The sequence below is a fragment of the Pseudoalteromonas aurantia 208 genome (assembly GCF_014858725.1).
In the GTDB taxonomy this organism is placed as follows: domain Bacteria; phylum Pseudomonadota; class Gammaproteobacteria; order Enterobacterales; family Alteromonadaceae; genus Pseudoalteromonas; species Pseudoalteromonas aurantia.
This window is the reverse complement of the sequence record NZ_AQGV01000012.1, coordinates 1556869-1672211: the sequence shown is the minus strand read 5'-3', so window position 1 is coordinate 1672211 and position 115343 is coordinate 1556869. Positions and strand designations below refer to the sequence as shown.

The 115343-nt window shown below is 40.8% G+C and carries 105 protein-coding genes and 3 pseudogenes (1 of these 108 running past the window's edge); 43 read left to right on the top strand and 65 right to left on the bottom strand.

All coding sequences use genetic code 11. The annotated features are described in order from the left end of the window. The 4 genes from PAUR_RS11065 to PAUR_RS11050 form a co-directional block, all read right to left on the bottom strand. Positions 1-178, bottom strand: the beginning of a protein-coding gene (locus tag PAUR_RS11065; RefSeq protein ID WP_192507811.1) for a TonB-dependent receptor domain-containing protein. 2678 nt of this gene lie to the left of the window's left edge; the window shows 178 of its 2856 coding nt (coding positions 1-178); it begins with the start codon at positions 176-178; its stop codon lies off the left edge, out of view. Between the two features lie 589 nt (positions 179-767). After that, positions 768-1142: a hypothetical protein gene (locus PAUR_RS11060; protein WP_192507810.1), complete on the bottom strand. Its 375-nt coding sequence runs from the start codon at positions 1140-1142 to the stop codon at positions 768-770. Between the two features lie 167 nt (positions 1143-1309). Continuing rightward, positions 1310-1504 carry a hypothetical protein gene (locus tag PAUR_RS11055; protein ID WP_192507809.1) on the bottom strand — a complete coding sequence of 65 codons (195 nt, stop codon included), beginning with the start codon at positions 1502-1504 and terminating at the stop codon, positions 1310-1312. A gap of 37 nt (positions 1505-1541) precedes the next feature. After that, positions 1542-3374 carry a hypothetical protein gene (locus PAUR_RS11050; RefSeq protein ID WP_192507808.1) on the bottom strand — a complete coding sequence of 611 codons (1833 nt, stop codon included), beginning with the start codon at positions 3372-3374 and terminating at the stop codon, positions 1542-1544. Between the two features lie 218 nt (positions 3375-3592). Here PAUR_RS11050 and ppiC point away from each other — a divergent pair, with 218 nt between their 5' ends. Continuing rightward, positions 3593-3871: a peptidylprolyl isomerase PpiC gene (gene ppiC, locus PAUR_RS11045; RefSeq protein WP_192507807.1), complete on the top strand. Its 279-nt coding sequence runs from the start codon at positions 3593-3595 to the stop codon at positions 3869-3871. 85 nt (positions 3872-3956) lie between these two features. Here the strand turns inward: ppiC and PAUR_RS11040 are convergent, their stop codons facing one another. Beyond that, positions 3957-4196 carry a hypothetical protein gene (locus PAUR_RS11040; protein WP_225738338.1) on the bottom strand — a complete coding sequence of 80 codons (240 nt, stop codon included), beginning with the start codon at positions 4194-4196 and terminating at the stop codon, positions 3957-3959. 223 nt (positions 4197-4419) lie between these two features. Here PAUR_RS11040 and ttcA point away from each other — a divergent pair, with 223 nt between their 5' ends. After that, positions 4420-5301: a tRNA 2-thiocytidine(32) synthetase TtcA gene (ttcA, locus tag PAUR_RS11035; protein WP_192508560.1), complete on the top strand. Its 882-nt coding sequence runs from the start codon at positions 4420-4422 to the stop codon at positions 5299-5301. Positions 5302-5343: 42 nt separating this feature from the next. Here ttcA and PAUR_RS11030 read toward each other — a convergent pair whose 3' ends face one another. Continuing rightward, positions 5344-5886: a chorismate mutase gene (locus PAUR_RS11030; protein WP_192507805.1), complete on the bottom strand. Its 543-nt coding sequence runs from the start codon at positions 5884-5886 to the stop codon at positions 5344-5346. Positions 5887-6079: 193 nt separating this feature from the next. Between PAUR_RS11030 and PAUR_RS11025 the strand changes: the two genes are divergently transcribed. Then, the gene (locus tag PAUR_RS11025; protein ID WP_192507804.1) at positions 6080-6310 is read left to right on the top strand and encodes a hypothetical protein; all 231 of its coding nucleotides are present in this window, start codon (positions 6080-6082) and stop codon (positions 6308-6310) included. 505 nt (positions 6311-6815) lie between these two features. After that, positions 6816-7310, top strand: coding sequence for a phosphatase domain-containing protein (locus PAUR_RS11020; RefSeq protein ID WP_192507803.1), 495 nt, complete (start codon positions 6816-6818; stop codon positions 7308-7310). Positions 7311-7410: 100 nt separating this feature from the next. Here PAUR_RS11020 and PAUR_RS11015 read toward each other — a convergent pair whose 3' ends face one another. From PAUR_RS11015 to ccoN, 14 genes are all read right to left on the bottom strand, one after another. Further along, positions 7411-8766: a DUF1501 domain-containing protein gene (locus PAUR_RS11015; protein WP_192507802.1), complete on the bottom strand. Its 1356-nt coding sequence runs from the start codon at positions 8764-8766 to the stop codon at positions 7411-7413. Between the two features lie 11 nt (positions 8767-8777). Further along, positions 8778-10628, bottom strand: a complete 1851-nt coding sequence (locus tag PAUR_RS11010; protein WP_192507801.1) for a DUF1800 domain-containing protein — start codon at positions 10626-10628, stop codon at positions 8778-8780. A gap of 99 nt (positions 10629-10727) precedes the next feature. After that, the gene (locus tag PAUR_RS11005) at positions 10728-12116 is read right to left on the bottom strand and encodes a sensor histidine kinase (RefSeq protein ID WP_192507800.1); all 1389 of its coding nucleotides are present in this window, start codon (positions 12114-12116) and stop codon (positions 10728-10730) included. Between the two features lie 2 nt (positions 12117-12118). Further along, positions 12119-12790, bottom strand: a complete 672-nt coding sequence (locus tag PAUR_RS11000) for a response regulator transcription factor (protein ID WP_192507799.1) — start codon at positions 12788-12790, stop codon at positions 12119-12121. 139 nt (positions 12791-12929) lie between these two features. Continuing rightward, positions 12930-13856 carry a universal stress protein UspE gene (uspE, locus tag PAUR_RS10995; RefSeq protein WP_192507798.1) on the bottom strand — a complete coding sequence of 309 codons (927 nt, stop codon included), beginning with the start codon at positions 13854-13856 and terminating at the stop codon, positions 12930-12932. A 100-nt stretch (positions 13857-13956) separates the two neighbouring features. Continuing rightward, complete coding sequence (locus tag PAUR_RS10990; RefSeq protein WP_192507797.1) at positions 13957-14691, bottom strand: FNR family transcription factor; 735 nt, start codon at positions 14689-14691, stop codon at positions 13957-13959. A gap of 34 nt (positions 14692-14725) precedes the next feature. Next, positions 14726-15397 carry a sulfite exporter TauE/SafE family protein gene (locus PAUR_RS10985; protein ID WP_192508559.1) on the bottom strand — a complete coding sequence of 224 codons (672 nt, stop codon included), beginning with the start codon at positions 15395-15397 and terminating at the stop codon, positions 14726-14728. Further along, on the bottom strand, positions 15384-15557 hold the full coding sequence (gene ccoS / locus PAUR_RS10980) for a cbb3-type cytochrome oxidase assembly protein CcoS (protein ID WP_192507796.1): 174 nt from the start codon (positions 15555-15557) through the stop codon (positions 15384-15386). The genes PAUR_RS10985 and ccoS overlap by 14 nt, the downstream gene beginning before the upstream one ends. After that, positions 15554-17929 (bottom strand): heavy metal translocating P-type ATPase, encoded by a 2376-nt coding sequence (locus PAUR_RS10975; protein WP_192507795.1) that lies wholly within the window; start codon positions 17927-17929, stop codon positions 15554-15556. Before PAUR_RS10975 ends, ccoS begins: the two co-directional genes overlap by 4 nt. Positions 17930-17934: 5 nt before the next feature. After that, on the bottom strand, positions 17935-18426 hold the full coding sequence (locus PAUR_RS10970) for a FixH family protein (RefSeq protein WP_192507794.1): 492 nt from the start codon (positions 18424-18426) through the stop codon (positions 17935-17937). A 112-nt stretch (positions 18427-18538) separates the two neighbouring features. After that, on the bottom strand, positions 18539-19507 hold the full coding sequence (gene ccoP, locus PAUR_RS10965) for a cytochrome-c oxidase, cbb3-type subunit III (RefSeq protein WP_192507793.1): 969 nt from the start codon (positions 19505-19507) through the stop codon (positions 18539-18541). Beyond that, a complete protein-coding gene (locus PAUR_RS10960) occupies positions 19504-19689 on the bottom strand; it encodes a CcoQ/FixQ family Cbb3-type cytochrome c oxidase assembly chaperone (RefSeq protein ID WP_010362722.1) in 186 nt (61 codons plus the stop codon). Before PAUR_RS10960 ends, ccoP begins: the two co-directional genes overlap by 4 nt. 5 nt (positions 19690-19694) lie before the next feature. Beyond that, the gene (ccoO, locus tag PAUR_RS10955; protein WP_192507792.1) at positions 19695-20369 is read right to left on the bottom strand and encodes a cytochrome-c oxidase, cbb3-type subunit II; all 675 of its coding nucleotides are present in this window, start codon (positions 20367-20369) and stop codon (positions 19695-19697) included. 12 nt (positions 20370-20381) lie between these two features. After that, positions 20382-21815, bottom strand: coding sequence for a cytochrome-c oxidase, cbb3-type subunit I (ccoN, locus tag PAUR_RS10950; RefSeq protein ID WP_192507791.1), 1434 nt, complete (start codon positions 21813-21815; stop codon positions 20382-20384). Between the two features lie 310 nt (positions 21816-22125). Here ccoN and PAUR_RS10945 point away from each other — a divergent pair, with 310 nt between their 5' ends. The 5 genes from PAUR_RS10945 (at position 22126) to PAUR_RS10925 (ending at position 28115) form a co-directional block, all read left to right on the top strand. After that, the gene (locus PAUR_RS10945; RefSeq protein ID WP_192507790.1) at positions 22126-22569 is read left to right on the top strand and encodes a hypothetical protein; all 444 of its coding nucleotides are present in this window, start codon (positions 22126-22128) and stop codon (positions 22567-22569) included. A gap of 16 nt (positions 22570-22585) precedes the next feature. Continuing rightward, positions 22586-23062 (top strand): transcription elongation factor GreAB, encoded by a 477-nt coding sequence (locus tag PAUR_RS10940; protein WP_192507789.1) that lies wholly within the window; start codon positions 22586-22588, stop codon positions 23060-23062. 721 nt (positions 23063-23783) lie between these two features. Further along, complete coding sequence (locus PAUR_RS10935) at positions 23784-25853, top strand: hypothetical protein (RefSeq protein WP_192507788.1); 2070 nt, start codon at positions 23784-23786, stop codon at positions 25851-25853. A gap of 98 nt (positions 25854-25951) precedes the next feature. Further along, positions 25952-26575 (top strand): cohesin domain-containing protein, encoded by a 624-nt coding sequence (locus PAUR_RS10930; RefSeq protein WP_192507787.1) that lies wholly within the window; start codon positions 25952-25954, stop codon positions 26573-26575. A 190-nt stretch (positions 26576-26765) separates the two neighbouring features. Next, positions 26766-28115: a hypothetical protein gene (locus PAUR_RS10925; protein WP_192507786.1), complete on the top strand. Its 1350-nt coding sequence runs from the start codon at positions 26766-26768 to the stop codon at positions 28113-28115. Positions 28116-28425: 310 nt separating this feature from the next. Here the strand turns inward: PAUR_RS10925 and PAUR_RS10920 are convergent, their stop codons facing one another. Both PAUR_RS10920 and PAUR_RS10915 read right to left on the bottom strand, forming a co-directional pair. Then, positions 28426-28638, bottom strand: coding sequence for a hypothetical protein (locus PAUR_RS10920; protein ID WP_192507785.1), 213 nt, complete (start codon positions 28636-28638; stop codon positions 28426-28428). A gap of 193 nt (positions 28639-28831) precedes the next feature. Next, complete coding sequence (locus PAUR_RS10915) at positions 28832-29788, bottom strand: integron integrase (RefSeq protein WP_192507784.1); 957 nt, start codon at positions 29786-29788, stop codon at positions 28832-28834. Between the two features lie 348 nt (positions 29789-30136). On the opposite strand from PAUR_RS10915, the gene PAUR_RS10910 reads away from it, so the two are divergent. The 5 genes and pseudogenes from PAUR_RS10910 to PAUR_RS10890 form a co-directional block, all read left to right on the top strand. Beyond that, the gene (locus PAUR_RS10910; RefSeq protein ID WP_192507783.1) at positions 30137-30595 is read left to right on the top strand and encodes a hypothetical protein; all 459 of its coding nucleotides are present in this window, start codon (positions 30137-30139) and stop codon (positions 30593-30595) included. A 188-nt stretch (positions 30596-30783) separates the two neighbouring features. Further along, positions 30784-32322: pseudogene (locus tag PAUR_RS10905) on the top strand (IS1182 family transposase). Positions 32323-32539: 217 nt separating this feature from the next. Next, on the top strand, positions 32540-32902 hold the full coding sequence (locus PAUR_RS10900) for a hypothetical protein (protein ID WP_192507782.1): 363 nt from the start codon (positions 32540-32542) through the stop codon (positions 32900-32902). Between the two features lie 96 nt (positions 32903-32998). Beyond that, positions 32999-34015: a transposase gene (locus PAUR_RS10895; protein WP_192507781.1), complete on the top strand. Its 1017-nt coding sequence runs from the start codon at positions 32999-33001 to the stop codon at positions 34013-34015. 345 nt (positions 34016-34360) lie between these two features. After that, positions 34361-34663 (top strand): annotated as a pseudogene (locus tag PAUR_RS10890) (transposase); the annotation flags it as partial. Between the two features lie 968 nt (positions 34664-35631). Here the strand turns inward: PAUR_RS10890 and PAUR_RS10885 are convergent. Continuing rightward, positions 35632-35802 (bottom strand): annotated as a pseudogene (locus PAUR_RS10885) (IS110 family transposase); the annotation flags it as partial. 184 nt (positions 35803-35986) lie between these two features. Beyond that, positions 35987-36955, bottom strand: coding sequence for a dihydrodipicolinate synthase family protein (locus PAUR_RS10880; RefSeq protein WP_192508558.1), 969 nt, complete (start codon positions 36953-36955; stop codon positions 35987-35989). A gap of 1148 nt (positions 36956-38103) precedes the next feature. Between PAUR_RS10880 and PAUR_RS10875 the strand changes: the two genes are divergently transcribed. From PAUR_RS10875 to PAUR_RS10825, 11 genes are all read left to right on the top strand, one after another. Beyond that, complete coding sequence (locus PAUR_RS10875) at positions 38104-38727, top strand: nucleoside/nucleotide kinase family protein (protein ID WP_192507780.1); 624 nt, start codon at positions 38104-38106, stop codon at positions 38725-38727. A 180-nt stretch (positions 38728-38907) separates the two neighbouring features. Further along, positions 38908-39375, top strand: a complete 468-nt coding sequence (locus PAUR_RS10870; RefSeq protein WP_192507779.1) for a hypothetical protein — start codon at positions 38908-38910, stop codon at positions 39373-39375. A gap of 117 nt (positions 39376-39492) precedes the next feature. Next, positions 39493-39927: a hypothetical protein gene (locus PAUR_RS10865; protein WP_192507778.1), complete on the top strand. Its 435-nt coding sequence runs from the start codon at positions 39493-39495 to the stop codon at positions 39925-39927. 244 nt (positions 39928-40171) lie between these two features. Then, positions 40172-40468: a hypothetical protein gene (locus PAUR_RS10860; protein ID WP_192507777.1), complete on the top strand. Its 297-nt coding sequence runs from the start codon at positions 40172-40174 to the stop codon at positions 40466-40468. A 344-nt stretch (positions 40469-40812) separates the two neighbouring features. Further along, the gene (locus PAUR_RS10855; protein WP_192507776.1) at positions 40813-41232 is read left to right on the top strand and encodes a hypothetical protein; all 420 of its coding nucleotides are present in this window, start codon (positions 40813-40815) and stop codon (positions 41230-41232) included. Between the two features lie 140 nt (positions 41233-41372). Further along, positions 41373-42128: a class D beta-lactamase gene (locus PAUR_RS10850; protein ID WP_192507775.1), complete on the top strand. Its 756-nt coding sequence runs from the start codon at positions 41373-41375 to the stop codon at positions 42126-42128. Between the two features lie 303 nt (positions 42129-42431). Continuing rightward, positions 42432-42737, top strand: coding sequence for a hypothetical protein (locus tag PAUR_RS10845; RefSeq protein WP_192507774.1), 306 nt, complete (start codon positions 42432-42434; stop codon positions 42735-42737). 105 nt (positions 42738-42842) lie between these two features. Continuing rightward, the gene (locus PAUR_RS10840; protein WP_192507773.1) at positions 42843-43682 is read left to right on the top strand and encodes an alpha/beta fold hydrolase; all 840 of its coding nucleotides are present in this window, start codon (positions 42843-42845) and stop codon (positions 43680-43682) included. 389 nt (positions 43683-44071) lie between these two features. Then, complete coding sequence (locus PAUR_RS10835) at positions 44072-44545, top strand: hypothetical protein (protein WP_192507772.1); 474 nt, start codon at positions 44072-44074, stop codon at positions 44543-44545. Between the two features lie 54 nt (positions 44546-44599). Continuing rightward, entirely contained in the window at positions 44600-45097 is a 498-nt protein-coding gene (locus tag PAUR_RS10830; protein ID WP_192507771.1) for an AAA family ATPase, read from the top strand. Positions 45098-45552: 455 nt separating this feature from the next. After that, positions 45553-47058 carry a hypothetical protein gene (locus PAUR_RS10825; RefSeq protein WP_192507770.1) on the top strand — a complete coding sequence of 502 codons (1506 nt, stop codon included), beginning with the start codon at positions 45553-45555 and terminating at the stop codon, positions 47056-47058. 159 nt (positions 47059-47217) lie between these two features. Here PAUR_RS10825 and PAUR_RS10820 read toward each other — a convergent pair whose 3' ends face one another. From PAUR_RS10820 to ribA, 6 genes are read right to left on the bottom strand one after another with little or no spacing between them, the layout of a single operon-like run. Next, entirely contained in the window at positions 47218-48006 is a 789-nt protein-coding gene (locus tag PAUR_RS10820; RefSeq protein ID WP_192507769.1) for a sulfotransferase, read from the bottom strand. Between the two features lie 54 nt (positions 48007-48060). Further along, on the bottom strand, positions 48061-48573 hold the full coding sequence (locus tag PAUR_RS10815; protein ID WP_192507768.1) for a KdsC family phosphatase: 513 nt from the start codon (positions 48571-48573) through the stop codon (positions 48061-48063). Positions 48574-48585: 12 nt separating this feature from the next. Continuing rightward, positions 48586-49365, bottom strand: a complete 780-nt coding sequence (locus PAUR_RS10810) for a hypothetical protein (RefSeq protein WP_192507767.1) — start codon at positions 49363-49365, stop codon at positions 48586-48588. Beyond that, on the bottom strand, positions 49358-51193 hold the full coding sequence (locus PAUR_RS10805; RefSeq protein WP_192507766.1) for a WD40 repeat domain-containing protein: 1836 nt from the start codon (positions 51191-51193) through the stop codon (positions 49358-49360). The genes PAUR_RS10810 and PAUR_RS10805 overlap by 8 nt, the downstream gene beginning before the upstream one ends. Positions 51194-51206: 13 nt before the next feature. Then, on the bottom strand, positions 51207-52604 hold the full coding sequence (locus PAUR_RS10800; RefSeq protein ID WP_192507765.1) for a hypothetical protein: 1398 nt from the start codon (positions 52602-52604) through the stop codon (positions 51207-51209). Further along, positions 52604-53869 (bottom strand): GTP cyclohydrolase II RibA, encoded by a 1266-nt coding sequence (ribA, locus tag PAUR_RS10795; protein WP_192507764.1) that lies wholly within the window; start codon positions 53867-53869, stop codon positions 52604-52606. Before ribA ends, PAUR_RS10800 begins: the two co-directional genes overlap by 1 nt. A 765-nt stretch (positions 53870-54634) precedes the next feature. Between ribA and PAUR_RS10790 the strand changes: the two genes are divergently transcribed. After that, positions 54635-54853, top strand: a complete 219-nt coding sequence (locus PAUR_RS10790) for a DUF7661 family protein (protein WP_192507763.1) — start codon at positions 54635-54637, stop codon at positions 54851-54853. A gap of 46 nt (positions 54854-54899) precedes the next feature. Here PAUR_RS10790 and PAUR_RS10785 read toward each other — a convergent pair whose 3' ends face one another. Further along, on the bottom strand, positions 54900-55304 hold the full coding sequence (locus PAUR_RS10785; RefSeq protein WP_192507762.1) for a helix-turn-helix domain-containing protein: 405 nt from the start codon (positions 55302-55304) through the stop codon (positions 54900-54902). An 84-nt stretch (positions 55305-55388) separates the two neighbouring features. Between PAUR_RS10785 and PAUR_RS10780 the strand changes: the two genes are divergently transcribed. From PAUR_RS10780 to PAUR_RS10750, 7 genes are all read left to right on the top strand, one after another. Further along, the gene (locus PAUR_RS10780; protein ID WP_192507761.1) at positions 55389-55976 is read left to right on the top strand and encodes a class I SAM-dependent methyltransferase; all 588 of its coding nucleotides are present in this window, start codon (positions 55389-55391) and stop codon (positions 55974-55976) included. Positions 55977-56208: 232 nt separating this feature from the next. Then, positions 56209-56553 carry a hypothetical protein gene (locus PAUR_RS10775; RefSeq protein WP_192507760.1) on the top strand — a complete coding sequence of 115 codons (345 nt, stop codon included), beginning with the start codon at positions 56209-56211 and terminating at the stop codon, positions 56551-56553. Positions 56554-57050: 497 nt separating this feature from the next. Beyond that, on the top strand, positions 57051-58445 hold the full coding sequence (locus PAUR_RS10770; protein ID WP_192507759.1) for an efflux transporter outer membrane subunit: 1395 nt from the start codon (positions 57051-57053) through the stop codon (positions 58443-58445). Further along, positions 58438-59685: an efflux RND transporter periplasmic adaptor subunit gene (locus PAUR_RS10765; RefSeq protein ID WP_192507758.1), complete on the top strand. Its 1248-nt coding sequence runs from the start codon at positions 58438-58440 to the stop codon at positions 59683-59685. The genes PAUR_RS10770 and PAUR_RS10765 overlap by 8 nt, the downstream gene beginning before the upstream one ends. Beyond that, on the top strand, positions 59682-62786 hold the full coding sequence (locus PAUR_RS10760; RefSeq protein WP_192507757.1) for an efflux RND transporter permease subunit: 3105 nt from the start codon (positions 59682-59684) through the stop codon (positions 62784-62786). Before PAUR_RS10765 ends, PAUR_RS10760 begins: the two co-directional genes overlap by 4 nt. Positions 62787-62973: 187 nt before the next feature. Then, complete coding sequence (locus tag PAUR_RS10755) at positions 62974-63411, top strand: hypothetical protein (protein WP_192507756.1); 438 nt, start codon at positions 62974-62976, stop codon at positions 63409-63411. Between the two features lie 11 nt (positions 63412-63422). Beyond that, positions 63423-64460: an acyltransferase family protein gene (locus PAUR_RS10750; protein WP_192507755.1), complete on the top strand. Its 1038-nt coding sequence runs from the start codon at positions 63423-63425 to the stop codon at positions 64458-64460. Between the two features lie 94 nt (positions 64461-64554). Here the strand turns inward: PAUR_RS10750 and PAUR_RS10745 are convergent, their stop codons facing one another. From PAUR_RS10745 to PAUR_RS10735, 3 genes are all read right to left on the bottom strand, one after another. Next, positions 64555-65370, bottom strand: a complete 816-nt coding sequence (locus tag PAUR_RS10745) for an ion transporter (RefSeq protein WP_192507754.1) — start codon at positions 65368-65370, stop codon at positions 64555-64557. 213 nt (positions 65371-65583) lie between these two features. Beyond that, entirely contained in the window at positions 65584-67239 is a 1656-nt protein-coding gene (locus PAUR_RS10740; protein WP_192507753.1) for an alpha/beta fold hydrolase, read from the bottom strand. 241 nt (positions 67240-67480) lie between these two features. Next, on the bottom strand, positions 67481-68473 hold the full coding sequence (locus PAUR_RS10735) for a GlxA family transcriptional regulator (RefSeq protein ID WP_192507752.1): 993 nt from the start codon (positions 68471-68473) through the stop codon (positions 67481-67483). Positions 68474-68589: 116 nt separating this feature from the next. Here PAUR_RS10735 and PAUR_RS10730 point away from each other — a divergent pair, with 116 nt between their 5' ends. Beyond that, positions 68590-70488, top strand: a complete 1899-nt coding sequence (locus PAUR_RS10730; RefSeq protein WP_192507751.1) for a beta-ketoacyl synthase — start codon at positions 68590-68592, stop codon at positions 70486-70488. A gap of 74 nt (positions 70489-70562) precedes the next feature. Here the strand turns inward: PAUR_RS10730 and PAUR_RS10725 are convergent, their stop codons facing one another. The 3 genes from PAUR_RS10725 to PAUR_RS10715 form a co-directional block, all read right to left on the bottom strand. Next, positions 70563-72533, bottom strand: a complete 1971-nt coding sequence (locus tag PAUR_RS10725) for a BCCT family transporter (protein WP_192507750.1) — start codon at positions 72531-72533, stop codon at positions 70563-70565. Between the two features lie 194 nt (positions 72534-72727). Beyond that, positions 72728-73567, bottom strand: a complete 840-nt coding sequence (fghA, locus tag PAUR_RS10720) for an S-formylglutathione hydrolase (RefSeq protein WP_192507749.1) — start codon at positions 73565-73567, stop codon at positions 72728-72730. 13 nt (positions 73568-73580) lie between these two features. Next, positions 73581-74702 (bottom strand): S-(hydroxymethyl)glutathione dehydrogenase/class III alcohol dehydrogenase, encoded by a 1122-nt coding sequence (locus PAUR_RS10715; protein WP_192507748.1) that lies wholly within the window; start codon positions 74700-74702, stop codon positions 73581-73583. 97 nt (positions 74703-74799) lie between these two features. Here PAUR_RS10715 and PAUR_RS10710 point away from each other — a divergent pair, with 97 nt between their 5' ends. Beyond that, positions 74800-75699, top strand: a complete 900-nt coding sequence (locus PAUR_RS10710; RefSeq protein ID WP_192507747.1) for a LysR family transcriptional regulator — start codon at positions 74800-74802, stop codon at positions 75697-75699. On the opposite strand, the gene PAUR_RS10705 is transcribed toward PAUR_RS10710, so the two are convergent. Next, complete coding sequence (locus PAUR_RS10705; RefSeq protein WP_192508557.1) at positions 75623-77314, bottom strand: SulP family inorganic anion transporter; 1692 nt, start codon at positions 77312-77314, stop codon at positions 75623-75625. The two genes, PAUR_RS10710 and PAUR_RS10705, sit on opposite strands and share 77 nt — an antisense overlap. 157 nt (positions 77315-77471) lie before the next feature. Here PAUR_RS10705 and PAUR_RS10700 point away from each other — a divergent pair, with 157 nt between their 5' ends. The 4 genes from PAUR_RS10700 to PAUR_RS10685 all read left to right on the top strand — a co-directional run bounded on the left by PAUR_RS10700 (position 77472) and on the right by PAUR_RS10685 (position 81716). Next, entirely contained in the window at positions 77472-78683 is a 1212-nt protein-coding gene (locus PAUR_RS10700; RefSeq protein ID WP_192507746.1) for a lipoprotein-releasing ABC transporter permease subunit, read from the top strand. Next, complete coding sequence (gene lolD, locus PAUR_RS10695) at positions 78676-79383, top strand: lipoprotein-releasing ABC transporter ATP-binding protein LolD (protein ID WP_192507745.1); 708 nt, start codon at positions 78676-78678, stop codon at positions 79381-79383. Before PAUR_RS10700 ends, lolD begins: the two co-directional genes overlap by 8 nt. Next, complete coding sequence (locus tag PAUR_RS10690; protein WP_192507744.1) at positions 79376-80605, top strand: lipoprotein-releasing ABC transporter permease subunit; 1230 nt, start codon at positions 79376-79378, stop codon at positions 80603-80605. Before lolD ends, PAUR_RS10690 begins: the two co-directional genes overlap by 8 nt. A 673-nt stretch (positions 80606-81278) precedes the next feature. Then, positions 81279-81716, top strand: a complete 438-nt coding sequence (locus PAUR_RS10685) for a DUF4826 family protein (RefSeq protein WP_192507743.1) — start codon at positions 81279-81281, stop codon at positions 81714-81716. On the opposite strand, the gene PAUR_RS10680 is transcribed toward PAUR_RS10685, so the two are convergent. The 8 genes from PAUR_RS10680 to cspD form a co-directional block, all read right to left on the bottom strand. Continuing rightward, complete coding sequence (locus tag PAUR_RS10680; protein WP_192507742.1) at positions 81700-82158, bottom strand: GNAT family N-acetyltransferase; 459 nt, start codon at positions 82156-82158, stop codon at positions 81700-81702. The two genes, PAUR_RS10685 and PAUR_RS10680, sit on opposite strands and share 17 nt — an antisense overlap. A gap of 140 nt (positions 82159-82298) precedes the next feature. Beyond that, a complete protein-coding gene (locus PAUR_RS10675; protein ID WP_192507741.1) occupies positions 82299-83453 on the bottom strand; it encodes a ribosomal protein uL16 3-hydroxylase in 1155 nt (384 codons plus the stop codon). 63 nt (positions 83454-83516) lie between these two features. Next, entirely contained in the window at positions 83517-84887 is a 1371-nt protein-coding gene (gene purB / locus PAUR_RS10670; RefSeq protein WP_192507740.1) for an adenylosuccinate lyase, read from the bottom strand. A gap of 34 nt (positions 84888-84921) precedes the next feature. Further along, a complete protein-coding gene (gene hflD, locus PAUR_RS10665; RefSeq protein WP_192507739.1) occupies positions 84922-85524 on the bottom strand; it encodes a high frequency lysogenization protein HflD in 603 nt (200 codons plus the stop codon). Next, positions 85524-86624: a tRNA 2-thiouridine(34) synthase MnmA gene (mnmA, locus tag PAUR_RS10660; protein ID WP_192507738.1), complete on the bottom strand. Its 1101-nt coding sequence runs from the start codon at positions 86622-86624 to the stop codon at positions 85524-85526. The genes hflD and mnmA overlap by 1 nt, the downstream gene beginning before the upstream one ends. Positions 86625-86706: 82 nt before the next feature. Further along, positions 86707-87342, bottom strand: a complete 636-nt coding sequence (locus PAUR_RS10655; RefSeq protein ID WP_192507737.1) for a pseudouridine synthase — start codon at positions 87340-87342, stop codon at positions 86707-86709. Positions 87343-87525: 183 nt separating this feature from the next. Next, positions 87526-89748, bottom strand: coding sequence for an NADP-dependent isocitrate dehydrogenase (locus tag PAUR_RS10650; protein WP_192507736.1), 2223 nt, complete (start codon positions 89746-89748; stop codon positions 87526-87528). A gap of 277 nt (positions 89749-90025) precedes the next feature. Next, positions 90026-90244: a cold shock domain-containing protein CspD gene (gene cspD / locus PAUR_RS10645; protein ID WP_010363137.1), complete on the bottom strand. Its 219-nt coding sequence runs from the start codon at positions 90242-90244 to the stop codon at positions 90026-90028. A 197-nt stretch (positions 90245-90441) separates the two neighbouring features. Between cspD and clpS the strand changes: the two genes are divergently transcribed. Together clpS and clpA are read left to right on the top strand one after the other, a co-directional pair. Next, positions 90442-90759, top strand: a complete 318-nt coding sequence (clpS, locus tag PAUR_RS10640; protein ID WP_192507735.1) for an ATP-dependent Clp protease adapter ClpS — start codon at positions 90442-90444, stop codon at positions 90757-90759. 29 nt (positions 90760-90788) lie between these two features. Continuing rightward, positions 90789-93056 carry an ATP-dependent Clp protease ATP-binding subunit ClpA gene (gene clpA, locus PAUR_RS10635; protein WP_192507734.1) on the top strand — a complete coding sequence of 756 codons (2268 nt, stop codon included), beginning with the start codon at positions 90789-90791 and terminating at the stop codon, positions 93054-93056. A 172-nt stretch (positions 93057-93228) separates the two neighbouring features. Here clpA and infA read toward each other — a convergent pair whose 3' ends face one another. The 4 genes from infA to trxB form a co-directional block, all read right to left on the bottom strand. Beyond that, entirely contained in the window at positions 93229-93447 is a 219-nt protein-coding gene (gene infA, locus PAUR_RS10630; protein ID WP_058029687.1) for a translation initiation factor IF-1, read from the bottom strand. 171 nt (positions 93448-93618) lie between these two features. Next, a complete protein-coding gene (locus PAUR_RS10625; RefSeq protein WP_192507733.1) occupies positions 93619-94356 on the bottom strand; it encodes an arginyltransferase in 738 nt (245 codons plus the stop codon). Continuing rightward, a complete protein-coding gene (gene aat, locus PAUR_RS10620; protein ID WP_192507732.1) occupies positions 94349-95065 on the bottom strand; it encodes a leucyl/phenylalanyl-tRNA--protein transferase in 717 nt (238 codons plus the stop codon). Before aat ends, PAUR_RS10625 begins: the two co-directional genes overlap by 8 nt. Positions 95066-95162: 97 nt before the next feature. Next, positions 95163-96113, bottom strand: a complete 951-nt coding sequence (gene trxB, locus PAUR_RS10615) for a thioredoxin-disulfide reductase (protein ID WP_192507731.1) — start codon at positions 96111-96113, stop codon at positions 95163-95165. Between the two features lie 254 nt (positions 96114-96367). On the opposite strand from trxB, the gene pssA reads away from it, so the two are divergent. Then, positions 96368-97693 (top strand): CDP-diacylglycerol--serine O-phosphatidyltransferase, encoded by a 1326-nt coding sequence (gene pssA, locus PAUR_RS10610; RefSeq protein WP_192507730.1) that lies wholly within the window; start codon positions 96368-96370, stop codon positions 97691-97693. 74 nt (positions 97694-97767) lie between these two features. Here the strand turns inward: pssA and asnB are convergent, their stop codons facing one another. From asnB to PAUR_RS10575, 7 genes are all read right to left on the bottom strand, one after another. Further along, positions 97768-99432: an asparagine synthase B gene (gene asnB / locus PAUR_RS10605; protein ID WP_192507729.1), complete on the bottom strand. Its 1665-nt coding sequence runs from the start codon at positions 99430-99432 to the stop codon at positions 97768-97770. Between the two features lie 206 nt (positions 99433-99638). Beyond that, positions 99639-100301 carry a pyroglutamyl-peptidase I gene (gene pcp / locus PAUR_RS10600; protein WP_192507728.1) on the bottom strand — a complete coding sequence of 221 codons (663 nt, stop codon included), beginning with the start codon at positions 100299-100301 and terminating at the stop codon, positions 99639-99641. After that, a complete protein-coding gene (locus tag PAUR_RS10595; RefSeq protein WP_192507727.1) occupies positions 100294-101313 on the bottom strand; it encodes a DUF979 domain-containing protein in 1020 nt (339 codons plus the stop codon). Before PAUR_RS10595 ends, pcp begins: the two co-directional genes overlap by 8 nt. Further along, positions 101310-102038, bottom strand: coding sequence for a DUF969 domain-containing protein (locus tag PAUR_RS10590; RefSeq protein WP_192507726.1), 729 nt, complete (start codon positions 102036-102038; stop codon positions 101310-101312). The genes PAUR_RS10595 and PAUR_RS10590 overlap by 4 nt, the downstream gene beginning before the upstream one ends. Before the next feature lie 10 nt (positions 102039-102048). Next, positions 102049-102972 (bottom strand): 5-oxoprolinase subunit C family protein, encoded by a 924-nt coding sequence (locus PAUR_RS10585; RefSeq protein WP_192507725.1) that lies wholly within the window; start codon positions 102970-102972, stop codon positions 102049-102051. Further along, the gene (gene pxpB / locus PAUR_RS10580) at positions 102966-103622 is read right to left on the bottom strand and encodes a 5-oxoprolinase subunit PxpB (RefSeq protein ID WP_192507724.1); all 657 of its coding nucleotides are present in this window, start codon (positions 103620-103622) and stop codon (positions 102966-102968) included. Before pxpB ends, PAUR_RS10585 begins: the two co-directional genes overlap by 7 nt. Before the next feature lie 128 nt (positions 103623-103750). Continuing rightward, positions 103751-105265, bottom strand: coding sequence for a leucyl aminopeptidase (locus tag PAUR_RS10575; RefSeq protein ID WP_192507723.1), 1515 nt, complete (start codon positions 105263-105265; stop codon positions 103751-103753). Between the two features lie 276 nt (positions 105266-105541). Between PAUR_RS10575 and msrA the strand changes: the two genes are divergently transcribed. Then, positions 105542-106822: a peptide-methionine (S)-S-oxide reductase MsrA gene (gene msrA, locus PAUR_RS10570; protein ID WP_192507722.1), complete on the top strand. Its 1281-nt coding sequence runs from the start codon at positions 105542-105544 to the stop codon at positions 106820-106822. Positions 106823-107009: 187 nt separating this feature from the next. Here the strand turns inward: msrA and PAUR_RS10565 are convergent, their stop codons facing one another. The 8 genes from PAUR_RS10565 to PAUR_RS10530 form a co-directional block, all read right to left on the bottom strand. Next, on the bottom strand, positions 107010-107672 hold the full coding sequence (locus PAUR_RS10565; RefSeq protein ID WP_192507721.1) for a 3-oxoacid CoA-transferase subunit B: 663 nt from the start codon (positions 107670-107672) through the stop codon (positions 107010-107012). Positions 107673-107683: 11 nt separating this feature from the next. Continuing rightward, complete coding sequence (locus tag PAUR_RS10560) at positions 107684-108382, bottom strand: CoA transferase subunit A (protein ID WP_192507720.1); 699 nt, start codon at positions 108380-108382, stop codon at positions 107684-107686. An 84-nt stretch (positions 108383-108466) separates the two neighbouring features. Further along, positions 108467-109372: a hydroxymethylglutaryl-CoA lyase gene (locus tag PAUR_RS10555; RefSeq protein ID WP_210997216.1), complete on the bottom strand. Its 906-nt coding sequence runs from the start codon at positions 109370-109372 to the stop codon at positions 108467-108469. Between the two features lie 3 nt (positions 109373-109375). Next, positions 109376-111328, bottom strand: a complete 1953-nt coding sequence (locus PAUR_RS10550; RefSeq protein ID WP_192507718.1) for an acetyl/propionyl/methylcrotonyl-CoA carboxylase subunit alpha — start codon at positions 111326-111328, stop codon at positions 109376-109378. Positions 111329-111337: 9 nt separating this feature from the next. Further along, positions 111338-112120 (bottom strand): enoyl-CoA hydratase/isomerase family protein, encoded by a 783-nt coding sequence (locus PAUR_RS10545; RefSeq protein WP_192507717.1) that lies wholly within the window; start codon positions 112118-112120, stop codon positions 111338-111340. 12 nt (positions 112121-112132) lie between these two features. Then, a complete protein-coding gene (locus tag PAUR_RS10540; RefSeq protein ID WP_192507716.1) occupies positions 112133-113740 on the bottom strand; it encodes a carboxyl transferase domain-containing protein in 1608 nt (535 codons plus the stop codon). 10 nt (positions 113741-113750) lie between these two features. Next, positions 113751-114926 (bottom strand): isovaleryl-CoA dehydrogenase, encoded by a 1176-nt coding sequence (locus tag PAUR_RS10535; RefSeq protein WP_192507715.1) that lies wholly within the window; start codon positions 114924-114926, stop codon positions 113751-113753. A gap of 19 nt (positions 114927-114945) precedes the next feature. Beyond that, a complete protein-coding gene (locus PAUR_RS10530) occupies positions 114946-115341 on the bottom strand; it encodes a MerR family transcriptional regulator (protein ID WP_010363179.1) in 396 nt (131 codons plus the stop codon). Between the last annotated feature and the right edge of the window lie 2 nt (positions 115342-115343).

The following is a 115343-nucleotide window of genomic DNA, read 5'->3' as shown; positions in this document are numbered from 1 at the left end:
CACTGATCACAGGCGATGGTGTGTGTGTATTGATACGAGCAATACGTGAGCCTGTAACCTGAATGCGGTCAATTGTATCATTTGCTTCTGATTGGCCCTTAACTTCTTCTGCGTAAGTTGGAATTGCAGTTAATGCACTTATCAAAGCAAGCGTTATTGGGGAGTTCTTAAACCTCATAACTCTAGTATCTCCATCTTATTTTTTAATAATTATTTTACTCAAATATTGAGTTTTTAGATCCTGCCTCTGAGGTGGCAGAACGCAATATATATTGAGAACGCTTTCACTGTAAATATACCCAAAATCAGGTCGGAGGTTCATTGCTATGTTCAAATTTATGAAGTTATTATAAGTTTTTATTTATATAAAACTTTGTTTTTAAAGCTTACTTTTGCTTTTCTCTTTGTGGATTGATCTTCTAATCGCCTTGTGGAGATGATGTTTTATAATGCTTATGTAACGCTATATATGAGCTAAAAGGATAATAAATTATATTTTTTGTCTACATATTAACTGATATGTCGCCATGCAAACCCTAGTTCTATTAAAGCCAATCGAAAGTGGCTCTCCACTCGCTTAATATTACCTGCCTCTAGCGCAATCATTCTTTGGTTATTTTCAATTATTGCTAAAATATTATCTCGGTGCGTTAGCTTCTTTGCTTTAATATAGTGTGTGTTTGCGACACCTAAATCATTGATGTGCCTGGTTACGAACGCTAAGCTATTGCTTAATTTAAACTTAGCCTGTCATTTTTAGCTTGGTTTTAGGAACATTCTAAGCTTTTTTGCACCTCAATAAGCGGGTTGTTTTTATGCAACCAGATACCTAAAGCACGGGTGATCGTGTTGATGTGTTCAATAAAATAAGGATGTTGATAGTGATAAAAAATAGCTTCTAAAGGGTCAATAAGCATGTCGGGGTTATCTGTTGGTACTGATGCGCGCATGGTAATAATGTGCCATTGTATTTGCTGTTTTACTGACAGCGCGTTGATATTAGGTATTGCCTGAAGAATGGTGAGTGAGTGAGCGGGATTTACAGTTAAGTAATCTTTCGCTTCTTTTAGCTTGTCATTGGTGCTTTGTGCGGTTACGTCTTTTAAAAATAACAACAAAATGACAAAGCAGAACATCTTCATTGGCAAGTTCCGTTAGCATATAGGCCGAACTAAAGCTTTAGAGTGTTGTGGGTGAATATTCAAAGAAGCGTTGGAGCGAAGGCCGAGTATTGAAGTTGTCACTAGGTAGTTACCTTGTGGCTAATAAGGGAATGCTGTAAATAGCATTCCCACAGATATAATTTATTTTATGTACATACAGTTACATGTTGTGAAGGCTGGCAGGCATTAGGGTGTCTAGAAGCCCCACAGTGTTGGATATTAGAAAAACATACATATATCTCAGAACCTCTGCCACCTGCAATCATCGGCGTGGCATTTTTTTCGATAACAGTATTATTAGACAGATTTTTTATTTTGTTCTTTTTTAATTTTAAATTCATCGTAATTTCCTTTTTTGCGGTTAAAGTTGATTTACTCTTACTCAAAGCTGGCATTTATAGAATAGTGAATATCTCTAGAGTTATCGCCGTCTATGTCAACGCGAATATATATTCGACTACCTTGTTCAACACCAATATTAAAGTCAACATCCATTCCATTTTCTGCTGTCACTTTACTTATTTGCTCTTCGGTTGCATTGTAAATGTAGATTGTATAATTACTTGATGCGCTCAATTTATCTGAATGAGTGAACTTAACACGTAGCGTGTTTGATTCGGTATTGATGTAATAGTAGTCGCGATAGTCACGTCTGAAGCTCCGAGAGCCACGTTTCGTTGTGTTATTGAGAAGTAAGTTGGCATCAGATAAAGCGTTATTAGGCTCTAGTTCGTAGTTATAATTTAAAAAACCGAGTTCCAGGTTATATCTATCGTTAATCGTGGTGTCGTTTTTCATGTTCATTTTTATGTATACCGGCTTGTTTTTTTCTACACCAATAATATGTTGATCATTTTCTCCATTATATGATGGGAAAGAGTGGATAAGCTCTTCATTGTGGTTATATATATAAATATCATAATCACTTGTTGCACTATATTGCTTTTCATGGATGACTTTGAAATCTAAAGCTGTTTTTGAAGGAATGAGCTTAAACACATCATTATAATCTTGCGCCGTTGTTTTTTGACCTGATACAACGCCTGCTTGGATCTCTTGTGCTGAATTTATATCATTATTCGGTTCTACTTCAGGTTGTTTACTATTTCCACCGCCATCAATTGGCCCATCACCAGGTGGTGTTTCATCTCCAGGGATTGTTTGAATGCCATCTTCAAGCCCAGTTTCACTTTCTTGGCGATTAACTGTGGAAGACACTTTGAAATAATATGATTGATTTGGCTCACCTTCAAAGGTATAAAATGGATCCTCAACAGTTATTTTCTGACTATATGTAGAAGTGGAGTTGGCATTAATCCCCGCGGTCTCTGATTGAAATATATTGTAGTAGCTTGCATTTTCGACAGCCTTCCAAGTTATATTTATTAAATTTGCATTATTAGGATCGAGCGCAAGCTTCAATGATGTTGGGATCCGGTTAATACTGGCAATATTTCGCTTTAAAAAGCCTATTTGAACAGGTTCCACACTCTCAAATTTATATTTTGATGAAATTTGGCTACTTGAAGACTTTTTGACATTTGTTTCAGCACTAAACAGGTCGGTTTCAAACCCTGCTCCTAGTGTGATTTCTTTAGCATATTCATCATAAAACGAAATACCATATTTTATTTTTGCGCTGTATACCCCATAGATAAATTCATTTGCTGCGCCGGTATCACTGCCACCAGATAAAATTGCATGTACAGGGTTTTTAAGTTTGGTTAATGTAATATCTGACAGGGATATTGTGTAGTTGATGGTTTTAACTTTGGCGTTATTACTTCCTGCACCAAGGGTAAATGAGAACCCAGGGATCACTTTTAATGATGTATCGGCATCTTTGTAGGAAGCATCTTTTTCGTCTAGTTCAAAACGATAGCTGATCTCTTCAAAAGAATTCAGAGTTAATTGTTGGTCTGCAATATCCAAGCTACCATGTAATGCACCATCTTGTAGAAACGATCCTACCTCATATGCACTTAATCCTACTCTCAGGTTAAACTCCGGAGTATCGTTGGCAACTTGGAGTAATTTAGTGTCAAAATCAGCACGTGCATCCGAGAAGCTAATCGTATTTCTTGGATCAACAGTTGGTTTACTCGTTGCGCTACTCTCATCACTACTGTCCCCACACCCCGATATTAAAAATAGGGATGTGAGAATTATTGCGCTATAGCTGTAAGTTTTTGCGTGAATGACCGATACCATTATTACTCCTTATTAAATCAATCATGGCATTTAAGTTGCCTTCAAAAATAAATGAACCTTATTGTATGTGATGGACTAAAAGTTAACTCGTTTGAGGCTTTAACTTTACATCATTTACTTTTTGCTATCAATTTTAACGGGGTTTATAATTTTATCTTGAAATGAGTCGTTTTCAATATGGTATACTTCGCCCGTTTTTTATATCGATAGGTGCAATTATGGCAAACACGGCGCATGCATTACATATTCTAGTGAAGCACAAAGAGCTTGCTGAAGACATTATTAAACAACTTAAAAAGGGTGCAAAGTTTCAAGTTCTTGCAAAGAAGCACTCAACATGCCCATCGGGCAAAAAAGGTGGAGATTTAGGTGAATTTAAGCGTGGTCAAATGGTGCCACAGTTCGATAAAGTTGCATTTGGCGCTGAGATCTTAGAACCCCACCTAGTTAAAACACGTTTTGGTTGGCATGTGATAAAGATACTCTATCGTACATGATTTGTTTTTGTTAGAAGGTTGTGCTTGCTGACCTTCTAACAAATTTCTCTTTAAGTGGCTAACACTGGTTGGCCATTACTACGGCCTACATATCACAGCTTAAAATTTTCATGGCTTTGCTCGCCGCTAACACACATCCTCGCGCTTCATCACTGGCTTCTTTACATTGCTTTGTCATATCTGCGGTACTCGGTGCTTTATCCCCTAATACTTTTTTTGCATGTGCAACGACTTTGGCACATTCACCGACCGGAACCGGTGCTGCGTCAGAGCAAGCTGAAAGTGTAAAAAGCGTACTCAGTACAAGAGCTATTCGTAATATCATCATGGTTCCTTGTTTAATTATGAGTTTTATCACCTTAAGGAAAGTAGGTTTTATGGGACTTAGCAAATAATTACTGCTTTTTGCATTCATTAAAAGTAGTTTCATGGTCAATTAGAATCTATTTATGAGTATTCCAACCGTAGGTAAAAACCCGTATAATTCGCGCCCTGTAATTTTATTTGATAACGCGGCGTCGGTGAACTGGCGATGTGGGAAGCCTGCAATGACTCAAAAAGAAACACCTGAAATCACTAAACTGCATAAACGTCTCAGAAAGAATGTTGGTAATGCGGTTGTAGATTACAACATGATAGAAGAAAATGACGTAGTCATGGCGTGTATTAGTGGCGGTAAAGATTCATTTGCGATGCTGGATATACTTTTGAGTTTGCAAAAAGTTGCGCCGATCAAATTTGATGTTGTAGCGGTTAATCTTGATCAAAAACAGCCTGGCTTTCCCGAGCACATTTTACCGGAATACTTTGAAAGTCTTGATATTCCTTATTACATTGTTGATAAAGACACCTATTCGGTTGTAAAACAAAAGGTGCCTGAAGGCAAAACGACATGTGGACTTTGCTCTCGTTTAAGACGAGGCACTTTATATTCGTTTGCAGAAAAAATTGGTGCAACTAAAATCGCGCTGGGTCACCATCTAGATGACATTGTTGAAACCATGTTTCTAAATATGTTCCACGGTGCTCGACTAAAAGCAATGCCGCCAAAATTGCGTTCAGATGATGGCCGAAATGTAGTGATCAGACCATTGACCTATTGTCGCGAAGACGATTTGATTAAATACGCAGAGTATAAACAATTCCCAATTATTCCTTGTAATCTGTGTGGTTCACAAGAAAACTTACAACGACAGAATATCAAAGCCATGTTGGTTGATTGGGATACTAAAACCCCCGGGCGCGTGGAGAGTATTTTTAAATCAATACAAAATGTAAGTCCAAGCCAACTGGCGGATAGAGACTTATTTGATTTTATTAACTTACCAATCGATCGAGCAGCGCAAAAAGCGGAATATGAATTTGCTGAAGCAACCGTCTCGTCTTCAAATATTGATGAGTCTTTGTTTATAGATATCACAAATATTTAATGCGTGCTGATAGCACGTTCGTTAACGAGCCACTGTCATATTTCAGTGGCTTTTTATTGGCTGTAAGCGAATATCTATCAATGCGTTAAATAGCTTCTTTTTATCTGAATTGCTTAAATAATCCACGTTTAAAGCGTTTATAAATCCAGTCTCTTGATCTGCAGTGAAGGGTTGTCCATGTTTTAGGCAGTATGCAATTTGTGTATTGATCTTACTCCCTAATTCAATCAATTGGGGACGAATAATTGTGTTTAGATCTCTCGGCTTATGACTTGTTTTGTTACTGAGTAGATCGGCTCGATATCGGTATTGAATTGCTTTTGCTGCAGAGATTTGTGCAATAAAAAATGCTTTGACACTTTCTTTATCTAACCCAATTTTGGCCGCTGAGTTACTACTTGCGGTAATGACAATGTTTTCTCGCGCGATATCTTCTATGGCTAAATGGTTATTGGCTTTATATAGCGCGACATCTTGCATATAACTGAGTCGTTTATTGATCGTATTGAAAGTTTCAGTCGTGCAAGATATTGACCATGCGGGAAGCGACATTACGACCATAAGCAATACAATGAATTTGAGCATAGTTACCTTATTTGATTTAAGTATATTTGCAGGGCATGTCAAAAATGCATCAGCTATAAGTGGGTAATTAAAGCACACTTTATTGTATTGTATCAACGCTATAATGTTGTTCTCACGTGTGAAATATACGTTAGTAGCAGCTGAAGGTTTTATGTGGTGCGAACCTGAATAACTGTTTTTATAGAGGGAGTGTATGTCTGTTAGACACGATGACTGTACTGTTTGGTTTGGTGGCAGCAATTTGGATAGAAAAGGTGTTTACATTACAGGTCGCTTTTATCCAGATTATGACCACAGTAAACAGTTTTGTAGCGTGTTAGGAGGCACAGGGAGCTCAACAGAAAAGCGAACACCTCGAATGAGTAATTATCCACTGGTGGTACTTTTTTGCCTATTTGGTGGCTATATCGCAAGTGTAGGGTAGGGATCATGGTCGTCATTTTATCTGGAGGGTTTATTGTGCTACATGGTATTTGAACAGGGTATTGGAGAAGGGTATTGGAACAAAGGTTGCGGGTTACTTCCCAATGGATGCAGACCCTTGTACTAAATCACCAACCCTAAGTTAATCTGTAAGATTAACTTAGGGTTGGGTGCGTTATGTTACTTAGCCTACTGATAGCACCAATTTTAATGTTACTTTCTTCCAATGATGATGTTACCTCAGTCGTGTTTCGTACTTTTTCATTCATTTTTGTCACCGTTACCTGTGTGGTTAAGTGTATTTTCTGTATTGTTGGGGGGAAGAGAAAGTGTCTTTGCACAAGCAGAAGTACCTTCAGAACAGATAAGAATAGCATTGCAGCGAAAGTGTTATATACGGTAAGCTTCTTTTATATGAAAGCAAAATATGAATAGGGCAGCTGAATTAAGTGTTCCACATCATATCGTAATAAAAGTGGTTCAGTTAATTAAAAGAGACATTGAGCATGAGACTTCACCCATATGATACGTTGACACTAGATAATGGTGGACAAATTATTTTTACTCCCTGCCCAGGCACGAAAGACGCAACGCTGCAAGAGTCGGTCGAAATATTGAAATCAGCGGGCGCAAATGCGTTGATATCGGTAATGTATGATAAAGAATTAACGTGTTATGGCGCGCAGACATTATCTCAAGTGTGCATGACACAAGGCATTGAATGGTATCAACTCCCCATCAGCGATGAGGCACCACCAACGGATGCTTTTTCAACTGCATGGGCAGATTATGTACCAAAGATTATTTCACTACTTAATGATCAGGGTGTTGTCGTCGTGCATTGTAAAGGAGGATCAGGCCGCACAGGCTTAGTAGTAGCACTGTTAATGCATGCGCTAGGGTATGACAAGTTAGCTGCAAAAAATGCAGTTCAACGCCTACGACCTAAAGCGTTGTGCCATCCAGAGCAGTTGCGTTTTTTCAATGACTTTATGATTTAAAAACCGCAATGATACGCTTTAAGTTAGCTTGGTGTAATTTAACGTATTTAATAGCCAAATATGCGTGAAGCCTATTTGGCTATTGGCTTATGAAAGATCCTTACTTGAAAAGGGCTGGTGGTGCACCAAACTTCAACAAGTTTGGAAAGATATTTTCAAGTGTATGTTGGTCTATGCCTAGCCATTGGCCGAAACTGGCGGCGTATTGATCTACCGACAGTGTTGGAATTAAACGGCCATTGCCAGCATCTAATGAATGGTTTAATTTGGCCTCGGGAATATCACCGAATATCGTCCCACCTTGTACCGCCCCCCCCATCACAAAGTGATGAGAGCCCCAGCCATGGTCGGTGCCATCTCCATTAATTGCCAAAGTGCGACCAAAATCGGATGCTGTAAATAGGGTTACTTTATCAGAGAGTCCAAGGCTTTGCATTGCAGAATCAAACGCGACGAGTGCGCCATCTAAGGCTGATTGCAACTTAGGCAGCGATTGTGCTTGCCCAGAGTGCGTGTCAAACCCACCCATAGCAACTACAAAAACTTGCCGCTTTTCTTGAAGTTGATCTCGAATCGCAATGGTTTTACTCACGGTTTCTAGTTGTTTAGCGAGGGGGGTTGCAGGGAATGCTGGCAGCGCAACAGAGACCTCAGACAAAGCCGCATTAAACTGATCATTGGCACTATAGGCTTGATTGATTTGCGTTGACATATCTTGTTCAACTAAATTGTTAGTTTTGTGTCCAAGCGCGCTAAAGTGCTTTTGTAATGCGTTTGGTTCATCGAACATATCCAGAACATCTATAGTTGCCGCTTGACCGTCATGAACATGATACGGTGTTGTGTTACTCCCAGTGATGAGTAGCTCGGCGCTTGAGGTTGTTATGGCAGAAAATGTGCTAGGGCTTTGTTGTCCTTGTTCTATTAAAGCGTCATTAAGCATGCCAGCCCAACCGAATTGGGCCCCCTCCGTTTGGCCTGACATCCAAGTGGATTGCTGGTCGTTATGGGAAAACAACCTTGATGGTAACTTTGCTGTTTCTGATCGAATACTCGCAGCGGTGGTTGGTTCAAGCAAAGGGCCCACATTACCTACCAGAGAGACTTTACCTTGTTGGTATAATTGTGCAATTCCGCTGAGCTCTGGGGGCAAGGAAAATTGACGCGATCCGAATCGAGCTGGGGTATCAATGGGTAATAAGTTAGCCTGTGAGCGTTTATTGGTATATTGAGATAGTAATGTATTTCTAATATTTGACCATTGCGTATAGCTTGCTTGATCATATGGGATCACGGTGTCGTGGTTATCCATGCCACCGTATAGAAAAACACATACAAGGGCTTTATAGTCATCGTTGTTTGTCGTAGGGGTATTTGCAATCGCTTGTGCAAGATTCAAAAATGGTGCTGCTGCCATAGAAGCACTGCCCGCTTTTAGAAATGATCGTCTGTTCATGAGAGAGTCCCCTATTTTTGCACTAAATAATCAGGTGTTGTCATAACGAGCAGTACAGCAACTCGTACACGCATTAGGTAACCGTCATCTTCATCGTTGGGTATTGTACCAACAATACGCTTAATTGCCGTGAGAGTGGCACTTGAAAGTTGATTGGCAGTGAGTAATAAGTTTAGTCGGGCAAGTAGGGCATCAACATCTTGTGCGATTGCTAGCTCTTCTTCATAGGTAACGAGAAAGCTTTTCCGAATATCTTCGACGGTGATTGGCACGCTGGGGTGGTCAAATTCTTCGAGGATATCTTCTACATCTGCTTCTTGTGACTCCCCTGAAATATAGTGAGTCATAAAATTAACATAGCCAGGAATGGTGGTGGCATTGGTAATTTGTAGTTCAGGTGCGACTAACCCCTTTTTTGCTGTGATCGAGCCAGGTGAGGTATACCCAGGACGAAAGAAGTTAAACACACTGGATGAGCGATATGGGTGTTGCCCGAGTGCATTTGGTGCACTGGTGTCCCACAGCATGGTTTGATACTGTGGGGTAATATTTTGTGCATTAAAAGCTCTTGCCCACTGTGTAAAACGAAGTATGGGTTCTCTTATTTTTCCTGCGGTAGTGGTAGCAGGCTCGCGAGCTTCATTATCAAATAAAATAGCGGCCACAGTTGCACTGAGATCACCGCGTTTACCTGTGCCTACTTGTGACCCATCCGGCAGTGTAAATAGACCACTGGTAAACGCGGCAACGGTACGTGAAATATAGGCATTACTAGGGTTAGAACTCACCAGTCGTTGGATGAGCTGCCTAGTAACAAAGGGAGGTAAATTTGGGTGTGTGAAAATGTGATCCAATGCCATAGTGATAGACGCTTCAGCATTAATACCAGCTGGAATAGTAAGCCCTAAGAATACCTTTTCTTGGTCTGAATGGGCTTCGGGGTTAATTGCCATTGGGCGGGTGAAAATATTATTGCTAACGGTATCTTCATTAGTCTCATTATAATCTAACCCGGTCATAACCTTTGCTAGGCCGGTGATGTCTTTGTTTGAGTATAACTCCACGGGGACGTTGTTTTCGTTTTTGTTTATTGAGCCATCGCTGTTGAGTTTAACCACACCTAAAGTGAACAGCTGTAATAATTCTCTGGCATAGTTTTCATCGGGGACTCTGCCAGTATCGGGATCTGCTTTTTCATTACCCAAATAAGTTAGATAGTGACCCATGGCAGGAGAATAGGTTATTGCTTCTAGTAAGGTTCGGTAATTACCAAAAGCATTGTTGATCAGTATATCTTGATATGCAGCCACGGCAGTGGGTTGATCGGTTAAGGTTTCTCCGCCCCCGTTAGAGACCACTAAGATTTCAGATAATGCAAAAGCCACTCTTTGGCGCAGTTGGTCCTTGCCTGAGATACTATTTTTCCAAAATGCGAAGGTGGTTGATTCGATGAAAAACAAATCAAACTCATCGTTGTGGTTTGCACTTTTTGGCGCATAGCTAACCACAGTTGGCATGATGTTGCTTGTGGGTATACTGAGTTGGCTTTTAAACCACTTGGATGCACTGGTGTGCGTGAGTGTTTTAATATCTTGCGCAGTTGCCCCAAAAGTTGATTGCTGTAAAAAACGGGATGTTTTCTCCGCTGAAGAAAAGGTCTGGTCAGGATGTGTATTTTGGTCGTTATTCACGGGAGGAAAGGGAGTTGGAGTGAATGTTGATAGTGTTGACTGAGGCTGGCTTACAACTGAATGTGCATTGTAATCCAGTGAGACTTCTGAGCCAGAAGCGCCGTCACAAGCAAGAGTTAAACTTATGGCAGTACTAAGGATGAGGTGTCGAAACGTTATATTAATTTTCATTATTAAATTGCCCCTAACTAAACATAGCTTCAGTATATAGAAGAAATTTAACACTATGTTTTACATTTAACAGTACCAAATCATACAAAATTGTATGGTTTATTGTTGTGATAATAAGGGTAATTCAATATTAAATACAGCGCCTTTTTGATGCTCAAGCAATTGGATTTCGCCGCGGTGCACTTTACAAATGGCTTTAACAATGCTCAATCCTAACCCATTGCCCGGTTTCGAACGGCTAATATCGGCGCGATAGAATTTATCAAACACATGGGATCTATCCTGTACTGAAATACCTGGGCCATTGTCACCTACTTGCAATAATGCACCGTCAATATGGTTTTGCAGTCTGATCCAAACCTGTGCATCCTGGCTGCTATATTCCAATGCATTTTCTAATAAATTACATACTAATTGATTGATAAGGTCTTCATCTGCAAGACAAAATACGTCATCTACAATGGAGATCTCAAGGTTGCGGCCAGTATCAATAAAGACTGGTTCATAGCTTTGGGCTAAATCAAGAATTGTTGATGATAAGTTGAGTTCTACAAAGCCATTTTTATGCTTTCCAGATTCAATGGCATTGAGGCGAACTAAATTATTGAAAGTGGCAATAACCGTGTGTAAATCTGATGATGCTTTATCTAAATGAGTCTCAAGCATATCGGGGTTGGTGATATCCTGCTGCATACATTGGAGTCTATTTGCCACGCGTGTTAACGGCGTCTTTAAGTCATGTGCAATACCAACAGACATGGTTTTCATGGTGGTGTGAAGATCTGAAATGTCATCTAACATGGCATTTAAAGAAATGACTAACGCATTTAATTCATCAGGTGTGTTGTCACAGTCAATGCGTTCTGAATCGGGAGATTCAGCGACCTTTGAAAGCGCGTTTTTTATACGAACAATACGTACGGCATATTGCTGTGTTATAGAAAATATGATGAATAGTATCGGTAACCAGCTGAGTGCAGTGAACCATATATTGATACTTATGAGCGTATTTCGAGTATCTATGTAATGATGCGTCAGTGGTTGAAGTATGGCTAGGCTATAACGTTCATCAAGCGTAAAGTGTATGTATAATGCGCTTATAGGCTCATCAAGTGTTGAATCATATTTTTGCCATATAGCTTCATCAACAGGGGTTATTGTTAACTCAGTGCTACCTAGCAGCAAAGTATTCTTGTCGTAAAGTGAAAATAGTAACCCTTCTTCATCTAGTCGTTCATCGCTCTCATGCTTATGCCAAATTGGGCGGTGGGATAGCTCATATTCATCGAGTAAAGCGTTTAAGCCGTCCTCGTTGTAGAGGTGAGTCACTTCGCTTTGCATTTCTATAAACTCGTCTGTTTGCTGCGTTTTTATTTGTTGCAATAGGAGATAGCTGATCGCAATGAGCATGCTACAAACGAGCACCCACGCAGTGAGTGTTATTTTCAATACTTTGCCAACCCAGTGGTAGTTTTTCATATGTGTCATGATCAATCTGATATTATATAGCCACTGCCGCGCACTGTTTTAATGAGCTCAGTAGTAAAAGGTTTGTCTATTTTATTGCGTAGTCTACTTACATGGGTTTGTACGAGACTGGTTTTGGGGTCAAAACTGAACCCCCACACTTGTTCAAGTAGCATGGTTTTTGTGACTAATTGCTTAGGATTGAGCATGAGGTACTCTAAAATTTGATATTCTTTGGGCATTAAGTCAATGTGTGTATCCGCACGCTTTACTTGTCTGGTGGTGCGCTCTAACGTTAGATCAGCAACGACTAATTCAAGTGCCTTAGGTGTCAACGGTTGACGGCGGGTAAGGGCTTTTAAGCGTGCGTAAAGCTCAGAAAACGCGAATGGTTTCACAAGGTAATCATCTGCGCCAGCATTTAGCCCGGCGACTCGGTCTGATGTTTCACTGAGCGCCGTCAGCATAATAATAGGCGTCACTATTTTACTCTGCCTAAGAATACGTACCGCATCCAAGCCATCCATACTCGGTAGCAAACGGTCAAAAATAATTACGTCGAATGGGTGTGTAGATGCACTCAGCAAAGCCTGTTCGGCATTATCACAGTGAGTGGCTGAATCGCCACTTTGTTCTAATCCGCGTGCGATAAATTGGGCGGTGTCTAAGTCATCTTCAACAATTAATACTTTCATTCAATATACCAGTGTCAGTCTAACGGCAACGTCTATGACTAAAGCATATCGTAAATTAGCGTAAGGATCAGATACAATTTTGTAAGGAAAGCGTGCCACATAAAGTGGCACGAGAAAATAAGATGATTAAAACTGAGTGTTATTTATGAGCCAGTGGGCTTTTGTAGCCATCGGGTTTTAAGGCCAATACATCACAATCGAGACTATCAATAACATGTTCTGCGGTATTTCCTACCAGCGCAGCACTTAATCCCGTACGCCCAACGGTACCGATAACGACAAGTTCTGAGCCTTTCTCACTGGCAACGTAGGGAATAACATCTTCTGGTAACCCTTCTTTAACTTCGCACTCTGAACGCGCAATGTTGAATGAATCTGCTAAGGAAAATGTCTCATCTTCATGATGCTTTTTAACTGCTTCATTGTATTGTGAAGGGTTGAACTCAGGGATCTCTATTGCAATATTGACAGGGGTAGCGGGGTAGGTGTTAACGAGGCTCAGTTGGGCATTGGCAAGTTGGCAAATAAATTGTGCATCACTAATAATACGTTTATTCAATGCTTGATGTTGTTCGTTATCACTGACGGCATTAACAGCCGCTAATATATGGCCTTCTTCTGGCCATTCATGATCTTTAACAAGCAGCACAGGGCTTGGACATTTTCGTATTAAATGCCAGTCAGTTGGCGTGAAAATAACCGACTTTAAAGTATCGTGTTGGTGGGTGCTTTTTATCACTATATCGTACCCGTCATCAATCACGGTGTTAATAATGGCTTCATAAGGGCGGTTATGCCACAACACTAAGCTATGTACATCAATATTTTCAATACTAGAGAGCAAATCATTGATCCACGCTTCTCTGTCTTTGATGACGGCGGCACGCATTGCTTCACGTTCATCTTTTGAGAGCATTGTGGTCATTTCATATGAGAAATCATATATCGACAAGAAGGCGGTGATCTGTGCCCCTGTTTTCTTTGCTAATGAAAGAGCACGTTGCAAACTATTTTGCTGTGCTTTGGTTGGATCGATAACGGCAAGAATGCGTTTTATTTTATCCATTATGAACTCCTTAACATACTTTATCAGCTAAACCAGTTACGTTAAGTGTAACTGATTTAGCGTAAGGTGAAAGTCGTTATTGAGAATTCATTGCCCTAGATCAAACCGCTATCGCTGCTGTTTTAGCTAATTCAGGGATATTTAAGATAGTAATAAACTTACCTTCAACTTTAATGAGATTGGCTTTTTGGAAGCGGCTCAATAAACGGCTAATGGTTTCAACAGTTAGTCCCAAATAGTTACCAATTTCTCCTCGAGTCATGGTAAAGCGGAATTCTTTACGTGAAAAGCCTCGCTCACCAAACCGGTTTGACAAATTATATATAAACGTAGCGAGTCGTTCTTCAGCCGTTTTTTTGTTCAGCAGTAATAGCATTTCTTGATCATAGTTAATTTCGTTACTCATTAAGCGCATGATCTGCTGGCGCAATTTAGGTAGCTTACCGGCGAGTTCGTCCAGTGTATCAAATGGGATCTCACACACCATTGACGTTTCTAGTGCTTGAGCAAAACTTTGGTGCTGCATTTTGTTGATGGCATCAAATCCAACTAAATCACCCGCTAGGTGGAAGCCAGTTATTTGCTCATCACCTTGTTCTGATAGTGTATAAGATTTAAAAGACCCAGAGCGTACAGCGAATATGGCATTCAGCTTCGCGCCAGATTCAAACAAATAATCGCCTTTATGTAATGGTTTCTTACGCTCGATAATTTCATCTAGTTTATCCATTTCACTGCCATTTAAGGTAAATGGTAAACATAGTTGGCTGATACTACAGTCATTACAACTGATGGTGCATTGACTTTTCGAACGTTGTTGATTATTTAAATCCATAATAAATCCATTAAAATATGACGCTGAGACTAGGTTAATGTACTAATCTATCGGATGCAATGATTAGTAGATAGATTCCATACCAGATAAAAATACTACCTAGCGCCCACCTAATAAGCGTGTGGTTTAAAAAGCGGCTAAGCTGTTGTGCCGATTGTCCAACAATGAGCATCGAAGGCAAAGTACCCAGTGCAAAGCTCAACATAATGGCACTGCCATACCATGGAGTAGGAGCTTGCAAAGTCCATGTGAGTGCTGAATATACCAGTCCACAAGGTAGCCAACCCCATAGCATGCCGTAGAGTAACGTTTTAGAGTATGTATTAATAGGGAGTAAATGTTTGTTCAGTTTCACCAAGTGCTGCCAAAGAACGGTTTTTCCAGCTTGTTCTAGCCACTTTAATGAACTGGCGAGGCGCATAACATAAAGCCCAACCAATATCATGAATACGCCACTGAATATCTTTAAACTTAGAGCAAATTCGGTGTTTTGTTTTGCAAATGAGTTCCCTAATGACGCCACTAACGCACCGGCTACCATATAACTTGTCGCTCGGCCTAAGTTGTAAGTAAGCCCGACGCTAATAGGTTTGAGTGTTGAATTAGCCATTTGTAGGCTTGAAGCAATACCACCGCACATCACAATACAGTGGCCACTGCCAACTAATCCCATAATAAACGCACCAAATAAACTAATCTCTGTCATTGGCATTTTGATGCTGTTCTTTGTCATCTTCAAACAAAATGCTGTGACCTTGTTTATTTAAGTCAGAAAATTGTTCACTTTTAACTGCCCAAAAGAAGATACCAATGGCAATAATGACAAATAAAATAGCGATGGGAATTAAAATGTAAATGATGCTCATAGCTTTAATAACCTCAATGAATTACCTATCACAATAATTGAGCTGGCCGACATACCGATGACCGCGACCCATGGTGGGACCATACCAAGAGCAGCCAGTGGCAAGATTGAACCGTTATATAACAAGGAAATGGTCAAATTTTGCTTCACGATACGACGGGTTTGCAGTGCAATTTTTTGCAACTGCAAAATGGCATTTAGATCACTCTTTAACAATACCACATCGGCGGTATTTTTTGATATGTCTGCGCCGGTTTCCATCGCGATAGAAAGGTGTGCACTGTTAAACACTGGGCTATCGTTGACGCCATCGCCAACCATCGCCACAATTTCGCCTTTGTTAGACCAAGCATCAACGGCAAGCTGTTTGTCTTTTGGTGAGCAGCTACTTTGCTGTGAGTCAAGGTTCAGGGTATCAGTAAGTTTCGCACCTGCATCAGAGCTGTCTCCGGTTAACAAGTGACAACTTAAGCCATTGTGTTGCAGCTGAGCGATGACATCTTTGGCATTATTTCTTACCTTGTCATTGAAATAAAAGTCAGCAATGGCTTGTTCATCTATATATAAAGTTGCTTGCGCATTGGAACGCTGCTGTTGGTGCCAGCCGCTTTTTCCTATTGCCAGTGTTTGCTCGCCCAATGACGCGCTGATCCCTTTCCCGGTATGTACTTCAACATTTTTGAGATCATGATGGGTGTTTAAGTGCTCATTGAATGCGGCTGCAATAGGGTGTTCTGAGTACTTTTCTAAGCTGGCGGCTAAGGAAAGTATGTCTTGCTCTTTATATAAGTCAGAATATAACACGACTTTCGCTATAGAGAACTTCCCTTCAGTCAAAGTACCCGTTTTATCAAACGCCACACGTGTGAGCTTTGTGAGTGTTTCTAGCACATGGGCTTCTTTTATTAATACACCTTTTTTGGTTAGCGTGGCGACAGCGCAAGTTAATGCAGTTGGAATTGCTAAACTCAGTGCACATGGGCAAGTAGCAACCAATACTGAAATGGTGATCCAAAAAGCTTGTTCCGGTGCAATAGGGTACCAGCCAATCGCGGTAATTGAGGCAAAAACCAGTAAACAAGCGACGAACCATTGTGCTACTTTGTCTGTGACTTCAACCAGTTTAGGTCGTTTAGATAGGGCCGAATGTTGCAGTTTAATAATTTGGTTGAGTAGGGTGTTTTGCCCCACTTTATTGATTTTTATGCTAACGACGCCATCGTGATTCACAGTACCGGCAAACACTTGTTGACCAATATGTTTTTTTACGGGCAGGTGCTCACCGGTCATCATAGATTCATCGACGGTGGTGGTGCCATCAATGATGATGCCATCGGCTGCAATGGTTTCGCCGGCTTTGATTAATACTTGGTCATTCAATTTTAGATTTTTTGCAGCGACTACAGACTCGTCACCTTTTTCATCCAGCTTTCGTGCTGTGAGTGGTAATAGTTTTTGCAAATTAGCGGTAAATTCACTGGCTTTTAAGCGCGCTCTAAATTCGAGATATTTACCCAATAAAAGTAAGAAGGTAAACATACAAATAGACTCGAAATACACTTCACCTACTTCCATAACAGTGGCATAACAACTCGCTGCATAGGCGCCAAAAATGGCCAGAGAAACGGGTAAGTCCATGTTGAGTTGTTTAGCTCTGAGACCTTTGATTGCATTGGTTAAAAACGGCAAAGCGGAATACAAAATAACAGGAGAGGCCAGTATCAGGCTGATCCAGCGAAAATACTGTTCAAAATCTTCTTCCATTCCAGAGAACATGCCAAAGTACATGGCAAATGCAAACATCATGACTTGCATCGTCATTAAGCCTGCCACGCCTAAACGACGAATGTAGGCTTTGGCCGTCGCTTGTTTTTGGCTTGCTTCTTCATCTGCTTGGAATGGGTAGGCTTTATAGCCGATATGCATTAGTGCTTGAATAATATCACTGAGTAAAGTTTGTTCTTTATCCCACAAGATCATGGCGCGATGAGTTGATGTATTTACATCGACGCGGTTGACACCTTTTAGTGCCAATAACTGCTTTTCTATCAACCATGCGCATGCAGCACAGCTGATCCCTTCAACACTGAGCAACACTTCTGACAGATCACCACTGTCAGAGACAAAATCAGATTGGATATCTTGATTGTCGTAGCTTTTAATCAGAGTGAGTTGTTCAGGGATTAACTCATCGACCTTACCGGCACTTTCGGTGCGGAATTTATAATAATCACTCATACCTTGAGCGACGATGGTTTCAGCAACCGCTTGGCAGCCAATACAGCACACTGGGTGCTGTTGACCGTCAAATGATACAAGCGCGCTAAATCCTTTAGGCACGGGTTCTAAGCAATGGAAACACGCTTTTGACATGATAACTACTTATATTCAGGAGAAATTTTTATAATGGTATCGCTAGGTAGTTGTAAGTTTTCTTTGAGTTTCCAACTGCCATCCATGGGTTCAAGGAAAACCGTATAGGCCCCTTGTTCTATGGTGTCTAAAACAGCAGTAAATTCACCGTTGGCATTGGCAAGTAAGTTGGTACTGAAGTCGTATTTTTTGATTGTTCGGTGATAAAACGACGCTTTTAATGCATTTACCTTGCTGGCATCACCTTTGGTAAAATGAAACTTGATGGTGTCAGCTGTGACTTCTAAATCTCCGTGTAAATAGAGCGCTTTTGCTTTGTCGAATTTGGTAAGCTCAAGGTTAATTGCTTTCCCTTTTTTGTAGTAGTCATCAACGACCATATCAGGGCCATTACCAACAGCAAAAACCACTAATCCAATACAGGCAATGATGGTAACAACAGGAAAGAACATTAAAAACCAAGGCCAAAAGTTTTTATACCACGGGGTAGGATTCATAACGACTCAAAGACTTAAAAAGTGTGCAGGTATTTTATCTCATTTGCAGTGAAAAACCTAAAAAAAAGCCTCCAAATGGAGGCTTTTTTGATCTCGATTAACTCGTTATAATTTATTGATTATTTTGCGATAAGCTATAAACATAAGCGGTTAATAAGTGAACTTTATCTTCACCTAAGATCTCTTTCCATGCTGGCATTACACCGGCACGACCATGGTTAAGCGTTTCTTCAACTGCGCGCTTAGAGCCACCATATAACCAAACATTGTCTGTGAGGTTAGGCGCACCAAATGGCAGGTTATGGGCAACAGAGCCTTTACCGTCCATACCGTGACACGCAGCACACATTGCGAACTTAGCTTTACCTGCATCAGCGTCTTTTTGGTTTACTTTACGACCTGAAAGGCTCAGCACGAATGCAGTCATTTCTTCAACGCCTTGTTCACCAAGTGCATCTTTCCAACCCGGCATTGCTGCAACACGACCGTTAAGCAGTGTTTCTTTGATTTGGTCCGGCTTGCCGCCGTATAACCAATCATTGTCGGTTAGGTTAGGAAAGCCCATTCCACCGCGAGCATCAGAACCGTGACATTGTGCACAGTTTTGTGCAAACAAACGCTGGCCAATCTCAAGTGCTTTTTCGTCTTTAGCCAATGTTACAACATCTTGCTTTGCAAATGCTTCAAAGATAGGACCAAAACGTTCTTGGGCATACTCAACTTCTTTGTCTAGCTGTACCCAATGGCCATTTTCTTGAGCGGCTAAAACTGCCGCCTTAGATTCTTCCATTGATTTAACGCCCTGGTTTGAGCTAGTCCAATTAAGCAAACCTGCGAAATTTCCAAGACCAGGGTAGGCTGCAAGGTAATAAACAGACCAAACAAAGGTTGCGAAGAACATGTAGGTCCACCATTTAGGGAGTGGGTTGTTCAGTTCTTCAATACCATCAAACTCGTGACCACAGCTTTCACCTTCTTCAACACCTGCATAGTTTTTCAGGTTCCAAAGTAGTAGGCCTAAGATCAGAGCAAGACACGCAAGGGTTAATACAATTACCCAAATACTCCAAAAGCTAGTCATTTTTCAGACTCCTTTTCCTCGTTAGAGATTGTGCTGTCGTGCTTTTTCTCGTCTTCGAAAATCGCATTTGCCGCGCTGTCGAATCGATTTTTTGAGCGTTTACTGTATGCCCAGCCAACAATCACAATAAATAGTACCAAAATTATCAGAGTCAAAATGCCTCTGTATGTGCCGTAATCCATAATAATTACTTCAAATGTGTGCCAAGTTGCTGAAGGTATGCAATTAGGGCTTGCATTTCGGTTGCACCAGTGCCGTTATTCATAGAATCGACTTTAGCGATTTGAGCTAATAGCTCATTATCATCGCCGTAACCTTTTCCATCATACTTGGGTGATGCTTTATCAATACCAAAATTGTCACGGAAGATTTGCAGCTTCTTAAGGGTAAGAGAGGTATCTACCTTTGTGCCGTCTAACCATGGATAACCTGGCATATTTGATTCTGGAACTACTGAACGAGGATCCATCAAATGGGCATAATGCCAATCATCAGAATAGCGTTCGCCAACACGTGCTAAGTCAGGACCAGTACGCTTAGAGCCCCACTGGAATGGGTGATCCCATACTGATTCACCAGCAACTGAGTAGTGACCATAACGTTCAACTTCATCACGAAACGGGCGGATCATTTGCGAGTGACAGTTATAACACCCTTCACGCACATAAATATCACGACCTTCCATTTCTAATGCCGTTAATGGGCGTAGGCCATCAACAGGTTTCGTTGTGTCTTCTTGGAACATAAGTGGCGTAATTTCTACCAGTGCACCAAAGCTAATCGCAAAAACAGTCAGTATGGCCATTAGGCCGACGTTCTTTTCTACGATTTCATGTTTGTTGGCTGAATTTTTATTGCTCATATTCTACACCCCTTAAGCCATTTTTGTGTGTGCATCAGTAGCAAGGGTGCCACTTTTAGCACTCACTGTGCGGAACACGTTGTATGCCATAACCAGCATACCAATTACGATGAATACACCGCCAAGGAATCGCATTATGTAGAACGGTTTCGACGCTTCAAGTGATTGTACAAAGCTATACATCAATGTACCGTCAGCATTTACCGCACGCCACATAAGGCCTTGCATTACACCTGAGATCCACATTGCAACGATGTATAAAACAACACCAACAGTGTGTAGCCAGAAGTGGGTGTTAACAAGCTTAACGCTGAACATGTTACCGTGACCAAATAGTGCAGGGATCAAGTGATAAATAGCCCCGATAGAGATCATAGCAACCCAACCAAGGGCACCTGAATGTACGTGACCAACAGTCCAATCAGTGTAGTGAGATAATGCGTTCACTGATTTAATAGCCATCATTGGACCTTCAAACGTCGACATACCGTAAAACGATAGAGAGACAACTAAGAAGCGCAATACCGGATCGGTACGAAGTTTATGCCATGCTCCTGAAAGTGTCATAATACCGTTGATCATCCCGCCCCATGAAGGTACGAATAAGATAACAGACATTACCATTCCTAAAGACTGCGTCCAGTCTGGAAGCGCGGTGTAATGAAGGTGGTGAGGGCCAGCCCAAATGTAAAGAGAAACCAATGCCCAGAAGTGAACAACTGACAAACGGTAAGAATATACAGGACGGCCTGCTTGTTTTGGTACGAAGTAGTACATCATACCTAGGAAACCAGCAGTTAATAAGAAGCCTACCGCGTTATGACCATACCACCACTGCACCATGGCATCGACGGCGCCGGCATAAATTGAGTATGATTTAGTTAACGATACAGGCACAGCCATACTGTTCACGATGTGAAGTACAGCAACCGTAATAATGAAACCAGCGTAGAACCAGTTAGCTACGTAGATATGAGACACTTTACGCTTGATCAATGTACCAAAGAAAACAACCGCATAAGTGATCCAAACAACCGCAATTGCGATATCAATTGGCCACTCTAGCTCAGCATATTCTTTTGACGATGTAATACCAAGAGGAAGCGTAATAGCTGCCGAGACAATGATTGCTTGCCAACCCCAAAAGGTAAACGAAGCGAGTTTGTCGGAGAAAAGTCGCGTTTGACATGTACGTTGCACAACATAATAAGACGTTGCGAAAAGTGCACTAGTACCAAATGCGAATATGACTGCGTTCGTGTGTAACGGACGAAGTCGTGAGTATGTTAACCATGGTGTATCAAAGTTCAATGCTGGCCAAGCGAGTTGGGCAGCAATTAGAACACCAACACCCATGCCAACGATGCCCCAAATCACTGTCATGATAGCGAATTGGCGTACAACTTTATAATTGTACTCAGTTTGTGATGCTACTGTCTGGCTCATTTTCTGGATTCCGCTGCAATTAATGCGATTAGAAATGAATTACCTGTATAAACAGGCCCTGCTTTATATTTCAACAAGCTTGATTAAAAATGAAATTGTTTGACAATTACATTTCAAACCAACCTGAGAAACCCTTATTTTTGCAAGGAAATAATAATTTTTTTGCAAAAAAAAAGATACCTCAAACGCATAAAATTATGACATCAATCAAATTTTGGCCCATTCTTTGTTCAGTTATTCATCATTGTAGCGCAATAATAAAATCTGCATTACTATGCATCAGTTTTTATCGTCTAAATTAGGATAAATAATGCTCAAATTGTGGTTTTGCGTACTTGCCGTGTTGAGTTTTGTGAGCGCATGCTCTGACCCTACAGCTATTATACATGAAAGTTCAGAAAAAAGTGAAAGCTTAAGTAAAATAGAAAACTGTATAAGACAATCGCCTTGCTTGCATAGTAATGAGGTACGACTTTGGTATTCATCAAACGTGATAAAAGGTGAAGAAGAGGTTGGCGTGACGCTAGAGTTACCGCAAGGCAACACTATTGACTCCGCTTTTTTAGCCGGGGAAGACATGAACATGGGCTATATTCCAGTTTTCTTTGAACAGCAAGAGAATGGTGTGTTTTATGCAACAACCATGGTTGGGCTATGCACTACGCGATTGATGCAGTGGAAGTTAACCATTAAAATAGTCAATAGTAAAAAACAGGAACAGTCATTGGCTTTTCCTTTATATGTGATTTTGTAGTCGTAAGAGAGAGAAAATGAATAAGGGCCATGTAATAGAGCATATTAAATTTGCGTTAGAGGCAAAATTGGCACAAGCAAAACAGGCGGCCGATAGTGCACATCAAGATGCAACCCATGAGCAAAGTGCTGCCGAGACCCAGTATGACTCGTTAAGCATTGAGTCTGGCTATTTAGCCCATGGTCAAAGTGAGCGGGTGAATGATATTCATAAATCTATTGCCCTTTTTACCCATAGCTTTAACCAAGACACTGAAATACGCGCTAAAGAGGGTAGTCTTGTTCAGCTTATTGATATGAATAACGTTATGCACTGGTTTTATTTAGGCCCATCCGAAGGCGGGTTAAAAGTGACTGTTCAGCAACAAGATATATTAGTTATTACACATGCTTCACCAATAGGGCAGGCGTTATTCACGAAACAACTCGGCGATGAGGTTGTATTAACGGTAGGCGAGTGCACCAAGTATTTTGAAGTGGATACTATATTATAGTTAAAAATACAAAGAGTGTAACTTACGGGTACCAATAGATACCAAGTTATTAAACCATTTCAAACATGCGTTATGTGGGAAAGGACGGGTTCAAATAATAATAACTTCCTCAATGTCGAAACGCTTATTTTCCTGTTTGCTCATCTGATGAGGGGGAGAGCTTGGTTTTTAGCTCTTTTGAGAACGAATTGAGCATTACACATCTTGATCATAATTCTGACAAGAGCCTAGATTAAATTTTCATATTGACCTTTGCTGAATACTACACTGGTTTGTTTTTAATTAAATGCAACCAACCATGTAAGTTAATGTGATGGCCTCTCAATAAAGCATACAACTTTGATAGAAATAAGTTTCACGAACTTTTCTTCATTGCGATATACCGGATTGTGTGGGAAATATGTTGGAATGAGGCGCAATTTCTTCACTTTGAGTAAGTAAAAACCACGATATACCCAGCTTTATTGAGTTGTTAGCTTATTCATTAAAGGCGTGATATTACATAAAGCCTAAAAATATCAAATAAATAATTCACTTTTATACTAATGAAAAACGCAAAGCGGGCGATATACGTTTTAGGTAAAGGAATAGTTAGCAAAGTCCACTCTTATTACATGCATCGGTTTACCTATACGGTACCATCGTTTGGTATTTCACAATGTAGTGTTTTGGGAGTTCAGTTTATTTACCTGTCTTACGATAACTCTTGAAGGAATGCATTATGTTAAACCGTGTGCTCAACAGGCTCAATAATCATGTTTTATTTGGCCTAAACTTAAAACAAATAAACTACTCAATTTTTCATATTCTTTTTGCGATGTTTTTGATTGTCACAAGCATCCAAGTACAGGCATCTAAAGTAAATAGTCAATCAAGATTGGTTGGTCAGGTTAATAGTAGCGTTAGCGCACTATCTGATGGTGGCTATGTTGTTGCTTGGTATGGTACAACGCAAACAAACACCCCGTTTACACAAACACACATTTTTGCCCAGCGGTACCATGCAGATGGTTCGTTTGCGGGTAGTGAAATCCAAGTTAGTACACAGTCGTTGAATTATAGCGAAGGAGTACATACCGTTGCAGTAAAAGGACTTGATAATGGCAACTTTGTTATAACTTGGAATGCAGATAAAAGTATCATGGCTAAGTTATTTAATATCAGTGGTAATGCTATTGGAAGTGAGTTTTTGGTAAAAAGTGTATCGTCCGATTATCATCTTAACCCTAAAGCATTTGACCTTGGTCAAGGGAAGTTTATGATTACTTGGGGAGAAGGTGGTAAAACCTACACACAACGTTATCATGCGAATGGCACTGTCAATAATTTTGTCGAGCACAACAATGAGATACATTCATTTTTCAATATTTATGGTTTAGATACATTGACACAAGATCGATATGTTTTAACTTGGTGGCAAGGTAATCAAATCTACAATCAAATATTTTCTGAAGCTGGCTCAGCAATTACCAACATTCAACAGTTCTCACCTCAAAATATAACGCCTGATTTTCAAACGATATCAGTAAGTGGCTTGAATGATGGAGGTTTTGTCGTTGCTTGGGGATATTTCGGACAAAAAGCAGCTGGTGGTGAAAGCTCGGATATATTTGTACAACGCTTTAATACTCAAGGGGTGACAATAGGCAATGAATACCAGCTAACGGCCCCCTTTGTTGGAGCCAACCATTTTGACCCAGTAATAAAAAGCTTAGACGATGGGGGGTATGTAATTGCATGGGAAAGTTATGGATCTGAAAATACAATGTCGTACCGTCAATTTGATGCAAACAACTTAGCTGTTGATGCAATTCAGAGTATAAGAAAGTATTCAGATGCGACTCAGTACTATGGCCCGATGATTGATGTTTTACCTGGTAATCGTTTGCTTGTGAGTTATCACAATAACGATTTCCCATTAAATGATGCCTATGCCCAACAGTTTCAACTCGGTTATTCAAATTTAGTTTCACTCTCATCATTGCCACAATCTATATTAGTAGGTGAAGAATATAGCTTTGATATTTTAGTTGCAGGATCAAATATATATGGCGCTGATGTCCGTTTGACGAACTCAACGGCTGGAAAAATAAAAATTACGGCAGGCAGCTATGGCAACGTTTTTCCGTCGGAGAAAAGAATTGGGTTACCTGAAGTTGTTACTGATAATGAGTGGAGCGGTGCGCTTAGCTTGATTCATCCAGCTCCAGCGATTACGGGACAAGGTGTTTTTGCTACTGTTTCAATGAAAGCTGAACAAGCAGGGGCTGTTACGTTAAATTTAACTGCAGAATTAGCAAATAACGCAGGCCAGATGTTGCTGAGCACAAGTACACCTTGGAGTTTCACCATAGAGGAAGCGCAATTAGTAACCGGCAATGTATCAGCCCTTGGGTTTTCTGGGGATTACAGTCAAACCAGAGTGTTTGTAAATGGTATACCTGTAGAAATTAGTGCTGATGGCACATTTTCAGTGAATTTAGCGTCGGGCGAAGTGGTAATAAGAGTGGAATCTGATGGTTATTTACCAGCAGAAAAGTCTATAACGGTGAATGCAGGTGAGCCAAGTTTAGATTTAGGCAATATATCATTGGTCGCTGGTGACAGTAATGCAAATGGACAAATTGACATCGCCGATTTAACCCTATTGCTCGGTGCATATCGCAGCACTTTAGAAGGCGGCGCGCCGTATACACCTAAAGCAGACTTTAACCGTGATACTAAAATAAACGTTCAGGATCTCACATTGTTAGGCAATCATTATGGTAAATCAGGTGTGCAAACGTGGTGATAAGTGCTAGTGAAAGTATATTTTAACCATACTAAATCTTGATTATGTGGCCGCTCTGCGTTTGAGCGGCTGGTACTAACATTGGAGAAAATATAACGATGCGTATTATTAACTTACTGTTTTTATTACTAGCGGTACCTTGCTGGGCACAAAGTGGACATATTTCGCTTTCAGTCGCAGAAGATGATATTACATTAGGAAGTAGGTTTTATGTTGATATTGAAGTTGTCGATATGCCAAATGTTTATGGTGCCGATATTGAAATTGTTTATGATCCGGATGTTTTGACAGTAATTGATAAAGATGAAAATAAGGATGGCGTACAAATCGAAGCGAGTGACTTTTTCAATACGCGTTACCAATTTATTTTAAAGAATCACGTTAATAAAAAAGAGGGCCGAATTCAATTTGTTATGAGTCAGATTAACCCTGCTAAAGATGTTAATGGTTCAGGTATATTGGGCAGAGTGCAATTTGAAGCCAGTTCAATGTATTTACCCACTGAAGTAGCAATCGTCAGTGCAAAATTTGGTTCGCAAGATGGAAAAGTGAGCAAACCAGAGGTAGCCACGCCTAAGCAGATACATTTTCAGTCATCAGCTCCTCGCGTACAGAAAAACTCATCACTTGTATCGGTATTCATAGCAATTACTTTTATTGTATTGTTTTTGACTATTTTTGCTAGGGTCATTAGAAAACGCAGCGTGTTAGCCACAGAATAAAGAGGAGGGGGTGGAGGCATTGATAACGCATATCGCTGTCTTACCTGTTCCTGTTATAAGTGAATTATTCGTCGTCGATACTTTGACGTAGAGACTATGATATGTACAGAAAAGTGTAAAGTTTACGAATTGTTGGCCGATATTTGAGATATAACCCGTTATTAGGCACTTTAATCGCAAGGAAACAGCGATGCGTATTCAGTATCCCTTCGTCAGTCAGAATCAAGTTAATCAGAGTCAAGTTAGCCGGGGCCAAGCTATAAAGTTAGAAATGACCCCGATTACGGTGTCGAAAGAAGACAGAGCTTTACTTGATAGTGAAGTAGAAAAACAACACAAAAATAGTGTGACTACAACTCAACGCGACGTTGCGATCATAAAAAATGAAGCGCCCGAAATAGGAGCCAAGCTTTATTTTTCAGGCTATCAGCCCAAAGTGACGATTGATCTATCAGCCCCTGATAGTGAAAGACAATATCAATACGGCGAGTTAGATAATAAACAAGATATAGACGCGTTTTTAGATCAGCTGGACAGATTAAGTCCAGATCAGCGCGATATCATGAAACAATATAAGCCTTCAAAAACGTTATTATCTATTTTAGAAAAAATGGATGACGAAACCTTCAGTAAATTCACCCAAGTGCTAGATCAATCATTTCCTCCTTTGAGATTGTTCAACAATAAAAAACCTGAGGAGTTATTTAACGCACTCGAAGGCATGTCGACTGAGATGTTAAAAGATACGGTAGACACATTTATGGCTTTATCTGCACAGGCACAAAACGGGGCCGCGCCCACTTCATTGATCCCCGTTGATGAAGATGGTAGAGAGCCTATTTTACTGCATGTTCCACGGGCTGAAAATGGATTAGATATGCGCTTAACAAAAGGCAATAACAGCAAAAACCTCACCGATACATATACGGATATGCTTGCGCGTGCAACTTTCAGTGAAGATGATTTACTGACTATAAATACGCATTTAAAAGACAGTGACTTTGAAAAAAGTCGCGGTATTGTCGATATGGCGAGTCTGGTTTCACACAACGACAAACGTGCCTTTTTTGATATGTTAAGTGAAGCTGACGAAACTGGGCCAACCAATATTTTCAGTTATATAGGTCAACAAGTTAATTATGAAGCGCATGTTAATTATTACCAAAGCTCAAAAGGGCAATATGTCTCTTTGAATGATGCGATGCCTGACGATGGCCAGCGTAAAAGTTTCCATAAAAAGCTCTTGAATGCTTACGAAGATTATGGACTCAGTTGGATGAATGACATGGTTGAGCAAGTTAATGAAAAACCAGCGCAAATTCAGGCTGAACTATGGTCTAAGTTGATGACAGATGTAGCAGAAAAGCCGCATTTATTTAAAAAGTCAGACTCCATTGAACAATGGGCTGGCGCCAATATATCTGACGTTGAACAGCGATTTCATGCGCGACAAATAGAGGATATCCATACCTATTCATATGATCTGGAAGTACCAGTGGTATTAGGGACACTTACCTGGGCTGAGCGGTTTGCTGCATAAGTAAGATTCGCGGGTTAACAAAAAACAGGCGCGTGATAAGAATGTAAAAACACCTTAACTAATACAATATAGTAATGTACTCAAAAGAGACGCTATTTTACACTTTAGTTAACCTCAGGTTTGGATAAGGGTTTTGGAATAGAAAATGTTTTGAAAACAAACTTACGTCCAATCCAATGATGATATTTTGTTCAATATCAAGGCGCTTTTATGCAGTAATAGCGGGCTATTACAAATGAAAGCAACGCCGAGAGTGAGAAAAGTAGCTTTATTGGGCAAATTCGCTTATTCAGAGCTGAGGTTAGTTAATTCAGCTAGGGTGTTTTACTTTTTTTGGTGCTAAGCGCGCAGCACCAATGGCAACGCCAATACCAACGCCAAGTGCGCACCCAGTAGAGATACTAAATGGCAAAATATCAAAAATAACACCGACAATTGCGCCTATAGCAGCGCCGCCTCCAGCGCCCAAAGCGATATATAGCCCCAGTTTGTTTTGTACGATTTTATGGTCACTTTTATGCATGATTACTTTTCCTTGTATTGTCTCATTGTATAAAAACAATGACCTTCAATGAATAAAGTCGTTAGTTACTTTTGCATCAGTACTATATTTATGCAAGATGAATTACCCATTTTTCTAGCGTATTTTTTCTGAATTGGGTTGCCATCAGTCATTTGCTCAATGACGAATTAAACACTGTCACACGGGTTTAGTTTCACCTATCTATTGGGCTTAAAGTATGGCTAAATCGACTCCCTATCACATGCGTGTATAGTTCGGTTGTTTTTAAATCTGAATGGCCTAACAGTTCTTGCACCGTTCTAATATCAGTACCGTGTTGTAAAAGTTCAGTGGCGAAAGAGTGACGAAATGTATGCGCTTTTACGTGTTTTGTTATAGGCGTTGCTAGGACTGCTTGCCTTAGCTGTTTTCTAAATGACGTTTCGTGAAGGTGATGCCGACAAATATAGTTATCATACGGGTGGACACAACGCGTAGATGAAGGAAATAGATATTGCCAGGCAGTGTCTTTTGCTGCATTGCCGTATTTTCGTAATAACGCAGGCGGAAGTGAAGTTAAGCCATACCCTTCAGATACGTCTTTAGAATGGAGTAGTTTCACCTGCGCTATTTGTTGGGTTATTGCATGATTCAGTCGTTGTGGCAGCAAAGTATATCGGTCTTTTTTACCTTTTCCTCGAAATATAAAGAGAGAATTGTCATGCAAGTTTATGTCTTTTATTCGTAACTGGAGCGCTTCATTTATTCTTAGCCCACACCCGTACAGTAACGAGCCGATTAACCAGTATTTTCCATGCAGCTGTGCAATTACTTGCATAGCTTCTTCATGGGATAACACGCTAGGCATTGACTTCTCTCGTTTAGTAAACGAGTAACGAAGGTTTTTAATATCTCTTTGAATAATATATCGATACAGAAAAATTATAGCGCATAAGGCTTGATTTTGAGTGGCACCACTGACGAGCCTGTTGACCGCTAAGTGGTTTAGAAAACGCTCAATGTCATGGTTGCTCATATCCTTAGGGTGTTTTTTATCATTAAAAATGATGAACGACTTGATCCAGTATAAGTACACCTTCTCAGTTTTAATACTATAGCGCCTTGTACGCAGTTCGGTTCGAACCGATTCAAGAAAAGGAGATGAAGACATAAGATGCTCTATACCTGTTTTTATATACAGTTATAATTTAATTTCTCAAAATTGCTAACCTCTCTTCTCGTTATGTAAATTAAAAAATGCACGTTTAAATTGACATATAAACTTAATCGACTGAATTATATATAGTTTTTACTTTAGTAAAATTACATAACGACCCAAATGGTTCTCGGTTAAGTAAACTCTCGGTTTCAGAAGGTGTAAAAAGGTGATTGTTGTGTGTGAGGGAAAGTGTTAAGTTACTAATATATATTAAATTAATTGGCAGTTCTGATTGTCTCTGCATGAAATAAGGGCAGAGTGTTTATCGGAATTCACGCTAATACACTGTTATATTTCAAGATGAAGCATTTACCAATACTCATAGTTTGTTTATCGTTATTCATGTTTGCGGTTTACGAGCAAAAAATTACTAATCCTGCGTCTACTACAGTCGAGGTTGATTATCAGGACGAGTATGCTAAAAGGTGGCAAAAAGGCCACCTAAATGAAACTGATATTGCACAGTTAAAAACATTAGAAAATCGTTACATTAATTCTGAAGAAAGAAATAGTAAATTTAAAAAGGCAGTCGGTTATAAACTATTCTTAGCATTGCTAATAGCCGTTTGGTCTTTTGTTTGTTGTCGGTGGATTATTGACGGCACAACAATGCTACAAGTCACTTTGTTAGGCGTATTCGTTTTGCTTGCATTTACTCCTTTTACAGGTGTAATATCATCAACGTTTTATGCTATCTTTTGTGCTGCTGGCAGTATTGTCGCATTGAAATATAACAAGAAATTAAACAAGGACAAATAACAGTTGGCTTTCGCTCCTTCGTCGCTTATATTTAGCCAACCATTATTTGCCTGTTAATTAGGCGTTGAGGCTGTAGAATTACTTGTTTCAGGAACTGATCTTACACTGATAGACTTGTTTGCTTTTTAGCCTTGAATCGACTGTTTTACTGTGATCTAATAGATATTATTCACCCATGGTAAATTGTTATGGCTAACTACAAGCCTGACTTATCCTGCCAAAATAAATTCATTCCTATCAATTTCGCTGAGCAAATCTTGCCAGGTACATTTGAGTACGCGCTTTGTTATATTGTTGAAAATAAGCTCGACTTATCGGGGTTTGATGCAGGGTATAACAATGATAAAACGGGCGCTGCGGCGTATTCGCCAGCGGTGATGTTAAAGATAATTTTACTCGGTTATGCACATGGGTTGATCAGTAGTCGCCGTATCGCCAAGGCCTGTGAAAACAATATTTTGTTCATGAGTGTATCGGGCGATGTGCAGCCGCATTACACCTCAATCGCGGCGTTTGTGGCAAAAATGCATGAGCAAATTGAACCCTTGTTTACCCAAGTGCTGATGATATGTGATGAAGAAGACTTAATTGGCCGTAACATGTTTGCCATTGATGGTTGTAAATTAAAGTCCAATGCCAGTAAAGAGTGGAGCGGTACATTCGATGAGCTTGGGCGTAAGAAAGCCAAATTAGAGCGCGCGAGTAAACGCATTCTCGAGCGGCACCAATCACAAGATAATCTAAGCAAAGAGCAGGTTAATCAAGATTTAAAGCAAAAAGAAAAGCTAGATAAAAGTGCCGATAAAATCACACAGTTTCTTGCCACACACCAAGAAAAAACAGGTAGCAAAGGCAAGCCAGTCAAAAGCAACATCACCGACCCAGACAGTGCAAAAATGACGACCTCAAAAGGTACCATCCAAGGCTATAACGGTATCGCAATTAATGATGATAAACACCAAGTTATACTGCAAGCACAAGTATGGGGGTCAGTAGGAGAGCAACAAACCTTACAACCTGCGGTGGCACAATTAAAACAACAATTGGCTCAGGTTAGTCAGAACCCTCAGTTAACTAAACAACATACTAAGTTCACCGCTGACAGCGGTTTTAACAGCGAAGCGAACCTCGAATTCATGGCAGAAAGTGGCTTTGATACTTACATAGCCGATAACCAGTTTAGAAAGCGAAACCCGCTGTTCAAAGAGAGTGAAACGTATGAAACAGAACAAGAGAAACGGCGACTAAAGCGACGTAATGGCAAGCCCCGTTTATTTACCTCAGACGACTTTTATTATAATGAAACAACACAAACGTGCAGATGCCCAGCAGGCAACGAGATGTGGCGAAGCGGCATAAATGTAAAAAGTCATCATCAACAATACACACGATTCTGCGGTTACTTAAAAGACTGTAAAGTCTGCCCCCTGCAACAACAATGTATGCGAAAACCGCCGATAAAAACAGGCAGACAAGTGTAGTTTAAAAATAATGGCTCGCGTAAAAAGCGAAGTTACATGGATAAAATGAAAGTCAAAATAGATAGCCCAATGGGGCGTAGAGCATATAGCAAACGACTTGGATGTATCGAACCCGTGTTCGGAAATATCACAGTGAATAAAGGGATGAATAAACTGACCTTACGCGGGCAAACGAAAGTGAACGCACAATGGCAGCTGTATTGTCTGGTACATAATATAGAAAAGCTACAAAACAGGATACATTAAGAAGAGTAGGGCCACTTTAACCAAAATAAAGCCACAAAAGCCCGCTGTTAAGACCGATAAAATCCCCCTCAAAGCACATAATGAAAATCAAAGTAGAAAGTCACTAAACGATTGAATCAAAATAGGAACTCAGCTATGGTTGAGGCATCAATAAAAAATAAATTAAAACGAGTAATTCTACAGGCTCGTTAGGCAATAATCATCGATGATCGACAATATGAGCACTACCGAAGAAATATACCAAACCCCAGAGTCAGATATTGGTTCGGTTAGTGGGTCAAAGAAATCAACGATCCCATGTAAGAGACTTTCAGCATCAAGTCTGTTTAAAGTTATGTTTATTGGTATGAATATCGGGTATTTGATTCTTATGCTTGGAGTATATGCCGCGTCAAAATTCGGTATATACTGGCCAGAGTTTGACCTCGGCAGTATTTCCGGTTCAGCTTTAGCCGACACCTTTATTCTTAGCTTTATGGTGTCTGTTATGCAGCTATTCACTGTTTATCCATTTATATGGCTTGGTATGTTAATTTATTCCAAGCTTGTTAAAACCAAGCTAACTTTCATAAACTATTAAAATGCCTAAGGAAAGTAAAAAAGGACAGACACAAATTTCTTGCATAATTGGGTGGTTTAACTACTGTTTATATACCCAGTTTTTTGAGTGATTAATATGACAAGAGCAAGGAATGCTTTAATTGATTTGTCTGCAACGCCTTATTACCATTTAATAGCACGGTGTGTACGCCGTGCTTTTTTGTGTGGGGAAGATAAGTATTCAGGAAAGAACTTTGACCACAGAAGGGAGTGGTTGGTCGAGAGAATGAAGTTGCTCAGTAGTGTATTTGCAATAGAAATAGCGGCTTATGCGATTATGAGCAACCATTATCACATTGTTGTGAAAGTAAATAAGCAAACTGCGCTCGATTGGTCAGATGATGACGTTATTAAGCGTTGGTATCAACTTTACAATGGTGATTCATTGGTAGACAGATATATCAGTGGAGAAGTATTCGATGATGCAACGATGACTTTCTTCAATGAAATAGTGTCAAAATGGCGTTTGAGGTTGTATGACATTAGCTGGTATATGAAGAATTTGAACGAATTCATAGCCAAAGAAGCGAATAAAGAAGATAACTGTACGGGTAAATATTGGGAGGGCCGCTATAAATCCCAAGCTCTGTTAGATGAAAGAGCACTATTGAGCTGCATGGCGTATGTAGATTTAAATCCAATCAGAGCGAATATGGCAAATACGCTCGAAGAGAGCGATTTTACGTCAATTCAAGAACGGTTACTGCATTTTAAAGCCCAGATAAAAGGCAGTAAAAAAGCACAATTAAATCCTTCTCAAAACATCCCTCAAAAAGATGAGCCAGCCCATATAAGCCAACCTACGGAATTAAAACCATTTGCTGGCGAGTACATAGCAGGAACCATCCCATTTAGCCTACTAGATTATTTTGAATTAGTAGATTGGAGTGGCCGCCATGTGCATCCAAAAAAGACAGGCTATATAAGCCATTCGATACCAAGAGTATTAGTGACTCTCAATATAGAAGAAACGGTATGGTTAGAGCAGGTACAAAGCTTCAGACGACAATATGCAAACTTTGCAGGGAGTAAACACGCTTTAAGCCGGCAGGCGGCAAAGAATGACGTCAAATGGTACAAAGGGGCTGGGTAACACAGTAGGCTTTCTGTAGAATATCAAAAAAACATCAAAACGGACCTAGCAAGCGCATCAGCTTACTGTTTTGCTTTCCTTGAACTCGATAAATCAGCGCTGTAATAGCCGGAGTGATAGAAGGTAATATATTTATTGAATTTCACCGTGAGGAAATATTGATGCTGTGAATTAAATTACTGGTGCACTTTCAGATTGAACGTGGCTTGCAATGGTTGTAACTCCACCCAATTTAGTACAGCTCTTTTGTACAATTATGTGCCTGTCCCATTTTATCTTTTCAAATTTCTTGCATAATAGGGTGGCGTTACATTGCAATGTTGAGCGTATAATTGTGTGCCTGTCCCATTACTGCCACAATGTATGCGAAAACCGCCGATAAAAACAGGCAGACAAGTGTAGTTTAAAAATAATGGCTCGCGTAAAAAGCGAAGTTACATGGATAAAATGAAAGTCAAAATAGATAGCCCAATGGGGCGTAGAGCATATAGCAAACGACTTGGATGTATCGAACCCGTGTTCGGAAATATCACAGTGAATAAAGGGATGAATAAACTGACCTTACGCGGGCAAACGAAAGTGAACGCACAATGGCAGCTGTATTGTCTGGTACATAATATAGAAAAGCTACAAAACAGGATACATTAAGAAGAGTAGGGCCACTTTAACCAAAATAAAGCCACAAAAGCCCGCTGTTAAGACCGATAAAATCCCCCTCAAAGCACATAATGAAAATCAAAGTAGAAAGTCACTAAACGATTGAATAAAAATAGGAACTCAGCTATGGTTGAGGCATCAATAAAAATAAATTAAAACGAGTAATTCTACAGGCTCGTTATGTTTCTAAGGATAGAGTTTGAGTAAATGTCCAAAATGTTATTCTCGCCAAAATCCATTTAATGTACTTTTGATTAATAATTTTAGTAATAGAGAGTGCAATAGGTGTGGGTGCAATTTAGCTTTAAGTACACCTATTTCTCTGTTTGTTATTTTTTTGGAGCTTATAGCTTTAAAAGGTATTCTTCACTTTAAAGTGCAATTGGGTACATTAACTCCAATTTTAATCGGTATTACTTTTGTATTATTAATTCTTTTATTTATGTTCGCTGTGCCTTTGGTTGAAAAAGAAACATAACACATATGAGCCTTAACTCTGTCAATAGGCACTAATGTTCTTTTTGGCCGTTTTTATACAGTGACGGCCAATTCTAAATCAATAAACAAATCCGTTTATTTCGTCTGTCGATGTGGCAGTTAAGCAAGTTGCTTACGGCAAACACATATAGAGGCTCTCTTATTGCGATCTCATCGCTGCCTACTTTTTTCCATTTCCTTATGGGTCCGCAGGGGCACTAGACATTCATCGGTTAACCTCATCATGGCACTATTCAAGGCGGCTGGTTTCATCATTGTGATCCAGTTAGTTTCAGGCTCAAGTCAGGTGTAAGCGACTTTGCTTATTGTATTAATGCACGCGTATTGAGCGTCTAATCAAGCCAAATGGCTTTGGTCGTTAGGCATATGATCAGGTTATAGCTTAATGGCTATTCACTCACCCAATTGATTGATGCTCAGCCTTTTATCCAGTTAGACGTTCAGCTCACTCAGTACCGTGACTAACGCTTTAAGAATCGGGTTTCATCGAATACAGTCTCTTTTTTAAGCATATAGTAAACACATCGGCCAAGCTTATGCGCCAGCGCTGACAATGCTTTGGCTTTGCTCATTCTTTTTTGTAATTTTTCAAGGTATTGAGTAGCATTATAGTTATGGCGTAATAACAATACAGTGAAGTAAAAAAAGGACAGGCACACATTTCTCTCGTATTTATTTAGTGAGAACTCCAGCCAAACCGAGCTTGAAATCAACTCATTGATAATTTGAAATCTAAAAAGCGAAGTGGTAATTTTTAAGCTGACACAAAAAAGCTCCGTAAAAACGAAGCTTTCTCTTTTTGAATTTTTGGCAGGATCAATCTATTAAACCCAGAGTTTCAAGCCTTTCTTTTGCGAGAATATATCTTGCACGTACATCATCAATTTGCGCTTGAGTTAACTTTTTACCAAGGGTACGAAGCCCTCCTGTCGCATCATTATGGTGAACGCCAAACGCAAACTTAAGATATTCTAAAAGCAACGGCTGAGCATCAAGGTATGATATGGAGTTCATAGCCTGAGAAATTTTGTTTGCCTCAGCCCATTCCCCTTTATTGACATATTCCTGCATAGTGACACTGGCTTTTGGAAATATACAGCCAACACCTGTGATCCCACCACATGCGCCAGCAAGCCCTGCATGTACAGTTACAGTGTCAACACCAGCCAAGACTTTTAAATCTTTATTCTCTAACATCAGAGTTTCAATAACTGAAACGTCTGTCGTCGATATTTTAAGCGCAGTTACTTCAGGCAGAGCAGCAAGTCTTTTTAGAAGGTCAGTTGAAATTGCATGATAGCCGGCTGCATCGGGGTTGTTATAAGGCATAATTGTTACGCCTGCTTCTTTTGCAGCTGTTGCAGAAAGTGCATAGTATGCATACATTTCTTCATCAGAAGGCACTTCTTTAGTCTTTGGTGGCATGACCATCACGGTATCTACACCAACTGTTGCGAGTTCTTTAACGATTTTGGCAATTTCTTCTTTAGTTTCTGCTGCTGCTCCACTGATTAATGGCACATTGAACTCTTTAGCTATATCAGAAAGGGCTTTAAGTAAAGAAAGGCGCTGTTCAGAGCTTAGGTAGCTATTCTCACCTAGGGTACCAGAGCCGACAAGTCCACCCATTCGGCTTCCGCCTTTTCCTTGAACTTTTAAAATATCTGCTGCGTATTTTTGTGTTGCATCAAAGTCAATTTCAAGGGCACCGCTTTCTGACTCTTTAAGCCAAGTAAACACGGCCGGCATAACCGTATATCGCCAATCTGTATTATTTGTTTCCATCATATTTCCTCTTATTTAACGGATACAGTTTTTATTGTATACATTATACAATAAAAGGTGCATCAATTAAATTACTTTCGGCAAAGCCGGAAAATTATTGGATTACGTCTTCAATAGGCTTAAATTAAACGCTTAAAGCGTATTACAGTTCAACTTTAGCAGACCCTTTAATTCTTTAATTTTTATTGATTTTTTGAGCGTATTCAATCATTGCACTTTCATTTGAACCTTTTATTAAAACAAACTCCCTCTAGTGGAAAAGTTTTTTCAATTGAAGTTGTGTAGCCTACCTTTGCACTGACAACAGAGCTTTAAGGTCAGATTCGTAACGGGTGGCTCGGTAATCCTCCCATTTTAGCCAACAATCACTCGCCGCTTATGGCTATGAGGTTGTAGAACGACTTCTTTAAGGAATTGGTTCTCAGCATTCTAGGTTGTTCTTTTTTAAACTTGAACGGCCTTGTTACTGTAATTTTATAGAGAGCATTCACCCTCGGTAAATTGTTATGGCCAACGATATAACCATGATTAGGCTGGTGAAGCGCGTTAATGTAAAAAATCACAATCGAACATACCCCCGATTCTGAGGTGATTTAAAAGATTGTAAAACGTGTTTTTTGCAGCAGCAATGCATGCGAAAACCTCCAATGAAAACATACCAGCAAGTGCGGTTTTAAAATGATGAGTCACGCAGTGATGAAGTTACATAGATAAAACGAAAGCCAAAATAGATAATCCAATGGGCCGAAAAGTGCTTTTTATATAGGAGTGCCATCAGCTAGGTACACCGAGCCTGCTCTCCTTAAGGTAATAAGCGAAATATTACACTCAACACAGATATGAGTAAACGGGCCTTACAGTGGCAATCGAGAGTAAACGCGCTACAGCAGTTGTATTGCTTGGTGCATAATATAGAAAAAGCGACAAAACAGGGTACCTTAAAAGAGTAGGACCTTTTTAATTAAAATAAAGCCACGGAAACCAGCCTCAAAAGACCTATAAAACAGCGCTCAAATAAAATAATGAATAACACTCTAGAAAGTCACTAAATGATAGAATAAAAATAGAAATCTAGCTAAGGTTGATACCTCAAGAAAATAAATTTAAACGAGTAATTCTACAGGCTCGTTATGTTCTTCGGAGAGTTCATGAGTATTATCTGCCTTGAAGGCGCGAGTGCCGTAGGCAAAACTACAGTGAGTAGGTTATTAGAACAGAAATTTGGCTATATTAGAGTCGCTGAAGTAAATGAGCTTTTTAAAAGGTCGACAAACGAATCAAGCACTTGGTATTTTGAGCGCCAAATAGATAGGTGGAAATTGGCACGAGATGTATCAAAAAGAGGAGGTGTTGCAGTATTAGATGGAGATCCATTCCAACCTGTTTGGTATAACTGGGTATTTGCTAATGACGGCCTTCAACCATTAAATGAGGTGTTTGATTTTTACCAATGTAAAATTCAGAGGGGCGATATCGAATTTCCAAATAAATATATTGTACTTAATTCATCGCATTCTGAGTTGAGTAAAAGAAAGGAGTCTGATCTAACACGTTCTAGAAGACATTTTGATAAACATTTGAATCTTATTGAGCCACAATCTGAATACTTTGAAGCTATGTGTGGTGTAAGTTCTAATTCTGTTGAGTTCATTAAGTCCGACAAGCCTAGTAATGTAGCAAATAAAATTGCAAACTTAGATAAACCAGCTAATAAATTAAACAGTTTAGAAGTATTAAACGCAATGAGTCGCTTCGTAAAAAGTCGAACATAACGAGCCTGTAACAGGTTTTGTGTAACGGGCATTTAATTGCTATGGACTGGGCTTTCTATGGTTTTCTAGACACTAAATAATTGAATCAAAATAGGAACTCGGCTAAAGTTGAGACATAAATAAAAATATATTAAAACGAGTAATCCTACTGGCTCGTTATGTGTTTATAAGAGCTTATTGATGTATCGAAATTTGTTAAAGATAACTGTAGTCTTATTTTTCCTTTCAGGTTGCGCCGAAAGAGTCATAGATATTACAGACCAAGAGGGAAAAATCGTAGGTGGATGCAATGCTGGTTTTGATTGGCATTTTTATGGCCTTCAAGATTCTATTGATTATATGCTTTACGAATGCGCCAAAGAGTCAATAGCAAAAGGTTTCAATATATCAGACGAAAGACTCCTTACCCTTGATTTTACTTTGCCACAACCTCCAGCAGGTGAGTCATGGAATAAAAAACTCGCGATGCAACATTTCCATCAGAACCGTATTACTGAAAGAAAGTTGGGTTATGTTCTTGCTGCTATAGAATACGAATATCAGAAGGTTGCTTGGCCCGCAGAAGATGATTTAGCTGATGGTAAAATCACTCAGGCTGAATTTAATAAAATAATTAAAGATGCCAAATTTAAATGGCTTGGCGAATAAGGCTATAAAGCAGTTAAATTACACTCTCGTTTTCACAGCGTTCAACATTTTAGAAACTATAGATTTATCGTTAGTAGATTTCCCCTTATTGAGGGTTATAAATACAAGGCAGGTTCAATGAAAGTTTTCACCATAGCACTACTGTTCATAGCTTTTAATCTATCAGCTAAAGAGGAGAGAGGCGTTGTTGTAAAAATACTGCCAGATCCTTTGACTTTAGATTCAAGCTGTAAAGCAATGGCAGATTTAGTTGCGCAAGATTTTTCAATTTTGTATGCCTGTAAAGATTCTTTTCAGCGTATGTATTTTTATAATTTTCGTTTAAATAATATAGATTTAGTGGCTGATTTTAAGAAGAGTTCAACTGATGTTGTCGTAAATAAAAGTCAGTTTAAGTCTTATACGCTCTATGAACTAACGGCTAAAAACCCTGACAATAAACCGATAAAGTTTGTTTCTTATTGTACCAAGGAGTTGTGTCTCGATTTGGTTAGCGATAATGAATATGAAAAATCAGTTCAAGATTCTATTACATCACAATTGCGTGGTTAGTATTTATATCTAGCTGCTTTTGTGCCCGATATCCATCTACTCATGTTCGTGTTGAGCCGTTACTATAAATAATTTACAGACCGTAATCTTTCTAAGACGGCGTATTTTTTGGGCCGCAATGTAGTGGCACAATAAATCAAACAATAACAAAATACAGTTGGCTTTTGTTCCTTCGTCATTTACTCTAACCAACTGTATTATATGATATAATCATAATGTTATAAGTGTTGAGGGAGTGTTAAGTATGAATGAAAATGGAGTTGAAGCCCAAATAAAGTTGGATAAGCTCAATAAAAAGCTCGCTTTAGAGAACGAATTTAAAAACCTTAGACCCAGTTTACGAGGCAGCGTTTTGAGGTTGCTGAGTACAATTATATCGTTGTTCTTTGTCGTTTGGTTATTCCCTGAGGTTATAGACCAACCGGTTTCATATGTATTACTTTTGCTGATTTTTGGCACTTCAGCTGAAATATTCCATGAAAGCAGGCGGATAAATAAACGTATGGATACCTTGTACAGGTTGTTGAAAAATGATGCATAGCATATAGAAGCCTTAAGTCTGTCAACAGGCATTCAGTGTTAATTAACTGTTTTCCAAGCAAGGTTATTCATTATAAATCACTAAAATCTCATACATAAAATATGGCTGAAAGGGATCAAACGCCTTGCGTCATAATATTAAACAGATAATAAAAGTGATCATTATGTGCCGTCATGCCTTAATTTGAGGCCTTGTTTTAATTTTGAGATTTGATAGTCACTATCAAGAAGTAGCTAAACAATTGAATAAAAATAGGAACTCCGATATGGTGAATCCATAAATTAAGGCCATATGAGTGCGGGTAGTTGCACTGGTTCATTAAATTACAGGGAGGTTTTTAAGATATGAATATGTTTTTAATCGCTGCTGGCACATTGAGTGCGACTGCAGCGCTCTTGCATTTAGGTTGTATCTATTTTGGTGCAACTTGGTATCGTTTCTTTGGTGCAGGGGAACAAATGGCGCTTCTTTCTGAACAAGGAAGTATTCAGCCAACCTTAATCACGAGCGGAATAGTATTCGTTCTTTCTACGTGGTCGTTGTACGCATTTTCTGCGGCAGGTGTTATTTTCAAGCTGCCTTTAATTCGCTTAGCGCTTATATTGATCACAATGGTTTATTTAGCTCGAGGGGTGGCAGGGTTTTTCTTCATGACTTCTCCAATGGGGCGTTCGCCTGAATTTTGGATGTGGAGTTCTATTATTTGTTTGTTTTTTGGTGTTGTACACCTCATAGGGTTAAAGCGGCAATGGGCAAGTTTATGAGAAAAGTCTGAGCGGATTCAATATATGTATCACACGATAGCAGCCAAAAAGTGAAGTCTTTATGATTGTGTATAACGCTTCAGGGTGAGCTGTTTTGTTTATTGAAGCATTACTCATTACAGATTAAAACAGGGAGAAGTATGAAGTATTTAGCGTTCTGCGTTATATGGGTTTATTCTGCCAATATATATGCGGTTGAACAACAGATTGATAGCCTTTTCAAGGCTCATAATGCGATAGGCTCAATGCTCATTGAATCTGCTGATGGTACGCTCAAATATCAATACAATATTGATAGTAATGCAAGTTTTGTTCCCGCTTCTACATTTAAAATTCCCAATACGTTGATAATATTAGAGGAAGGATTGATAAAAGACACCTCTGAAGTGATTACTTGGGACGGTATAGTCCGTGAATATGCGCCGTGGAATAAAGATCAGACTCTTAAAACGGCGTTTCAATTTTCATGTGTATGGTGTTATCAACGTTATGCAAAAAAACTAGGCACCGTAAAGTATCTCGAATATCTCAAGGCGTTTGGCTATGGAAACCAATTAACAGGGCGTGATGTTACGCGGTTTTGGCTTGATGGTGACCTAAGAGTATCTGTACAAGATCAAATTCGTTTTTTACGTAAATTGGATGCACAGAACTTACCGATAGAAAAACGACATATAAGTACGCTGAAACAGCTTATGTTGTCAAAGAGCGATGACAAAATAAAGGTTTGGTCAAAAACAGGCTGGTCCGGCAAAGATGGCTGGTATGTGGGTTATCTGGTGAGTAACAAGCAAACATGGTTTTTTGCACACCATATGGTAATAAAGCAAAGATCTGACTTGGCTTTAAGAAAGCAGCTGATGATGGATGTTTTAAAGCTTCTGAAAATTACTTAAAAAAGTCGATATGTGAAAGTATTGATGCGGGTCTGCAATAAAGAAAAGGTCGTGGTATGTTATATGCGGTATTTTCAACGGTTTTATCATATTTTCTTTTAATATTTCATTGTTCTGTCAATGGTGTTGGACCGACCCCTTGTTTGACTGCACTGGGATCACATGGATTTTTTAACCCCATATTTAGCATTTTTAATTTTATCGCTGCTAAGTTGTGTTTGGTTTTTTTACTGTGGGATAAAATATAAGAAGAAGGGGTATTGATGTTACGGTATGACTAATGCTTATTTAGGGGAGGTTATTATGTGGGTTGTAGGTTTAGTTGCTTTAATGTGGGTTTTTCTTATGTTTCGCTCATGTATTGCGGAATATAAATATTATCAATCGGTAAAGCTATTAGAACCCGATATTTGGCGCGCGCTTGGCTCCCCCAAGCATGTTAATATTCCGTTTGCTTTTTTAAGACCAAAAAGTATGAATGTTTTAGGTGAAATATCAAATGAAACGGTAGCCCAATGTGCGCATAAATATAGAAAGCGAGGGTTTCAATTGTTATTTTTCACCATAATGGTGTTATTGTTTAGTATTATATATTTTAAAGCTTATTAGCACGATAACTAAAGTGTGGTTGGTTTTCTACCTTTAATTTTTAAGCGTGCATTTTAATAAAGTCGTTAAATATTTATATGAGAGTGAGTAGGTGAAGGGAAAACAGTGAAAATAATCGTATTGCTGAATGTATTTTGTTTATTATTGGCTAGCTTTTATTCTTTGGGTAAAGTGGAGCTAAACATAGCTCAAAATAAATACATGGACCTTGAATACATTGATGTTGGAACGGGTGAGTTCAATATAGTTATTGAATCAGGTATTGGTATGGGCGTTAGTTACTGGCAGCCTGTGTTGAGTGAGCTGCGCAAACTACCTCACAGGATTATTATTTATTCACGAGCTGGAATTGGCCGGTCTACAGATTCAACGGATGTATCAATAACTCGCTCAAATCAACGTTTACATGAATTACTTACATCATTGAAAATAAAAAATAATATTGTCCTAGTTGGTCATTCTTACGGTGGTTTGCACGTTAGAGAGTACGCGGTGGCTTTCTCTGAACACATCACGGGGATTGTGTTATTAGATCCGAGCCATGAACTTTTCTCTGATCAGCTTAGTAAATTAGATCGTGCTTGGTTTGAGCGTGACGATATTAAATTGAACGCTATGATGACTGGGAGTCGTGAATGGGCTATGTTACAAAACATATATAAGCAGGGCTCACTCTCTGACAAAGGTGCAATAACGACCATACCGACGGCGATTGTAACATCGAGCAAGTTAGGTGAGAGTGATTGGTGGATTGGCCATAGTGCAAAAGGCAAAGAGATATGGAGAAATCTCCATGCCTCGTTAATTAGAAAGAATTCAAATGCGATTCATATTGTATCAGATGCCGTTGGGCATAATATTCCGGTGGAACAGCCGAGCTTAGTGGTTGCAACTATCAGTCAATTGATTATGTTTGTAAAAGACGGTGATTTATTACCGAAATAGAGAGTTTTAAATGGGCAATTGGAATCCATTTGATGTAACTATTTTTCCAAATTTAAGTGATATCAGTAGCCAGTTTTTTTAAATGATTTTGAGCAGCACATATCCATAGTCTAGGTGGGTTTTATATTTTATAGGGTACTTTTGGTATTTTTAACTAAATTGAGACATGAATAATTAAAAGTAAAATGAACTAGGTATTAGGTGCGGTGTTTTATTTTGATAAACAAATGTTACTTCATTGGTTGTGGGTTTTATTAATAATAAAGTGGGGGTTTTGTTATATAAATTAATTTTAATCTTTAATGTTTAATGGTAGTCATCTTTATTGTTTGGTGGTAATTTAATTTGTTTTAAATGGGCGGTTATATTTATATTTCAAGGAGGAAGTTTTGAGTATGGTTATTATGTTGTTTGTTGGTTTTTTTGTTGTTTTATTCGGCAGTGCTTGGTCGGGTAGGATATTAGATTTGTTTGTCGATAGGGAATTTAAAAGCCAAGTTTGTTATTTATATAATAGATTTGGAGGAGCTAAATTTACAGGGGTGGTTGATGATGAATTAAAGGCTGTAAGTAATGAGCTAGTTACAAACCCTAATAAACTATCTGAAAATGAACGATTGAAAATATCTATTGAACGCTTCGAAAATTCTTTAGCTTCTATTGAGTCATTGAAAAATATCCAGATAAAGGACTGCCATCTTTTCGTTGATGATTTTGAAAAGCTTATTGATATGAAAAACTCTGATAAAATAAAGCATTGGTCGGTGTATAGGAGTGCTTGCGGGGTAAAACTAATGTCTATGTTTTTATGGGCGTCGACTGTAATTGGGGCAAGTAATACTAGTAATAAGGTCAATCAGTAAAAAAACGTAGTTTAAGGTACAGTATTTTATGCTACGTAGCAGGGGGGGGGGCTTATGACACACAGAGGAACAGTGATATTTTTCTGCGCTAAAATGGGAGCTGGAAAATCAACTCAATCTAAAACCGTTGCCTCAGCCCACAATGCAGTACTTATTAGTGAAGATGAGTGGTTATCAATACTATATCCGAGCCAAATTAATTCATTTGAAGATTATATTAGCTTCTCGGGGCGATTGAGACCTTTAGTAAAACAACATGTGCAAAATATATTACGCACTGGCATAAATGTGGTCATGGATTTTCCAGGCAATACTAAAAAGCAACGTGCATGGTTTAACTCGCTAACTTCAGAAGTGGGTGCAAAAGCCGAGCTTATATATTTAAAAGTCAGCGATGAAACGTGTTTAAAGCACATAGCACAAAGGCGTATTGAACAACCCGCTCGGGCTGCTTTTGATACTGAAGCCATGTTTCATCACGTTACTCAGTATTTTGAAGAACCAGATATCAACGACCAGCAACATTTTAAGGTGACGATAAAAAGCGGTTAATGGGCATGAGAGCCATCAATTTATCGATGGCGCTTACAGTGATATTTTCGTGTTTGATTGTATTTTCTCAACATGCAGGCCCCTCATGTTGATTTCTTCTTTCTATTTGTGAGTGGAGCTGCACAGCCGAAGTTTCTAGTAAATTCACTCACTTTACCCCTGTAATTGCCTGTAATACTTTTTTCCAACTCTAGCGCTTATGCTTATTTAGAGATTTTAATATGATTTGGAAGCTAAGCAATTTGGCAAGTGCATTGTCGATGTAGGGAAACTAATCCACTATCGAACACATATTGTCGTTCTGATTTACCTAGCTCCGACACCTGCATATGTATTGTGACTTCCTATCTATTTGATCTCAGATAACCACACAAAGGAAAATCAACCGTTGAAACTGATTTTTCGTTACCAGCAAAGTAGCTTTGAAATAGTGTTAATATTCATGGAGAAAGTTAATGGCTAGAAAATTCTTTAAACCGTCACTGGGCCTTATTTACACAAGTTTGTTAGTAGGAAGCGCAGTGAGTCAGGCTGAAACTCAAATTCCCACCGATGCACAAGAAACCTGCACGGTGTCTGAAACAACCTTAAATAAATGGTTCGCACAAGGTGATATTACAAAAGGGGGGATGGTTTGGCCTGCGAATAGTTTAGACCCGGTGTTTGCTGATTTTGATGGTAACTCCCGTTGTGATTTTTACAAATGGGGTGCACAAATGTTTTTGTGGCTGTCATCGCCAGTGGGCAATGCTTATGTATTTGATGGCCCTAGCTTCTATGATGTTATTCACTCAGGTAGTGGCTTTAAAATGCTCAGCAATTCAGTTGATACATTGAATAACAACTTTAATATACGCACCTTAAAAGATGACGATCCGATTGATAGTACGGGGCAAGCGGGTGGCTCAGGGGTTCTTATTTCACAGCAAGATTCACTCACTTATTATGGCATTAACGTCAATGATGTGTTTGCTTATTACCGCACAGGTGAACAAGCCGGCGCATTTAAAGGAACTGACATTGCAACCGAATTCCCCAACACAATTCAGGGGCTGCGCCGAGTTGAAGATTTTGCTGGGCGCTCTTTTAAAGATGGTGAAGCGTTGGTGATGGAGATCAAAACTTCTTGGGTTGATGCTAGCACCGTTGATGCCAGTCAGTATTTAGTCATAGATGCTATGGTGCCTTGGTATAAAAAAGTCAGTGATACCAAATGGGCCTTGCAAGCAGATTCTGCTGTCAGTAAAAAGCTAGCGCTAGTGGGCATGCATGTTGTGGGTACAGTGAATGGCCACCCTGAAATGGTATGGGCCACATTTGAACATTTAGACAATGTACCTGATCAAGACTTCTATTACACCAATAATAAAGGTAAGCGTGTTGAACATGAGTTTGATTCAGAAGGAAAGTGGACCTTTACAAAAAGTAATACTAAGTCGACCACCAAAGTGAATGAGTATCAAGTTGTTGCTGGTAGTAAAACGGACTGTGTAATCGCAAAAACCTGCAATGTTGGTGATATTGTTGCTATTAATGATAGCAAAATCCAAGAAAACAATGTTATTCGTCAAGACCCTTGGGGAAGTGAGCCAAACAATAAAGACAAAGAGATAGTGAGTAACAACACAGATTTGATCTCGCTGAACCACTCTATTTTACCTTGGCTGAAAGGTGTGGGAGACGTGCGTGCCAATTACTTCCAAGTAGGGAGTATCTGGACGGCAAGAGGTGAGATCCCAAAAAATGGTAGCAGCGACGAGTTACGTGGCTCGTTGTCATTAGCCAACACCACAATGGAAACATTCCATCAGGCGTCATCAACATCACCGGTGAGCTTTAAGCCAATTAACTGCTTTGGTTGTCATGGCGTTACCTTACCGTCTACCTCAACACCACCACAAGAAGCATTTGATGTGAGCCATATATTTAGCAGCATCACTCCACTTAATGTTGAAAAGTGATTGCAGTGATACCATAAACCACGGTAGATCAAGCTACCGTGGTTTTTTATCGTCTTAGTCTATTAAGTCTATTAAGTCTATTAAGTCTATTAAGTCATTTAAGTCATTTAAGTCATTTAAGTCATTTAAGTCATTTAAGTCATTTAAGTTATTAAGAGTTTAATCTTCGAAGTAATGTTGCCATGGGCTGCCTGCGAATGTGTTTTTAAGTGTGTGATAGTTTGTTATGCATTCAGATAATGGTCTATTTTCTAGTTTACGTACACCTCCAGAAAGTGTGTAAGGGCTTGCCCCTAAAAACTTTAGGACACGCGCGCATTCATTTTGAAAGTTATGTTGCAGCGACTCGTAAAGCACATCACAAGTATGATGATCCCCAAAGTGTAATTCGGCACGTTGGTGCCACTCATTAACTTCGGTAAAGTCTTGATGCAGTCTATTTTCATCTAATGTTAAAGAAGTGCTTGGTTTCTTATATTGATCAATATGCGCGTTAGGTGGGGCTTCTAGTAAACTGATATGTTGTAATTGCCGTGCGTCCCAATTGTGCCATTGCTGGCTATCTCGGGCCCGAACATGGGATAAATGCCGCCGTAGCAAATTTTCTCGACGTAAATGAATCACCTTCAAATCAGGGATTTCTTTGAGAATAGTCCAAATATCATTCCATCGTGCATTCGCTTTAATACCCGGAAACGCTTTTAAGGAAAAAGGGTGGTAGGCTTGCAATACAAAACCAACATGGCTCGTTTGAGTAGGGATCTTATTATATACCCAATCATCCAATACTTGCTGTGAAGACAGGCTTAACGAGTAGGGCAAGTTAGGGTTATCGGAATTAAACACTTCCGTTTGACAAACGATATGAGGGTGCGACTCTAATGCGGTACGCAGTAAATGTGTCCCAGAGCGAAGATAGGAGATAATAACAAACTTTTGATAACTCATCGGAATAAGGCCCCAATTTCTATTTATGGTGTTTTATAACTGAAACGATCATTATTAGTCTAAATACCTTGCCATAGCGCTATCCCAGCGATTTTGTGCTTTGAGTAATTGCACGAGTATTTCACGGACAGCACCGTGACCGCCGCGGTTTTGGCTGATGATATCTGCGTATTGTTTGGCTTCGTCACTGGCATCGGCCACCGCAACGCCTATACCACATCTTTTTAGCAACGGAATGTCCATGACATCATCGCCTATGTACACACATTGTTCGGCGGTTAAGTTGAGGTCATTCAGGAGGGTATCAAATGCATTCAGCTTTACTTTTTCGCCAAAGTAGCAAGGCGATATACCGAGCTCGTCAGCGTGGTTACGGTTTGCTTGATCATTACGACCGGAAATGATCGCAACGGGCAAACCTTCTCTGATGGTCATTCTGATCATATGATCGTCTTTGGAATCAAAAAACTTGATAGCGTTGTTAGCGCCGTAGCCTACTTGGCCATTTGTCATAACACCGTCAATATCGAGAATGACTATTTTGATTTTTGTGGCTTGTGGGTGCAAGGTAAACTCCTGTTAAGTGACATTATCTGTGAGTTGACGATATAGTTCATCATCTTGGACTTGACGTAATAGTGCTGAAAAGTTGTCGATATTGTGTTTTAGATCCGTTAGGTTTTGTTTCTGGCTGCGCGTTGTTAATGCATGAGGCGCTATTGCTAAAAAATGAAACAGTTTTTCTAGAGTGTCTTGCTGTGTGAGGCTTTCATATTCTAATTTAAGATAAGGCTGTTTTGACTGCGTCAAGCGGTGTGTTATTTCTTGATAAAATGCTCGATTCATCGCGATGTCTTGCTCTAGCTTGGTTAATTCTACGGTTACTCGCGTACTGGTATTTCCAATCGGCAACGTGCGTACTGTTGGGGCGTGCTCTTGCAGACCATAGCTTTCCCATATGCCATTTTTTTCAGCAATCAATTTCGAGACATGGACTTTCACTTGATTGTTACGATGCAAGACGATTTTTTTGATACTTGGGTCATTTATCGCATAATCAAACACCTGCTGATTTTGTTTATGCGTCATCTTAAACCCGACGCAAGGCATACCTTGAGCATGTGCCCAAGTTCGTGCAAGGAAACCGAGAGGATCTTTATCTCGCTGTTGTTGGTTGATGGCTAAGCTGAACTCGGTGTCTCTGAGTGACAATGCGTAATGAATTCCCTCAGGGTTATACAATTCGTGATGGCATAATACTGAGGGATGTGAGTTAAGCATGCTACTTAACATATTACTGCCGCTGCGAGGCGCGGCTAGTATGATAAAGCGGCAATGCGGTGTCTTATAATCACGCAAAGGCGGGTGCCTCCACTTGTTGTGTCATCGAGCGTAACGAATTTAGTACCTTGAGTTTTTGTGGCTCAATGAGATAAATCGCGCCATCATAAGACGATACAGCATAATGCTTGCCATGCTTAATGATAGAACTGATCCCGTTTTGGGCGATTATTTCTCTGATAATAGCGCCATCTTTTAATGAAACGCGCAATAACTCTCCCCAGTAGTTGGTGACAATAACCACTTCTGGAGAAATGAAACACAATGATTTAGGCGAGCGTCGCCCTAAATGTATGGTGTGATATAAAATACCATCGTCGATACCATGTATTTTTAGAGTAAAATCTCGGCCTGTGCTAGCAATAAATTGACCAGAAGGGTCTATGTCAACATCATCAATGATAGCAGTATGACCTTTATATTCTTTTAACAATTTGCCATTAAAGTCCCAGCTCATGAGAGTGCCCTCGGCACAACAGCTAACCCCAATGGCACGAGTTGGATGAAGTGCCAACGCTTTAATTGCATTATCATGTGCGGGGATCTTATTGAGTAACTCCCCATCATGACTTAAATGAGCAAGTGTCCCACTGTAGCAAGCTACAAAAATTTCACCTTGATGAGCGGTTAAGTGTGAAGTTCGAATGCTGTTAACAGGGCCTTCATTGAGCGCAATACATGAGGTTTGCTTGAGGTTTTCTGCGTTTTGCTGAAACAGGTATAAATGTTGATTATGTGCCCCAGTAATGACATTTTGTCTGGTTGGGCAAAAAGCCACGGCATTCATTAAAACTCTACCGAGTTCAGGAGGCTGTTTGGCTTGCCAACTGGCGTTATGTTCATCTAACACGCCAATACGGACCACGCCGTCATCACTGACCATGACAAGCTGCTGGTCATTTTTAGAAGCCAGATCGTTAAAGCAAGGGTTACCTGGTGATTGTGAGTTTTCACCCAACTCATGAATGCACTCTCCTGAGTGCGCATTCCATACTATTACGGTGCCATCAAAAGTACCCGCGACGATATTTTTACCGTCTGTAGACCAGTTAAAAGAGCGCTCCCATAGGGCTGGGTGGCTGGCCAGTTTTTGTTTTTGGTGAAACGTTGTGTGATCCCAAATTAAGATCTGTTGATCGTAGGCGGCGGAAAGAATATCCCCATTTTCGGGTGACACCGCGACTTTTTTAATGGCAGAATGGTGCCCCGGAATTTCTGCAATTAGTTGATTATCATTGATATTAAAAATTCGGATGACACCATCATCACAACCCAATACCACCCGATTATGTAACGCATCAATCGCACAGGTGTCAGTTTCAGTGTCAAAAGGCCCTATTTTTGCCAGCGCCTCACCCGTTTCTACATCCCAAATTCGCAAAGTCATATCATCACCCGACGTGTAGAGTTTGCCGTTTAGGTAACTAATTGACAGTACATCTTTTTCATGGCCGAGAATAATACGTTTAATGGCACCTTGGGTCAGGTCCCAAATAATGATGCGCCAATCTCGTGATACAGAGGCACCGAGCTCATCGCTAATAAAAACAAAGTCTTCTACATCATCGTCATGTCCTTTGAGCACCAAAGCGAGTTCCTGTTTATTAAGGTCCCAAAGGTATAAGTTATAGTCTGATGAGGCAGTGACCGCATAACTGCCGGTTTGATTGACGGTAACTCGATTAACCAAGTGCGCGTGATACCCTAACAAATTCACTTGCGCACTGTTTATATCGAAAATAGCAACAGCACTGTCATACCCTGATGTGATAATTTTGGTGCTATTAGGGACCTGTGCTGCACAGGTAATAGGGCCTCGGTGGCGTACAAATGATGTCGTTTCCATATATAACTCCTTGCTAAAATAGCATCTCAATGTGGTGATGTTTCTGAGGGGTTAATTGATCATATTGTTGCTGATTAAACACTTGAAAATATTGTTGTGCACTTAGGCTATTTACAGCGATATTATTGTGGTCAGCACCATTAATTTGGCAATTAGGTGCGGTGTTTGACAATTCAGTTATCCAGTCCAAATAATGTGCCTTGCGTTCTGCTGCGCTATAGTGCCAATGACTGTAAATGGTAAAAAACGCATTACTCCACCAAATATAACTGGCGTTATACTCACTCAATGCCTTCAGCAAATTTTGTCTATCTTGCAATAAATCACAATGTAAATATTGATGTGGTAACTGGCGACACTGCTGCCAATGCGTCTGGAATGCTTCTGGACCGCCCCATTTCTCTAATTCCTGCTGCCAGAGAGATTCCATATCATGCCAGTCTAGTGTACTGGGCGTTGCGCCGTACCAGAGCTGATAAAATACTTCTGGTTCCGGAAAGTGTTTAAATAACTGACGAACAAAATCAGGAAAGTTGTTTCCATCCCAATGCTCAATAATGTAGCGGCGAATTTCTAGGGCTTTTAAGCTGTAGTCAAATAGCACAACATGTGTGTTTTCATGAAACCCTTGTGTAAACAATATGCGATAAGGTTTAAAGCCAGCAGCGACACTAAATACCGCATCAAGGGGATTATTATTTGTTTGAACAAGATCTTGATAAGATTCAATATTAAATAAGAAAGCGCCTTTTTGGGCATTGTTTAGCTGCTTTTTGATCCGCTGTATAAACTCAGTTTGGGCTCGAGAAAGGCCTTTGGTATCGTCAATTTTATCAACGGGCAGGCCTATTAGTTGGTCAAATTGATTGTTCTGTGATTCTTTGGCTAGGTCAAATCGGCAGTTATTAATTGACTCACCAAATCGGATCAAGGGTAAGTTGTGCTCGAAACTGGCTTGAATAAAGTGCCACCCAGCATGATGGGTGACGCAATGGTTTTTTGTCTTAGTATCGCCAAATTTAGGGTGTGCCAGTTGTCGATAACACGCTAAGTTCACGAGTAGACAATCAGTATTTAGACCACAGGTGTCGTGCTCAGTGACAATGGGCTCTCCGGCGACAAGAAAATCGGGACCGCTGATTATACGTTGTATACCTTGATAGAACCCCTCTTGGCGCCAATGAGATAAATACCATTGCTCATCGATAACATGACCAACATGTTGTATTAAGCAATAGCGTGCAGAAGTGTGAGCGGCTTCTGTGAGGAGCTGATCAATATTGTTGTGTTCTATCACATTGCCATGATAGCCATAGCGTGACCAAGCGAGGGTCAGCGCTCTTAGCTTTTTCTGGTCATATTCAGCTTGCTGTGATTCCTGATTGAGTAGTGCAAAGATTAGCTCATTCATTATATGGCCACCTCATATTCTGTTTGGGTATGGAGTGACTGTGACATAGACGCTGATAATAAGATCCCTTCACCGTACGAGCAGGCTGTTATTTCATCGGCAGCAAGCCCTGGAAGCACTTCGGTGGCAGCTCTAATCGCACTTGTAATACACACTGTGCGTACATAAATGGTGAGCAAATCGACCACACCTTGCTTGATAAAGGAATTAACAAGCTGTAGCCCCCCTTCAACTAGGATTGACTGAATGCCGTGTTCACTAAGTTGTGCCAATGGGTGAGCGAGTTGGTGATCTAACGCCGTGATCAAAGTATGTTCAGTGGTCAGTGTGTTTTTGACATGGCCGATAATATACGTTTTTCTCTCGTTTTGTTCGTTGTTTAAGGAGCAGTAATGTTGACCGGAAAAAATGACCCTAGCGGGTTGTTTTATTGGCTCTCTGCCTAAAATATTGTGTCGAGCTGTTAGTTTTGGCGTATCGTTTAGCCAAGTTTTTGCGCCAACAGCGACAGCACAATACTTTTCTCTTAACTCATGAACCCGTTGCCAGTCTTTCGGGCATGAAATGGAAATAGACTCACCATTGTTACCCGCGGTGCAAGCTTGGCTATCAATAGCAAAATTCACGTGAATAAAAGGGCGGTCAGTGGCGGACTTATTATGTGATACTGAGCTTGCGCTGTGTTGCTCTGTTTTTATGAGGTGGCCCATGTGTTGTTGTTTGGTTTCTAGATATGCCGCTGAGTGAAAATTGGCTTCACAGGCGATGGGAATTCGACCTGATACAGTGATGCCAAGTTCACTGAGGTTTTTCAACTTCAATGGGTTGTTGGTCAGTAGCCGAATCGAAATGACATTGAGGTGATGGAGGATGTCTCGGGCATCTTCATAGGTTCGACTGTCTATCGGTAAGCCAAGTATGCGGTTTGCTTCTATGGTATTGTGACCTTTTTCTTGTAGTGCGTACGCACGGATCTTATTACTCAGACCAATACCACGGCCTTCTTGCGGTAAGTACAATACAACGCCCCCGTTTTTGGCAATATAGTCCAGTGCAAAATCAAGTTGTTGTTTACAATCACACTTCAGCGAACCGAGGGCTTCAGCTGTAAAGCAGGCCGAATGAACACGAACTGGCAAATCTTTTTGGCCGTTGATATCGCCGGCACAAATAGCTGTGACTTCCTGATTTTGCTTGTTCCGATAGATTCTGACACTAAAAGTGCCTAGCTCCGTTGGTAATAGGGTTGTTGCTTCATGGCGCATTTATTCACCTCATTTAACTTACTTAAATTCCTTTGGTCGACGGTCAGGAATTTTCTCAGTGGCTATTGGGCTGTTGTTGGGGGTGTTTACCCAAGTTCATATTGCTCAAGTGAATGTAGATGCTTAAAGTGATTATTTGTATTACAGGCCATTACAAAAAACGAGTACCAGTGAGACTGTTGATTTTAGTAGTTGATTCATTTGATTTTTTAGGCGTTCAAATCGTGTTACTCCGTCATTCTCGGTAGCTGAAATTTTGGGTTTTATTCTTTTTGTTCAAAAAGGCGAACATCAATGGGTAAAAAAACAAAAGCGGAGGAGGGGTTTTATTTTATGTAAATAATAGGTTGAATATGTTTGGCAGTTGCACTGTATATACATACTTAATCAAATGAGTTATAAAATTATCATTAAACACTTTCTTGTAATCAATGTGTTAGGTAAAGAGCAGAAAAAGCCTATTTAACCTCAGGTTTGGATAAGGGTTTTGGAATAGAAAATGTTTTGAAAACAAACTTACGTCCAATCCAATGATGATATTTTGTTCAATATCAAGGCGCTTTTATGCAGTAATAGCGGGCTATTACAAATGAAAGCAACGCCGAGAATGAGAAAAATAGCTTTATTGGGCAAATTCGCTTATCCAGGACTGAGGTTATTTAGTATCACGGTGGCGCTTACCGCAAATTATATGGCCGGCTTATGGGGTCAGCTCAGATGTTGGTACGTGCATGAATTAAATTAACGGAGTGAAAGGGTAAGGTGATGGTCATTAAGTTCAATGTATTTGGCAAGCATATGTCAGTGCTTAGGTGTGGGCAAGAATGGCAGTTGTATCATGAATCCGATACAAGTCTAAGGGTACGTGTTTATGATGTTGTTCTTCCTCCTGAGCTTCAACAGACAGAATTAAGTAATTACCTTGATGACATTTATCACGAATATGCATCAGAGACACACCCAGCAGTGATAAAGATGAATTAATGTAAAATGAGATTATCGGCACATGTGTCAGCATCTAGAACATACTTTAAAGTGGCCTCTTAGGCCGATATCGCTTTTTACCAGCAATGTTGAGTAGCCGAAGAAATTTTGGACACTCAGCATGACTTGGTGCTTGGCAAGCGGCGGCATGTCGAAGGCCGTCTCTCATTGCTGTCATTTCTGTAATTTTTTTATCTAATTCATCCGCTTTTGATAACAGTAGAGGCCTGTCAATGTGCACGCCTTTTGGGTGTAACATTGCACCTATTTCATCAAGTGATAAGCCAACATTACGGCCCAATGAAATGAGTGCGAGTGTATTAATTACCTGTGGCGAAAACACCCTCCTTAAGCCATTTCTACCAATTGACTCTATTAGGCCTTTCTCTTCATAAAAGCGCAATGTTGACGTGGGCAGTCCAGACGCTTTTGCAACTTTACCTATATCCATAACTTTTCCTCTTGACTTCAAGTCGACTTGAAGTATTAGCATTCACTATATCATTAAATGTGAACACCGAAGAGGAAAAATACGATGTGGGATGAACGTTATAATTCACAAGAATACGTCTATGGAACAAAGCCGAACGATTTTTTAAAAAAACATGTTAGCGCATTGCCAAAAGGAAGAATTTTAAGTTTAGGTGAAGGAGAAGGTCGAAATGCCGTTTTCTTAGCTAAGCAGGGTTATTCAGTCACGGCGGTAGATTCTTCATTAGTGGGTCTAAATAAAGGTAAGAAGTTGGCAAAAGAGCAAGGGGCAGAGGTGGAGTTTATTCATGCTGACTTGAACGAGTATGACTTAGGGCAAGCACATTGGGATGGCATTATTTCGATATTTTTCCCCTTGCCATCATTACTGCGAAAAACACTGTACAAACAAGTTCAGCATGGACTTAAAAACCAAGGGGTATTCTTGATTGAGGCTTACAGGCCAGAACAAGTGAGGTTTGGTACTGGTGGTGGAACTGCAGTGGATACAATGCAATCGGCGCAATCACTGAGCGCTGAATTGCCATCATTAAACTTTAATTTACTAGTAGAGTTGGAACGCAATGTAGTCGAAGGGGTATTTCATACTGGGCTAGGCGCCGTGGTGCAAGGTATTGCAACAAAAATGTAAACAAAATAATAGGATGATATATTGATTGTACGGGGGGTTTTATTATAAAGCGGGTTTAATAAAGTACTGTTATATGGCTCAACCAAGTAGCGGTTATGGCTTGATTATATGACGCGCTATGTGATGTTTATGCATGTCGATACATTTTATAAGTAATGGCCTATTGTTTTGAGAGGCAACACCACAGTTGTGAGCTTGACCGCAGTGGTTAACAGCATTTATGGAGATAATAATGAAAAAACTAATTGGACTAGTGACGCTATTGGGTTTTGTGTCTATTGCACATGCCAGTGAGCGCTTTGTCGTAAATACAAAAATCTATAACGATAAGCACTTAATTGGTGCACCGACGTTAATTGTGAATTCAAATGAAACAGGGTCAATTTCAGTCAGTGAATTGTATCGTTTTTCACTAACGGTAGCACCGATCGATGGCTCCACGGTTAGTATAGTCAGCGAATTAGAGCTAGGAGGAAAACAGATGTCACCGTCTTTAGTGGTTGAGCTTGGCAAAGAAGCAAGTATAAATATGGATGGCAAAGCGTTTTCCGTAATTGTGAGTAAAGCTGAAGGTTAACCTGTATTTGGGCTTGTAGCGCGTAAATCAAATAGGGGCTATGAGGTCTTATGTGAGTAAGCATGAGTAAGCGTGATTGTGGTTAAAGTACGTATATTACCCAATGTACAGTGACTTTAGCCCCAAGTGTGTGCTGTGTTTAGTTTGTATTCTTACTATACATAACGTCGTTTATTACAGCTGTTCTGCTGTCAGTTATTTGAAAGTGATGTTTATAGCATCATATCGATTGTTTCTTTCTTATGGTTATTTTTACCGGCTAGTTTCCCTTTGTTGTATATCGTATTCATAACTAAACGGCACTAATAGTGCTTGTTTTTTTCCCTGAACACTTAGAATAATCGGGTCAAATCGTATGCTTTTTACTGCGAGGGAATAGTCTAAGTTGAGCAATATTGAATGTAAGTCTTTGTAAAGTTTGTTGAGACTTGACGATTAAGCAAATTACACTAGAAATAACTAATTAGCGTCTTATAAACTAACAGGAAAGAATTATAATGCTAAAAATAACCGCAGTCAGTGTCGCGGTAGCAATAGTGTTAACTGGGTGTACGAGTACGTTTGATATTTCTCCCGATTATCAGCAAAATTTGGTAATTCCGAGTGCATGGCAGTACCCACAAACTTTACAACCAGTTGATTTAAACTGGCTGGAACAGTTCTCAACATCACATTTGCATCAGTTAGTTGACATCGCCATAGAAAATAATCGCGTACTCAAGCAGCAGCAACTGGCGGTCGAATCAGCAAAGCAGCAGCTTATTGTCTCAGGTAGTGCTTTATGGCCCTCTCTTGATATGTCTTTGGATAGTAGCCGCCGGAAAAATGCCTCGTCAGGTACCACTGGAAATAGTCACGCATTAGACTTAACACTGCGTTATGAATTAGATGTATGGGGTAAACTCTCTGCTGGCGAACGCAGAGATAATTTGTCGTTGTTAGCACAGCAAGAAACTTTATCTCAGCATACCTATGACTTAGTCGCCAAAGTTGTCATAGCATGGTTTTCGGTTATCGAAGCGCAAGGTCAGCTCACATTGCTACAAGAGAGAGTCGAGCTGGCTAAACAAAACTTAGATATTATTGAAAATGGGTATAAACAAGGCCTAAACAGCGCTTTAGATGTGTATTTAACACGTAATGAGCGGAGTAATGAAAAAGCCAAGTTGGCCAGCCAAAAAGCGCTAAGTGTGCAAAAGAAACGCGAGCTAGAACGTTTGTTGGGGCATTATCCCACAGGCCTTATTGAAGTAGCAGCAACGTTGCCGGTAATAGAGTCAGCATTACTATTGGGTTTACCCTCTGATCTTATTAGGCGTAAACCGGCGCTTCGTGCGAGTTGGTATCAATTGTTAGCACAAGATGCTGGACTTGCGTATGCTCATAAACAGCGCTTTCCAAGTCTTAATTTAACCGCGAAATACGGTACCAGTAGTGATGACTTGGCTGATTTACTGTCATCTTCTAGTGTAGGTTGGTCGTTATTATCTGGCATTACAGCGCCGTTGTTTAATGCGGGAAAATTGGCCGCCAATGAAGAAAAGGCGCGAATTGAGTTACAGGTAACAGAATTATCTTATCTAGAAGCACTACATAACGCGTTTGAACAGGTAGAAAATGGCATCACCAGTGAGCAATCGTTGCAACGGCAATACGAAAATACCTCTGCTGCTGCGACAAATGCCAAGTTAGCGGAACAATTATCTTTTGCGCAATATCAAAAAGGCTTGGTGTCGTACACTACGGTATTAGATGCTCAAAAACGCTCGTTTGAAGCGCAAAGTGGGCTTATCTCAATTAAAAATCAAATCATTAGAAATCGCGTAGAGCTATATTTGGCACTTGGCGGCGATTTTCAATCAGGACAGGTAAAAGGCAAAGTCAATGAGTAAGAGAAAACGCATTTTGTTGCCAGTCGCAGTATTGGTTATATCGGTTGCCGCAATTATGTTGATTGTTAATAACCCACCTAAGAATAGCCGGTCAAAAAGCAAGCCTCAAGCGCAGATGTTGGTTGAAGTTGAACGACTTCAATCTAGTGAGTTTACCTTCAACATTGCCAGTTATGGCGTTGTAAAACCGAGAACACAAAGTCTGTTAGTTGCGCAAGTCTCAGGGGAAGTGAGTTACATTAATGATCGCTTTAGAGACGGTGGCTTCTTTGAAAAAGGAGATGTGTTGTTGCGTATTGATGACAGAGATTATCAAGCAGAAGTGAAAATATCACAGGCAACTTTATTAAGTGCAGAGCAGGCTTTATTAGAAGAACAGGCACGCAGTGAGCAAGCGAAGGAAGATTGGCTACGTTTAGGCAATGGTAGTCAAGCCAGTGAATTGGTTTTACGTAAGCCACAATTGGCAGCACAACAAGCTAATGTGCTGTCGGCACAGGCCAAATTAGAAAAAGCGCAGTTGGCTTTGGAGCGTACATCTGTTGTAGCGCCATTTTCAGGGAGAGTATTATCGAAAAAAGTCGACTTAGGTCAGGTTGTGTCTAGCAATGGCCAAATAGCTGAAATTTATGCCATAGACTATGTTGAAATAAGGTTACCGATTAATAACCGTGATTTGGCGTTTATTAATTTACCAGAACGCTCTCGAGAGGGGACTCATAATGGGCTTCAAACCCAAGTGACCTTAACCTCTGATTTAGTGGGTACTCAGCAATGGCATGGGCAGATAATCAGAACGGAAGGCGCTATCAGTGAGCAATCTCAACAGCTCTATGTAGTTGCGCAAATTGAAGACCCCTATTCAGTGGATAAAATGGCGGGCTTTGCGATTAAAATCGGTCAGTACGTTAACGCTGAAATCACCGGGAAAACGCTTAATAATGCGATTACAATCCCCAATAATGCCATTTATCAGGGCAGTTATGTGTATGTGTTAAATGACGATAATTTATTAATGAGAAAGGACGTTCAGCTAGCTTGGCAAAATAAAGAAATTGCCATTGTAAAATCGGGTATAGACGCAGGCATGCGTTTGGTAACAACCCCGCTTGGCCAAGTGAGCTCAGGAACCAAAGTGGTTGTTATTAGTGATAACAGTGAACCTCAAATTGCTGATAAGCGCAAAACAAAGGGTGGTAGACAAGAGCGACGGGAAAAAGTAAAAGGAGCTGACTTATGATTGCTTGGTTTACGCGAAATCATGTGGCAGCCAATTTGCTGATGATTTCTATCTTACTTGGTGGGCTGTTCTCAGTCTCAACACAAATACCGTTAGAAGTATTTCCCTCATTTGAAACCGATAGAATTAGCATCAATATGTCGTTGCGCGGAGCGACCCCTGAAGATGTTGAACAGGGTGTCGCCATTCGGATTGAAGAAGCGGTACAAGATTTAGAAGGCATTAAGAAAATATCGAGTCGCTCAGCAGAAGGCTCTGCGTCCGTTACAATAGAAGTGGATACCGGCTACGATGCCAGAGACATGTTGGCTGATATAAAAAGTCGAGTAGATGCGATAAATACCTTTCCCGCAGATGCAGAAAAGCCGGTGATCTCGTTGGCACAACGCAAGCGAGACGTGATTACGGTGACGGTTTCAGGAGACTATAGTGAGAAAGAAACAAGAGAGTTCGCTGAACAGGTAAGAGATGATCTGTTGCGGCTAGATGGCGTGACACAAATAGAACTGGATGGTGTGAGAGACTATGAAATTGCCATTGAAGTCAGCCAAGACAAACTCCGCCAATACAATTTAACCATAGATCAGGTTTCTAACCTGATCGCGAGTTCTAGTGCAGATGTATCAGCAGGTAATTTGAAGTCATCGGGGGGAGATATTCTGTTGCGCTCGAAAGGACAAGCGTATCGTAAAGACGAATTTGCCCAAATAGCCATTAAAACCAATGCAGATGGCTCAGTGATACGGTTAGATGATATTGCAATAATTCTAGATGGTTTCGAAGAAACGCCAGTCAGAACGCGCTTTAATGGTAAACAAGCTGCATTTATTGAGGTATATAGAATTGGCCAGCAAAGTGCCATTGAAGTCGCGGACAAAGTAAAAGCTTATATTGAAAGCCGTCAAGATACTTTGCCTTATGGCTATGAATTGAGCTATTGGGATGATGATTCAACCATTGTGAAAAATCGTATATCCACTTTGACCTCCAATGCAATGCAAGGCGGGATTTTGGTACTGGCCTTGTTAACCTTGTTCTTGAGACCTGCGATTGCATTTTGGGTGTTTATTGGCATTCCAGTGTCTTTTATGGGGGCTTTTCTAGCGATGCCATTCTTTGGTATCACACTGAACATAATGAGCTTATTCGGGTTTATTTTGGTGTTAGGTATCGTCGTAGACGATGCTATTGTCACCGGAGAAAATATTTATACCCATCTTAATAGTGCGGAGTCAGGTGAGGAGGCTGCAATCCGTGGTACAACTGAAGTGGCCACCCCTGTGACTTTTGGAATTTTAACTACGGTTGCGGCATTTTTGCCATTGGCATTTATTGATGGCGCGCGGGGGGCGTTGTTTGCGCAAATTCCTGTTGTGGTTATTCCCGTCTTGTTGATGTCTTTGGTTGAGTCTAAGTTTGTTTTACCTGCTCATCTTAAATATCTTAAGTTAAGAAAAGAAAAGGGAAAAGTCAGTCGCTTTAGTCAATTCCAGCAAAACTTTGCAGATGGATTTGAACGAGCAATTTTAAAATACTACCATCCACTTTTAAAGCGGGCAGTCTCCAATAAGGGCGTGACATTAAGCGCCTTTATTGGGGTCTTTTTCATTATTATTGCGCTGATCAGTAGCGGCTGGACAAAGTTTATTTTCTTCCCGCGGATCCCAAGTGAAACGGTTAGGGCAAATTTGACCTTGCCAACGGGAACGCCCTTTGAAGTAACGGCAAAATACATTGATTTAATGTCTGATAAAGCACAGATATTAAAAGATAAATATAGAGACCCTGATACAGGGGAGAGTGTAATAACGCATATATTGGCAACCACAGGCGGGCGTGGTGGTGCCAGCAATGTGGGTCGTGTGCGTTTTGAGATCACACCACCAGAAACTCGTTCGCTAAACATAGGTTCACGCGCACTCGTCAGCGAATGGCGGCAGCTCATCGGTCAAATCCCAGGCGCTGAAAGCTTGACGTTTAGAGCTGAGATTGGCCGTTCAAGTGATCCAATTGACGTTCAGTTAACGGGGACTTCTTTAGCTGTGTTAAAAGAAGCGGCGAATAAAGTGAAAGAAAACCTTAATACTTACCCTACTGTGTTCGATATTGTCGACAGCTTGAGCGATGGGAAAGAAGAGTTACAAATTGATTTAACTGAACAGGGAAAAGCACTTGGCTTAACTCGCACAGATGTGTCACGTCAGATCCGCCGCGCATTTTTTGGTGCACAAGTACAGCGAATTCAACGTGGTAGAGATGATGTGCGCGTGATGGTGAGGCTACCCTTAACTGAGCGCAGTAACTTAACCACACTCAATGATATTCTCATTAATACACCCAATGGACACACCGTGCCGCTAAGCCATATCGCCAAGTTAACGCCGGGGCAAAGCCCATCGAGTATTTATAGAATCGACAGATATAGAACCGTGAACGTGACGGCAGACATTGAAAAAGAAAATACCAATATGACCGTGCTGCAAGAAGAGCTGAAAGTGTATTTAGATCAATTGGTGCTGCAGTACCCTGGTGTCAGTCATTCATTAGAAGGTGAAGCGAAAGAGCAGCGAGAGTCATTTAGCTCGTTAGGCTGGGCGTTACTGTTTGTATTTTTTGTTATTTATACCTTGTTAGCCATTCCGTTTAAATCGTATTTGCAGCCTCTTATTGTGATGAGTGTCATTCCCTTTGGTATGATAGGAGCGGTGGTGGGCCATTGGATCATGGGAATGGAGCTGACGATCATGAGTTTATTGGGTATGTTGGCACTGATAGGCGTCGTCGTGAATGATTCATTGGTACTGGTTGATTACATCAATAAGCAACGTCAGCGAGGGCTTGATACAATGACTGCGGTACTGAATGCCGGCGCTGCTCGGTTTAGACCTGTTATGTTGACCAGTATCACCACTTTTTGTGGTTTGATGCCACTATTATTCGAGCAGCAAACACAAGCTCAGTTTTTAATACCCATGGCCGTATCTCTTGGGTTCGGTATTATTTTCGCTACACTCATTACCTTAATTTTGGTGCCGGTAAATTACCTATTGACGGAAAAAATGGTTAGCTTCTCGGCCCGTTTAAGGGCGCACCCAGTATAGAGTGGTGCTGTGTCACAAGATAAGTAAATAAGGGCACATAAATGTGCTTTTATTTTTTTTGATCACTGATTTTTAATCTAACTCTTTGATTATAAATCATAAATGAATTAATATTGGGGTGTTAAAAATCAATGTGGGAATGGGCTTTGTTATGCTCATTAAATATACTAATAAGGAAATTATACAATTGAAGTATTTACTATTTATCGCTGTTTTTTTTCTCAGTGCATGCAGCACGCCTAATGTGTCTAAAAATGTGTACTTTACCAATGTGATGGACATTATAGCTTTGAGTGAAGGAAACACACCAGATGGGCTAAAAGGGACATTTCAGCTCCCTATAAAAGCATCGGGAACGCAACATCGCACGACTTATTTAAATACTGAATTAGATTATCGAGACAGAAGAAATATCTCTGTATCACTTCACCCAAAAGTCATACGTGACTTTATTGCAAAATTTGGTGCTCACCCTGAAAGCTACTTTATTAATAAAACCATATTAGTTACTGGAGAGGCAAAACGGGTGAAAATATACTTTGCATCGAATGGTAAGCTTACTGAAACATATTATTTTCAAACCCATATCCAAGTGGATTCACTGTCGCAAATTAAAGTCGTTTGAAGATATCAGATATGCAGATCAGGAAATTAAATACGCTTCGAGGACTCGCGGCACTGATTGTTTTTTTTACTCACTTTAGTGATATAACGCATTGGCTTGATGGGGCTTTAGGTGGTGGCGCTGGTGCATATGGTGTCATGCTGTTTTTTTTACTTAGTGGCTTTTTGATGTCTTATTTGTATTTAAATAAAGCTTTTACAAAGTCAAACATCAAGCACTATTTATTCGCACGCTTTGCGCGGGTATTACCGCTCTATTTTGTGGTTGTCCTTAGCGCGTATTTTCTAACGGTATCTGGCAATGATAGTTTATACCACATACCGGACTTCAATTCGTTATTAGGCCATTTGTTCCTGGTTTATGGTGAAAGTGTATTTTGGTCAATACCCGCAGAAATTCAGTTTTATTTCATTTTTTTGATCTTTTGGTTTTTCGCGAAACAAAGAAGTGGATATATTTATGCATCTATCGTTGGTGTAATGGTTTTATTATTTCTTACCAACTTTCCAAGGTTATATGGTGAGATCTATGAGATTCCTTATAATATCTTTAATGTATTGAGATCCTTACCTTACTTTTTCGTAGGAGTGATTTTTGGCATGCATTATCACTCCTTTAAGGTTCCAGATTATTTAAGAAAGCATGGTTTTATACTGGTTCTAGGCCTGATTCCACTTATGTATCCTGAGTTTTCATTTGTTTCTTCTGATGCAAAAAGAAGAATGTGGCTTAGCTATGAAGTTTTGTTTGTGATGAGCACGGTGTTTTTTTGTATTGTCTTTTTGGTTCCGAATAACAATATATTGTTAGCAAATAAATTAGGGGATTTTTTGGGGAAAATATCTTACTCATTATATTTGTTGCATATGCCCATTATTGTAAAGGTGGATCAATTTACGTTATCGGTGGAAATGAAATTACTGGTGTCTTTAGTATTAAGTATTTGTGCGGCGTATGTATCATATCGATTCTTTGAAAAACCACTAGCAACGCAAATAAGGCAAGCTGCTAATAGGGGAAATCATCCTAAAGGTAGTATGGCGAGTTAAACAGTACATTTTTATGATGATGGCGGAAATTTGCTCTCAAGCTACGATTGCAAAAAGAGCGAGGTGTACACCTGCGCTCTTTGCATTCGTTTATCTACGTATCTTTGCGATTTTCGGATTGCTGCTGGATCAGCTTTTTCAACTCCTGAATTTCACTGTGCAGGTCTTCAATGGTGGGGATATTTTTAGCTGACTCTTTTTCTTGGCGCATTTTTGCACGTTCATCTTCCATTACATTGACCACAATGCCGATGACCATATTCAAAAATGCAAATGCGGTAAAGAAGATAAATGATAAATAAAATACCCAAGACATTGGATAGACTTCCATTGTTTCATACTGAATATCAGTCCAGTCTTCGAATGTCATTATTCTGAACAGCGTTAACATAGATATCGCTATATCGCCCCATAACTTAGGGTTTATGTCATTGAATATAAAGCTGCCAATCGCTGCGTATATGTAGAAAATGATGAACATCAATAAGATCACATACCCTAATTGTGGCAGTGCTTTTATCAATGAATTTATAAGAATTCTTAGCTCGGGGACCACAGATACCATTCTGAGTACGCGGAATACTCTTATCAACCTTGCCAATAAGGCCATTTCGCTATCGTTGATAGGCACTAAGCTGATGGCAACCACCAGGGTATCAAAAACATTCCAGCCTTTTTTGAAAAAGCGCTTTTTATCGTCATCAGCAATAAAACGGACAGAGATCTCGAAAAGAAAAAAGAGAGTGATAAAAATATCGAGTACATGGGTGATTGAAATTGCAGTGTTGGGTAATGAAAAAGTTTTTGCGCCAATCTCTAGTGCGGAAATGATGATCACTGCAACAACGGTGAGCTCAAATATTTTGTTGTTTTTTAGATTGTTCAGATTTAATTTAATAGTTTCGTACATATGCTGCCAGTTAGTTCAATAGTATGGTTTAAACGCGGCATGATTATATCCTAGTTAAGTTTCAACGGGTGTTATGATTTCTGAAAAAAGTGTTACAGAGGATTTTTAGTACGCTATAAAGTGATTGCTGAAGACTTATAAGGTCATGTAGCTGATTGAGCTCATCTGATCCGATAATGAGAAGAGCCCATAAAGATAAGTTGATTGATTTAATTAAAAATCGGCCAGTCGTAAAAATGTATCGCGTGCTTGTATATAGATATTCGGGTTACTGTTTTTTAATACGTTTAAATCATGTAATGATTGCGTGATAGCGTTACCGTTAAATGCCTCTGAGCTGCCAAAGATGACTTGGCTTTCAAATTGTGACGCTTTAAAATTTAAGCCTTGTAGGTCTTTGATACAACTGGTGTCTGGTTGTGACCACAAGTGATTGATAAAGCTTTGCATAATATCTACACCACAAGTATTGGCATTTTCTTTGGTGCTATGTGATACAAAGATCACCCCATGCTCTGTTTCTGGTAATTCAACATAGCGCTGATTACCGCTGGTAAACGCACTTTGGACAATGGGTATATAGTAATGAGGCGTTTGTGGGTCTAAATCACCATTGAGCACCAGTGTCGGCATATAGTGCTGTGTTGGCTGGTAGGCATAGGGGTCGATATAGCGATTTCCCCATACTTGTTTATCAATATGTCTTTGGTAAAGAATATATTCTGGAATACATGAAATCGCATCCTTACAATATTCAAGCTTTGTATGAATATCACGTTCGTTGTAGTTGATTTCATTTTGTACAATAAGTTTCGATACGATTGGGGAAGAGTCAAATGGGTCTTTGGCAGACAATTCAATAAATTGCTTGCCTGTACCTGTAAACATAAAGCGATGTAGGTTATTGAGTGCAATCACGTCGTTCGTGTTACATCGAGCTAGTCTGTGATACATCGGGATGAGTATTTGCTCAACAGAGCGGCTTAATGCAATCAGGGATATAGCTTGCAGTTCAAAGCGCTTAAAATTTGTCGCGGGGCAGTGTTGACCTGAATAAACTTTGTTGACTAACGTTTTGAGCTCATCGAGTGAATTGAGACTTAATTGTGAGCGACAAAAGTCGTCATTTTGGCAATATGTAAACATATCGGCGAAAATATCATTGAAGTTTTCATCCCATGAATCAAGACCAAATTTTTCACTTGGTACGACTGAGTCTAAAATGATCCCCTGTGCGCCTGTTGGTGCGATTTGACTAAACCTTTGTGCCCACAACGTACCGTATGAAGCGCCATAAACGTAACTGGGCAGCCAATCAATCGTTTTACTTTTGGAGATCACATAATCAAGATCTTTTGCAGCAGAGGTAGTGGTGAATTTGTAAAGGCCTTCACCCCATTGCTGGTGGAGCTCGTCAAAGCAGGCTTGTGAATACGCTGCGTAATCAGCGGTGGGTGGAGTTGTGCACGCTAAGTGTGTTGACCACCCAACACCACGATGCTCAATGACATATAAGTCGTAGTCTTGGGTGAAATGGTTGAGGTTAGTTTCAAACTCTTTAACGTAAAAACTTGCTGAGGCTCCAGGTCCGCCTTGTAAAAACCAAATTTGACCTTGGCTATTACCAGATTTTGCAGGGTATTTAGATACTAGAATGTCTATTTTTTTAGCATTGGGCGCTTCCCAGTCTAAAGGGACTTCAGCCAAACTACATAAGTTTCTATTGTCGTAACTTTTAAATTGCGTGGGGCAATTGCCCCACTCAAAGTCAATATATGGGTTGTAAATGGCTCTTTCCGATGGGGTTGCCCTGATATTGAATGTACTGATCAGACTCAAAATAGCGAGTACTATTGTTAACCGCTTCATGGTTTCCTTCCTATTCACGTTGTAATTAAGTGAGCTATATATAACGACAATTACTTCGAAAAATAACAGGAGGTACACGCCGGCGTATTACCCCTTGCACTTTTGAGCTGCAAACAGTCAAAAATGCATTCGGTAAGAAAGACATGGGCAACACTCTATACTAAGGGTATGTTCTTGGAGTAATAAGCACATGAATTCAATCTTGTGATCGTACGTTGACCTAACAAGGAGTGCTTATCGGTTAGAAGAACAATTTTTTTCTGACTATTTTTCTGTATTCGCTTGGTGTTTGCTGAAGTCGAGCTTTGAACACACGTGTTAATAGTCCTTGTGCATTAAATCCAACAGAGATTGCAACGTCTTGAATTGAAAGATTGCTATTGGCAAGCAGCTCTTTGGCATTTTCTAATCGTAGTACTTGTAAATAATCAGCAGCCGTTTGCCCTGTGGCTGCTTTAAAGCGACGATTAAAGGTTCTGTAACTCATATCAAATTGTTTGGCTACGTCGGCCAGAAGTATATCGGTGGCGAAATTGTGTTTCAGCCAAAATTGAATGGCTGCGATTTGTTCATCAGGATGTTTATCAACGGCACCTTCTAAATAGCGTTGTTCTTCATAAGGCTTGCGAATTTCATGAGAGAAGTTTTGTTGTACGTGGTTGGCTGCAGCCACACCATAGAGCTGTGAAATTAAATGAACAATCACATCTGCTAATGCATTTAGGCTGGCAACGGTGTATATACGTTCAGACTGTGTAATGAAAAAATCGGGTTTTAAGTTTACTAGTGGGTAGTTACGTTCAAATTGCGTTGCGTAATGCCAGTGAGTCGTTGCTGGGTGGTTGTTCAACAGCCCAGATTCAGCTAAAAAGCATACTCCGGTACCAACGCCAATAATGGTTCCACCTTGTTGCCATGTTGATGCCAGCTGTATCGCAATGCCATTATGACGCCTAAGTACAGGTCTTGGGTTACGCCAAATACTTGGCACGATGACATAATCTTGCTCAGCCAGCATGTTTAAATCACCATTCGGACTGAGCTGCATTCCCAAATTATTTTCAATTGCTGTGTCGTGTTGAGCAAGCCAATTGAGTTTTAAAGGTCTAAATTTGGGACCTAAATGCCGCTTCGCATAGGCTTCTCCAGCTCGGAGCATTTCGGCTGGAAGTGTGACACTTGTGAACAACATATGTTCATATAGTGTAAATGCGATATTTATTGGCTGTTTCATCTGGACTGACCACTTATGTTTGGCGAGTATTACACTTTATTTGGCTTATATTATAAAATTTTTTATTCTCTTCCAACTAGAATCAAGTTATCAGCGGTTATTAAGACAAGAATATCATGACAGCATTACCAATTATTGTAGGCATGGGCGGTATCAACGCTGCAGGCCGAACATCTTTCCATCAAGGGTTTAGACGTATTGTTTTAGATAAATTAGGGCAAAAAGCCCGTCAAGAGACCTTTTTAGGTTTGGCGACTTTGATGAACCTAGTAAAATATGAAAATGACCAACTCGTAACGCCTGATGGTGAGGTAATAGCCGTTACCGATATCGAGAGAGTTCTCGGTGAACAAATTAAAGCTGGCACGTTGATTCGAAAAATAGAAAAAAACCATTTTGATGTTGATGCGACCCATTGGCAGCAAAAATTGGCAATTAAAGTTAATAGCGACGAAGGTTTACGTTTTACGTGCCGCATTAAAGACTTACCAAATCCAATTCCAACGTCATGGCAAGTGACTGAAATAGACAAAAAGACTGCAAATGTGGTCGTGCCAGATCAACTCGATGTTAAGCATGATAGCTATCGAGACAATCCTATTAAAGCGGCAGGTCAATTTCCGACAGGGTTCGACCCAGCAATAATGTACAACAGTCGTTATCAACCGCGAGGATTACAGGCGACCATTTTTGCAGCGACAGATGCAATTCGCTCAACAGGATTAGATTGGCAAACAGTTATGAATAGTGTTGAGCCAGACAAAGTCGGCACGTATTCGGGGTCGATCGCCGGACAAATGAATGATGAAGGGTTTGGTGGCTTGGTTCGCAGCCGTATGAAAGGAGAGCGTGTTAGTACTAAACAGTTGGCACTGGGTTTAAATACAATGTCGACTGATTTTATTAATGCGTATGTAACCGGTAGTGTGGGTACCACATTTACAGCGTCAGGTGCCTGTGCAACATTTTTATATAATTTGCGTGCTGCGGTTAATGATATTCAAGCAGGGCGTACTCGAGTTGCAGTGGTAGCCAGTGTTGAATGCGCGCTGACGCCTGAAGTTATCGAAGGGTTTGGTACGATGGGGGCGTTAGCAAATGAAGAAGGTTTGCGTAAATTAGATAATACAGATACTGCCGACCATCGTAGAACCAGTCGCCCATTTGGAGATAATTGCGGTTTTACAATTGGTGAAGGCGCACAAGTTGTTATTTTAATGGATGACGCACTGGCACTTGAACTGGGCGCAGACATTATGGGATCGGTTGTTGACGTATTTGTTAATGCTGATGGCGTAAAAAAATCCATTACGGCTCCAGGGCCTGGAAACTACATTACGATGGCTAAATCGGTCGCGTTGGCAGAGCAAATAGCAGGACCGGAAGCATTGCGAGAGCGCAGCTTTATTTTAGCGCATGGCTCAAGTACACCACAAAACCGTGTGACCGAGTCTATGATTTACCATAAGGTTGCTGAAGCATTTTCTATTAATGGTTGGAAGCTGGCTGCACCAAAAGCGTTCGTTGGCCACACAATAGCCCCAGCAAGTGGCGACCAATTAGCGATGGCATTAGGAGTCTTCAGTCATAATATTATGCCGGGCATTACCACAATCAGTAAAGTGGCTGATGATGTGCACGCTAAGCACTTAGATATTCGTACCGCCCATTATGAGTGTGATCCCATGGACATCGCTTTTGTTAATTCAAAAGGGTTTGGTGGTAATAATGCCACTGCAACCGTATTTTCGCCGACTCTGACTAAAAAGCTGTTAAGTAAACGTTATGATAAAAGTACCTGGGACCGTTATAGCGATAAAGTAACGCAAACACACGCAGAGCAAGTTCAATATCAACAAGCTGCTGATTTAGGTCAATACGAACTTATTTATAAGTTCGGCAATGGTATGCTTGATGAAACAGCACTCAAGATAGAAGCTGATGAATTAACACTTCCGGGCTTTAGTAAGGCGGTAAAGCTCAATGTAAATAATCAATATGGTGATTTAAAGTAACCTTTGAAGAACTATGTTAAGCAAAGCAGGGCGCTCACAATGAGCGCCTTTTTGCTTATTAAGCTTAATGTGCGTTAACGTACGGTATGTAAAAAATGCATATGTTTATGGTACTGATCTAAAATGTCGTTAATAACGGCCTCTTTTGACCAACCCATAATATCGTAGTCTTGCCCACCTTCACGTAAATGTACTTCAGCACGATAATATTTATCTTCGCTATCATCATCATCTTCTTCAACGTAGCTTGGTTTATCTGACGATCTTCTACGCACTTCATATTTGAAATCAAGCTCCTCGCCAAGTAGTACTAATAAGCTAATTCGGCCAAGCTTCTCATCTTGTTCTATTTGCGTTTCAATATTATGTTGTTTTAACTCACTTGCCACGGAGTTAACGGCGGCCAAAGCAGCATTATTGATAAACTTGTTAACGTTGGGCTTACTTGGAAAATCTACGATGTTACCTAATCGCTCTTGCCAGCTGGTTGCGGTGTTACCGTTAGCAGGTGTTAGCTGAGCAATGTTAAGCTGTAAACTTTCACGTTTAGCGACATCAACTCTGAGTGCTTTAATTAAGCCCCATGTGGCAATAAGTAGAATGACAGCGAAGGGCAGAGCACTGGCGATTGTCATTGTTTGCAATGCACCAAGACCGCCGGCAATTAACAGTACTGCAGCAACAACGCCTTCACCACCTGCCCAATAAATTCTCTGCCAAATTGGCGTATTGTCGTTGCCGTTTGAGCACAGCATATCTACAACCATTGAACCAGAATCAGATGACGTTACGAAGAATATAATCACCATTAACGTTGCGACAAATGAAAGGACTCCTGACATGGGAAATTGTTCAAGAAATACAAAAATAGAGACGGCTACGTCTTTTGAAACGGCATCGCCTAAACTTGCCACGCCTTTATTTATTATTAAATCAATGGCTGAGTTACCAAAAAAGGTCATCCACATGAGCGTGAAGCCTGTTGGAATGAAGAGCACACCCATGGCAAATTCACGGATAGTTCGACCGCGAGACACCCGGGCAATAAAAAGTCCCACAAAAGGTGCCCAAGACATCCACCAACCCCAATATAAGATTGTCCAGCCACCTAGCCACTCAGTTTTTTCATAAGCGAACAAATTAAAGGTGTTACGCACTATATCAGCTGTATAGGCGCCTACATTTTGGACAAATGCCTGTAGTAAATAAATAGTAGGGCCTAGTATGAGCACAAATAGCAGCATGAGCACAGCTAAACCCATATTGAGTTCTGATAAACGACGGATCCCTTTATCTAGACCCGTGGTAACTGACAAAATGGCTAAACCAGTCACTACGGCAATTAAGACAACCTGAGTTGTCAAGCCCACAGGCACATCAAATAAGTAATTTAGACCGGAATTGACTTGTAGAACACCGTAACCCAGAGAAGTTGCAACCCCAAATACAGTGCCAATTACAGCAAAAATATCGACCGCATGACCAATTGGGCCATAGATCTTATCGCCGATCAAAGGATAAAGTGCCGAACGAAGCGTCAGTGGTAAGCCATGCCGGTAGCTAAAGAACGCGAGGATCAGTGCCACAATGGCGTAAATTGCCCATGCGTGCAGACCCCAGTGAAAGAAGGTTATTTTCATTGCTTCTCTCGCCGCTTCTACACTGCCAGACTCCGCCACTGGAGGAGAGAGGAAGTGCATAACAGGTTCAGCAACGCCGAAGAACATCAGACCAATCCCCATACCGGCTGAAAATAGCATGGCAAACCAGGTTGTATGACTGTAATCAGGGGTTGAGTGATCGGGCCCAAGTTTGATGTTGCCAAACCTAGATAATCCCAAGTACGCCACTGTAATAAGAATAATGGCGACAGTAAGAACGTAAAACCAGCTGGCTGTATGGACAATACTGGCCTGTAAAGATTGAAATAAGGTATCTGCGGTTTTTGGCATAAATGCCGTAAAAATGACCAAGAAAATGATCAAACCAGACGCGCAGTAGAAAACCGGTGGATTCAACTTTGCTTTGACGCTATGTTCGGACATAGTGTTCCCCATGTGTATTACTGACAGACTCTGTTGCGAGTTTGTAGAGTCTAAAGAAGCAAAAAGCTTTAAGGTAAAAGGACTTATATAATAGCACAGATATTAATAAAAAATATCAAGAGGGCAGGCGTGACGTAATGATAAATTCTAAAAATAAGAGCATTGCTAATAAATGCTCTTACTCTTGGTTTTTATTAAAAGTGTTTAGCGTGAAATTTTAGGTGTTTTTCAATATAACTGGCAATAAAGAAATAACTATGGTCATACCCGTCACACATTTCTAGTTGCAGGGGATAATTTTGCTCTGTGGCCACTTTTTGCAAATGCCAAGGCTGCAATTGTTCCTCTAAAAAGTTATCGGCGGTCCCCTGACTGACTAACATGGGGAGAGGGCGCGCATATTGCTTATTCTTTATGAGTAAAACCGCATCGTGGTTTTGCCAGTGAGTTTTATCATCTCCCAAATAACCGGACAGCGCTTTGATACCCCAAGGGCACGCTGAAGGGTGAACTATCGGACTAAAAGCTGAAATACTGCTGTAACGCGTTGCGTTCCTAAGCCCTAATGTTAATGCTCCATGGCCGCCCATTGAATGACCGCTAATTGCGCGCGCTTTACTCACTGGGAAATGATTTTCAATGAGGTTAGGGAGTTCTTTAACCACATAATCATACATTTGGTAATGGGTATGATAAGGAGGTTGTGTGGCATTCAGATAAAATCCCGCACCTAACCCAAAATCGTAGGCCGTATGTTCGTCATCTGGCACATTTTCGCCTCGAGGGCTGGTATCTGGCGCGACAATAGCGATACCTAGTTCATTGGCGATTTTAAATGCACCGGCTTTTTGCATAAAGTTTTCATCGGTGCAGGTTAACCCCGATAACCAATATAAAACGGGAACCTGTTTACCTGAGTTCGCAGTTTCTGGCAAAAATATGGCAAAGGTCATATCACATTGCGTTGTTTGGCTGGCGTGGCGATATCGCTTATGCCAGCCGCCAACGACTTTATTGCTGGCGACTAGTTCCATAACTTATCCCTTTTTAAAAATGTATGACTGAACGAATGCTTTTGCCTTCATGCATTAAATCAAATGCATCGTTGATCCCTTCAAGTTTCATGGTGTGAGTGATAAAATCATTCAGTTTAAATTCACCGGCCATGTAGCGTTCGACTATTTCAGGTAACTCTGAACGGCCTTTAACGCCGCCGAATGCGCTGCCGCGCCATACTCGGCCAGTAACAAGTTGAAATGGGCGAGTAGAAATTTCTTTGCCAGCTCCTGCAACACCAATAACAACAGATTCGCCCCAACCTTTATGGCAACACTCTAGTGCTGAGCGCATCACATCTACATTACCAATACATTCAAACGAGAAATCAACGCCACCATCTGTCATTTCTACGATTACATCTTGAATTGGTTTATCGTAGTTTTTAGGATTGATAAGATCGGTTGCGCCAAGTTTGGTTGCCAGCTCAAATTTATCTTCATTGATATCAACACCAATGATACGTTTAGCCCCAGCCATTGTTGCGCCAATGATGGCTGATAAGCCAATGCCACCTAAGCCAAAAATAGCAACGGTGTCGCCATTTTGTACTTTGGCGGTGTTCATGACCGCACCCATACCTGTGGTTACACCACATCCAAGCAAGCAGATTTCTTCTAATGGCGCTTCTGGGTTTACTTTTGCTAATGAAATTTCAGGCAATACCGTAAATTCAGAGAAGGTGGATGTGCCCATATAATGGTAAATTGGTTCGCCATCTTTAAAAAAGCGGGTTGTTCCATCAGGCATTAGGCCCTTACCTTGCGTTTCACGGATTTGCTGGCATAAGTTAGTTTTACCAGAGGTACAGAACTTACATTCACCACATTCTGGCGTGTATAGAGGGATAACATGATCGCCAATCGCAACACTGGTTACACCTTCACCAACGGCTTCGACAATGCCCGCACCTTCATGCCCTAGAATGGCTGGGAATATGCCTTCAGGATCTTCACCTGATAAGGTGAATGCGTCAGTATGACATACACCCGTAGCCATAATTTTAACCAATACTTCCCCTTTTTTAGGCATCATAACATCCACTTCTTCGATACTTAGTGGTTGACCCGGACCCCAGGCAATAGCGGCTTTAGATTTTATAAACTCAGACATAATTACTTCCATCTACATTGATTTTGTAAACAGTATAATTACTTTATTATTTTTGATAATCTTTAATTATAAAAAATACTTTTACAGATTTGTAATAATGGATAGATGGATTGGTATTGATGAATTCGTTGCGGTTGCAACAAGTGGTTCATTTACACAGGCGGCCAAGATCCTAGATACTTCGGTTGCACAAGTGAGTCGACGGGTAAAAGAGCTAGAGCAGCAATTAGATCATCAGCTACTGACAAGAACAACTCGAAAATTGGCATTAACGCAAGAGGGTGAAGTGTTTCTAACGCATGCGAGACATTTACAGCATGCATATGATGATGCCACATTGGCACTGCGCCAAAGAGACCAGCAACCAACAGGCACACTTAAACTGACCGCGCCTGTAATGTATGGTGAACACTATATAATGCCGATTGTTCATGACTTTATGACAAGTTACCCTAAGGTAAAAGTGGAAATGTTACTGTCAAATGAGCAACTAGACTTAGTGGCTATGGGCTTTGATATTGCAATTCGTTTGGGTCATTTGAAAGACTCAAGCTTGAAAGCAAGGCGGCTTTCGTGGCGAAATACGTTAGTTTGTGCGTCATCTGAGTATTTGAATCATCATGGGCAACCGCATAGCTTGAATGAATTGGCGGAACATGCTTGTTTAGTGGGAAATAGCAGTTATTGGCGTTTTTTCGATAAGAATAAAGAGCGAAATATTAAAGTCAGCGGACCGTTGAGCTGTAATAGTGGTTGGGCTTTGCTCGATGCTGCGTGTAAAGATTTAGGGTTAGTCCAGCTGCCACATTACTATGTCGAAAAAGCATTAGAAAACAAGCAGCTGATAGAGATATTACCAAGCTTTAAACCAAAGCGTGAAGGGATCTGGGCGGTTTATCCGCCCAGACAATATATGCCGACTAGCTTACGCTTGCTGCTGGATTATTTGGCTGCACATTTTGACCCGCAAACTCCATCGCAGAGAGGGCTTGATTGAGCGCATCTTCACGGCTATCACAAAAAGCATCGCTACCGAGTTTTTCACGAATGTTAAATCGATGAAGGCGATCGCAAGTCTCTTTGTTTGGTGAGAAAATAAAGACTTTACAATTGGCATCGAGTGCATCCTTAATTGCATTCTCAAGTGCTAAGCTTACGGTGACATCAAGCATCGCAACATCACTTAAATCAAGTACCATAGCCTGGTATTTGTTGATATCACGATGTTGGCGTGCAATCGCTTTAGAGACACTAAAAATCATGGGGCCAGAGAGATAAAAATAGAGCAATTGTCCTTTGGCTTGTTCAAATAAATTGCGCTCTAATTCAGTCATTGGCACATCGTCGTCGGTATCACTAATGGCTTTCACTTGCTCGGCTTGTACTTGACTTAAGCGCTCGATCACCAGAATGTTTGATATAAACACACCGAGACCAACTGCGACAATTAAGTCAACGAAAACGGTTAATAGCATGACACCGTACATAATAGCCATTTGCATTAGACTAAGTTTGTGGGCACGTTGGATAAAGCTCCAATCTAAGATATTGAAACCAACGTACACGGCAATACCTGCGAGTACGGCCATCGGAATGGGTTCGGTTAAACTACCAGCAACAAAGACAACAGCCATTAAAATTAACGCACGAAAAATCCCAGCCAGTGGAGAACGTGCGCCAACTTGTACATTAACGACGGTGCCCATGGTTGCGCCTGCGCCTGGAAGTGCACCACACAAACCGGATATCATATTTGCAATACCTTGACCGCGAAGTTCTTTATCTGAGTCGTGTTCGGTACGCGTTAAGCTATCGCCAATAACGGCGGTTAATAGGGTATCAATGCACCCCAATGTACCTAAGACCAACGCATCAATCACCATCTCAGTAAACAAGTCGGCGGTAAAAGTTGGCCAAACGATAGAGGGTAGTCCACTGGGGATTTCGCCAATTCTACGGATACTTTCAGTATCAAATAAGATAATCGAGACTAAAGTAATAGCAACGAGGGCTACCAGTTGAGCAGGTACATACTGACGGTATTTCTGCGGTAAGTAAAACAGAATCCCTAAGGTTAGGATACCGAGAAACAATTCAGAAAAATGTAAATCTAACAGTAAACTTGGAAGTGCTTCAAGGGTGCCAATCACACCGCCCATAGGCGCTTTATGGCCTAATAATGGCGCTAGTTGTAAGATGATAAGTATTACGCCAATACCTGACATGAATCCTGAAATAACACTATAGGGCATTAATGTTACATACTTACCAAGTTTGAGCGTACCGAGCAGTATTTGAAATGCGCCAGCCATCATGACCACAGTGAAACCCATTGCTAAGCCATTTTCAGGATAGGTAGCCATCATGGTTGTGAGCACCGCGGTCATAATAACCGTCATCGGACCTGTTGGCTCTGAGATCAAAGAAGTGGAGCCGCCAAATAAGGCAGCGAATAGGCCTACGAGGATCGCTCCCCACATACCGGCTTCAGCGCCAGCACCTGAGGCAACACCAAATGCTAGGGCCAGAGGTAGAGAAATTATCGCAGTGGTTACACCACCGAATAAATCTCCCTTTAAATTCATGTGCTTAAATCGAGATAAAGACAACATTGGACTTCCATACCGCGAGATTTCACGCATTTTACACTAAATTGCCCCTTTAACTATCAGAACTTCAATATTTTTTTACAATTTGCCGCGTACCCAAGCCATATTGCTTTGTGGTAGTATCGCTTACTATTAGCCTTGAATGTAGACATAATCAACCATGTTTCAACCAGTTAGCCTATTTGTTGGGTTAAGATATGCCAAAGCAGCGAAGGGAAACGCTTTCATTTCTTTCATTTCTTTTTTTTCTATCGCAGGAATTGCGTTAGGTTTAATGTCTCTGATCACGGTTAGCTCAGTTATGAATGGTTTTGAGCAGTCGTTAAAAAGTGCAATGTTAGATCTCATTCCTCATGTGCAATTAAAAGCGGATAATGCTGAGAACGCACAAATAGAACAAGTCTTATCGCGATTAAACACACATGCAATGGTAGAGCGTGCGCAACCCTATATTACGTCAGATGTGATTTTACAAACCAACCAAGAATTAATGGGAGTTAGATTACAGGGACTATTTAGCGGATATAATAATGCAGTAAGTAAGCATATTGAATTGGGTAAATTACAAACACTCGATAAAAAAAAGTATCAATTGGTGCTGAGTCGATATTTAGCGAATAAGCTTGGCATTGGTGTCGGCGACAAGGTTCGGGTCATTTTACCCGAAGTAACCAGTTATACGCCATTAGGTCGAGTGCCGATGCAGCGTTTATTTACAGTAGCCGCTTTATATAACTCAAAAAGTGAAGCTGATATGCATTTGGCATTTTCAGATGGCAAAAGCTTGAGGCGATTGATGAGGCGAGCCGATAACAGTGACCTGGATATAAGCATCACGTTAAAAGATGCATTTGCATTAGTACCTTTTTATGCTTCAGTTACGGACTTATTGAGCCGGTATGAAAAGGATGATTGGCAGACTCAGCAAGGGGCTTTGTTTGCAGCTGTTGCGATGGAAAAACGCGTCATGTCAATGTTATTGGGCTTAATCGTCATTGTCGCAGTATTTAATATATTATCAGCGCTATCTATGATGGTTCGAGAGAAACAAGGAGAAGTTGCAATATTGCAAACGCTTGGATTTACACCCAACATGATTGGGAGAGTCTTTATGGTACAAGGCCTTTATAATGGTTTAGTAGGGACTGTAATTGGTTTGATCTTGGGACTGATAGTTGCAAGTAATATCAACGAAGTGTTGGATATTTTAGGCTTGTCTTTATTAGGTGGCGCTAAGCTTCCGGTATTATTTTCGCCAATAGGACTGATTTCAATGGCGACCGCCAGCATTGCAATGAGCTTTATTGCAACGCTATATCCTGCTAAAAAAGCAGCTAACGTATTACCCGCTGAGGTTTTGAGATATGAGTAATTTGGTAATTGAATGTAAGCAGTTGGGTAAGTCGTATCAAGATGGGAAAAATCAAGTTGAGGTTTTAAAAGGCGTTAACTTATCAGTGACACAAGGTGAAATGTTGGCAATTGTGGGCAGCTCTGGATCTGGTAAAAGTACACTTTTACATATTTTGGGTACTTTAGATAAAGCATCAAGTGGCAACGTGAGAATTAAGGGTCAAGAAGTAGCTGCTTTATCTCGCAACAATCAAGCTGAATTTAGAAATCAATATTTAGGTTTTATTTATCAGTTTCATCATTTACTGATGGAATTTACTGCGTTAGAAAATGTGGCGATGCCGCTTCTGATCCAAGGGATAAAAAAGCAACAAGCACAACTCAGCGCAAATGAGATGCTAGATAAGGTAGGACTAGCGCACAGGGCGGATCATAAACCATCGGAACTCTCTGGTGGTGAGCGCCAACGGGTTGCGATTGCACGTGCTTTAGTGACTAAACCGGCTTTAGTATTAGCGGATGAGCCCACTGGCAATTTAGACAAGCATAACGCGATGAAAATATACGAGCTTTTATCACAATTGAATCGTGAATTACAAACCAGTTTTGTGGTGGTGACACATGATTTGGAATTAGCGGCAAAGTTAGGCCGAAGTGTACAACTGGATGATGGAGTACTGTCAGAGGCTGCGGTTAAACCCGGAGTTAAGCATGCTTAGTCTTTATTTAAGTAAGCGGTTTCGTCAATCTAAGCGAAAAACTGGGTTTGTTAGTTTGTTAAGTAAAGCATCAACGTTAGGTGTGATGCTGGGGGTTGCGGTACTGATCATTGCATTGTCGGTTATCAACGGCTTTGAACAACAACTAGAAGAACGATTATTGTCTGTTGTGCCCCATGTTAGTTACGAAGCACCCTATGATCCCATTAACGATTGGCAAGCTAAAGTCGAGTTATTAAATCAGCATCAGGCTATTTCGGCTGCGGCGCCTGAAATCAACTTAACGGCTATGGTGCAATTTAAAGGGCAACTTAAAGCCGCAAAAGTCAAAGGTGTGGAGCCGAATATTCATGCAAAGGTTTCCTCAGTATCGCGTTATATTGAGGGACGTAACTTAGATGAATTAGCTGCGGGCACGCTGATTTTAGGTAGTCGTATTGCTGCGAGCTTGAATTTGACACTTGGCGATAAAGTAACGTTACTGGTCGCCAATAAACAGGCAGAGCAGCCACTTTCAGCACCAAAGCGTATTGGTGTCACGCTTATTGGCTTGGTTAAAATGGGTGGTCCAATCGATGAATCTATTGCATTGGTCAATTTGGCTGATTTACAGAGCGCATTGGGTTTGGAACCGACCCAAACTACAGGGCTAAGGGCGAAAGTACAAGACGTGTTCAATGCACATCAAATAGCCATGGCGGCTGGTAGTAGTTTGCCTGATTTAGTGTATGTGAATAGCTGGTTTAGAACCCAAGGGAGCTTATATCAAGATATTCAAATGGTACGCACCATCGTTTTTTTGGTGGTATTTTTGATTATTGCAGTTGCGAGTTTTAATATTGTTTCCTCAATGGTGATGGAAGTGAAAGAAAAACAAGCAAGTATAGCGATACTTAAAACGATGGGCGCCAAAGATCGAACGATATTTGCAACATTTGCCTTACAAGGAGTTGGCTATGCAGTAATTGGTGCCCTGTTTGGTACTATCATAGGGGTATTACTGGCGATTAATCTGCCTGACTTATTCAATGCCATATTCACTCAAACTGATAATAACCCGTTGGCAGGGGTCTATTTTGTTGAATTTTTACCGTCTAAATTGATTTGGTCTGATATTTTAGTCACGTTAGGAGTAACTTTTATTTTGGCATTACTGGCGAGTGTTTATCCCGCTTGGCAAGCAACTAAAACAGCACCAGCCTCTGTATTAGGCAACGGCTAAAGCGTGGATTAGGCTGAGTAGTTTACTTATAACTCAGCTGCTACGAGCTCGTATAAACACTGCCTTTGGAGGCGGTTTTCTGGCATGCTGCCTCGGGTATATATTACGTTTTTATTGGCGCGACAATAGAATTAAAAACAAGCAGAAGATGCTTATTTCTGACGGTATTGCTAACGAACGAATGAATGGGAATTTTGAGTTTGCTATATTCTGTGTTCAAGCGGTTAGCGATACAGGTAGGCTTGTTAAGGTTTGGATTACGTGCTGATAAGTTTACTCATATACCGACAAGCTAGTAGATGGTAACGCTACTGAACAGTGCTTTGAAAGCGAGGCCACTTTGAGCTATTTGTATGGTTATAAACCAAAAGCTGCTATCCGTTTTGATGACATAAATGTCCGATACTATGATGCTGGCGATTGTGTATTTAATTTAACGCATTAATGTGAGTTAGCATAAGAACCAATAAAATGCTGCTATATGCTGAATATAACGTACTTATTATGATTTTAGCCTCGTTTTGGTTCAGGTTATTTACTGAAAACTAGGTTTTGTGGCGTATAAATATTGTCAAAAGTGAAACTCTGATAAATATATGGCACCATTTTGGTTGCAAGTAGCTAGGCAAACCCTTACATTAATGTCATTAAATTAGTATTAAGAAGTAATAATATGAGTGAACAGCAGCAACCTGAGCTAACAAAAGAACAAAAACAACAAAGAGAAATTCAATGGCAAAGAGAGTGTTTTCAAAATGCCCAAAAACATCTAGCCGAAAAAGGTATTATTCCCAATGCTGTCATAGACAAAGACAGTCGTTTTTTAGCACCACTGTGTGCCGTATGGAAAATGAAAGCACAAAATGGTAAAACATATTGGGTGATCACGGGCAGGTTACCTACAGATCATGTTGAAGTAACAGCTGCGACGTCGGCACGTGCGGTGATGAAACACTTTTCATACCAATGGCAAATAAAAGCGGATTCAATAATGGCGAATGCTGGGCACGATCCATCTCAAGTTGAGTTTGCAAACTTGCTAATTAGCCGTGCCCATGGCTTATATGATGTGGCCGATAATGACCAATTATGGGCTAATGAAGCATCGTAAAAGGGTCCGTTTTAAATGAAGAAATAGGGCACTTGAGCTTTTGTCTTGGGATCCCTGCTTCCATAAAAACACAACCTTGCTTTAAAAACCCACTTTCAATGAAGTTGGGCACTTCTTGCAGTATACAATTCACAAAGATATCATTTAAGCCTCTCTCTTTTGCGATGTACACAAGGAAGTTAAGGAGAGAGCTGTACGCAGAGCGATTTCGATGGGCCTGTATTACTGCAATACGGCTGATCAGTCCGTCAGGACACAATCGACCAGTGCCAACAGGTTCATGTTTTTCATCGCTGATTATTACATGTTCTGAATGTGAGTCTAATCCATCAAATTCTACTTCCATAGGCATATGGAATTCATAGACAAAGACACGCTCTCTTATTTGCTTTAACTGTTTTTGAGTTTGTTGCCAATTGACTCTGTCGACGTGGTAATTCATGATTCCTCCGCAAAGCACAAAACCATGGCTTTAACCTGCTAACTAAGTGCAAACAGCCACACTTATTCATAATGATGAATAAGTTAAACTTAAAAAAGCAGGGGAAACCTGTGATCCGTATACAGTAAGGTAATACGAGATCAGTCATCTTCTTGTAAGAAATACGTTCCCTCATTTATTAGTTTAGTTAACATTTGTGCAAATTCAATGCAATTTAATGATTCTTCCAACATAGAAGCTGAAAAGCAAGGAAAATCAGTCAGTAACTTAATTGCTTCTAAGTGCTTTAGTGCTAGGTTAAAGGTTTCTCCGTTAACACTTAAAACGATAGAGTGAGCTAGTTTTTGATAAATTGCTCTGACGCCACCAGCACGTTCTATTATGTCATTCGGTGTAATGTAACTTTCCAGCTCTGTATGTTGTAGGGGTGTTTCAAGTGGTGCCAAGTCCATATCATGCTTAGGTTGGCTGAGCATAGCACCAAGCCAATGCTTTAGCTGGTCAGGGTCGTTCAGGGCATCTTGCATAAGTGCCTGAATACCGGCTACTTCTTGTGAACTCAATTCACCCTTTGAATCACGAAGAGACAACATAGGATCGGAATACCGCGTATTTCCAGTTTCAGAGTCAATGAGGTGGTCGGCAAAGCCGGATAAAAAATCTTTCTGGTCCGGTGCTCTAAAACCAACAGAGTAGTTAAGTGCATTTTCTACCGCATAGCCTTCATGGGGGCATCCTGGTGGTATATATAAAATATCGCCAGGCTCTAACACAGCATCAATAGTGGCATTAAACTGCTCAACTTGAAGTAGGCTTTTGTTTTGTGCAAATTGCTTTAGGTTTGCATCAGGTAAACCTACACGCCAGTGGCGTTTCCCTTGTCCTTGAATTATAAACACGTCATATTGATCTAAGTGTGGTCCCACACCACCGTGAGGTGTAGAGTAGCTGACCATTAAATCATCTATGCGCCAGTTAGGTATAAAGCGAAACGGTTCAAGTAGTTGCGCAGCAACTGGGTGCCAATGATCAACGGCTTGAACAAGTAACGTGCTATGCTGGTCTGTAAGTTTAGCAAAATCTTCGAATGGCCCATGGAACGATTGCCAATCGTTATTATGATTAGTGATTAAACGTGACTCTATACTTTCTTCCATCGCAAGCCCCGCAAGCTCTTCAGGCTCGATAGGGTCTTCAAATTCAGTAAAGCCACCTTTGATCAGTAAAGGACGTTTTTGCCAATATTGTGAGAGAAACTCAGCTTGGCTTAATTGGTTTATTGTCAATTCGTACATGGTTATTCCATAAAAAAAGCGAAAGAGGAGCTCTTTCGCTTTAAAATTTAACTTACGAGCGAATTATACTAGTTCGTCGATAAATGCTTCAGCACGACCAATGTAGTTTGCTGGTGTCATTAATTTCATTTCAGCTTTAGCGTGATCAGGCAGTTCCAAACCGTCTATAAACTCAGCCATGATCTCTTGATTAACACGCTTACCACGGGTCAGTTCTTTTAGCTTTTCATATGGCTTTTCAATACCGTATTTACGCATCACAGTTTGAATTGGCTCTGCAAGTAGCTCCCAGTTTTGGTCTAGCTCTTCGAGTAAACGATCAGCGTTTACTTCAAGCTTGCTCACACCTTTAAGGGTGGCTTGGTATGCAATGAGCGTATAACCCATACCGACACCTAGGTTACGTAACACGGTAGAATCCGTTAAGTCACGTTGCCAGCGAGACACAGGTAATTTTTGTGCTAGGTGCGAGAAAATCGCATTGGCTAGTCCTAAGTTACCTTCTGAGTTTTCGAAGTCAATTGGGTTTACTTTATGCGGCATAGTTGATGAACCAATTTCACCAGCAATGGTTTTCTGCTTAAAGTGATTTAGTGCTATGTAACCCCATGCATCACGATCAAAATCGAGTAAAATCGTGTTAAAGCGGGCTACTGCATCAAAAAGCTCGGCAATATAGTCATGCGGTTCAATTTGAGTTGTGAATGCATTCCAGGTCAAACCGAGGCTTGTCACAAACTGTTCTGCATGTTGATGCCAGTTATAGTCAGGGTATGCACTTAGGTGTGCGTTGTAGTTACCTACAGCGCCATTGGCTTTACCAAGAATAGAAACTGCCGCAATTTGATTACGCTGACGTTGTAAGCGTACATACACGTTTGCAAACTCTTTACCCATAGTTGATGGAGACGCAGGTTGGCCGTGCGTACGAGTCATCATTGGGATTGAGCGGTATTCAATCGCTTTTTCTTTGATTGCAGCAAGCAATTTGTCGCAATAAGGTAGCAATACTTCATCACGCGCTTCTGTTAGCATTAGGCCGTGAGATAGATTGTTGATATCTTCAGAGGTACAAGCGAAATGAATGAATTCGTTTACAGCGTGTAACTCAGCGTTATCAGCAACTTTTTCTTTTAGTAAATACTCAACGGCTTTAACATCGTGGTTCGTTGTGCTTTCAATTTCTTTTACGCGTGCAGCATCGGCTTCACTAAAATTGGTCACTATGCTGTCTAGAAGCGCATTTGCTTCATCACTAAATGCAGGCACTTCTGCAATGCCTTCAGCTTTCGCTAAAGCTTGCAACCAGCGTACTTCAACCGTTACACGGTATTTAATTAAGCCAAACTCACTGAAGATGCTTCTAAGCTCAGCAGTTTTACTGCCGTAGCGACCATCTACTGGAGAGATAGCGGTTAACGCTGAAAGCTCCATAATTTCTCCTAAACTAATTGGTTTTGAACGATATTTAAATTCTATTTTGTGCTTCTGCGATAATTTTCTTTTTACCAAAGAAAAACTGACGGCGTTTGCCACCTAGTTGTCGCCAAAGTACTGCGCTGCGGATCCCTGCAAGGAGCAGCGCTCTAATTTTTTGTTGAGTGCCAGGTTGCTTCAAAATCTCTGGTTTGCCAAAGATTTGAATTTTTTGTCCTAGCGGACTCAATACTTCACTATATATGTCAGCAAATGCGGCGATGATAGTACTATCACACACCTCAAAGTGTTGTAATTGACGCTCTACATCTTTTAAACGACGAGCCAGCTCACTTAGCGCTTGGGGGTTATTAGCAAGCGCTCTTTCTAATTGCATTAGCCCACCAACATATTTGACCATTTCAACGTCTTTTTCACCAGCTGGGGTTAATTGCTCAACCAAAGTCCGTAAACCAGACTTCAGAGCAAAGCTGTCTTCATAGACATCGGAAGGTTTTTCTGGGGAAAGATTTACAATACTTTTTAAAAAGCTTGCAACATCTGTTTCAGCAAACTGTCCATATTTTGACACCTTTTGAACTAGCTTGGTAATTTGACACATAGCCGCAAGCGGCATGACATATTCTGCTGCCATTATTTAATCACCGAGTCTATAATGCCGCCACCTAAGCATACGTCATTTAAATAGAAAACGGCAGATTGGCCTGGTGTGACAGCTTTTTGAGGCGCGTCGAATAACACGCGCGCTAACCCATCTTGACCAACGAGCAAGGTACATGCAATATCGGTTTGGCGGTAGCGAGTTTTTACCGTGCAGCGTAGTGTGCCTTGTGGGCCAACTCTATCGACCCAATGTAACTGATCAGCATTTAAACCGTTGCTGAATAGGCGAGGGTGGTCTTTACCTTGACCAACCACTAAAACGTTGCGTTCAATGTCTTTATCTACCACATACCATGGCTCGCCGTTACCTTCTTTCATGCCGCCAATTAATAAGCCTTTTCGTTGACCAAGGGTATGGTACATAAGGCCTTCATGATCGCCGACGGTTAGTCCATCCGTGTCTTCTATCTTACCAGGTTGTGCTGGTAAGAATTTTTGCAAAAAGTCTTTAAACTTGCGCTCACCAATGAAGCAAATACCGGTACTGTCTTTTTTGTCATGGGTAATTAAATCTTGTTCTTCAGCAATGCGGCGCACTTCTGGTTTTTCTATTTCGCCGACCGGAAAAAGGGTTTGTGCGATATGTTCATGACTTAATGTGTATAAGAAGTAGCTTTGATCTTTGTTATCATCTAGCCCACGACACATAACAAATTTACCGTCACGTTCTTCACGCTGTACATAATGCCCTGTGGCAATATAATCGGCACCAAGTGCTTGTGCGGCAAACTCTAAAAAGGCTTTAAATTTAATTTCTTTATTACACATAATATCAGGATTTGGTGTACGGCCTGCTTTATATTCAGCGAGGAAGTATTCAAATACATTGTCCCAATACTCTGCGGCAAAATTAACAGTGTGGAGTTCAATATTTAACTTATCACATACTGCTTGGGCATCTTTTAAGTCTTCAGCAGCAGCGCAATATTCATCATTATCATCTTCTTCCCAGTTTTTCATGAATAGGCCTTCTACTTGGTAGCCCTGTTCTTTTAAGAGGTAAGCTGAAACTGAAGAATCAACACCGCCGGACATACCAACGATGACTTTAATGTGACTATTATCGCTCATAATTTTTGCTGTAAATCTATGTGATTTTTAAAGGCCGTGATTATAGCACGCAAATGTGTGTGGCTAAAAGTCGAGATGAATATCATCGGTTATTTAGTACTTTATATTGGCCGTTTTTTAATCCATCGAGCGTAAATTTACCGATCTGGGAGCGAATTAGTCGTAGTGTTGGGTGGCCAATATGTGCGGTCATTCTGCGAACTTGCCTATTCTTTCCCTCATTAATGGTGACGCTTAACCAAGTCGTTGGGATATTTGCTCGCTCTCTTATTGGTGGGTTACGTGGCCAAATACTCGGTTCGGGAATTATTTTTACTTTCGCAGGGCGTGTTAAACCATCTTTGAGCTCGACGCCAGAACATAACGCATCAATGTCTTTTTGCTCAGGAACTCCTTCAACTTGAACCCAGTATGTTTTGTCGGTTTTTTTCTTTGGGTCGGTGAGCTTGTGCTGTAATTGACCACAATTTGTGAGTAGCAATAACCCTTCGCTATCTCTATCCAGCCGGCCTGCAGCATACACTCCTTTTTCTTTCACATATTGTGCAAGTGTTTCACGGTTTTGATCATCTGTGAACTGACACAACACATCGAACGGCTTATTGAACAAAACAATTTTGACATCTTCTGGCGCAATACTTGGTTTTGTTGTTTTTCGGTGACTTGGTCGTGAGGATTTTGGTGTGTTTCGAGAAGATGAACGTGCTTTGTATACCATGTTATAACCGAGCGTGAAAGTCGAGGAGCAAGATTATATCAATTGACGTGCAAGAGTGCCCACATTTTGTGACTTTGGTCGCAGATTTAATTTTTACAGGTAAAATATGACTTGTTGAAGGCGTGTAGTCTATTAAAGAAAAAGGGTAGCAATGGCTACCCTTTAAATTAGAAACATTAACAATTATACAAGGGTTGCCAAGATATCGTTAAATGTTTTGCTCGGACGCATTGCTGCATAGGCAATATCGTCATTAGGCTGGAAGTAACCGCCAACGTCTTTAGCCACGCCTTGAGCATTGTTTAGCTCGTCAACAATTGTTTGTGCCTGTGCTGTTAGTGTTTCAGCGTAAGCAGCGAATGTAGTTTGAAGTTCAGTATCAGTTGTTTGAGCCGCCAAAGACTGAGCCCAATAAAGTGACAAGAAGAAATGACTACCTCGGTTATCCAGCTCATTTACACGGCGAGAAGGTGATTTATTTTCATCTAAGAATTTGCCTGTTGCTTGATCAAGCGTATCAGCAAGTACTTGTGCTTTGGCATTACCAGTAGTTTGACTCAGGTGCTCAAGTGACGCCGCTAGCGCTAAAAACTCACCCAAAGAATCCCAACGTAAGTGGTTTTCTTTTTCAAATTGTTGCACATGCTTAGGTGCTGAACCACCCGCGCCAGTTTCAAATAGGCCACCACCATTCATTAGTGGCACGATAGACAGCATTTTTGCGCTGGTACCTAGCTCAAGAATTGGGAATAAATCAGTCAAGTAATCACGTAGTACGTTACCTGTAACTGAAATGGTATCTTTTCCTTCTTTCATGCGCGCTAAAGAGTACTCTGTTGCTGCAACAGGTGCTTTGATCAGCAGCTCTAAACCAGCAGTGTCATGATCTGCAAGGTATGTGTTTACTTTTTCAATAAGCTGAGCGTCGTGAGCTCGGTTTGCATCTAACCAGAATACAGCTGGAACACCGGTTGCGCGAGCACGGTTTACAGCAAGTTTAACCCAATCTTTAATTGGTGCATCTTTTACCTGACACATGCGCCAGATATCGCCTTGCTCAACATTATGTTGAAGTAGCACGGTATCATTTGCATCTACAACGCGAATTGTACCTGCTGATGGTGCTTCAAATGTTTTATCATGAGAACCATACTCTTCTGCTTTTTGTGCCATTAGGCCCACGTTCGGGATAGTACCCATTGTACGAGGATCAAACGCACCGTGTTCTTTACAGAAGTCGATAGTTGCTTGGTAAACGCCAGAATAACAACGGTCAGGAATAACAAAGCTGGTATCTTGCTGCTTACCTGCTGTGTTCCACATTTGACCGCTTGTACGAATCGCTGCTGGCATTGACGCATCAATGATCACGTCACTTGGGACGTGTAGGTTTGTGATACCACGATCGGAATCAACCATTGCAATACTTGGGCTACTTTCATATATGGCTGCGATATCAGCTTCTACTTCAGCACGTTTTGCGTCATCTAGTTGTTGTATTTTTGTATATACATCACCTAAACCGTTGTTTACGTCAACACCTAGCTCTGCAAATAGTGCAGCATGCTTAGTGAATACGTCTTTATAGAATACTTTAACAGCATGGCCAAAAATGATGGGATCAGATACTTTCATCATTGTTGCTTTCATATGCAATGAGAATAGTACGCCTTTATCTTTTGCTGATGCAATCTCCGCGGCAAGGAAGTCTTGCAATGCAGAAACACTCATACGCGAAGCATCAATAATTTCGCCTGCTAACAAGGCAGTGCTTGCTTTAAGCGTAGTTACATCACCATTACTTGCAACATGCTCAATGCGCACATTGGTGGCTTGCTCAACCGTAGTTGACTGCTCTGAACCGAAGAAATCGCCATCAGTCATGCTTGCAACATAAGACTGTGAATCTTTAGCCCATGCGCCCATTGAGTGTGGGTTTTTACGTGCATATGCTTTTACTGATGCTGGTGCGCGGCGGTCAGAGTTACCTTCACGAAGTACTGGGTTTACTGCGCTGCCTTTGATTTTATCGTAAGTTGCTTTAATCGCAGCTTGCTTTTCATCTTGTGGCTCAGCTGGGTAATCAGGAAGTGCATAGCCTTTTGCTTGAAGTTCTTTAATGGTTGCGTGTAATTGTGGTACAGATGCACTGATGTTAGGCAGTTTGATGATATTTGCTTCAGGCGTTTTAGCCAGCTCACCAAGTTCAGCAAGTGCATCACCGATACGTTGCTCTTCAGTTAAAAAGTCAGGGAAATTAGCAATGATACGGCCAGCTAATGAAATATCTCGAGTCTCGACTTCTACACCGGCTACATTAGTGTAGGCCTGAATAATAGGGAGTAAAGAGTAAGTTGCTAAAGCTGGAGCTTCATCTGTTTTAGTGTAAATAATTTTTGATGTCATCATCATTCCTAGAATTTGTGGCCTCTAAAAGCCATTCAACAATGCAAAGGGAACGCTATGTTGCCTAAGGCAAAAGGGTATAGCAAGTTTGTTAGATATTTTTACTTTAGGTAAAATAATAATATCTAACCCACCTAATAGACGTAGCAATTGTATCAATCATTACATATTGGGGCTAATTCAAAAAATTAAAGTTCCAGAATGAAAAAATATAAGGAAGTTTTAGAAAATGAAGCGAGCAGCGAATGCGACTCGCTTTATATAGTCATCGCTGCTGTTACACTAACAATTCACCGCTTGGCGCGATGTTGGTAGCGTGTAACCCTTTCGGGCCTTCTTGCAGCTCGAATGTTACACCTTGACCAGCTTTAAGTGTTTTGTATCCATCCATTACAATCGTCGAGTAATGGGCAAAGATATCTTCCTCGCTGCCGTCTTCTACGATGAAACCAAACCCTTTGGCGTTATTGAACCACTTGACTTTTCCGCAAGCCATACTTCTACATCCTTCTATAAGTGACTAAATTTAGTTAATCTAAACTTTATAATTTGCTAGACTGCCCATATAAAGCAATCTAGTACGACTGTAGTTTAAATAGGCAGTCAGTCAAGTTATTTACTATTTTTTTTAACATTTTATTTATTTTCTAATTCAAGTTTGCTTGAGTTACCAAGACAAGACTATATTTAATTATGAGTGGGACAAAAGATTCAGGTGTTATAGACACGGTACGTGAAAGTGAGAAGCAAAAGCTTAGCCCTCCGCGTAAGTACAAGGTCATTTTAAACAATGACGATTACACTCCAATGGATTTTGTAATCGAAATTTTAGTGACATTTTTTAATATGGATAGCGAAAGAGCAACTGATGTGATGTTACAAATTCATCACGAAGGGAAGGCTGTATGTGGAATATATCCTGCCGATATAGCGCACACAAAGGCTGAGCAGGTCAATCGTTACGCTCGCGACAATGAACACCCGTTGCTTTGTAGTTGTGAGCAAGAATAACCTTTTTAATTCTCGTTTGGGGGTTGCCAATGCTAAACAAAGATCTAGAAATAACCTTAAACGCCGCATTTCGTGAAGCTCGTACACGCCGTCATGAATTTATGACAGTAGAGCACTTACTTTTGGCGCTTATTGATAATCCATCTGCAGGAGAAGCGTTAGGCGCCTGTGGTGTTAATACTGAGACTCTAAAGCGAGAGCTGTCAGAGTTTATAGATGAGACAACGCCGGTCTTACCAGATTTAGAAGAAGATAGAGAGACTCAGCCTACACTTGGGTTTCAGCGAGTATTACAGCGTGCTGTGTTCCATGTTCAATCGTCAGGGCGTAGTGAAGTTACAGGTGTAAATGTACTTGTGGCTATTTTTTCAGAGCAAGAGAGTCAAGCAGTATATTTGCTTAAGAAAGGTGATATTAGTCGGTTAGATATTGTTAACTTTATATCCCATGGTATCGCTAAGTCAGACGATGATGAGTCGGATCATGACGATCATGAAGAAATACATGAAGAATCAAATGACATTCAAAATGAAGAGAAATCTAAATTAGAAAACTTCACTGCGAATCTTAATGTAATGGCACAAGCTGGTCAGATCGACCCATTAGTGGGCCGTGATGAAGAAGTCGAACGAACGGTTCAGGTGCTATGTCGTCGTAAAAAGAATAACCCTTTGCTTGTGGGTGAAGCTGGTGTTGGTAAAACAGCGATAGCTGAAGGGTTGGCATATCGAATTGTAAACAACCAAGTGCCAGATGTTATTGAGGATGCAGTTGTTTATTCGTTAGACATGGGGGCTTTGTTAGCGGGTACGAAATACCGAGGAGACTTTGAAAAACGTTTCAAAGCACTACTGAAAGAGCTGCAAGCAAAACCTCATGCTATTTTATTCATTGATGAAATTCACACAATAATCGGGGCAGGTGCAGCATCTGGCGGAGTCATGGATGCCTCTAATTTAATTAAACCGCTGTTATCGAGTGGCCAATTGCGCTGTATGGGTTCGACAACATACAACGAGTTTAAAAATATCTTTGAAAAAGACAGAGCATTGGTTCGCCGTTTCCAAAAAATTGATGTTGTGGAACCAAGTGTGGCAGATACAACAAAAATTCTATATGGGCTGAAAGAGCGTTATGAAGAACATCATGGCATTCGTTATACACAAAAAGCGCTGCGCGCTGCCGCTGAGTTAAGTGCAAAGTATATAAATGAACGCCAGCTACCAGATAAAGCAATTGATGTTATTGATGAGGCGGGAGCGAATCAACGTTTACTTCCTGTGTCACGCCGTAAAAAGACCATTGGTGTATCTGATATTGAAATGATTGTGTCAAAAATTGCGAGGATCCCACAGCAAAGTGTTTCTTCAAGCGACAAAGACACCCTCAAAAACTTGGACCGCAATTTGAAAATGTTGGTTTTTGGACAAGACCAGTCAATCGATGCACTTACGTCAGCGATTAGATTGTCTCGTTCAGGACTTGCAAATGAAGATAAGCCCATAGGCTCGTTTTTGTTCGCGGGACCAACCGGAGTTGGTAAAACAGAAGTGACGAAGCAGCTCGGCAAATGTATGGGGGTCGAATTCATACGCTTCGATATGTCAGAGTACTCTGAGCGCCATGCTGTGAGCCGATTAATTGGTGCGCCTCCTGGTTATGTAGGCTATGAACAAGGCGGATTGTTAACTGATGCTGTGATAAAGCATCCTCATTCAGTGGTTTTACTAGATGAAATAGAAAAAGCTCACCCGGATATCTACAACATCTTACTTCAAGTTATGGATCACGGTACGCTGACAGATAACAACGGCCGAAAAGCGGATTTTAGAAATGTTGTATTAGTTATGACAACTAATGCTGGTGTTCAGGAAACCGTTCGTCAGTCTATTGGTTTTCAGGAACAAGATCATTCGCATGATGCGTTATCTGAAATCAATAAAGTGTTTACACCAGAGTTTAGAAATCGTTTAGATAATATTATTTGGTTTAATCATCTTGATAAAGAAGTGACGTTACAAGTGGTCGATAAGTTTATTGTTGAGTTACAGGCGCAGCTTGATCGTAAGTCTGTGAACTTAGAGCTCACATCGGCAGCACGGTCTTGGTTAGCAGATTTAGGCTACGATAAGGCGATGGGGGCACGTCCAATGGCACGTGTTATTCAAGAGCAGCTTAAAAAGCCTTTAGCTAACGAAATACTATTTGGTGAGTTAGTCGATGGTGGATCAGTTAAAGTGTGTATTAAGGATAACAAAATTGCATTTACTTATGAAAACGCGCTTGTTTCTGCATAAGCATTCATTATGTAACTAATGTCAAAAAGCCTAGCAATGCTAGGCTTTTTGTTTTGGGCTATATTAAGCCCTGCTCAATAGACTTTTTATAACAACCATTGAGTAGGTTGATTAAACACGTCTATGAGCGACGTATTACAACCTGTTCCAAGAACAGTTCTACACGGTTCGATTAACGAGCACGGAAGACAATGCGTCCTTTGGTTAGGTCGTAAGGGGTCATTTCAACCGTTACTTTGTCACCTGTAAGAATACGGATGTAGTTCTTGCGCATTTTTCCAGAAATATGAGCAACAACCACGTGACCATTTTCTAACTCAACGCGGAACATTGTATTTGGTAAAGTATCAAGGACTGTGCCTTGCATTTCAATTACGTCTTCTTTCGCCATGTGTAGCGTAACACCTCTTTGAATATTTAAACGCAGGAGATTTTGCCCAAAAGCTTGCAATAAGTAAAGGAAAGGGTCAAAAAATTGTTATTTTATTAGCCTATGATGCCGATTAAAGTAGTAAAATGACTTTTTTGGTACGAAATTTAACGAATAGCGATAATGAACGGGTTATTTCTTTGCTGTCTTTTTCGTCGTGTTGGTATCGCTGTTAACCCAAATATCATTGATAAAACGTTGTGCAGGTTTATAGTGCGACTTGTATTTCATCTTTTTGCAGCTATCAATTTGGTACCCTAAATAGAGATATTGCTTTTTCGCCCTCTGCGCATAGTCTATTTGCGCTAATATCATGACAGTTCCAAGGCTATATGATTCGTAATCTGGATCAAAAAAAGTGTAAATGGCAGAGAGAGAATTTGGCATCGTATCGGTTACGGCAACCGCGACCAGTTTATCAAAGTGCCAAAGCTCAATGAAAGTGATGGGTAACCAACGGCAGAACAAAAAACTTTCATATTGTAAATGGTTAGGTGGAAACATGCTGCCATCTTGATGCCGTAGTGAAATATACTTTTCGTACAGTGGGTAGTAGTTAGGACGTTCTTCATGACTTTCTACAATACTAAATTCATTATTTAGTTTGTTCCACTTACGTTTTTGTGACTTAGATTGCATAAAATCATAGGTGGGCAGTCGCAGTGATTGACATGCATTACATTTTGGGCAGTGTGGGCGATATATTTGATCACCACTGCGTCGGAACCCTAATTCTAATAAACCTTCAAAACGCTCTGGTGTATAACAATTGTGATCTAAAATAACGAGTAATTGTTCTTGCTGTTCAGGTAAATAACTACAACTAAATTGCTGACTTAAACCAATTTTTGATGGAAAGTGTTCAGTCATATATGTTTTCCAAGGTTTGTGTTAGCCACATGTTGGCAGGCATATCGAACGCGTTTGCTTTGTTAAGTTTAGTCAAAAATTCAGTCCGTGGGATAACTTTTGCACCGAGCGTGTTTAAATAAGGATTCTCTAACTGGCAGTCAATGAAATGCGCATTGTGTCGCTTCAACCAATTAACCAATGCCCACATAGCGAGTTTTGAAGCGTTAGGTTGATTAAAAAACATGGATTCACCGCAGAATACGCCTGATTGCATAATGCCATATAAGCCACCAATCAGGTGTTCTTCATTCCATAGCTCAAGGCTATGTGCAAAACCGGCGTGATGCGCATCCATATACGCTTGAAGTATTTGGCTATTTATCCAAGTCCCTTCACTGTTTAGACGCTGAGTACGGCATGCTGTAATAACATCAGAAAAAGCGCGATTAATTGTAACCTTAGGTTTTATTCGACGCATCGCTTTTCGCAGTGATTTACTAATATGAAACTCATCTAACTCAATGACGCCACGCTCACTTGGCGACCACCACATAATTGGCTCTCGTTCATTGAACCATGGGAAAATTCCTTTGCTATAGGCTGTGCGAAGTCGAGTTAATGAGAGACACCCACCTACGGCCAATAAGCCATCTGGATTTGTGAGTGCTAAGTTACATGGGGGAAACTGACAGTTATCACTGGATAAATGAATAATTTGCTGCGTCATAGTAAAAGTTACGAATTACGGTAATTGTAAAATTGGAAATAAAATAACGCAAATTCAAAAAAAATCAAATGGGGGAGAGGCCCCCATTCAATGTAACTTATAGATTATCTAAGTAACGCTCAGCATCTAATGCAGCCATACAGCCTGTACCGGCTGATGTGATTGCTTGGCGGTAAATATGGTCAGATACATCACCAGCTGCGAAAACACCTTCAACGCTCGTCTGAGTAGCATTACCGTGTAATCCAGACTGGACAACCAAGTAACCATCCTTCATTTCCAATTGTCCTTCAAACATATCGGTGTTTGGCTTATGACCTATTGCAATAAAGACACCTGCTAGGTCAAGATCTTCCGTTTTTTCTGAATTTGTTTCTTTGATACGAATGCCTGTTACGCCCATGTCATCGCCGAGTACTTCATCTAGATTACGGTTTAAGTGCAGTGTAACGTTACCATTTTTAGCTTTATCCATTAAACGATCTGCAAGGATCTTTTCGCTACGAAATGAATCGCGACGGTGAATAACATGTACTTCATCTGCAATATTTGATAGGTAAAGCGCTTCTTCAACAGCGGTATTACCGCCACCAACAACCGCCACTTTTTGGCCTTTGTAGAAGAAACCATCACAGGTCGCACAAGCGGATACACCACGACCTTGGAAAGCGGTTTCAGACTCAAGACCTAGATATTTTGCCGATGCGCCAGTGGCAATGATCAATGCATCACAAGTGTAGGTACCTTGATCACCTGTTAAAGTGAATGGACGTTTTGAAACATCTACTTTGTTAATATGATCAAAAATTATTTCAGTCTCAAATCGTTCAGCGTGCTCTTTCATGCGATCCATTAATGCAGGACCAGTCAGACCATGTGCATCACCAGGCCAGTTTTCAACTTCTGTTGTCGTGGTTAATTGTCCACCTTGTTGCATGCCTGTGATCAGCACTGGGTTTAAATTTGCACGTGCCGCATAAACTGCCGCGGTATAGCCCGCTGGGCCAGATCCTAAAATAAGCAGTTTACAATGTTTACCATCACTCATTATGATTTCCTAAAATGTTTTATACTCTGATTGAATGAGGTTGATTCTAAGAAATTCAAGCAAGATGTAAAATAAAATCAACATTTCATTTTTTGATAAATCAGGAAGATGTCAAAAATACTGTACTTGAGCGTTTTTTGCGCCATTGGCACGAAAATGAACGCTTATTCATGACCAAGTAGGTTTTTTTTGATATGTTTTAAAGAAGTATATTTCGTTAGTCCGCTTGGATTGACTCTCAACTATAGGTATTTATGGCTTTTTGGCAGGAAACTCCAGGGTTTGAATTAGAGGCTAAAAACATTCAAATTCTGACAGATGCAAAGCAGTATCATGGGCAATTGTTACAGTTGATAAAGGGTGCACAGCGTCGTATTTATATCACGGCACTTTATCTTCAAGATGATGAAGCAGGGAGAGAGATCTTAACTGCACTACATGATGCATCCCTTGCAAATCCAGATCTCAAAGTCAATGTATTAGTCGATTTTCATCGTGCACAGCGCGGATTGATTGGCGCACAAAAATCAGATGGCAATGCGAGTTTATATTGCCAAGCATTGAGTGACTTTCAAAGTAATGTCAAAGTATATGGCGTGCCTGTTAAAGCAAAAGAACTTTTTGGTGTTTTGCACTTAAAAGGGTTTGTAATGGATGACACCGTTATGTACAGCGGTGCAAGTCTAAATGATGTGTATTTACACAAAGATTCAAAATATCGCTTAGATCGTTATTTTTTAATAAATCAGTCTCAACTTGCCGATAGTTTCTGTGATTTTACAGATCGATATTTGATCAGCAGTGAGGGTGTACCTAGAATAGATAGTCGACCACTGCCTATATTCAGTGATATCAAATTAGCACAAAAAAAATTAATGCGAGAATTGAAAAAAGCCAAATATGATTTGTCTGAAGCAAGCAATCAAAATGGTCTTAACATTCGTGCGTTTTTAGGGTTTGGTCGTCGTACAAATAAGCTTAATCGTTTAATTAAAAACCTATTTGATACAACAGAACAGGAGCTTATTTTATACACACCCTATTTTAACTTTCCGGCGCCTCTTTTACGTTCACTCAGGCGATTATTAAAGCAAGGAAAGCAGGTAACAGTGGTGGTGGGTGATAAAACGGCAAATGACTTTTATATTTGCCCAGAACAACCCTTTAGCCGAATTGGTGCTTTACCTTATTTATATGAGACGATTTTACAGAAGTTTCTCAAAAGCCAAAAGCGTCACATTACTTCGGGTCAATTAAAAGTCTATTTGTGGAAAGATGGGGTAAACTCATTCCATTTAAAGGGAATTTGCAAAGATAATCATACACATTTGCTAAGTGGGCATAATTTGAACCCTAGAGCTTGGGGGCTTGATATTGAAAATGGCATTTTGATTGAAGACCCGCAAAAACAGGTATTACCGGGTATTGAGCAAGAAAAACAGGCAATTTTAGATAAATGTCGTTTGCTTACTGGCCCAGATGATATTGAATCATTAAATGATTATCCATTACCGGTTCGAAAGTTACTTGGTCAAGCTAAACGCGTGAAGGTTGATTTTATTATTAAGAAGTTTATCTAGTCTGACTTTATCGAGCGAAAAGATTATATTAAAAAGGGCCTTAGGCCCTTTTTAATATTTATAGGTATTCGCGTTTATTCATAAGCTTCGTTATGCACATTGGCAGCACGACCAGATGGATCTGCATTGTTTTGAAATGAAGCATCCCATGCAAGCGCTTCTGGTGTTGAACATGCAACTGATTTACCATGAGGTACACAATTTGCGGCAGCATCGCCCGGGAAATGTTCTTCAAATATTACTCGGTAAAAGTAAGCCTCTTTACTGTATGGAGTATTGATTGGAAAGCGGTATTTAGCATTGGCTAAGTCTTGATCTGATACCTGATCGTTGACATGGGCTTTTAATGAATCGATCCAACTATATCCAACTCCATCAGAGAATTGCTCTTTTTGTCTCCAAAGTACGCTGTCAGGTAAGTAACCATCAAACGCTTCGCGTAGAATATGCTTTTCAATACGACCATCTTTACACATTTTATAGTCTGGGTTACTGCGCATCGCGATATCAACAAACTCTTTGTCTAAGAAAGGAACTCGTGCTTCTACACCCCAAGCGGCCATGGATTTATTAGCCCGAAGGCAATCAAACATGTGTAACTTAGATACTTTTCGATTCAGTTCTTCATGAAACTCTTTTGCATTCGGGGCTTTGTGGAAATAAAGGTATCCGCCAAATAATTCATCAGCGCCTTCGCCAGAAAGTACCATTTTTATACCCATTGCTTTTATTTGTCTAGACATTAAATACATCGGCGTTGATGCCCTAATTGTGGTGACATCATAAGTTTCTAAGTGATAAACAACTTCTCTTAATGCATCAATACCTTGTTGGACGGTAAAAACTATAGGGTGGTGGACAGTGCCTATTTCATCGGCCACAACTTGTGCAGCAGCGAGGTCAGGTGATCCAGCTAAACCAATAGAAAAGGAGTGCAACTTTGGCCACCATGCATCAGACGCATCATTGTCTTCTATACGTTTAGCTGCAAACTTTTGAGTAATTGCCGAAATAACGGATGAATCTAAGCCGCCAGACAATAACACTCCATACGGAACGTCACACATAAGTTGGCGTTTTACTGCCGCTTCTAGTGCATTTTTAACATCCAACGGATTCGCTGAATTAGTTTTTACGGCGTCATAAGATTGCCAATCACGTTGATAGTAAGGGCGTAATGTTCCTTCTTTAGAATATAAGTAATGCCCAGGAGGAAATTCCTCTATTGAGGTGCAAATCGGTGTTAGTGCTTTCATTTCACTGGCAACGTAAAAGTTACCATGCTGATCTCGGCCCGTATAAAGAGGGATAATACCAATATGATCTCGGCCTATTAAATAACTGTCTTGCGTTTCGTCATATAAACAAAATGCAAAAATACCGTTCAAGTCATCCAAAAATTCCGGGCCTTTTTGTTTATATAGCGCGAGAATAATTTCGCAGTCAGATTCAGTTTGAAAAGAAAAATCAGTGGTGAGGCTTTGAGCGAGTTCTTTATGATTATATATTTCTCCATTGACTGCAAGTATGTTGGTTTTTTCGGGGTTATATAGTGGCTGTGCCCCACTTGACACGCCGACAATAGCTAACCGCTCGTGTACCAATATTGCTTTATCTGTCGCATATACGCCAGACCAATCAGGTCCTCGATGTCGGAGCGTTTTTGACATCTCTATTGCTTGACTCCGTAATTGTATTGGATCAGATTTTAATTCTAATACTCCAAAAATAGAACACATAAAATACCTCATTCCTGCGTTGGTTAGCTAAAGTGCTAATTATTTATTTTGTTGATGAAGAACGACGGTTTAATACCGTGTTTTCCTTATTATAGATTTACCAGAAATACATAGAGAAGTCACACAGTTAAGTGGGTTTTTTAAAGGGAGTTTAATGACTATATTGGTGCAATAAATGAGGATATTGCACCAATATGGAAGGTGGTTTAGTGCGTGGTGCCAGCTGCAACTTTTAAATCAGACTCATTGCTGATCGCGGCCGCAATAATGACTTTAATTGCTGACATGACCGTTTCTTGAGCCATGCTTGATGCACCATTGTGATGCACTGCTTGAGATGGTAAATAGGGGATATGTATAAAGCCACCTTTTATATTGTGGTGGTGCAGCGTAATTTCATGCATTAATCCATACATCACATGATTACATACATATGTCCCAGCAGTATTTGAAACGGCAGCGGGAATATCCGATTTGTGCAGGGCAAGTAAAATACGCTTAATTGGTAAGTTGGTGAAATAGGCGGCAGGCCCCAATGGAATGACAGGTGTATCAATTGGCTGATTACCCGCGTTATCTGCAATACGGGCATCGTTCACATTAATTGCAATTCGTTCTAGTGATATGTCGGCTCGCCCCCCGGCCTGACCGACACATAATACTAACTGTGGAGAATATTTATTAATTGCACCACGTAGTACATCTAAAGATGTATCGAATTCACATGGGAGCTCTTTGGTGCGGATAGTTAACCCGTCAATAGCGATTCCTTCTAACGCTTGTACCGCTAGCCAGGAAGGATTAATTAACTCACCGCCAAAAGGAGCGAAGCCAGTGATAAGAACACAAGGTTTGTGTGAGCTAGTCATTAAATATTACTCCATACATTAGTAAAATATTAATTGCGAGCAAAGTTAATGCGGTTGGGATTTGCACCTTGATAACTTGATATTTATCTTTTAAATCTAACAATGCGGCAGGGACAATATTGAAATTTGCAGCCATTGGTGTCATTAGTGTGCCGCAATAACCTGAATACATACCAATTGCAACAAGTGGTGCGGCTGAGGCACCATGCCCTTGAATTAAGAAAGGCACGGCAATGCCTGCTGTCATGACCGGAAATGCAGCAAAAGCATTACCCATGATCATGGTAAATAACGCCATACCGACACAATACAAAACAACTAACATAAAGCGGTTATCGGGTGAAATAAATAACGTGACGAGATCTTGGATGGCGGTGCCAGTTTGAGCCACTATGAATACACCACCGAGCATCGCTAACATTTGCGGTAAGATAGCAGCCCATCCGATAGAATCTACTAATCGACGAGATTCAGTGAGTGCGCGTATTGGGCTGCCAGAAGTAAATTTCCAGCCAATTAACAAGGCAACACCACACGCTAGGGTTAAAGAAGCCAATGTAAGATGACGCTGGTCGAATATGTACCAGCCATCGATATTTAAGTCTCCGAGAAGTAAGGTACAAATGACGGTGACGATAGGGATCATAACTGCTGGCATAAATAGTTTATTGCCAATTTTTTCTGCACTATGTGATTTAGCCTCATCTGATGGTGTGTCATAAGTGCCCATCGATACACGTCCAAATCCAGCGAGCAGTGCAATGATCATAACACTCACACCTACCCACTGATAAGTAATGGCTTTACCAAGCAGTGAAATTGAAAGATCACCAAATAAAAACACATTGCCAAATAATAGCCAAAAGAGTGCGGTACTGTATTTTTTCGGATGGCCTTTATCTTGTAACGTTCTCATTACTAGAAACATAACAACAAAGCCAATAAGTAAATATATGTTTTCGATTGATATGATAGCGGGAGGTGTATTTACAACATTTGACGGAGCACTCATGATAGCTCCTCCGTTAACCTAGTCTGAGGTTGACTCTTATAAAAAGCAATCTCACGACTAATTTTTGCTTCGAGCCTAGCCAATCTAAATAAATGAACGAGTAAAGCGGCGATTGCTGTGGGGATGGCCCATAAGCCAATATGGAGCGGTTCAATACCAGTAATACCATTTTCTTTTAGGAAAGCATCCATGAGTAACACCGCGCCAAAAGCGATGAAGATATCTTCTCCAAAAAACATAGCAATATTATCACATGCGGCCGCATGTGCACTGATCATATCTTTGACTTCTTTAGGTAATTCGCCATGTAGGTTTGTCGCAGCGCCTAATGCCATCGGTGCTAATAAGGGCCTAACCGTTTGAGGTTGTCCCGCTAGGCTCAGTAAGCCTAGCGCAGAAGAGCATTCTCGTACTACGAAATAGACGGATAAAATGCGTGCAGTCGTTGCACTTTTTATACTCGCAATCCAGCTTTGTGCACGTTGTTGCAAACCATAGCGTTCAAGCAATGCGATAACAGGTAAAATCAGGAGAAAACTTGCGAGTTGACGAGAATTCATGAATTTCTCACCAAACGTTTCAATCAATGCCAAGAAGTTCATATCGACCGCCCAACCGGTGACGATACCTGCGGCGGTGACCACCAGTAGCGGGTTAAATCGCAGTGCAAAGCCTAGCACTACGATTGCGATCCCACTTAGTGGTAATAGGTTTAAGTCTGTCATATTTATCACTCTATTTATTATTTTTTGCTAGCGTAAATTGCGCTAAGTGAGCAGATAGCTTTTCACTTGCACTATATGCTTGTGAAACCGTAGATTGCACAAATTGGACTATTTGTTGTGTACCTAATTGACTAAATAAACGAAGGTCGGCGTTAATTACGGTGGCGATAATTGGATACCCCCCTGTAGTTTGACAGTCATTCAACAGCACTATAGGCTCTCCATTTGGTGGCAGTTGGATCACGCCAGGATGTACCCCTTGGCTGGCTATCGTTGTGTTGTGTTGTACGGTATTTTTCGCTGTAAGTCGGGAACCCATACGGTTATTTAGCTCACTGACATGCCAAGTGGTTTTCAATAAGTGCTCAAAAGCGCCGTCTGGCAGTTTATCACAGTGTGGCCCTTTAAGTACTCTTACCTCATTGGTGTATGCAGGCTGTTGTACGCCTATGCGAGAAAGCGGCGTAGGGCAAGGCGTAAAAGTAAGTTGGTCATTGGCATTTAAAGCTCTACCATTAAATCCGCCAAAATTTGCTTGTATATCGGTAGATTTGGCACCGAGTACTTCGGAAATTTCGATACCGCCTTGAATCGCTAAATAAGCTCTTTGAGCACTTTTACTGGTTGAAAAAGTGAGAGTGTCGTCAGCATTGGCGAAATAACGCCATCCTGAATATAAAGGCTGGCCATTCAATTTGGCTGACAAGTCTCCCCCAGTTATGGCGAAATTAACAGGCGCAGTGAATTGAAATTGAGCTAGGCCAATGGTTATTTCAATCACGGGAGTATTTTGTGCATTGTTGACAAGTAAATTTGCCAGCTGGAATGCAATTGGGTCGAGTGCACCGCATTGACTCACACCTAGATGCCTATAACCTACACGGCCTAAGTCTTGAATTGAGGACAACACGCCAGACTTAATGATGTTTAACATAATCCTTCCTTTGACGGCATGAACTTAACTTGGTCTCCAGGCATGAGCACACTAGGCTGTGCGCGCAGAGGGTCAAACAAGGGAGTATCGCATTGCCCCAATAAGTGCCATCCACCAGGAGAAGCACTGGGATAAACGGCGGTGAGTTCTTGTGCTATAGCAACAGAACCTTTAGGTACATGAGTTCTAGGGGTTTCTTTCCGCGGTAATTGTAGCGCTTTCGGGAGTGTTCCCAAGTACGCAAAACCAGGTAAAAACCCTATAAACTCAACTTGGTACAGTATGGATGAATGGAGTTCGACAATTTGTTTTTCAGTTATTTGCAACGTATTTGCCAATGCGGTCAGATCAGGGCCAAAATTGCGGCCATACTTTACAGTTAACGTGTGAGTGGTCGGTGTATCGCTGGTCACTTCACACTCGTCCCATAGGGCATTGATCTTTGCTATCCAAAAAGGGTGATCTTGCGGGTTTTTGAGGTAGACAGTGACTGAAGCCTTAGCGGGTACCACTTCAAAAAATGCATCACTTTGCAATAATTTTGCTGTCAGTGCAAATAAACGGCGTTGCGCGTTACGGGCAGGGTTTTGGGTAGTAAGTGTAAATACAATTGTATGCTCCCCAAGCAGGTAACAATGCTTATCAGTCATTGTGTTTCCATATCATTGTTATTATTGTCGATAGTATATCGAATTTGTTACTTGCAGATACAAAAAAGCCACACAATGCATGGCTTTTTTAACTCAGAGTGTTAATTCACATCGTTTGATGTATCGCTCTATTGTGTTTTTAATAGCCACTCACTTAATAAACGTACGCCATAACCTGTTCCACCTAGAGGAACCTCTCCTTTCGCTGAGCTAGAGAGTGCATTACCTGCAATGTCGATATGAACCCAACGTGTTTCACCTGCAAACTGTTGCAAGAAAGTCGCTGCGGTTGTTGCTCCAGGGCCACTAGAACCAATATTTTTAAAGTCGGCAATATCAGAAGACAGGGTATCTTTGTAACCTAGGGGTAAGCGCCAAACTTGTTCGTTAACCTGCTTGCCAGCGAGTGTAAATTCATTTATCAGCTGATCATCATCTGAGAAAATTGCTGAATATCGATTCCCGACAGCACGAATCTTTGACCCAGTTAAGGTAGCAACATCAACCATTATCTCTGGCTTGAAGTGCTTACGGGCATACCACATGGCATCGCTTAATACGAGGCGCCCTTCTGCGTCTGTATTGACCACTTCAACACTTAACCCTTCAGCTGTACGTAATACATCCCCAGGCGCGATGGCATATTGTGATACCATGTTTGCTGCCATGCCCATAACAGCGACAACGTTCATGTCTGCTTTATTAAGTGCCATTGCTTTAATGGTACCCAGTACAGCTGCTGCACCTGCCATATCGGATTTCATTCGAGCTATTGAGGCACCTTTTTTTATGCTGTAACCACCAGAGTCAAACGTTATTCCTTTGCCGATAAGTGCAATTGGTGTGTCTGAGTTGCCCTCATAATGTGCAACGACTAGGCGTGCACCTTCTTTACTACCTCGACCAACCCCTTCGAGGGCACCCATTCCAAGCTCTTTCAATTGTGCAGGCTTTAAAATAGTTACTTTAACACCATATTGCTCTAGATCTTTTGCCGCTTTAGCAAAATCAACTGGGGTCATTTCTGTTGCCACTTCAGAAGTTAAATCCCGGGCTAAAAAAACACCTTGCTCAACGTGCGCAAGTTGCTGATATTGTTCACGAGTACGTGTATCGTTAGCGACATGAATGTTATAGCTAACATTAAATGTTTGTGGCTCTTTTTTATAAACTTCGAACGTATAGTCACGTAAGTTTGCGCCATGGGCGAATTGTGCAGCCAATTCGCTATTGTCTTTACTGTTGCCGATAGATGCGAGCGCGAGTGAAGCAGAGACTACTTTTTTCGACTCTAATTTCGCATGGATGTTACCACCTAGCTTAGCCATTTTGGCATTGGTTAATGTCTCTTTCTTACCAAGACCAACAATGAGTATACGACTGTACTTACTATCAATAGGCGCAATAACTTCAACGGTTTTACCATACTCACCTGTAAATGCGTCAGCTTTTGTTGCACGCTCTAATTGCTTTCGCGTGTTGCTATCTAAAAACTTAAGATTGGCATTACCATCTGAATTTTGAAAAACGACAAGTGCATCACCTTTAACTAAATGGGATGTAAAATTAAAGTCAGCGGCAAAAGCACTTGCTGAGCTTAATACAGCGAATGATAGAGCACTCAAAGAAAAAGATAGTTTCATGATAAATCCTAAGTAAAAAATCAAAATAGCTTTTACCTGAAAAAAGTAAAGGTAGTAACTAATAGTCGTTGAACCGCCAGTTATTACAGTTAAATTACCACCAACCTTTAAGCGGTATGAGCGTTTAGTATGGTTTGTTTTTATTACTTCGTAGTATAAATTTATTGCATTAACTGAAATCAAAAACGCCGTCAGAAGGTCTATTCAAGCATAGTAATAATATAAAGCGTATTGGAGAGGGTAGCCAAACGCGAAATAAATAAGGGTACATATTACATGTCGAATAGTTTGAAAAAAACGCTTTTGACGGCTGTGGTTGTGGTCAATTCACTGAACGTGAATGCCACTGACATGCCGATGCCCAAGCCAGAGCAAGCCAGTATGCATGTTAAAACACTTGTTTTAGGGTCTGGTTGTTTTTGGGGGGCAGAGAAACGGTATGAAGCAATGCGCGGCGTCATTGACGCTGAGTCAGGGTACGCAGATGGCACGGGTTTCAAAGCCAGCTATCAAGAGATCATTAAACGCAGTCGGCGCTTTGATGAACGTAATTTTGCTGAAGTAGTAAAAGTCACATATAACGCAAATATTTTGACTACCGATACTTTATTACAGCGCTATTTTGAAAGTCATGACCCAACGCAAAAGAATCGCCAAGGCAATGATATTGGCACGCAATATCGTTCTACTATTTTATTCAGTGAACAAACCCAGCGGGATATTGCTTTTGATTTAAAAGCGCAGTATCAAATACTGTTATCAGCGAAAGGTTATAGCGACATTAAAACCATTATAAAGCCGCTAAAAAAGTTTTATCCGGCTGAAGAGTATCATCAGAATTACCTTGTTAAAAATCCTAAGGGGTATTGCCCTGATCATTCAACAGGCGTTGTTTTCAAACCAGTAAATACGCAAGAGAAAAACAATGATGTCTTATTATCTGGTAAGCACATTGTTGTTATCGATTCGAAAAACTATTGCCCATACTGTGAAAAGTTAAAAAAGACAGTTCTCAATGATTATCAAGGCGATGTCCGCTTACACTTTAGGTATGCAGATGAACTACATAACTTAGAAATAAAATCAGCAACATGGGCGACCCCAACAATTTTGTTTCTTGAGAATGGTAAAGAAGTATTTGGTCATCAAGGGTTTATGGATAAAACTCGCTTTTACAAAGCATTAGGTGCTTTTAAACTAGGGGACAGTGAAGCGTACTCAGTCGCGTTTCAAAAGGGAACACAACGTCCATTTTGCAAAGAATACGATATTTTCAAAAACACCCCAGAAGGAGTGTTTATTGATAAGTTAAGTGGTGCATCGTTGTTTGATACTAAAGATCGTTTTAATTCAGGTACTGGTTGGCTATCGTTTAAATATCCGGTTAAGGGCAGTGTTACTTATCATGAAGATACAAGTTTTGGTATGACGCGCACAGAAATACGTTCGAAATCAAGCGGAATTCATTTGGGGCATGTATTTGCAAATGAAGGGCCAAATGGTACAGACCGTTATTGCATAAATGCAACAGTGTTAGATTTTGTTGCCGCCCAATGAGCGGTTTTTAGCGGTGCTTCTCTCTTCGCTATGTGGCTTTTTTACGTTGGTTTTTTACCAATTAAAAGCAGTTAGGGCTCGATACTAAAGATAAAAAAAACCCCTCTAACGAGGGGTTTTGGGTAACTCAGTGCCTAAGCACTGGGAATGAGGTCGGTACATTTTAAACTACTATGTAATATGACAATTAATCCGTAAACTGCATTTCTGGGATGTCACCTTCAACAATGAGCTTACCAGCTGTTTTACTAATGATTTCGTCAACACTTACATTTGGCGCACGTTCTAATAAATAAAACGCGCCATCTTTCACTTCAAGTACGGCTAAATCAGTCACTATTTTCTTAACGCAATTCACTCCAGTTAAGGGAAGTGTACATGCTTCTAGTAACTTAGAGTCGCCGTGCTTACTGGCATGGGTCATTGTCACAATAATATTTTGTGCGCCTGCAACAAGGTCCATTGCACCCCCCATGCCTTTGATTAACTTTTTCGGGATCATCCAAGACGCAATATTGCCTTGTTGATCTACTTCAAATGCACCTAGAACCGTCAAGTCTACATGACCACCACGTATCATGGCAAAACTTTCAGCACTATTAAAAATAGCCGCACCTGTCGCAGCTGTCACGGTTTCTTTACCCGCATTGATCATATCTGCGTCAACTTGGTCTTCATTTGGGTACGGCCCCATACCTAAAAGCCCGTTTTCTGACTGCAACATAACTTCGATGCCGGCAGGCACAAAATTAGCGACTAGGGTAGGAATCCCAATTCCTAGATTGACGTAGTAGCCATCTTTCAACTCTTGCGCAACACGCATTGCAACTTGTTCACGTGATAAAGCCATTTTAATTCTCCTTACTTACTCGTCGTGACACGTTCAATGCGTTTTTCAAAGTTACCTTTAATTACGCGATTTACATAGATACCAGGGGTATGAATTTCACTTGGTTGTAATTCACCAGGTTCAACAATTTCTTCAACTTCAACCACGGTCATTTTACCTGCAGTGGCAGCCATTGGATTGAAGTTCATGGCTGTATGGCGAAATACCAAGTTACCATAACGATCGGCTTTCCAAGCTTTGATAATCGCAAACTCGCCGGTTATTGATTCTTCAAGGATGTATGGGCGACCATTAAATTCTTTGACTTCCTTACCTTCAGCAACCGGTGTGCCATAGCCAGTAGCAGTATAAAAACCTGGAATACCGGCTCCGCCTGCACGCATCTTCTCGGCCAAGGTTCCTTGTGGAGTAAGTTCCACGTCAATAATGCCGTCAAGCAATTGTTGTTCAAACAAAGCATTCTCGCCAACATATGATGCAACAATTTTTTTAATTTGACGATCGTGTAGTAAAATACCCAAACCAAAATCATCAACGCCGCAGTTATTTGACACAACAGTAAGTTCTTTGGTTTGCTTGCGTTTAATTTCATTAATTAAACCTTCAGGGATCCCACACAGTCCAAAACCGCCTGCAATGATGGTATCACCATCTTTGATGCCTTCCATCGCTTCGGCGTAGCTTGTCACTACTTTATCGAAACCGGCCATTAGCCCACTCCTCATTGTTGTTTTATCTTCAGTGTGACACACATACTAAAATTAGCATTAGTGTGTATCAACACTGGGTTGTTATTACGATGCGCATTTTGCTTGTAATGCTAAAGAAACCTTACTTACAGGTGACTTATTGAGTGCGTCACAAATTGCCCATCCAGCTTTTGCTAGCCTTTCTAAATCAATTTGGGGGTCAATGCCAAGCCCTTGCAGTAAGTAAATTACATCCTCTGTGGCAACATTTCCTGACGCACCTTGTGCATAAGGACACCCACCTAAACCGGCAACAGCACTATCGATGGTGGCAATACCTAATTCAAGGGCACTGTGAATGTTCGCTAAAGCTTGGCCATAAGTATCGTGAAAGTGCACGGCCAGCTTGTCTATGGGGATATGTTGCAGCAATAAAGAAATCACTGATTTAACCTTGTTTGGGGTACCCACGCCGACAGTATCACCTAAGCTAATTTCATAGCACCCAAGAGCCAACAATTGTTTACAAACCTTTAAAACTGCTTCAGGCTCAATATCGCCTTCATAAGGGCATCCAAGCACACAACTTACATAGCCACGCACTTTGATCCCATGTTGTTGTGCTAGTTGGACCACATCTTTAAAGCGCTCAATGCTTTGCTCAATAGAGCAGTTAATGTTTTTTTGTGTGAAAGTTTCGCTTGCTGCAGTGAATATTGCAAACTCTTTAACATTGGCTGAGAGTGCGGCTTGTGCTCCTCGCAAATTCGGTGTTAATGCGCTTAGCACGACATCTGGAGCAACAGACACGCCGTTAATGACATCCAGAGAGTCAGCCATTTGAGGTACCCATTTTGGTGACACGAACGCACCAGCTTCAATATGTTTGAGCCCTGCGACACTCAATGCGTTGATGAGTTGTATTTTATCTTCGCTTGAAACAGTTGATTCATTTTGTAGTCCGTCTCGTGCGCCTACTTCTACAATTTTTACGTGTGCTGGATATGGCATCACTTAACCCTCCACAGCGTCAACAATGGCAAGCATTGCACCATGACTGACAAGTTCGCCTTCATCAAAACAATAACTACTCAACGTTCCTGTAAAAGGTGCGTTCAGAGTGTATTCCATTTTCATGGCTTCGATGATAACCACAGGGTCGCCTTTTTCAACTTGGCTACCCACTTTTTGTAAATGTTTTACAACGGTCCCATTAAGTGGTGCGGCTAAAGGTGCTGCTTCATGTTCGTGTTCACTAATAAAATGCTTAGATTTGAGCTCAAATCGGTGTGCAATCGCACCATACATTACCGTAATTGCATCCTCGGTAATTAATACGCTGGCAGTATATTGCTTACCATTAATTTGTGCAGTTAGCTGATTGTTTAGCAAAGTTACTGAGCCGGCTAATATGTCATCATCGATATGCAATGTATGATGTGAGTCGTTAAGCGTCACGGAGACATTATGCTCAGTAAAGGGGACCTTCATACTATTACGTTGATTCAATCTAAATGCAGTTTCTGACTGCCACGGTGTTGCTGCATTACTTGCATTTTTATGTTTTGTGTAGGCTAGGGCAGCTAGCGCAAGTAACTCAGTTTCAGGCAATTCCTGTTGTGTGAGTGTGTCAGTTTGACTGTCTATAAAGTGTGTATCTGGTGCGCCAGCTGTAAATGTTGGATGACCCGATAAATGATGTAAAAATGCAATGTTACTTTTCACGCCAGCCAAATGAACTTCTTCTAAAGCGTGATGCAATTTAAGTAATGCGATTGAGCGATCGGGTGCATGAACGATGAGTTTGGCAATCATAGGATCATAGAAAGAACTAATTTCACTGCCAGCCACGACACCTGTATCAACTCGCAGACCCTCATTTAATTGTGGAAAAGTCAAATGTGTTAAGGTGCCGGAGTAGGGCATAAAGTTTTCAGTTGGATCTTCAGCGTAAATACGCGCTTCAAAACTATGGCCAGTTAAAGTCACTTGCTCTTGTTGTAGTGGTAATGCTTGATTGTTGGCAACGCGAATTTGCCATTCGACTAAATCGAGGCCAGTCACCATTTCTGTTACGGGGTGTTCTACTTGCAAACGTGTGTTCATTTCCATGAAGAAGAATTCATCGCCACACAGCAGAAATTCGACTGTTCCAGCACCTCGGTAATTGATTGCTTGGGCACATCGTACCGCGGCTTCTCCCATTGCTTGACGTAATTCATCACTCAAACCGGGCGCAGGCGCTTCTTCAATGACTTTTTGGTGACGACGTTGTAAAGAACAATCTCTGTCTCCAAGGTATACACAGTTACCGTGATTGTCAGCAAACACTTGTACTTCAACGTGACGTGGGGTGTCTACATAACGTTCTAGTAACACCAAGTCATTACCAAACCCAGCAAGTGCCTCACGTTGTGCTCCCTCTAATGCACTAATAAATTCTTGGGCTTGTCGAACCACGCGCATGCCCTTACCACCCCCACCGTAGGCGGCTTTAATTAAAACAGGGTAGCCAATTTTATTTGCTTCACTGGCTAAAAAATCGGTGGCTTGTTTTTGGCCGTAATAGCCGGGCACTAACGGTACATTGGCTTGTGCCATAATCTCTTTGGCACGGGTTTTAGAACCCATTGCTTCAATAGAGCTTGCTAATGGGCCAATAAATACAATGCCAGCTTGTTCGCACGCATTCGCAAATTGATCATTCTCTGATAAGAAACCATATCCTGGGTGAATGCAGTCTGCGTTTGCTTGTTTAGCAACATCGAGTATTTTTTCAGCCACTAAATAAGAATTTTTACTTGGAGCTGGGCCGATATGATATGCCTCATCGGCAGAGCGCACATGAAGTGCATTTTCGTCGGCATCGGAATACACCGCTACGGTTTTTAAACCAAGACGTTTCGCTGTTTTTATAATTCTACATGCGATTTCGCCTCGGTTGGCGATAAGGATTTTTTTAAGCATGGTGATCCCTTACTGTTTAGCGGCGTGTTGCCAGTTTGGCGCACGCTTATCAAAAAAAGCGCTGAGGCCTTCTTGCCCTTCAGGGCTAACTCTTATTTGTGCGATACGCTGAGCGGTATGATGAATGAGCGTCTCGTCAATTGGATTACCTGCCACTTCATTGATAAGTGTCTTGGCAGAGCGAACTGCACTTGGGCCATTATTTAACAGAAGCTCTATGAACTGAGCTTGGCTATGGACTAAGTCATCGCTAATTTCGTGTATAAGTCCTAGATCAAGAGCTGTATTTGCCGTGAATACTTCAGCTGTGAGGAAGTAACGTCTGGCTTGGCGCTCACCAATTGCTTTAATCACATAAGGGCTAATAACAGCTGGGATCAAGCCAAGCTTTACTTCGCTTAGACAGAATTTCGCGTTTTCAGTAGCGACCGCAATGTCGCAGCAAGCAATTAACCCAAGTGCGCCACCAAATGCTGCGCCTTGCACAAGGCAAAGCGTTGGGTGTGGGCAATTCGCCAATACCGACATAAGTTTTGCAAGCTGCTTTGAATCCGCCACGTTTTCATCAAAGTTATTGCCAGCCATTGATTTCATCCAACCAAGGTCAGCACCAGCAGAAAAGTGTTTTCCGTCAGTTTTTAAGACTAAAGCACGAATATCTAGCGAGTTCGCATGCTCAATACATTTAATGAGTTCGGCTATCACAGCATCATCGAACGCATTATGTTTTTCAGGGCGACTTAATTCTAAAATCGCCACTTTTGTTTTTGTTATGGTTAAAGTGACAGACATAGTGTGCTCCCGTTACATTCTGAAAATACCGAACTTAGATTCTTTGCTTGGCGCGTTAGCCGCAGCATCGAGTGCCAAGCCTAACACAGTGCGTGTATCAGCTGGGTCGATAATGCCATCGTCCCACAAGCGTGCACTGGCGTAATAAGGATGGCCTTGTTTTTCGTATTGCTCGATAATGGGTTTTTTAAACTCAGCAACTTCATGGTCGTTCATACTTTGACCTTTACGGGCTAAACCATCTTGGCGAACTTGAGTCAAAACGCCGGCCGCCTGTTCGCCACCCATGACTGAAATACGGGCATTGGGCCACATCCACATCATCGTTGGCTCGTAAGCTCTGCCACACATACCATAGTTACCTGCGCCATACGAGCCCCCGATCAATACCGTGAATTTTGGCACATCTGCACAAGATACCGCAGTTACCATTTTAGCTCCGTGTTTGGCGATGCCTTCAGCCTCATATTTTTGACCTACCATGAACCCAGTGATGTTTTGCAAAAATAGCAGGGGGATATCGCGTTGTGCACATAGCTGAATAAAGTGGGCGCCTTTTTGTGCTGACTCCGAAAATAAAATACCGTTGTTTGCGACGATGCCAACAGGGTGCCCGTATATTTGTGCGAAGCCAGTGACGAGGGTTTCACCAAAATAACGTTTAAATTCATCAAACTGTGAATCATCAACTACGCGTGCAATGACTTCTCGTACATCAAATGGCTTTTTCAGGTCAGTACCAACTATGCCGTATACCTCGCGAATATCATAGCGAGGCGGTTTCACATCTTTCAAAATGGGCTTTGTTGGTCGTTGGTGATTAGTACGTTGGATACATTGACGCGCAATCGAAAGTGCATGCTCATCATTTTCTGCATAATGATCTGCTACACCAGAGGTTTTACAGTGCACATCAGCGCCACCTAAATCTTCCGCGCTGACTTCTTCGCCGGTGGCCGCTTTTACTAACGGAGGGCCCGCTAAGAAGATGGTCCCTTGTTCTTTTACGATAATACTTTCATCAGCCATTGCAGGTACATATGCGCCACCAGCTGTACATAGGCCCATAACCACTGCAATCTGTGGGATCCCTTTTGCTGACATACGTGCTTGATTATAGAAAATTCGGCCGAAATGTAACTTGTCTGGGAATACCTCATCTTGTTCGGGCAAATTTGCACCACCTGAGTCAACCAAATAAATACAAGGTAAGTGACAACGTTCGGCGATTTCTTGTGCACGTAAATGTTTTTTCACTGTTATTGGAAAATAGGTTCCGCCTTTTACAGTCGCATCGTTGGCGACAATCATACATTCGACGCCTTTAACTCGACCGATACCAGCCACAACGCCTGCACATGGAATATCTTGCTCGTACACGCCAAAGGCGGCGAATTGGGAAATCTCTAAAAATGGCGACCCTTCATCTAGAAGTGTATCAATTCGGTCGCGTACAAACAGTTTTCCACGCCCTTGGTGGCGTGCAATAAGGGCATCACCGCCGCCTTGAGAAAGAGTGCTGACTTTGTCGTTTAAATCTTTAACCAGCGATGCCATCGCATCGCTGTTCGCTTTAAACTGACTGTCGTGGGGATTAACAGAGGAGTTAAGTACAGTCATAATTATATCCTTAACGGCTTTCAGTGAATAATTCGCGACCAATTAGCATGCGGCGAATTTCAGATGTACCGGCCCCAATTTCGTATAATTTAGCATCGCGTAGTAGTCGGCCTGTTGCATATTCATTGATATACCCATTTCCACCGAGAATTTGTATGGCATCGAGTGCCATTTTTGTCGCAAGCTCTGCGGCATATAAAATCGCACCCGCAGCGTCTTTACGCGTGGTTTCGCCACGATCACATGAACGTGCAACGGTATATACATATGAACGCGCTGCATTCATTTGTGTATACATATCAGCGACCTTGCCTTGAACAAGCTGAAACTCACCAATTGATTTATTAAATTGCTTACGTTCGTGAATGTAAGGCGTGACGATATCCATACAGGCTTGCATAATGCCTAATGGGCCGGCAGCTAATACCACGCGTTCGTAATCTAGGCCACTCATAAGCACCTTTACGCCTTCGTTTAAGCCACCTAAAATATTTTCTTCAGGCACTTCACAATCTTCAAAAACTAACTCACAGGTGTTTGAGCCACGCATGCCCAATTTATCAAGCTTTTGCGCAGTTGAGAAACCGGGGAAATCTTTTTCTACTAAGAATGCGGTAATGCCTTTTGAGCCGGCGTCTAAGTCTGTTTTTGCATATATCACCAATACATCCGCATCAGGTCCATTGGTGATCCACATCTTATTGCCATTGAGGATATATTTATCGCCTTTCTTTTGTGCTTTCAATTTCATTGAAACAACATCTGAACCGGCGTTAGGTTCACTCATCGCCAATGCGCCAATGTGCTCACCACTGATTAGCTTGGGTAGGTACTTGCGTTTTTGGGCATCATTACCATTACGATTAATTTGGTTCACACAGAGATTCGAATGCGCGCCGTAACTAAGACCAATTGATGCACTCGCTCGGCTGATCTCTTCCATTGCAATAACATGCTCAAGATAACCCATACCTGCACCACCGAATTCTTCAGGCACGGTGATACCTAACAGTCCCATTTCGCCAAACTGAGGCCAAAGCTGATTTGGGAAGCTGTTGTCTAAGTCTGTTTTCTCAGCCAAGGGGGCAATTTCAGCGGTAGCAAAGCCATTCACATGATCGCGGATCATGTCCGCAGTTTCGCCTAATCCAAAATTCATTTCTTTGTATAAAGATACGGTGCTCATAATAATAATCCTGTGAGAGTTATTCTTCTAAATTACCTAAGGTATCGCGGCAGCGACGTTCTGCGGTCACTAATTCCATCAATACAACTTTTATATCGTCCATCTGTTGACTTAAATCGGCTTTTTTCTCTTCAATTAAATTCAACATGGTAACTAACTGTTTTGCGCTAGACTTATCTGCGTCGTATAGCTCAAACAAACGACCTGTTTCGGCTAGCGTAAATCCTAAACGTTTGCCACGCAGAATGAGCTTGAGACGAACTTTGTCACGTTTGGAATAAATTCGAGTCTGTCCATGGCGTTCAGGAGAAAGTAATCCTTGATCTTCATAAAAGCGAATACTTCGCGTGGTAATGTCAAATTCCTTAGCTAAATCACTAATAGAAAAAGTAGGTTCGTTATTGTTATCTTGCATGG

Bases quoted from the DNA above. Each gene is read 5' to 3' on its own strand.
- PAUR_RS10935 (WP_192507788.1), top strand. From the start codon at position 23,784: ATGTTAAACCGTGTGCTCAACAGGCTCAATAATCATGTTTTATTTGGC.
- PAUR_RS10560 (WP_192507720.1), bottom strand. From the start codon at position 108,382: ATGGCCGGTTTCGATAAAGTAGTGACAAGCTACGCCGAAGCGATGGAA.
- clpS (WP_192507735.1), top strand. From the start codon at position 90,442: ATGAGTGGGACAAAAGATTCAGGTGTTATAGACACGGTACGTGAAAGT.
- PAUR_RS10680 (WP_192507742.1), bottom strand. From the start codon at position 82,158: ATGAATTACCACGTCGACAGAGTCAATTGGCAACAAACTCAAAAACAG.
- PAUR_RS10730 (WP_192507751.1), top strand. From the start codon at position 68,590: ATGACAGCATTACCAATTATTGTAGGCATGGGCGGTATCAACGCTGCA.
- ccoN (WP_192507791.1), bottom strand. From the start codon at position 21,815: ATGAGCCAGACAGTAGCATCACAAACTGAGTACAATTATAAAGTTGTA.
- PAUR_RS10790 (WP_192507763.1), top strand. From the start codon at position 54,635: ATGGTCATTAAGTTCAATGTATTTGGCAAGCATATGTCAGTGCTTAGG.
- PAUR_RS10825 (WP_192507770.1), top strand. From the start codon at position 45,553: ATGGCTAGAAAATTCTTTAAACCGTCACTGGGCCTTATTTACACAAGT.
- PAUR_RS11005 (WP_192507800.1), bottom strand. From the start codon at position 12,116: ATGACACATATGAAAAACTACCACTGGGTTGGCAAAGTATTGAAAATA.
- PAUR_RS11000 (WP_192507799.1), bottom strand. From the start codon at position 12,790: ATGAAAGTATTAATTGTTGAAGATGACTTAGACACCGCCCAATTTATC.
- PAUR_RS10975 (WP_192507795.1), bottom strand. From the start codon at position 17,929: ATGTCAAAAGCGTGTTTCCATTGCTTAGAACCCGTGCCTAAAGGATTT.
- lolD (WP_192507745.1), top strand. From the start codon at position 78,676: ATGAGTAATTTGGTAATTGAATGTAAGCAGTTGGGTAAGTCGTATCAA.
- PAUR_RS10725 (WP_192507750.1), bottom strand. From the start codon at position 72,533: ATGTCCGAACATAGCGTCAAAGCAAAGTTGAATCCACCGGTTTTCTAC.
- PAUR_RS10900 (WP_192507782.1), top strand. From the start codon at position 32,540: ATGAGCACTACCGAAGAAATATACCAAACCCCAGAGTCAGATATTGGT.
- fghA (WP_192507749.1), bottom strand. From the start codon at position 73,567: ATGGAACTAGTCGCCAGCAATAAAGTCGTTGGCGGCTGGCATAAGCGA.
- ccoP (WP_192507793.1), bottom strand. From the start codon at position 19,507: ATGACTAGCTTTTGGAGTATTTGGGTAATTGTATTAACCCTTGCGTGT.
- PAUR_RS10700 (WP_192507746.1), top strand. From the start codon at position 77,472: ATGTTTCAACCAGTTAGCCTATTTGTTGGGTTAAGATATGCCAAAGCA.
- PAUR_RS11015 (WP_192507802.1), bottom strand. From the start codon at position 8,766: ATGAACAGACGATCATTTCTAAAAGCGGGCAGTGCTTCTATGGCAGCA.
- PAUR_RS10540 (WP_192507716.1), bottom strand. From the start codon at position 113,740: ATGACTGTACTTAACTCCTCTGTTAATCCCCACGACAGTCAGTTTAAA.
- ccoS (WP_192507796.1), bottom strand. From the start codon at position 15,557: ATGAGCATCATTTACATTTTAATTCCCATCGCTATTTTATTTGTCATT.
- asnB (WP_192507729.1), bottom strand. From the start codon at position 99,432: ATGTGTTCTATTTTTGGAGTATTAGAATTAAAATCTGATCCAATACAA.
- ttcA (WP_192508560.1), top strand. From the start codon at position 4,420: ATGACTCAAAAAGAAACACCTGAAATCACTAAACTGCATAAACGTCTC.
- PAUR_RS10970 (WP_192507794.1), bottom strand. From the start codon at position 18,426: ATGAATCCTACCCCGTGGTATAAAAACTTTTGGCCTTGGTTTTTAATG.
- PAUR_RS10675 (WP_192507741.1), bottom strand. From the start codon at position 83,453: ATGTACGAATTGACAATAAACCAATTAAGCCAAGCTGAGTTTCTCTCA.
- PAUR_RS10940 (WP_192507789.1), top strand. From the start codon at position 22,586: ATGAATAAGGGCCATGTAATAGAGCATATTAAATTTGCGTTAGAGGCA.
- PAUR_RS10805 (WP_192507766.1), bottom strand. From the start codon at position 51,193: ATGGAAACGACATCATTTGTACGCCACCGAGGCCCTATTACCTGTGCA.
- PAUR_RS10575 (WP_192507723.1), bottom strand. From the start codon at position 105,265: ATGAAACTATCTTTTTCTTTGAGTGCTCTATCATTCGCTGTATTAAGC.
- PAUR_RS10545 (WP_192507717.1), bottom strand. From the start codon at position 112,120: ATGTCTGTCACTTTAACCATAACAAAAACAAAAGTGGCGATTTTAGAA.
- PAUR_RS10775 (WP_192507760.1), top strand. From the start codon at position 56,209: ATGAAAAAACTAATTGGACTAGTGACGCTATTGGGTTTTGTGTCTATT.
- infA (WP_058029687.1), bottom strand. From the start codon at position 93,447: ATGGCGAAAGAAGACGTAATTGAAATGCAAGGCACAGTCCTTGATACT.
- PAUR_RS10625 (WP_192507733.1), bottom strand. From the start codon at position 94,356: ATGACTGAACACTTTCCATCAAAAATTGGTTTAAGTCAGCAATTTAGT.
- PAUR_RS10850 (WP_192507775.1), top strand. From the start codon at position 41,373: ATGAAGTATTTAGCGTTCTGCGTTATATGGGTTTATTCTGCCAATATA.
- PAUR_RS10880 (WP_192508558.1), bottom strand. From the start codon at position 36,955: ATGGAAACAAATAATACAGATTGGCGATATACGGTTATGCCGGCCGTG.
- aat (WP_192507732.1), bottom strand. From the start codon at position 95,065: ATGACGCAGCAAATTATTCATTTATCCAGTGATAACTGTCAGTTTCCC.
- PAUR_RS10845 (WP_192507774.1), top strand. From the start codon at position 42,432: ATGTGGGTTGTAGGTTTAGTTGCTTTAATGTGGGTTTTTCTTATGTTT.
- PAUR_RS10860 (WP_192507777.1), top strand. From the start codon at position 40,172: ATGAATGAAAATGGAGTTGAAGCCCAAATAAAGTTGGATAAGCTCAAT.
- PAUR_RS10895 (WP_192507781.1), top strand. From the start codon at position 32,999: ATGACAAGAGCAAGGAATGCTTTAATTGATTTGTCTGCAACGCCTTAT.
- mnmA (WP_192507738.1), bottom strand. From the start codon at position 86,624: ATGAGCGATAATAGTCACATTAAAGTCATCGTTGGTATGTCCGGCGGT.
- PAUR_RS11060 (WP_192507810.1), bottom strand. From the start codon at position 1,142: ATGAAGATGTTCTGCTTTGTCATTTTGTTGTTATTTTTAAAAGACGTA.
- PAUR_RS10705 (WP_192508557.1), bottom strand. From the start codon at position 77,314: ATGTTGTCTTTATCTCGATTTAAGCACATGAATTTAAAGGGAGATTTA.
- PAUR_RS11010 (WP_192507801.1), bottom strand. From the start codon at position 10,628: ATGAAAATTAATATAACGTTTCGACACCTCATCCTTAGTACTGCCATA.
- trxB (WP_192507731.1), bottom strand. From the start codon at position 96,113: ATGAGTGATGGTAAACATTGTAAACTGCTTATTTTAGGATCTGGCCCA.
- PAUR_RS10740 (WP_192507753.1), bottom strand. From the start codon at position 67,239: ATGAAGCGGTTAACAATAGTACTCGCTATTTTGAGTCTGATCAGTACA.
- PAUR_RS11025 (WP_192507804.1), top strand. From the start codon at position 6,080: ATGTCTGTTAGACACGATGACTGTACTGTTTGGTTTGGTGGCAGCAAT.
- PAUR_RS10820 (WP_192507769.1), bottom strand. From the start codon at position 48,006: ATGAGTTATCAAAAGTTTGTTATTATCTCCTATCTTCGCTCTGGGACA.
- PAUR_RS10565 (WP_192507721.1), bottom strand. From the start codon at position 107,672: ATGGCTTTATCACGTGAACAAGTTGCAATGCGTGTTGCGCAAGAGTTG.
- pxpB (WP_192507724.1), bottom strand. From the start codon at position 103,622: ATGACTGATAAGCATTGTTACCTGCTTGGGGAGCATACAATTGTATTT.
- PAUR_RS10555 (WP_210997216.1), bottom strand. From the start codon at position 109,372: ATGCCATATCCAGCACACGTAAAAATTGTAGAAGTAGGCGCACGAGAC.
- PAUR_RS10855 (WP_192507776.1), top strand. From the start codon at position 40,813: ATGAATATGTTTTTAATCGCTGCTGGCACATTGAGTGCGACTGCAGCG.
- ribA (WP_192507764.1), bottom strand. From the start codon at position 53,869: ATGCGCCATGAAGCAACAACCCTATTACCAACGGAGCTAGGCACTTTT.
- PAUR_RS11050 (WP_192507808.1), bottom strand. From the start codon at position 3,374: ATGGTATCGGTCATTCACGCAAAAACTTACAGCTATAGCGCAATAATT.
- PAUR_RS10685 (WP_192507743.1), top strand. From the start codon at position 81,279: ATGAGTGAACAGCAGCAACCTGAGCTAACAAAAGAACAAAAACAACAA.
- hflD (WP_192507739.1), bottom strand. From the start codon at position 85,524: ATGGCAGCAGAATATGTCATGCCGCTTGCGGCTATGTGTCAAATTACC.
- PAUR_RS10875 (WP_192507780.1), top strand. From the start codon at position 38,104: ATGAGTATTATCTGCCTTGAAGGCGCGAGTGCCGTAGGCAAAACTACA.
- PAUR_RS10735 (WP_192507752.1), bottom strand. From the start codon at position 68,473: ATGAAACAGCCAATAAATATCGCATTTACACTATATGAACATATGTTG.
- PAUR_RS10785 (WP_192507762.1), bottom strand. From the start codon at position 55,304: ATGGATATAGGTAAAGTTGCAAAAGCGTCTGGACTGCCCACGTCAACA.
- PAUR_RS10780 (WP_192507761.1), top strand. From the start codon at position 55,389: ATGTGGGATGAACGTTATAATTCACAAGAATACGTCTATGGAACAAAG.
- PAUR_RS10550 (WP_192507718.1), bottom strand. From the start codon at position 111,328: ATGCTTAAAAAAATCCTTATCGCCAACCGAGGCGAAATCGCATGTAGA.
- PAUR_RS10960 (WP_010362722.1), bottom strand. From the start codon at position 19,689: ATGGATTACGGCACATACAGAGGCATTTTGACTCTGATAATTTTGGTA.
- PAUR_RS11020 (WP_192507803.1), top strand. From the start codon at position 6,816: ATGAGACTTCACCCATATGATACGTTGACACTAGATAATGGTGGACAA.
- PAUR_RS10650 (WP_192507736.1), bottom strand. From the start codon at position 89,748: ATGACATCAAAAATTATTTACACTAAAACAGATGAAGCTCCAGCTTTA.
- PAUR_RS11030 (WP_192507805.1), bottom strand. From the start codon at position 5,886: ATGCTCAAATTCATTGTATTGCTTATGGTCGTAATGTCGCTTCCCGCA.
- PAUR_RS10865 (WP_192507778.1), top strand. From the start codon at position 39,493: ATGAAAGTTTTCACCATAGCACTACTGTTCATAGCTTTTAATCTATCA.
- clpA (WP_192507734.1), top strand. From the start codon at position 90,789: ATGCTAAACAAAGATCTAGAAATAACCTTAAACGCCGCATTTCGTGAA.
- PAUR_RS10655 (WP_192507737.1), bottom strand. From the start codon at position 87,342: ATGGTATACAAAGCACGTTCATCTTCTCGAAACACACCAAAATCCTCA.
- PAUR_RS10715 (WP_192507748.1), bottom strand. From the start codon at position 74,702: ATGTCTGAGTTTATAAAATCTAAAGCCGCTATTGCCTGGGGTCCGGGT.
- uspE (WP_192507798.1), bottom strand. From the start codon at position 13,856: ATGGATAAAATAAAACGCATTCTTGCCGTTATCGATCCAACCAAAGCA.
- PAUR_RS10590 (WP_192507726.1), bottom strand. From the start codon at position 102,038: ATGACAGACTTAAACCTATTACCACTAAGTGGGATCGCAATCGTAGTG.
- PAUR_RS10925 (WP_192507786.1), top strand. From the start codon at position 26,766: ATGCGTATTCAGTATCCCTTCGTCAGTCAGAATCAAGTTAATCAGAGT.
- ccoO (WP_192507792.1), bottom strand. From the start codon at position 20,369: ATGAGCAATAAAAATTCAGCCAACAAACATGAAATCGTAGAAAAGAAC.
- ppiC (WP_192507807.1), top strand. From the start codon at position 3,593: ATGGCAAACACGGCGCATGCATTACATATTCTAGTGAAGCACAAAGAG.
- pssA (WP_192507730.1), top strand. From the start codon at position 96,368: ATGGCTTTTTGGCAGGAAACTCCAGGGTTTGAATTAGAGGCTAAAAAC.
- PAUR_RS10990 (WP_192507797.1), bottom strand. From the start codon at position 14,691: ATGGATTTAAATAATCAACAACGTTCGAAAAGTCAATGCACCATCAGT.
- PAUR_RS10930 (WP_192507787.1), top strand. From the start codon at position 25,952: ATGCGTATTATTAACTTACTGTTTTTATTACTAGCGGTACCTTGCTGG.
- PAUR_RS10595 (WP_192507727.1), bottom strand. From the start codon at position 101,313: ATGAGTGCTCCGTCAAATGTTGTAAATACACCTCCCGCTATCATATCA.
- PAUR_RS10985 (WP_192508559.1), bottom strand. From the start codon at position 15,397: ATGACAGAGATTAGTTTATTTGGTGCGTTTATTATGGGATTAGTTGGC.
- PAUR_RS10585 (WP_192507725.1), bottom strand. From the start codon at position 102,972: ATGTTAAACATCATTAAGTCTGGCGTGTTGTCCTCAATTCAAGACTTA.
- purB (WP_192507740.1), bottom strand. From the start codon at position 84,887: ATGGAGCTTTCAGCGTTAACCGCTATCTCTCCAGTAGATGGTCGCTAC.
- PAUR_RS10535 (WP_192507715.1), bottom strand. From the start codon at position 114,926: ATGAGCACCGTATCTTTATACAAAGAAATGAATTTTGGATTAGGCGAA.
- PAUR_RS10760 (WP_192507757.1), top strand. From the start codon at position 59,682: ATGATTGCTTGGTTTACGCGAAATCATGTGGCAGCCAATTTGCTGATG.
- PAUR_RS10745 (WP_192507754.1), bottom strand. From the start codon at position 65,370: ATGTACGAAACTATTAAATTAAATCTGAACAATCTAAAAAACAACAAA.
- PAUR_RS10945 (WP_192507790.1), top strand. From the start codon at position 22,126: ATGCTCAAATTGTGGTTTTGCGTACTTGCCGTGTTGAGTTTTGTGAGC.
- PAUR_RS10910 (WP_192507783.1), top strand. From the start codon at position 30,137: ATGAAGCATTTACCAATACTCATAGTTTGTTTATCGTTATTCATGTTT.
- PAUR_RS11040 (WP_225738338.1), bottom strand. From the start codon at position 4,196: ATGATATTACGAATAGCTCTTGTACTGAGTACGCTTTTTACACTTTCA.
- PAUR_RS10710 (WP_192507747.1), top strand. From the start codon at position 74,800: ATGGATAGATGGATTGGTATTGATGAATTCGTTGCGGTTGCAACAAGT.
- PAUR_RS10920 (WP_192507785.1), bottom strand. From the start codon at position 28,638: ATGCATAAAAGTGACCATAAAATCGTACAAAACAAACTGGGGCTATAT.
- PAUR_RS10800 (WP_192507765.1), bottom strand. From the start codon at position 52,604: ATGAATGAGCTAATCTTTGCACTACTCAATCAGGAATCACAGCAAGCT.
- PAUR_RS11055 (WP_192507809.1), bottom strand. From the start codon at position 1,504: ATGAATTTAAAATTAAAAAAGAACAAAATAAAAAATCTGTCTAATAAT.
- PAUR_RS10770 (WP_192507759.1), top strand. From the start codon at position 57,051: ATGCTAAAAATAACCGCAGTCAGTGTCGCGGTAGCAATAGTGTTAACT.
- PAUR_RS10870 (WP_192507779.1), top strand. From the start codon at position 38,908: ATGTATCGAAATTTGTTAAAGATAACTGTAGTCTTATTTTTCCTTTCA.
- PAUR_RS10765 (WP_192507758.1), top strand. From the start codon at position 58,438: ATGAGTAAGAGAAAACGCATTTTGTTGCCAGTCGCAGTATTGGTTATA.
- PAUR_RS10750 (WP_192507755.1), top strand. From the start codon at position 63,423: ATGCAGATCAGGAAATTAAATACGCTTCGAGGACTCGCGGCACTGATT.
- msrA (WP_192507722.1), top strand. From the start codon at position 105,542: ATGTCGAATAGTTTGAAAAAAACGCTTTTGACGGCTGTGGTTGTGGTC.
- PAUR_RS10530 (WP_010363179.1), bottom strand. From the start codon at position 115,341: ATGCAAGATAACAATAACGAACCTACTTTTTCTATTAGTGATTTAGCT.
- PAUR_RS10690 (WP_192507744.1), top strand. From the start codon at position 79,376: ATGCTTAGTCTTTATTTAAGTAAGCGGTTTCGTCAATCTAAGCGAAAA.
- PAUR_RS10830 (WP_192507771.1), top strand. From the start codon at position 44,600: ATGACACACAGAGGAACAGTGATATTTTTCTGCGCTAAAATGGGAGCT.
- pcp (WP_192507728.1), bottom strand. From the start codon at position 100,301: ATGACTAGCTCACACAAACCTTGTGTTCTTATCACTGGCTTCGCTCCT.
- PAUR_RS10915 (WP_192507784.1), bottom strand. From the start codon at position 29,788: ATGTCTTCATCTCCTTTTCTTGAATCGGTTCGAACCGAACTGCGTACA.
- cspD (WP_010363137.1), bottom strand. From the start codon at position 90,244: ATGGCTTGCGGAAAAGTCAAGTGGTTCAATAACGCCAAAGGGTTTGGT.